Here is a 113,092-nt window from a genome sequence, read left to right as displayed (position 1 = left end):
ATCATGAAGGCCAAGAAGAAGCCGCTGGAGACCGTCAAGCCTGACGATCTGGGCGTTTCCCTCGCCTCCACCAACAAGACCTTGAAAGTCGAAGCCCCGGCCGCCCGCAGTGCAGGTATCAAGGTCAGGTCGGTGGCCGAATTGGTTGAAAAGCTGAAAAACGAAGCGAAGGTGATCTGATGAGCATTCTGGTAGTTGCTGAACACGACAATCACTCCCTCGCTGGCCCGACCCTGCACACCCTGGCCGCCGCTCGCCAGATCGGCGCTGACATCGTGGTGCTCGTAGCCGGACACGACGTGGCCGGTGTGGCATTCGCCGCCGCGCAGTGCCCTGGCGTGAGCAAAGTGCTGCTGGCAGACGATGCCGCCTACGCCCATCAGCTTCCGGAAAACGTGGCGCCCTTGGTGGCCAACCTGGGCCGCGACTTCAGCCATGTGCTGGCGTCGGCCACCAGCAACGGCAAGAACCTCCTGCCACGGGTAGCTGCGCTGCTGGATGTCGACCAGATCTCAGAGATCATTTCGGTCGAGTCCGCGGACACCTTCAAGCGTCCAATCTACGCCGGTAACGCCATTGCCACCGTCCAATCCAGCGCTGCGGTAAAAGTCATCACCGTGCGCTCCACCGGTTTTGACGCCGTGCCGGCAGAAGGCGGCGGCGCGCCAATCGAGGCACTGGCCGGTGCTGCAGATGCAGGTCTGTCGGCATTTGTCTGCGAAGCGTTGGCCAAGTCCGACCGCCCCGAACTGACCGCCGCCAAGATCGTGGTATCCGGCGGCCGTGGCATGGGCAACGGTGACAACTTCAGCCACCTGTATAGCCTGGCCGACAAGCTCGGTGCTGCGGTTGGTGCTTCGCGCGCGGCGGTAGACGCAGGGTTCGTGCCCAACGACATGCAGGTCGGTCAGACTGGCAAGATCGTCGCGCCGCAGTTGTACATCGCCGTGGGTATCTCCGGCGCTATTCAGCACCTGGCCGGCATGAAGGACGCCAAGGTCATTGTCGCGATCAACAAGGATGAAGAAGCACCTATCTTCCAGGTAGCTGATTACGGTTTGGTCGGCGACCTGTTCGAGATCGTACCGGAACTGACTTCGACGCTGTAAAGGACAATAAAAAATGAGCACACCTGCACCCCAAACATGGATTGGCCGTAGCGAGACCGTCCATGACTGCATCAGCCATAACCTGGTCAAGCGTATTGCCGCCACCTTGAGCGAGCCGGCACCCGCGCCGGGTGATGCCCTGCCCGCACTCTGGCACTGGGCGTTTTTCCAGGAGCCAGTCGAAGCGGCCGGCCTGGGTGGCGATGGCCATCCGGCGCGGGGCGGTTTTCTGCCCCCGGCGGATAACCGCAACCGCATGTGGGCCGGAGGACGCCTGGAATTCATCCGCCCGCTGCGGATCGATGCCCAGGTGTCCCGCCGCTCGACCATCCTCAATGTCGAGGAGAAGCACGGGCGTACTGGCTCCCTGATGTTCGTCACCGTGCAGCATGAATATGTGCAGGACGGCCAGCGGGCACTGCTCGAAGAGCAGGACATCGTCTATCGCGAGCCTTCGCCGCCCAAGCTCGGCGGCACCGAGCCGATGCCCCAGGGCGATTGGAGCGAAAGCGTGCAACCAGATCCGACGCTACTGTTCCGCTACTCGGCAGTGACCTTCAACGGACATCGCATCCATTACGACTGGCCATACGTCACTGAAACCGAGGGCTACCCGGGGCTGGTGGTCCACGGCCCGCTGATCGCTACCCTGAACCTGCGTGCATTCGTGCGCGCGAACCCGCAACTGAACGTCCGCCGCTTCAGCTATCGCGGTGTGCGCCCGCTGATCTGCCCGGATGCGTTCCACGTCGGCGGGCGGTTGACCGGTGACGGCAAGGCGCAGGTCTGGGCAGGTAATCAGGCCGGTCAGGCGCAGGTTGGCGAAATCGAATTCGCCCAGGGGGCACGCCCATGAGCGCTGAGATCGTACGCACTGCGCTGTTCGTCCCGGCTACCCGCCCCGAGCGCATTCCCAAGGCCTTGGTGAGTGGCGCCGACCGGGTCATCGTTGACCTGGAGGATGCCGTTGAAGAGGCGCTCAAGGAACAGGCGCGCGATAACCTTGAGCAGTTTCTCAGTGATCAGCCCCAGGCCCAGGTACTTGTGCGGGTCAACGCGCCCGGTCACTGGGCCCACGAGGCCGACCTGGCGCTGTGCCAGCGCCACCCCGGCGTCGTCGGCATTTTGCTGCCCAAGGCGGAAACCGTCGGCCAGATCGAACGCGCACATGCCACCGGCAAGGCGGTGTGGCCGATCATCGAAAGCGCCAAGGGCCTGGCTGCGCTGCCCCTCCTGGCGGCAGCGACAGGCGTCGACCGTCTGTCATTCGGCAGCCTGGATCTGGGCCTGGACCTCGGGCTGAACGTCGGCAGTGCCGCCGCCGGGCAGGTACTGGACCATGCCCGCTATGCGGTGTTGCTGCACAGCCGCGTCGCCGGGCTGGCTGCGCCGCTGGACGGCGTCTTCCCTGCCATCCAGGACACCGACGGGCTGCAGCGTCAGGTGCGCTTCGCCCGGGACATGGGCTTTGCCGGCGCCCTGTGCATTCACCCTGGCCAGGTCAGCGTGATTCACGCCGCGCTCAAGCCTTCGGCTGCCGAGCTGGACTGGGCGCAGCGGGTGGTCGAACACGCTGAAACTGGCGCTGGCGTGTTCACCCTCGATGGCCAGATGGTCGACGCTCCCGTCATCCTGCGCGCCCGCGCCATGCTGCTCCAGGCCGGCTGACGCTCCCGTTATCGCCCCCGGCACCGCATACTCCTTCTGTTCTGACGCGCAGCGGCCTGCGGTACCGGGGGCATCTACCCAGAGAGGTGCCCCATGTGTCTGCTCACTGGCACACCCAGGTCCCGGCGCCACTGCAAACGCCTGCTCTGCCGGCTGCTGGGCGCACTGTCGAGGATGCCGGCCTATGCTTGAAGCCGCCCGTCCCAGCCCCTCCCCCCTGACCCAGGCTGCAACCGAACTGATGGTCGAGATGGGCTACACCGCCATGACCATGAGGAAGCTGGCCCTGCGCGTCGGTATTCTCCCCGGCAGCCTTTACCATCACGTCGATTGCAAACAGGATCTGCTGCTCAATGTCGTGCTCGATATCGTCGAGCGCCGCAAGCAGGCCTGGGCAAACCGCGCCCAACCTCAAGATCTGCATGCTTATGTGCGTTTTGCGCTGGCACGGCAAGTTGCCCTTCCCCAGGAGGAGATGATCCTTCGTCACGAAACCAGGCACCTGCACGGCCGCCACCGGCTCTGGCTGGAGCGGGCAATGGCGCAACTGGCCGAGCCACTGCACCAGGTCATCGAGCGGGGTTGCGCTATCGGTCAGTACTGCGTACGCGACACAGCCCGGGCCGCCGTTGCGCTCCTGGCGATCATCGAGAGCGCCAATAGTCTGCGGGTTGGCAATGCGGCCTTCGAGGAAGGATGGATCGAGCAGCACATCTTGCGTATGTGCAATGCCTTGCTGCAGCCCGGGCAATGCCCCGGTTGACGAACTGCCTTCAAGGTGAGTGGGGAATACATGCTCTGGCGGATCAGCGCCCGCCAGAGCGTACTGCAAGCGGCACTAGGTATCGCGATGGTCACTGGCCTTCAGCCGTTGCCGGAACACATCGAACGCCTGCGGGTTGACCATACGTGGCCCTGGCTCGCCGCGCAGGATCTGCAGAATCTGCTCAGCCGCCCACGCTCCCATGCGCTTGCGGGCCTCGCGGGTGACGCCTGCGGTGTGATAAAGGCCGACTACGTTTTCAAGGCCGAGCAAGGGGTGATCCAATGCCGGCGGCTCCTGGTCCCAAACGTCGATTCCCGCAGCGCCAAGATGCCCGCAAGCCAACGCGTCATACAACGCGGCCTCGTCATGCAAGCCGCCACGTGCGGTATTGATGAACACAGCCCCTTTGCGCATCGCCCCGAAAGTCGACGCGTTCATGAGGTTCAAGGTCGAAGCCAGACGCGGGCAATGCAGCGAGACCACATCACTGTGCTGCAACAGGCTCGGCAACGTGCAACTGGCTGCGCCCCGCTGGCCGATCTGTTCCGCGCTCAGCAGAGGATCATGGGCAAGCACCTGCATGCCCAACGCCTGGGCTATGCGTGCGACACGGGTACCGATTTCACCGATACCGACCAGCCCCAAGGTCTTACCGCACAGCTCGCTACCCATCAAGTCTTCACGCGAAAACCCGCGTTCCCGGCGCAGGCGCCGATCTGATTCGCTGATACGCCGCGCACAATCGAGCATCAGCCCAACCGTGGCCTCGGCCACCGATTGGGCGTTGGCGCCAGACTGGTTGACGACCAACACGCCTGCGCGGGTGCAGGCTTCGACATCCACCGTGTCGAAACCGGCGCCATTGGTCGAGACACACAGCAGGTCAGGCAACTGGCACAGCAGCGCCTCGGTCACACACCACGGTCGCGGGAGTTCGTCCCGCGCCGAAGGCACCTGGTACACCTGGCAGCTGCGCAGCGCCTGCAGGATGACGGCAGGCGACTGGTGACGGGCAACGGTTTGCAGCACGACATCGGGCGAAGCTTCGAGGATCTGGGCCATCACCGGGTGATACCAGACGTCGAAGCGCACGATCTTCTTCCTTTCAGCAATCATGCTCGCCTTCCCTCAGTGGCTCGGGTGGGTGGGCAGTGCTTTACGGCCCATGAACTTGCGTACGCCGATGTTTGCTTCGACCTTGCCGTCGCCATCGAGATAACCGTGTTTGCCAAGGTCTGGCATCAGCAGCGCCGACACCAGGGTGATGGCGCCGATGACCGCCACGTACAGGTAAAAGTACTGCTCCATCCCCAAGGACCGGAAGGTCAGCGCCACGTACTCGGCCGATCCGCCGAACATTGCGGCCCCCACGGCGTAAGGCAGCCCTACACCCAGGGCGCGCACGGTCGGCGGATAGAAGTCGGCCTTGAGTACACCGGTGACCGGGGTATAGAAGGCTGCGATCAGCAACCCGGCGAGCACGAGCCCAAACGCGGCGAGCGGGTCTTGCACTGTCTTGATCGCGGACAGCAACGGGATAACCAGGAAGGTGGACAGCAGGCCGAACAAGATCATGTTGCGGCGCACGCCGATTTTGTCTGCGAGCATGCCGAACACCGGCTGCACCAGCATGAAGATCACCAGTGCAGAAGCCATGATGATGCTCACGGTGGGGGCCGGGATACCGACACTCACTACCAGGAACTTCTGCATGTACGCGGTAAAGGTATAGAAGTACAGCGAGCAGCCGATGGTGATGGTAAAGGTCAGCAACACCGCGCGCCGGTGCTGCATCAGGCCTCGGAGCGAGCCGGACTCCTTGCTCTTCATGCCCGCTTCAGTGGCTGTCTCGCGCATGGTGCGGCGCAGAATGACCACCACGATCGAAGCCAGCGCGCCGATCAGGAACGGTACCCGCCAGCCCCAGGCCTTCAGGTCCTGTTCCGACAGCACCAGTTGCAGTACCGCAACCGTCAGCAGCGCCAGCAGTTGCCCGGCGATGATCGTCATGTACTGGAACGAGCCGTAGAACGAGCGCCGCCCGGCGCGGGATACCTCACTGATATAGGTGGCGCCGGTGCCGTACTCGGCGCCTACCGATAACCCTTGCATCAGCCGCGCGATCACCAGCAGCACCGGCGCTGCGACACCCACTGTGGCATACGTGGGCATGACCGCGATCATCAACGAGCCGCCGCACATCATGAACACTGAGATGATCATCGAGATCTTGCGCCCTCGGGTATCGGCGATGTAGCCGAAAATCCAGCCACCCAGTGGACGCATGAAGAAACCGACAGCGAAGATACCGGCCGTGGCCAGCAGCTGGCTGGTCTGGTCGCCAGCGGGGAAGAACAGTGATGCGAAGTAGATCGAGGTGTAGGCGTAGATGAAGAAGTCGTACCACTCCACCAGGTTGCCGGAGCACACACCCACAATTGCGGTGGTGCGCTCTTTGCGCGTCAACGGACGTGCCGTGCTCATGTCTGCATTCATGATCGCTACCCTTGTTGTTATTTTTTTTTTGCCAACTCGGGTACAGCTTTGCATAGCGTCGTTTTGGGGGAAGAGGTGCCACTGGTCTAACAGCTATGCCTGGCAGGCATGGCCCTCTACGCCGGGCTTTCGGGCCGTTTGTACTGCAGATAGCGGCAGACTTCTTCAGCGACCCGGCCAAGGCAGCCTTTGAAAAAGTGGTCGGCGCCGGCGTACACCGATACGCGGCGTTGTTCGCCAGCGGCCCATCCCAGCAGGCTCGGCAGAGGCGCCATCTGGTCGCACTCGCCGTGCACCAGCAGGCAATCGTCGGGCAAGGCCGGCGCGGGGTAATGGCGGCCCCCGGGCACATCGCCGACCGGCAGCCCCAGCAGGGCCAAGGCATCGAACGCTCCAGGCGATGCGCTGGCCAACCTGGCGAACACATGGGCGCCGAAGGAGAACCCAACCAAGGCGATGGGCAGCCCAGGCATCATTGCAGCCATGTGCTGAAGCACCGCCAGGCTGTCCTCAGTCTCGCCGATGCCGCCATCATGACTGCCCTCGCTCAACCCCACCCCACGAAAACTCGGCCGCACCGCCAGCCAGCCGCTGGCACACAACTGCCGGGCGAGGGTCACTGGCACGATGTGCCGTGGGCTGCCACCCAGCAGCGGTTGCGGATGGCTGACGATCGCCACGCCCTTCGGCGGGGTGGGTGGATGATCGAGCAGCAGGTGGAGCTTGCCCACCCCGCCATCGATCAGCAGCTCTTCACGGTCCAGTCGTGACATTGCAATTGACTCCTCGATGGTTGGCGCTCACGCGGCCCTGCCCGGCAGTGAGCGCATGACCAGCAGCACCAGCACGACATTGACAACGGCCAAGGCAGCGAGCGTTGCCAGCACCCCCATGGCGCCAAAGTGCTGAAGCAGGTAGCCGCCGACCAGCGGCGTCACCGCCTGACCGATTAGCGAAGGACGCGACATCTTGCCCATCAGCGCCACGTACTGCGCCGGCGGCATCAGCGCCAGGGGCAGCAAACCCCGGACGATGGCCCGCAAGCCATTGCCGCAGCCGTAGAGCAACAGCCCCAGTGCCGTAGCGCCAGGCGCCAGGGCAACCAGTGCCACGCCCACGGCCACCAGAACCGAAGAAACCAGCGCGGTCCAGATCGGGTGTCGCTTGCGGGCGACAATCTGCAGCACGCGCGATGCCACTTGGCTGGGCCCCAATAGCGCACTCAGCGCGATTGCCGTGGTCAGGCTGTGGCCCAACCCCTGCAGCACTGCCACCAGTTGCACCGAAACCGCGGTCATGATGATCGCCCCGATCGCGAAGATCCACATCAGCAACAGGTACAGACGTCGGTCGACGCTGACATCGGTCGCCGCTAGCGCAGGCTTGCTTTTTGACCCGTGCGGCCCCGCCGGCAGCACCCAGAGGTACAGCGGCGCGACCACGACAATGAGCATCAGCGCATAAGCGTTACAGGTGACCCGCCAGCCGAATTGCTCGATTGCGAACGCTACCAGCGGCCAGGTGATGGTCGTGGCAAAACCAGAGATCAAGGTGATACCCGTGATCGCCCTGCCCGCCCGCTCGGCGTACAAGGCGCCAAGGGTGGCAAACAGGGCTTCGTAGAGACCAATGGCCATGCCGGCGCCAATGACGACCCAGGCTAGCAAGAACACTTGCAGGCTGTGCGCGTTGGCGACGATCAGCAGCCCGCCCCCCACCACGACTCCGCTCGCGGCCATCTGCAGGCGACCACCGTAGCGAACCACCAGGCGGCTCGCCAGCGGCGCCAGCAGTGCGGACACCATCAAGCCCAGCGACAGCGCGCCATACACCCAATGGCCATCCCAGCCAGTCTCGCGCAGGATGGGCTCACCCATGACCGCCAGGATAAAGAAGGACCCACCCCAGACCATGATCTGGAGTAACCCCAGGCACAAGATGCCGATGGGTCCGGGGAGACGTAGAGCAGCGTTCACAAACGGCCTTCATGTACGGAGGAGATCGACGCCGGTGATTACCGTCGCCGATGGGTGTCGAGGGGGCGCTGTTGCGCGCGAAGCATAGCGCGGCGGCTCAAGTCTACTGGGATGAGCGAAGGCCTGCTATTGAATCCCGGCATTTCAGCTATGCCGGGCGACGCGGTGATGATCCTGTGCGCCGTGCCGCTTCCACCACGTTGAACACCAGCATCCCAGTGACCATTGCCGCGACGAACACCCAAGCCTGCCAATAGGCCCCGGCCAGCAGCACCAGCGCAGGGCCGGGGCACAGGCCGGCCAGCCCCCAACCGCCCCCAAAGAGCAGGCTACCGCCGACCAGCCGGCGGTCGACGTCACGCCGCGTTGGCAATTGCATCTTTCCCCCCAGCAATGCCAGGGTGTGCCGCCTTGCCCACGCCATGGGCAGCAAGGCCACGCCTATGGCACCGACCATGACCAGTGCCAGCGAGGGGTCCCACTGCCCGGCAAGGTCGAGAAACCCGAGGACCTTGGCAGGGTTTGCCATGCCGGACAGCAACAGGCCCATGCCGAACAGGGCGCCGGACAGAAAACCAATGAATCGCTGCATGTTACGTACCTGCCACAACATGACGAAGGAAATAGACGGTAGCAAAACCGGCGGCCATGAAACACAGCGTTGCCACCGCCGAGCGTGGCGACAACCGAGATAGGCCGCACACGCCATGGCCGCTGGTGCAGCCTGCGGCGTAACGCGTACCCATGCCCACCAGCAACCCGGCCGCAATGAGGGATAACGGTGAGGCTGTGAAATGCACCGGAGGCAACGTGGAAAAGAAGCGCCACAGCAGCGGCGCAGCGATGATGCCGAGCAGGAATGACGCCTTCTCGCCACGCCCTTCTTCGCCACGCTGCAACAACGACCCGATCAGGCCGCTGATACCCGCAATACGCCCATTGGCCACGGCGAACAGCCCCGCGGCCAGGCCGATCATGGCGCCGCCTGCCAGCGCCGACCAAGGGGTGAAATCGGTCATGCCCAACTCCGAGCCATCGGTGTGAGATGGCGGCTATTTGCGCTTGGCTTGCTGCAACTGTTGCACCTGGACCAAAGCCTGGGTTGCACGGCGCAGGGCCTCATTGGCGGTCTGCTCGACCAGGTCGATACGGTAGCACATCTGGTCGGCGCGCAACCGGGCGGTGGCGGCATTGTCCTCTGCCGACTCCAGGCGTGCCCGAGCAGCAGATAGCGTTGCATGTGCATACCCTCTTGCGTCTCGAGACACCCTGAGTATCGGTAATGCCACCCGCTGCGACCTGACATTTGTCAACCGCGTCGGCCGGCCCAGGAGTAGAAAACGGGAAGGCGCTATAGTGACTGGCAGTCGTTATTGCAGTGCTGGCGACCGTGCAGTCGGCCTGTTCAACCCGCCCCGGCCCGAGTAATGACAATGCTCACTGTCACGCTGATCAACATGCTGATCGTGATTCTGGTGGTGATCATTCACTACGAATGCCTGCTGCGCCTGAATGACTGGCTGCCGCGCCTCAGGCTGTGGAGCCGGTTCCGTATCGTCGCGGGGGTGTTCGGCGCGTTGTTGGCCCATGCCGTGGAGGTCTGGTGCTTCGCCCTGGCTTATTACCTGATGGCCCATGCCGAGGGCTGGGGGACACTCAGCGGCAATTTTGACGGGAGCTTTCTGGACTGCGTGTATTTTTCCTTCACCACCTACACCACCATTGGCTTCGGCGACATCGCGCCTATCGGCCACCTCAAATACCTCACCGGCTTGCAGGCGCTCACGGGCCTGGTGCTGATCACCTGGACCGCCTCGTTCCTGTTTCTGGAAATGCAGAAGTACTGGAAAGCCAAATAAACATCGAACGATCACGCCAAGGCCAAGCCACCGCGACCCGCCTGCGCAGGTGCGCTCATCAGGCGCCTGCGGTCAGGGCGTGGCGGCACTGCCTTGCTCGGGTAACAGATCGAACTGGGCAAGGCAGCGCTGCTCATCAGCCGGGGTCAACGCCCGCAGACCGCTCACTTCCTGCAGCGGGGTGTTGAACAACGCCAGGCGGATCACCCCATTGCGCGCCAGAAAGGTTTGCGCCAGGCAGGTGCAGACAGGCTTGCCGATCAACGCCGCAAGCTGCTCGTTTTGCGGTGCTTGCACCTGTGCCTGCAGGTTGGCCGAACAGTTTTCCACGATCTGCTCCACCGAGCGCCCGGCCAGCCATAGGGTGGCACCGCCCAGCACCGCCAGGAGCAACAGCGTACCCATCAGCACGTTCGATTCCCGGGTGATCGACCGCAAGAACGCCAGCCTGGCCTGCCAGCCCGTCTCCTGGCCGTTGAAAATGGCTTTGCCGACCGTGCGTTTCACGCCGCGCTGAACGGCCCAACCCAGCGCCACGCTCAATGCCAGCAAGCTCAGGAGCACGGCCGGATCACGCATGGGCATGCGCCAACTCGAGCTCAAAGCCTGGTAGACAGAGGCCGCGACGAGTAACGCGGCGATGGCCACGATCCAGCCCAGGCTACCCCTGGGCCGGTGCATCCAGGCCCGGAGTTTCGCTCGTGCTTGCATGTTCATGACTACCTCCCGCGCCGGGGTTCAGCGCACAGGGTCGATGGCTACGGTTTCCTGATATTCCGGCACGCACACCTGCCAGCCCAGCTCCAGGCTGATTCGCCGTCGCAGGGTGTCGGCGGCGTGTGGCTCGCCATGGATGACGTAGGTTTGCCGCGGTGGCCGGGTGAAGCCACGCAGCCACTCCATGATCTCGTCGGCGTCAGCGTGGGCAGAAAGGTTTTCCATGGCGTGCACCTGTGCCCGGATCGGTACGTCTTCGCCCTGCAGGCGCACGCTGCTGGCGCCGGCGACGATATCGGCGCCGCGCGTGCCTCCCGCCTGAAAACCAGAGAACAGGATGCTGTTGCGCGGGTTGGGGGCCAGCGCCTTCAGGTGGTGCAGCACCCGCCCACCGGTGGCCATACCACTGGCGGCAATGATTACCGCCGGCTCGCGCAGCTGGTCCAGGTGGCGGGACTCATCGACCGTACGGATGATCCGTGTGCCCTTGCACATCGCGGCGCACTCCGCCGCCGGTAGCCGATGCTCGCTGCGAAACTGCTGATAAAGGGCGGTGGCATCGGTGGCCATCGGGCTATTGAGGTACACCGGGATGTCCGGGATCAGCCGGTCACGCTTAAGCTTGTACAGGTAATACATCAGCAGCTGGGCGCGGCCGACAGCGAATGAAGGAACCAGGACGATGCCATGGCGCAAAAGGGTCTGGTTGATGACCTGGGCCAGATACTGCTCGGTCGCTTCTGCCGGGTGCTGGCGATCACCGTAGGTGGACTCCACCAGCAGCACATCCGCCGTGCGGATCAATTCCGGCGCGCGCATGATGGGGTCTTGCGGCCTGCCCAGGTCACCCGAAAAGATCAAGGTCTGCCCCTCGGCACTGATCTGCACGGTCGCCGCGCCCAGGATATGGCCAGCCGTGCGCAACAGCAGGTGCATGCCTTCGGCGATCAGCGTTGGCTGGTGCAGCTCTACCGGGCGCAACAATGCCAGCGCCCGCTTCGCATCCTGCTCGGTATAGAGCGGCCGTGCCGGCGTATGTTTGGAGTAGCCGTGGCGATTGGCATGCTCGGCCTGCTCTTCCTGCAGCCGCGCACTGTCGAGCAAGAGCACTTCAGCCAGGGCGCAGGTGGCCGGGGTGGCATAGATCGGTCCGCTATAGCCTTCCCTGACCAATACCGGCAGGTAACCGCTGTGGTCGAGATGGGCGTGTGTGAGTACCACCGCATCCAGCGCCTTCAGTGCCGGTGGCAAGGGCTCCCAGTTACGCAGGCGCAATTGCTTGTAGCCCTGGAACAGCCCGCAGTCGACCAGGAGCCGCGTGCGGTCGCGGGTCAACAGGAATTTGCTGCCGGTCACTGTCCCGGTGCCGCCGAGAAAGGTCAGTTGCATGGCCAAGGCTCCTGGTTCTCGAACACATGGGGATGAACGGTCAGCACGCTGCACGGTGGGTGGCCGATGACGCGTTCAGTGGTGTCGCCCAGCAGCTTGTCCAGCCCTTTGGGCTGCACCACGCCCATCACCAGGACGTCTATCTCAAGGGTCGCGACCTGTTCGCGGATCACCTGCACCGGCCCGCCCTCCATGAAGTGCCGGCGGTCCTGCGCCACGCCTTCGGCCTCGGCCAACGCATCGAACGGTTGCTGAAGCGCCTCGCGCATCTCCTCGATCCATGCCTGGGTGACAGTCATGTCTGCCGCGAACACCCCGGCCAGGTTGTAGGCCGACAGCAGGTGCAACGCAGCACCGCACTGCAGTGCCAGTGCCTCGGCCACGTGAATCAGCCCCCGGTTGAACCGCTGCTGAGCGTCCGGCGTCTCGCTGAAACAGGTATCCACGGCGACCAGAATGCGCCGCGGCAATGAAACAGCCGCCTTCGGTACGAACAGGGTCTGCCCCTTGCTGCCACGCATCAATGCACAGTCCAGCGGGGTGCCGAACAGCCGCGCCAGGGCCGAGGCGGGTTCGCAGTCCTTGATGACCAGGTCAGGCTGTAGTTCGCTGATGTAGTCGATGGCTTCGCTGCATGTATCGTCGACGGCGAGGCTGTCCACCGTCAGCGCCACACCGCTGCCGCGGTGCCGCTCGACCAGCGCGCGTATTTGCAGGCAATAGTGGTCGTACTGGCGTTTGATATCCGCCTCGTTCAGGCGCTCTTCGCGCAGCAGGTGCTCCTCACTCGGTTCGAACAGGCCCAGCACGTGCACGCTGGCACCGCTGACATGCGCCAGCGCCAGCCCTCTGCGCAGCGCCGCCGAATGGGGATTGACCTCGGTAAGCAGCACCAGCAGTTGTCGATATTGACCCATGGTGAACCTCCGGGCTTGCGCGGCTGGTAGGTGATGAAAAGGATTCTCCGGGTGCGGCTGTGCTGGCGTTTGATGCAGATCAGAAACACATGATCCGCCCCGAACTTGACCTGCGCGCTTGAAAACAAGGCCCTTGCGGGCCTTGTGCCCTATCCCCGGGAATGCTCGGGGGAAATCACCAGCACACTGCTGGACAAGCGATGCAATACCCGCTCGGCAGTGCTGCCAATGAACCAGCCGATGCCGTGGTGGTGATAACTGCCCATGACCAGTACGTCGATATCATTGTTGTCCATGAACACTCCCAGGACCTTGGTCGGGTCACCTATGCGCATATGCCGGTGCTCGACGGCTATGCCATTGCGCTCGGCAAGGGCCTGGAAGGCGTCGCTCTGGGCTTCATGGAGCGTCCGGGCGAGGTTGGAATCGAAGAGGAACGAATGCTCCCGGCTGCCACCGGCGTCCAGGTACATGGAACCCAGGTCGTAGGCATACAGCAATTCGATCTGCGCGCTGCACTGCAAAGCCAGCTTCAGCGCCTCGCTGATGATCTGGTCATTGAAGCCTTCGAACTGATCCTCGGGCCGGGACAGGTCCACGGCCGCCAGGATCCTGCGCGGTAATGGATGGGTGGCCTTGTGCACCAGATGCAGCGGGATGCGGGTTTCACGCAGCAGCTGGATATCCAGGGAGGTGAACATGGCGCGCATCCACCAAGGCTCATGCTCGAGTTCCTTGATCAGCAGGGCGAACGGCTGTTCGCGCAGGTGCACCAGAATCTCGTTCAAGGGATGCTGCACCCACACCACTTCGGTGGTGACCGTGACACCGTTACGCCGCATCGGCTGAGCCTGGCTTTCCAGCCACTCCCGATGTTGCAGCACGTAGCCGTCGCGCATCACCGCCAGTGCCTGGTCATTTACCAGGCCCGCCGTGGCAAGCCCTTCCACATAATCGAAAGCCACGATGTGCAGCGCCATGCCCTTGGCCTTGGCCAAGGCCGCGGCTCGATCGTAGACGGGGGTTCGACGCATCAGGGGCGATGCGATCAACAGCAGTCTTTGCGGGGTTTCCATGGCACACCTCTGCGATTGCGATAGGTATCCCAAGCATCGTTCACCCGTGCTCTGCAGACTTGACGTTTGTCAACTGACGCCCCACGGACCAACGGTCTCTCCCGCAGCATACAAACTTGACGTGGATCAACGATTCGCCCCTTGCAGGGCGCACGCTACTTCCGTACCAACAACAATCTCCAGTCCCGGAGGCGTGCCATGGCGCTCGTAGGCAAATGCGGCGTGGATGTGGCGATCAGGCCTTGAGCCTCGTGCGTTGCCGGCAGGGATGCCTTTGTTTGCATTGTTGCGCAGTTTTTTGCCCATGCATGCTCCGGAGGCACCCATGAAGGTCTACGTCGAGAACAACACCGAACAGCACCGCTGCTGGGTCCGCATGGACGAGTGGCGGGTCAGTTTCAGCACGGCAGCTGAAGCCCAACAGTTTGTCGAGCGGCTCAACGCCCGCCTCAACGCCCCCCATTCGCTGGACATGCTGGCAGGCTGGTCGCCCCGTTCAGGCGTGACAGCCCACGCGGATGTGCGATGTGCGAGGGGGGCTTGAACATGTCTGGCCAACTGAAAGTCACGCTGCTCGAGCAGCCAGCTACGTCGCGCACGTCCCCGCCGATTCACCTGAGACCGCTGGTCACGTTGTGTCGCGATTGTCGGGTCAGCGGCCTGTGCCTGCCCATCGGTCTACCCCTGCATGACAACAGTTGCCTGGGCGCGCTGATCGGGCCACGCCTGCGCATCCGCAAAGGCGCAGCGCTGTTCAACGCCAATGACCCCTTGACCACGCTTTACGCGGTGCACTGTGGCAGTTTCAAGACCAGCATGAACAGTGCCGAAGGCCAGGGCGTAGTGATCAACTTCTGGATGCCGGGTGACGTGCTCGGCCTGGACGCCATCGCCACCGACCGCCACGTCTGCGACGCCATTGCCCTGGAAGACAGCGAAGTGTGCCCAGTCCCGTACCGTCGCCTGCAAGCACTGGCGCGCGACTTTCCGGTATTGCAGCAAAGCCTGAACCGCTTGATGAGCCGGGAGATCGTGCGGGAGCACGAGCGTGTCCTGATGCTGTGCAACCTTACCGCCGAGCAGCGCCTGGCCAGTTTCATGATCGGGCTGTCCGGGCGCTTCGTCACCCGGGGCTACTCCGCCCATGGCTTCATGTTGCGCATGTCACGCGAGGATATCGCATCGTACCTGGGCCTGCGCCTGGAAACCGTATGCCGGTCGGTCGCCCGCTTGCGTGCGCAAGGTATCGTCGACCTGCGCGGCAGGCTGGTGGAAATACTCGACATGCCCGCATTGATAGCGCTCCAGCAGGGCGACCCGGACAGTGATCGCAGGCAAACCTTGAACGCGCCCTGCTCGACAGGCTGAAGTTAGCCACGGCGTCGTGTCGTGGCGCAAGGATGACGCCCAACTGCACCGCTCGTCGTGCCATCAATGGATTGGAACCAACACCGTAGGGCCAGATCTTTCGAACCGGTATGAGCACTCTCAACTGCAGGAGCTTCTACCATGCGAGACTTCCCTACTCCCCCCTTCCCTTCACAGCCCCAGGAGGTACCCGGTTCGCAACGCAAGATGGAGCCCTACCCTGATTGCGGAGAGCAGTCGTATACCGGCCACAATCGTCTGGAGGGCAAAATAGCCTTGATCACGGGTGCTGACAGCGGGATTGGCAGGGCTGTAGCCATTGCCTATGCCCGCGAAGGGGCCGACGTGGCCATCGCCTACCTCGACGAGCACGAAGACGCGCGAGAAACCGCACGATGGGTCGAGTCCGCAGGCCGGCAATGTCTCCTGCTACCTGGCGACCTGGCGCAAAAACAGCACTGCTATGCCATCGTCGAAAAAACCGTCGAACAGTTCGGTCGTATCGACATCCTGGTCAACAACGCAGCCTTTCAGATGGCTCACGAGAACTTGGAAGACATCGACGATGAGGAATGGGTGAAAACTTTCGATACCAATATCACCGCCATCTTCCGGATCTGCCAGGCCGCCTTGCCATCGATGCCCAGGGGCAGCTCGATTATCAACACCAGCTCGGTGAACTCCGACGATCCTTCTCCCGCCCTGCTGGCCTATGCCGCCACCAAAGGTGCCATCGCCAACTTCACCGCTGGCCTGGCCCAATTGCTGGGCAAAAAGGGAATCCGGGTCAACAGCGTGGCCCCTGGCCCCATCTGGACGCCCTTGATCCCGTCAACCATGCCAGATGAGGCGGTGAAGAATTTCGGTTCCAGCTATCCCATGGGGCGACCAGGGCAACCCGTGGAAGTCGCGCCGATCTATGTACTGCTGGGTTCTGATGAGGCCAGCTATATCAGTGGGTCGCGTTACGGTGTCACTGGCGGTAAACCGATACTTTGACGGCCATGAGGCTCGCCAGACAGGCGAGCCCTTCCTCAGCTTCAGCACAACAACTGAGATTACCTGCCCACACAACCTGTGCGCTGGCGCTCCAGGTCTGGTCGATCACGCTGGGCGCGGTCCCAACATCGCATGAACATTGGCAACCAGCTCCTCGACAGCAAACGGCTTGGTCAGCACTGCCGACCCATCCCGCAGGAGGCCATCCTCGAACACCGAAGGGCGCGAATAACCGGTCATGAAGATCACGGGCAAGCCTTGGCGAGCCTTGCGCCCGGCGGCTGCCATCTCACGGCCATCGATGTCGCCGGGCAAGCCAATGTCGGTCACCAGCAAATCGATGCGTGTGTCTGAAACCAGTACCTGCAGGCCAGCCTGGCTGTCAGCCGCCTCGATGACCGTGCACCCCAGACCGCTGAGCACATCACTGACAAACAAGCGCACGGACGGCTCGTCATCGACAATCAACACGGTGCGGTCTGGCCAGCTGCTGGAGAAATCAGAGTGATGCACTGCGCGACCGGCGGGCTCGGCTTGGTCCAAGGCAGCGGGTAGCGAAAGCTCGACGCGCGTCCCCTCACCCTCCCGTGAAAAGATCCTGACTTGCCCCCCGGACTGTTTGGCAAAACCATAAACCATCGACAGCCCCAACCCCGTGCCTTCGCCGATGGATTTGGTGGTGAAGAACGGCTCGCACGCTTTCGACAGCGTTTCGGCAGACATGCCCACGCCATTGTCAGTCACGCTGATGGTCAGGTAATTACCGGGCTGGAGCTCGGTATCCAGCTCCGGGCCTGCCACGAGGGTATGGTTGGCGGTCACAATCGAAATCTTGCCAGCCCTTTTACCAATGGCATCGCGCGCGTTGATACAGAGGTTCAACAGCGAATTTTCGACCTGGACCGGGTCTACCAGACAGGTGGCCATTGGCGCATTCAAGTCGACCGTCAGGGAAATCGACGGGCCGACGGTGCGGCAGACAAGGTCCTGGAGCCCTCCAATCAACCCATTCACATCCATGCAGACTGGCTGCAACGGCTGACGGCGAGAGAATGCCAACAACCGATGCGTCAGCGCGGCCGCCTTTTGCGCCGCATGGTGCGCAACCGCGATGTAACGTTCGACATCCTCAGCGCGCCCTTGCTTGCCGCGCAAGCGGGCCAGGTCCAGGCTGCCGATGATTCCGGCCAGCAGATTGTTGAAGTCGTGGGCAATGCCCCCTGTGAGCTGGCCTATGGCCTCCATTTTTTGCGCATGACGCAGCGCCTCCTGTGCCGCCTCACGCTGGGCCACCGCCTCACTGATCCGGTCCTCCAGCGTGCGGTTCAGATTCAGGAGCGCCGCCTCGGCTCGTTTTCGGGCAGACACGTCAATGGAGGAACCGATCAGCCCTATGACCTGCCCGACCTCATCGACGAGCGGGGCTTTGACCGATAACCAAGTGGTCTCCGAGCCATCGGGCATGTCGACCCGCTCCTCGATCTGCACCGCCTTGCCGCCACGCATTACCTGCCGGTCTGTCTCCATCACCTGGCGTGCCTGGGCTTTGTCTTCGAGAAACTCGAGATCGGTCTTGCCCAGGTAAAATTCAGGGGGTTTGCCAATCAGCTGGGTCGCCCCATGGTTGGCAATGAGCATCCTGCCTTCGAGGTCCTTTGCGTAGACCACACCTGGCACCGCAGCAGTGAACGTGCGCAACAGGGCCGACACCCGATCCCGCTCTGCCTCGGCAGCCCTGCGCGATTCGATGTCCATGAGCACGCCCGGAAAGCGAATGGCTTGCCCGGTTTCATCCAGTTCAGCATGCCCGTTGGCTTCGATCCAGTGGTAGATACCGTCCGTGTTGCGCACCCGGTACTCACAGCGAAACGCACCGCCTCGTGCCATCGCTTCCTGGATATCGCGGTGAACACGCTCACGGTCTTCCGGGTAGATTGCGGTAAAAGCTTCGGCTATCGGAATGCCCGCCTCACACATCTGGGCAGGTATCCCGAACGAGCGGGAGAAGCGTTCGTCTGCTGTCACCCGATCGTTGGGAATATCCCAGACCCAGGTGCCCACGACAGCAGCGGCTTCCAGCACAAGCCGCAGTTTTTCCGAGGAATCATCTGCGACAGGGAGCATTTCAGAACCGGCATTCAGTGCCGGCTGTGCAGCAACCCCGTCTTTATCCATGATTCACCTCAAGGAAAGCTTCATAATACTGGCAATGACGGCTGAGCGCCTCCGTCAAGCCCCACATGACGGGGGCTGCGGCCCAAGGACCAGGCTGTAGACGAATGTGTACACAGACTGAGACACGAGTGCAATGCATTCGACCACCGGGAGCGGAAAACAATTCAATTGCCTGGCGCGCACGGCTTCAGCACCTCAGCCCACCCCGGTCGGCCCATCCAGCACCTGTCTGACCCGGCGCGCGAGGTCGTGGGGTTGGCAGGGCTTGGAAATGACTTCGAACTCCGAGCCGCCAATGTCGGTACGTTCGATCGAGTTTTCGGCATAGCCAGTCGTCAGCAGAACCTTTATCTGCGGTTGCAGGCGGCGCACCTCACGGGCCAGCATCACACCATTCATCCCGCCGGGCATGATCAGGTCGGTAAACAACAGGTCGTAGCGTTCCCCGGCCTGCACCAGCTTTAACGCTTCACGCGCATTGAGCACCATATCGGCGGCGTAGCCGTAATCTTCAAGCACCATCTTTGCCAGCTCTGCCACATCTGGACGGTCTTCGACAATCAGGATGCGCTCGGTGCCCCCACTCCGTTCAACCACCTTTACCGGCTGCTGCTGAACAATATTGGCCTCGTCTACCGGAAAGTACAGGCGCAACGTCGTGCCCTCACCCTCTTCGGTGTAGATGCGGGCAGCCCCACCGGACTGCTTGGCAAAGCCGTACACCATCGACAGGCCCAACCCTGAGCCTTTGCCTTCTTCCTTGGTAGTGAAGAATGGGTCCATCACCCGATCACGGATGCTGGCCGGCATGCCGATGCCATTGTCGGTGACCGACAGGCTCACATAGCTGCCCGGCAACAGGCCATCAAAGGAAAGGTTGATGTCGGTGACCATCACGTTGCGGGTTTCAATGAACACGTGCGGGCGCTTGCGCCCTATGAGTGCATCCCGCGCATTCATGAAGATGTTGAGCAGCGCCACCTCCGCCTGCGTCGCGTCGATCCGGCAATTGCGCAGGTTGGCTTCGAAGTCGAATTCCACCCACACATCGCTGCCGAAGGTACGCTCCATCATGGGTCGCATATCCTCGACCAGATGATTCAGGTTGAGCACGCGCCCATGCAATTTTTGCTTGCGGGCAAACGCCAGCAGCTGCTTGGTCAAGGTGCTGGCGCGTTCCACTGCCGACTGGGCATGGCCGACGCTGCGCCGGATCCGGTTGAGATCCACCTGGGTCTTGTCTGCCTCGCTGGCAATCAACCCCAGGTACCCACCCATTACCTGCAGCAGGTTGTTGAAATCGTGGGCTATGCCACCTGTCAGTTGCCCCAACGCTTCCATTTTCTGCGCCTGGCGCAAGGCGTCTTCGGCGTCCCGGCGGCGGCTGACGTCCAACTGCGAGGCAAAGTAGTAGATCAGTTCGCCGCGCTCGTTGAAGATCGGGGAAATGAACAGTGCATTCCAGAAACTCGAGCCATCCTTGCGGTAGTTGAGGATTTCAGTGGCGATGTCCACGCGCTCGTTGATGGAATCGCGCAGGGCGTCGATGACCGAACGGTCGGTCTCGGGGCCTTGCAGGAACCGACAATTACGCCCGATGATTTCCGCCAAGGCATAACCGGTCATTTCCAGAAAAGCCCGATTGGCGAAAATGATGGGGTTGTCGTCACGATTCGGGTCGGTGACGATCATTGGCATCCGCGTGGTTTCGACAGCTGCGAAGAACATGTCGTGCGGCAGCTGTGAGATGTCCCCTGATGCCTGGTTGCTGACGCGCGCCTTCGTGCTGCTCACGGGGAACTCCTTGGTCATGGTTGATATCCGTCCCATCTGAACCGCCACCACGGGCAAGTTGCTCACCCATGTCAGCAGCGGTTGAAACCCAGACGGTTGCAGGCATATCGACTCATTTTCGTTTCGCTTAGTTTCCCTCCCGCTAACCTGCAACGTGCAGGAGCAGCCTTGCCCGCGCTGATCAACCGCATTGAACCTTGCCAGTTCCAGCCAGCTCAACTGTTCGCAACCGTGACTTTTCCCAGCCCACTGAGAGGTGTCGCATGAACGCAATCGAACTGCTGATCCAGGATCACCAACTGGTGAAAAAATTGCTCGAGGAACTGTCCTCAACCACCGAGCGCGCAGTCAAGAAGCGCGCCGAACTGCTTGCGCGTATCAAGCAGGAAGTGAGCATTCACACGGCTCTGGAAGAAGAAATCCTGTACCCGGCGATCAAGCAGGCCGGCGGTAAGGAAGAAGCAAAGATGTACTACGAAGCCAAGGAAGAACACCGTACCGTCGACTCGCTGGTCATTCCCGACTTGCTGCATACCGAAACCGGGACCGTGGAATTCGCCGGTCGGGTCAAGGTAATGAAGGAACTGCTGGAGCATCATATCGAGGAGGAAGAAAACGAGCTGTTCCCGACGGCCCGCAAGTTGCTGGGCAAGCAGGCACTTGAAGAGATGGGGCATGCCATGGAAGCGCAGAAGAAACTACTCAAGGGTGAGCAGCGGGCGGCATGAGCGTCACCTGCGCGCCCAGGGGCGCGCAGGCCCTGATCTATTCGGTAGGTGCTTCAGTGTTGATCATCGGAGGTACCTCGGCCAGCGCGAACGCACGGCGCTGCTCGCGCCGTCGGGCAAACGGCCGCGCCGCCAGCGGGTCCAGGCGCTGGGGGTGGCCGGTTTCCAAGGCTCGCTGAATCGCCGCTATCACCCGCACGTCGCGCCAGCCTTCGTCGCCGTCAGGTTCCGGCGCCTCGTTGCGTAGAATGCAGTCGGAAAAATAAGCAGTTTCTCCAGCAAACTGATCGACTACCGGGTTCACATGAATTCGGGTTTCGCCATCGATCGTGGCCCTGTAGCTGATGGCGACCCCCTCCCCGTAACCGAAGCATGGCGACGCTTCGATTTCCCCTTGGGTGCCCAGCAGTTGGAACCGCTCGGTGTCCGGCAAGGTATAACTCACGGTGAACTGCGCCAGGCGCTCGTCAGCAAACCGTAGGCTGACGGTGACCGTGTCCCAGGTGTCGAGGGTGCTACCTGGCGAATGTACGCCGACGGCAGTGACCTCGATAGGCTCGGCATTGAAAAGCTGGCGGACCATATTCAGCGGGTACGGGCCCATGTCCGCAACCGGGCCGGCCGCAAAACCGCTTTGCGCGCGGTGATTGCTGGTCTTCACCCGTTGGGTGAACGTCGAGGTGAACAACCGCGGCTCACCAAAGTTGCCGGCATGCACCCGCTCGATCATGTCCAGCGTGCCTGGTTCGCAGTGCAACCGGTAGGCGATCATCAGCTTGGCCCCGGAACGTTGCGCAGCCTCGATCATCGCTTGGCAGTCGGCCTCGCTGGTGCCCATTGGCTTCTCCAGCAGCACATGGATCCCAGCCTCCAGCGCCGGTATTACAAACTCACGGTGGCGGAAATTAGGCGTGGCGACATACACCGCATCGACCTCACCTGAGCTGAGCAGTGTCGGATAGTCCGCGTAGTCATAGGCTTTGAGCCCGTATTGAGCGGCCAGGCGGGTGGCCTTCTGCGCATCGCCGGTCACCAGTGCGGTGATCACCGAATTATCGGTCTGACCGATGCCGGGCATGAAGGCGCCTTGGGAGATCGAACCTCCGGCCACTACGCCATAACGAATCTTGCCTGCTGCGGTGGGCATGCAAATGCTCCTTTTCATCAGGATGATTGATCCCTTGAGTCATGGGAATGGGCAAGCCGAGCGTGCGAGAGGTTCCATAAATCTGCCCGGGCATCGCGTAGTACGCCAGGCACGCAGGCGATATAACAAGGGGCCGCGGCTACCGGCCCTCGAAAATGAGGGGCGTGCAATGTTCGCTCCACCCGTCGGTGCCAGCGCACGGATGGCGAGTTGCGCCGGCCCAAGAAGAGGAGATCAACCGGAAAGGAGATTCACCATGAAAAGCATCAAGCCCCATTCCCTCATGTTGGTGCTGTGCCTGGGTGCGACCGCGCCGCTGGTGCTGGCCGCCACCGACATGAACGACCAGCGCGCCCCCACTATGCAGCCGCACGACAGCGGGCAGATGAATGGCAACGGCGGCGCCACCGGTTCCGGTACCCCAGGGGATGGCATGGGTACTGGATCTGGCGGTACGAACAGCAATGGCACTGACAACACAGGTGGTGATGGCACCACCAATGGCTCGGGTAGCGGAGGCACGGGAGCGGAGACTGGCACGGGTAATGGCCAGGGTACCGGTTCAGGCTCGGGCACGGGTGGCTCAGGCGGTAGCGCAGGGGGCGGCAGCGGCGCTGGCAGCTGATGAGCGTATCGCTGTCCAGGGCGTGGGGGGGCTGACGAGCCTCGCCCCGCCGCCTCAGCGCCAAGACTTCATCAAGGCCCCATGACTGCCGCAGACCGGGTCCTGTTCTGGGCCTGGCACCCTGGCGATTCGGGCTAATGCCTGCTGATGCTGTGCAGCATCGGGCCGTTGAGTGTCGTAATTTTCCTGGCCCTGTGGATAGGCACCCACCACTAGAAAATCATCACTGCTCTCAATACATCGATGGCCTGTGCCGGCCGGCAGCACCAGCACATCGCCCGGGCTCACGTCCAGGGTCTGCCCAGCTTCCCCACCAAGCATCACCTGGGCCCACCCACAGACGACACCCAATGCTTCGTGGGCATTGGGGTGAAAGTGATGGAAATCGTAGATGCCGGCGCGCCAGACCGGCGTCCAGCGGTGCGCCGCGAACAGCGCTTCGAACCCGCTGGCAACATCCTGCGTCGGTTCGATATGCACGTGGTACAGCAGAACCGGAAAACGGTTGTTCGGTGTAGCGCCGTCATCCTCGAAGTGCAAGGTCCGCACGGTGGCAGGGGCAGTGTCGATGGCCTTCATGGTCCGCTTCCTCGGCAAGTGGTCGGTTCTGTTGCGAACCCACTCCCGATTGAATGGTTCCACTCGGAAAACCTGCGCGAACATGCTTGAAACTTTCCTGGCGCCTACCCAGTCCAGACCCCTATCGATACGGCACGGGAGAGCATGATGAGCAGCACGGTAGGTGACTTTCTGATCGAGCGCTTGTACCAATGGGGTGTCCGGCGAATATTCGGCTACCCTGGCGATGGTATCAACGGGGTGTTTGGCGCGCTGAGCCGGGCCAAGGGCAAGATCCAGTTCGTGCAGGCACGCCATGAGGAAATGGCTGCATTCATGGCCAGTGCGCATGCCAAGTTCACAGGCGAACTGGGGGTCTGCATCGCCACCTCTGGCCCGGGTGCCTCGCACCTGTTGACGGGCCTGTACGACGCACGCATGGACCACCAACCGGTGCTGGCCATCGTCGGCCAGCAGGCGCGGGCTGCGCTGGGGGGGCACTATCAGCAGGAGCTGGACCTGCTGTCGATGTTCAAGGACGTTGCCGGGGCTTTCGTGCAGCAAGCGTCCGCTCCGGAACAGGTGCGCCATCTGCTCGACCGAGCAGTGCGTACTGCCGTCGGCGAACGGCGGGTCACCGCCATTATCCTGCCCAACGACCTGCAGGACCTGCCCTACCACGAGCCCGCGAGGGCCCACGGCACCGTGCATTCTGGCGTAGGTTACAGCAAGCCCAAGGTGGTGCCCTTCGAAGCGGACCTGCAGCGTGCCGCCGAGGTGCTGAACGCTGGGCGCAAGGTTGCAATCCTGGTGGGAGCCGGCGCCCTGCAAGCCTCCGAGCAGGTGATGGCGGTGGCCGAGATGCTTGGTGCAGGCGTTGCCAAGGCGCTGCTGGGCAAAGCAGTCTTGCCCGATGACCTGCCCTGGGTCACTGGCGCCATAGGGCTACTCGGTACCGAGCCAAGTGCGCAGCTGATGAACGAGTGCGACACCTTGTTGATGATCGGCTCCGGCTTCCCCTATGCCGAGTTCATGCCCAAGGAGGGCCAGGCCCGCGGGGTGCAGATAGACCTGCAGCCGGACATGCTCAGCCTGCGCTATCCGATGGAGGTGAACCTGGTGGGCGATGCCAGCGAGACGCTGCAGGCCTTGCTGCCGTTACTCGAACACAAGCGCGAACGGCGCTGGCGGGACAAGATCGAACGCTGGCGCGCGAGCTGGGACAAGACGCTGGGGAAGCGAGCATTGGCAAAGGCCGATCCGATCAACCCGCAGCGCGTGGTCTACGAGCTTTCCGCTCGCCTGCCCGACCATGCGATCATCACCAGCGACTCGGGCTCCTGCGCCAACTGGTTTGCCCGTGATCTGCAGGTTCGCCAGGGCATGCAATGTTCGCTTTCCGGCGGGCTGGCCAGCATGGGCGCGGCGGTGCCCTATGCGATCTCCGCCAAGTTTGCCCACCCCCAACGCAGCGTGGTGGCGTTGGTGGGGGACGGCGCAATGCAAATGAGCAACCTGGCCGAGCTGATCACCGTGGCCAAGTACTGGCATCAATGGGACAACCCGCAGTGGATCTGCGCCGTCTTCAACAATGAAGACCTCAACCAGGTAACCTGGGAACAGCGGGTCATGGAAGGCGACCCTAAGTTCGAGGCCTCGCAGTCGATCCCCGATGTGCCCTACCACCTCTTCGCCATCTCCATTGGCCTGGAGGGCATCTACGTGGAACGGGAAGAAGAAATCGCCGGCGCTTGGGAGCGGGCGTTGGCGGCTGACCGGCCGGTGTTGATCGAATTCAAGACTGACCCGAACGTGGCGCCCCTGCCCCCACACATCAAGCTGGAACAGGCGAAAAAGTTCGCCAGCAGCTTGCTCAAGGGCGATCCGGACCAGGCAGGGGTCATCGTGCAAACGGCCAAACAAGTCCTGAGCTCGGTGCTGCCCGGCAAAAAATGACAAGATTGAGGCCGCCGGGGCAGGCGTACCCTGCCCGGCGGTATCTATCCGCGTTGGCAGTACGACACGCGCTAACTGCGGTGCCGCCGCCCGCCCAGCTCAACCCACACCGGAGCATGATCACTGGCCTTGGCCTCATTGCGCACCCAGGCATCCACGCCAGCACGTTTCAGGTAGGGGGCCAGTTCGCGGTTGAGCAGCAGGTGATCGATGCGCAAACCGGCGTTGCGTGCCCAGTGATTGCGGAAATAATCCCAGAAGGTGTAGATGCGCTCTTCCGGGTACAGGTCCCGAATGGCATCGGTCCAGCCTTGGGCCAACAACTGCTCGAAACACGCACGCGACTGCGGCTGCAGCAGCGCATCCTTAAGCCAGGAACGCGGGTCATAGATGTCCAGGTCCGTGGGTACGACATTGAAGTCACCCGCCAGCACCGTAGGGTGGCCGCTGTCATAGAGTGCTTGGGCATGTTTTATCAGGCACTCGAACCAGCGCAGCTTGTAGTCGAATTTCGGACCAGGCTGCGGATTACCGTTGGGCAGATACAGGCACCCCACCAGGACCCCGTGCGCTGCGGCCTCGAGGTACCGGCTGTGGGTATCGTCCTGCATACCCGGCAGACCACGCCGGACCTCCAGCGGCTCGCTGCCCCGCGCCAGAATGGCCACGCCGTTCCACGCTGGCTGCCCCATGTAGATGCAGCCATACCCTGCCGCCTCGATGTCCTGACGCGGAAACTGCTGGTCAGCCGCCTTCAACTCTTGCAGGCAGGCGACATCGGGCTGCTCCCGCTGCAGCCAGGCCAGCAACGCCGGCAAACGACTGCGGATCCCGTTGATGTTGAAGGTGGCGATCTTCAACGTTTTCATGCGTCAGGGTCGTTCACGTGAGCCTGCACAGCGTCCTCCAGTGCCCGCACATGGGCCTGATCGGCCAGTTGCTTGAGCGCTAGCCAGTCGTCCCAATCGATGGCGCCATCGTCGCGCAGGGCTTCGGCGGTGCGCACCAGCGCATGATGGTAGGCATCCGGCGACTCGCGCCGGTAACTGATGTCGTCGTACTGCGCGTACCAGGCTTCCAGTTCAGGAATGCTGCGTTCGATACTCATCGGGCCACCCTCGCTAAACCATTATGGGTGAGAGCACGGTGGGCGCGCAGTGTTCAACCGGGCTGCATTGGCGGTAGCGAGTCGCAAGGCGCTGCGCTGCCTTCATACGCCCGCACCGCTATCGGGTGTGTATCAGGTGCCACAACGTACCGACCGCTGATGCAGCGCGTTGGAACTTCACGTTGGGTCAAGAGCCTTCCTTCTCAGGCCTATCGAAAACGGAGACTCAACGATGAATGCGAAACTGGATGGCAAGCGCGTGGCATTTCTGGTCACCGATGGTTTTGAACAGGTCGAGTTGACCGGCCCGCGTGAAGCCCTGGAAAAGCACGGCGCAGTGGTCGACATACTGGGTGACAAGGAAGGTAAGGTTCGCGGCTGGAATCACGACAAGCCTGCTGATGAGTTTGCAGTGGACGCCACCTTCGACAACGCCCAACTGGATCTCTACGACGCCATCGTACTCCCTGGCGGGGTACAGAATTCCGACACCATTCGCCTGATACCGGGCGCGCAGAAACTGGTGAAGAGCCACGACGCAGCCGGCAAGCCCCTGGCGGTGATCTGCCACGGCGCCTGGCTGCTGGTGTCGGCAGGCCTGGCCCAAGGCAAGCGGATGACCAGTTATCAGACCCTGCAGGACGATATTCGCAACGCTGGCGGCACCTGGGTGGATGAACAAGTGGTGGTAGACGGTAACCTGATCACCAGCCGCAAGCCGGACGATATCCCGGCCTTCAATGAACAGTTGATTAACGCGCTGGCCCGCTGAGTACGCCCCCGGTGCGCACTGCCCAGACCATCGTTCCGGGCAGGCGCACCCGCGCATCGCGGAGGCTATCGACCAGGATTGACGCGGTGCGCTGCGGGGACGGCTGTCAGCCGAGAAACAACTTGTACGCCGGGTTGTCGGTTTCATCCCAGTAGCGATAGCCCATCTCGTCCAGTGCCAATGGCATGCGTTGCAACTCATCTTCCGGCACCTCCAATGCCGCGAATACCCGCGCCTCCGCCGCGCCATGATTGCGGTAATGGAACAGGCTGATGTTCCAGCGCTTGCCCAGCCGTTCGAGGAAGCCCAGCAACGCACCCGGTCGTTCCGGGAACTCGAAGCGCAGTACCCGTTCATTGGCCCCCGGCGCGGCATGGCCGCCCACGGTATGGCGCACGTGCAGCTTGGCCAGCTCGTTGTCGGTCAGGTCCAGTACGCTGTACCCCTGCTCGCGCAAACTGGCCAGCAACCGCTCACGCGGGTCGTGCACCGGGTGGGTCTGCACGCCTACGAACAGGCGCGCCTCCTTGCCAGGGTAATAGCGGTAATTGAACTCGGTGATCTGCCGCTTGCCCAGTGCCTGGCAGAACGCGCGGAAGCTACCCGGCTGTTCCGGGATGGTCACGGCGATGATCGCCTCGCGCTGCTCGCCCAGTTCGGCACGCTCGGCGACATGGCGCAAACGGTCGAAGTTGACGTTGGCCCCGGAATCGATGGCCACCAGTGTTCGCCCCTGCAACCCGTCGCGTGCCACGTACTTCTTGATGCCGGCCACGGCAAGGGCCCCGGACGGCTCGGTGATCGAGCGGGTGTCATCGTAGATGTCCTTGATTGCCGCACACAGCTCGTCACTGCTCACCGTCACCACTTCGTCGACGAAGTGCCGGCACAGCTCAAAACAATGGGCACCAATCTGCGCCACTGCCACGCCATCGGCAAACGTGCCGACCTGCGGCAGGATCACCCGTTCGCCAGCGGCCATGGCCGCCTGCAGGCAGTTGGAGTCCTCCGGCTCGACGCCGATCACCTTCACCTCCGGGCGCAGGTACTTCACATAAGCGGCGATGCCGGCGATCAAGCCGCCACCACCCACCGGCACGAAGATGGCATCGAGCGCACCGGGGTGCTGACGAAGGATTTCCATCGCCACGGTACCCTGCCCGGCGATCACGTCCGGGTCATCGAAGGGGGGCACGAAGGTGGCACCCTCGCTGTCGGCCAGCTTCAGTGCATGGGCCAAGGCATGGGGGAAGCTTTCACCGTGCAGCACCACATGCCCACCGCGCGATCGCACCCCTTCCACCTTCAATGAAGGTGTGGTGGTCGGCATGACGATGGTGGCCTTCAGGCCCAGGTGCGATGCGGCCAGGGCCACACCCTGGGCATGGTTGCCTGCCGATGCAGTGATTACCCCGCGCTCACGCTGCGCGCTGGTCAGGCGCGACAACCGGGTGTAGGCACCGCGAATCTTGAACGAGAAAGTAGGCTGCAGGTCTTCGCGCTTTAGCAACACCTGGTTGCCCAGGCTGGCCGACAAGGCGGGCGCGGCTTGCAGTGGGGTTTCGATGGCCAGGTCGTATACCGGGGCGGCAAGAATGCGCCGCACATGCTCCGACAGCAGTTGCTGGGGGGTGACGGCAGGGCGTGGGACGCTGAAGCTGGTCATCTCTGACTCCTTGGCTATTTTCACGTTGCCCAGGAGTCAGAGAGAAAAAACCCGCCTCCAGGGCGGGTTCGGTGCACGTACGCGCTAGCCCGCCAAGCTGATAATGGCGGTAATAATAATGGCGTTCACGTGCTGGAAAGTGTTCATGGGTAGGAACTTAGCCTGCCGCGGAGTCACAAGTCAACACTTGGCTTGCTGCGCCGAGAGCGGCACATCGAACACCTTGTCGAAAGCCCACTGGAACACAAAGGCGTACACGAAGAAGAACACGAACAGCGCCAGGTTGGTCAGCAGCGCCGCCCACAGGCTCACGCCCAGCCAGTAGGCCACCAGTGGCAGCAGGATCAACACCAACCCGCCCTCAAAGCCCAAGGCGTGCAGCAGGCGCCGCAGGAAGGTGCGCTCACGCTGTTGCTGGCGTGCTTCCCAGCGTTCGAAGGCCCAGTTGAAGCCCATGTTCCAGCTCATGGCGATACCCGACATCAGCACCGACAGCACGGCCGACTGCGCCATGCCTGCACCGAACGCCAGCTCCAGCGCAGGTGCCACGCAGGCCACGGCGATGGCTTCGTAAAGAATGGCCTGGACGATCTTGCGTGCCTTGCCTTGCATGTTCAGCTCCCGGGTAAACGACCTGTAAAACTACAAGAACTGGCCCAGAAGAAAAAGCCTGGCATTTGGACAAGCCAGCATTCGGCTGATCAGCTACGCGGTGTTTCTCTTCAGGTGCCTGCCCGCTGCCACAGGGACCCCACCGATGTCAGCCCCTGTCGAGGCATGCCTGCGAACAGGCGGGCACAGGCACTGCATCAACCCGCAGGCAGGCGAATCCTGAACTGTGCTCCACCGAGTGCCGACTGCGCCACGGTCAAGGTACCGCCCTGCCCCTCGATCGCTCGCCGGCTGATCGCCAGCCCCAGGCCAAACCCACCGGTATTGCGATCCCGGCTGCGGTCCAGGCGATAGAAAGGCTGGAAGATCCGCTCGCGCTCCTGCGCCGGAATGCCGATCCCGTCATCCTCGACCGTCAACAGGCAGGCGCCATCCGCTTCCAGGCGCAAGCGCAGCAGCAGGCTTTCATCGCAATAGCGCATGGCGTTGCGCACCAGGTTCTGCACGGCCCGCGCCGTCAGCCGTGGGTCCAGCACAAAGCGCGGTAACTCGCTTTCGGCCTGCACTTCCCACTGGATACCCCGGCCATCGAGCTCCTCGGCAAACCCGCCCAGCACACTGTCAACCAACTCCAGCAACGACACCTCGACCCGCTCGCGGGCCTGGTCAGCGTTGTACAGGCGGCTGTAGGACAGCAACTCCAGCACCAGTTCATCCAGCTCACGCACATGCCCGACCAGCTCCAGCAGGCGCTTGCGGCTGGCCGGCGGCACTTCGTCGAACAACAGCACCAGGCCGAAGTCCAGCCGGGTCAGTGGCGTACGCAGTTCGTGCGATACCGCATTGAGCAGCTCGCGCTGTTGGTTGACATGGCGCTCCAGGTCACTGGCCATGGTGTCGAATACCCCAGCCAGCTCCCCGATGTTGGAGTGTGGCGAAATGTGCGTACGCTCGGCCATCTGCCCCTGGCCCAGGCGCCGGGCAGTTTCCTTCAGGCGCTCAAGGTCACGCCAGTGCGGCCATACCCACAGCAGCAGGCAACCAAGCATGGCCGCACCAATCAGCACGGTCACGCCCCAGGACAGCACATTGATGTCCAGCGGGTCGGGGGGTGAATGCAGGCGCACCAGCCATTGCTTGTCCAGCGGCGCCAGGATCGTCTCGTAGTAGCCCCATTCGGCGATCCGCACCGCGTACAGGCCGTGCTCCAGGCGCGCCTGTTCTTCATCGCTCAAGTCGGCCTGGTCCATGCGCAGCAGCTGCAATTGCAGCGGCGCGAAATCATCCGCCAGCTCCTGCTCTACTGCCGGCCACTGCTCACGTGGCGCCTGGCGGAACTGGCGCACGATCAACGACTGCACACCCTTGGCCTGGTCCAGGTTGTAGGCCATGAAGCGGTCATGGAACATCCCGACAATGGTGTCGGGGATGAACAGCAACGCACCGGCGTAGGCGACGATGATCACCAGGTACAGCCGCACCAGGATCTTGAGCATTGCAGGTCAGCACTCCCACTCGACGCGGCTGAACAGGTAGCCCTTGCCCCACACGGTCTTGATCTTGCGCGCTTCCCCGGCGTTATCGTCGAACTTGCGCCGCAGCTTGGAGATGGCTACGTCCACCGAGCGGTCGGTGCCGTTGAACTCGATGCCGCGCAGCTGCTGCAGGATGCGGTCGCGGTTCATCACCTCACCGGCATTGCGCGCCAGCACCACCAGGAGGTTGTACTCGCCACTGGACAGTTCCACTTCTTCGCCGCGCCAGCTGACCGTGCGCTCGGCCAGGTCGATCCGCAGGCCACCGATAAGGATCAGCTCGTTGTCCAGCCGTGGCTCGTTGACACTGCTGCGGCGCAGCAGGGTACGCACCCGGGCCAGCAATACCCGAGGCTCGCAGGGTTTGGTCACATAGTCATCAGCGCCCATTTCCAGGCCCAGCACCTGGTCATGGCTGTCATCGCGGGCAGTCAGCATCAGGATCGGCAAGCCCTGGGACTCCTGGCGCAGCAGACGGCACAGTTGCAACCCGTCGATGCCCGGCAGCATCAGGTCGAGGATGACCAGGTCGGGCTTTTGCCGGCGGTACTCGTCCAGCACGTGATCGCCCCGAGCGATCACCTGGACATGGAAGTCGTTGCGTTGCAGGTAGCTGGCGATCAGCTCGGACAGGGCGCTGTCGTCTTCGACCAGGAAAATATTCGGCATAGGCGCTTGGGGATCTAGGTTGTGGTAGACCTGACAGAGCTGTTCGGGGCTTGCCCGCGAACAGTTCAGCACAGGAATACTCAGGATATAGAACACCACGACAAGACAGGATTGTTCTTCACACTTTTTCACACTCGCCCTACAGGTATTAACAGCCGCTTGGGCAGCACCTGCCTTAGCATAGGCACGGTCATCATCGGAAGATCCGCATGCCTACTATCCCCTCCCCGCGCCTGCGCCATCTGGCGCTGTTGGCGTTGCTGAGCCTGGCCCTTGCCGGCTGCAACGACAGTGCCGAGCAAGACCAACAGCCCCCCACCCCGCAAGTTCGGGTTGAAACCCTGCAACTCCAGCCGCTGGCCATCAGCAGTGAACTCAGCGGCCGCATCCTGGCACCGCGCACCGCCGAAGTGCGTGCGCGGGTCGCCGGTGTGGTGCTCAAGCGGGTGTACCGCGAAGGCAGTGACGTCAAGCAGGGCGACGTGCTGTTTTTGATCGACCCGGCACCGTTCAAGGCCGACCACGACAGCGCCCGCGCCACCTTGGCCAAGGCCGAAGCCACCCGTTACCAGGCACGTCTGCAGGAGCAGCGCTACCGCCAGCTGGTCGACGACAAGGCCGTCAGCCGCCAGGAATACGACAACGCCAAGGCCAGCTTCATGCAGGCCGATGCCGCAGTGGCCGAAGCCAGGGCGGCACTGGAGCGCGCCCGGCTGAACCTCGGCTACGCCACCGTCACCGCGCCGATCTCCGGCCGTATCGGCCGGGCCCAGGTTACCGAAGGCGCACTGGTCGGGCAAAACGAGACCACGCCGCTGGCGACCATTCAGCAGCTGGACCCGATCCATGCCGATGTTACCCAGTCGACCCGCGAGCTCAACGCCCTGCGCCGTGCCTTGCGTGCCGGCGAGCTGCAGCAGGTGGGCGATGGCCAGGCCCGCGCCACGCTGATCCAGGACGACGGCAGTGCCTACCCACTACCCGGCACGCTGCTGTTCTCCGACATCAGTGTCGACCCCAGCACCAACCAGATCACCCTGCGCAGCGAGTTCCCCAACCCGGACCTCGATCTGTTGCCCGGCAGCTACGTGCGCGTCCGCCTGGAGCAGGCCGTGCAACCCAGCGGCCTGAGCGTGCCGCAGCGCGCCGTGCTGCGTGACAGCGCCGGCGTACCCAAGGTGCTGGTGGTCGACCAGCAGGCGCGGGTCAGCGAGCGCCAAGTGGTACTGGGCAGTGCCCAGGGCGATCGCTGGATTGTCAGCGAGGGCCTGGCCCCCGGCGAGCGCGTGGTGGTCGAGGGGCTGCAACACGTCAAGGCCGGTGACCAGGTGCAGGTCGACAACGCATCCGGGGCACCGCCCATCGCACAGCACACCGGCCAGTGAGGGCCTGATTCATGCCGCAATTCTTCATCGACCGCCCGGTATTCGCCTGGGTCGTCGCCCTGTTCATCCTGCTGGCCGGTGCGCTGGCCATCCCCCAGCTGCCGGTGGCCCAGTACCCCAACGTGGCACCGCCGCAGGTGGAGATCTACGCGGTGTACCCAGGCGCCTCGGCGGCGACCATGGACGAGAGCGTGGTCAGCCTGATCGAGCAGGAGCTAAACGGCGCCGACAACCTGCTGTATTTCGAATCGCAGAGCAGCCTGGGCAGCGCCACCATCACCGCCACCTTTGCCCCGGGCACCCACCCGGACCTGGCCCAGGTCGATGTGCAGAACCGCCTGAAGGTGGTCGAGTCGCGGCTGCCGCGCCCGGTCACCCAGCAGGGCCTGCAAGTGGAAAAGGTGTCCACCGGCTTCCTGCTGCTGGGCACCCTCACCTCTGAAGACGGCAAGCTCGACGAAACCGCACTGTCGGACATTCTCGCGCGCAACGTGATGAACGAGATCCGCCGCCTCAAGGGCGTCGGCAAGGCCCAGCTGTACGGCTCGGAGCGCGCCATGCGCATCTGGATCGACCCGGGCAAGCTGATCGGCTTCAACCTCACGCCCAACGACGTCGCCGAGGCCATTGCGGCGCAGAATGCCCAGGTCGCGCCTGGCAGCATCGGCGACCTGCCCAGCCGCGACACCCAGGAAATCACCGCCAACGTGGTGGTCAAGGGCCAACTGAGCACCCCCGAGGAATTCGCCGCCATTGTCCTGCGCGCCAACCTGGATGGCTCCACGGTCACCGTCGGTGATGTCGCCCGGGTCGAGATCGGCGCCCAGGAATACCAGTACGGCACGCGCCTGAACGGCAAGCCGGCCACCGCGTTCAGCGTGCAGCTGTCGCCGGGTGCCAATGCCATGGAAACCGCCACCCTGGTGCGGGCGAAAATGCAGGAACTGGCGCGTTACTTCCCGGAAGGCGTCAAGTACGACATCCCCTATGACACCTCGCCGTTCGTCAAGGTGTCCATCGAGCAGGTCATTACCACCCTGTTCGAAGCCATGTTGCTGGTGTTCGCGGTGATGTTCCTGTTCCTGCAGAACCTGCGCTACACCCTGATCCCCACCCTGGTGGTGCCGGTGGCGCTGATGGGTACCTTCGCGGTCATGCTGGCCATGGGCTTCTCGGTCAACGTGCTGACCCTGTTCGGCATGGTGCTGGCCATCGGCATTCTGGTCGACGATGCCATCGTGGTGGTGGAGAACGTCGAGCGCATCATGACCGAGGAAGGCCTGCCGCCCAAGGAAGCGACGCGCAAGGCCATGGGCCAGATCAGCGGTGCAATCGTCGGCATCACCCTGGTGCTGGTGGCGGTGTTCCTGCCCATGGCCTTCATGCAGGGCTCGGTGGGGGTGATCTACCAGCAGTTCTCGCTGTCGATGGCCGTGTCGATCCTGTTCTCGGCATTCCTGGCCCTCAGCCTCACCCCGGCGCTGTGCGCCACCTTGCTCAAGCCGGTGGCCAAGGGCGAGCACCATGAACGCAAAGGCTTCTTCGGCTGGTTCAACCGGCGCTTTGAAAGCATGAGCAACGGCTATGAGCGCTGGGTGGTGCAGGCGCTCAAGCGCAGCGGCCGCTATCTGCTGGTGTACGCGGTGCTGCTGGCGGTCCTGGGCTATGGCTTCAGCCAGTTGCCCACGGCGTTCCTGCCCACCGAAGACCAGGGCTACACCATCACCGACACCCAGCTGCCACCAGGGGCCAGCCGCATGCGCACCGAGCAGGTGGCCGCGCAAATCGAGGCACACAACGCCGAAGAACCCGGCGTGGGCAACACCACCGTGATCCTCGGCTTCAGCTTCTCTGGTAGCGGGCAAAACGCGGCGCTGACCTTCACCACCCTCAAGGACTGGTCCGAGCGTGGTGCCGACGACAGCGCCCAATCGATTGCCGACCGCGCCAGCGCGGCCTTCTCTCAGCTGAAGGACGCCGTGGCGTTTTCGGTGCTGCCGCCGCCTATCGACGGCCTGGGCGAGTCCACCGGCTTCGAATTCCGCCTGCAGGACCGCGGTGGTATGGGCCACGCCGAGCTGATGGCCGCCCGCGATACGCTGCTGGCCACTGCCGGCAAAAGCAAGGTGCTGACCAACGTGCGCGAAGCCTCGCTGGCCGAAAGCCCGCAGGTGCAACTGGAGATCGACCGCCGCCAGGCCAATGCCCTGGGCGTGTCGTTTGCCGACATCGGCTCGGTACTGGATGTGGCGGTGGGCTCCAGCTACGTCAACGACTTCCCCAACCAGGGCCGCATGCAGCGGGTGGTGGTGCAGGCCGAAGGCGACCAGCGCAGCCAGGTCGAAGACCTGCTGAAAATCCACGTACGCAACAAAAGCGGCAAGATGGTGCCACTGGGCGCATTCGTCCAGGCCAAGTGGGTCAGCGGCCCAGTGCAGTTGACCCGCTACAACGGCTACCCGGCGGTGTCGATTTCCGGTGAGCCGGCAGCCGGCCACAGTTCGGGCGAAGCCATGGCCGAAATCGAACGCCTGGTGGCGCAGCTGCCACCCGGCGCTGGCCTGGAGTGGACCGGCCTGTCGCTGCAGGAGCGCTTGTCCGGCAGCCAGGCGCCGATGCTGATGACATTGTCGTTGCTGATCGTGTTCCTGTGCCTGGCAGCGCTGTACGAAAGCTGGTCGATCCCGACCGCCGTGCTGCTGGTGGTACCGCTCGGTATCCTGGGTGCGGTGCTGGCCGTGACCCTGCGCGGCATGCCCAACGACGTGTTCTTCAAGGTTGGCCTGATTACCCTGATCGGCCTGTCGGCGAAGAACGCCATCCTGATCATCGAGTTTGCCAAGCACCTGGTCGACCAGGGTATGGACGCCGTTGACGCCGCCGTGCAGGCTGCTCGCCTGCGCCTGCGGCCGATCGTGATGACCTCGCTGGCGTTCATCCTCGGGGTGGTACCGCTGGCCATCGCCACCGGCGCGAGCTCGGCCAGCCAGCAGGCCATTGGAACCGGGGTGATCGGCGGCATGCTCAGCGCCACCCTGGGGGTGGTGTTCGTGCCGGTGTTCTTCGTGGTGGTGATGCGCCTTGCGGGACGGCGTCAGGCGCGTGACGCCAACGCACAAGCCGGGATCAGCGAAAGCTGACTGGACAAGCCCCGTGTGAAATGGGAGGGTTCCCGGCAATGACTGCCCGGAGCCCTTTTTCATGCCTGATGCACTGCCCCCCTGCTCCATCCTCATTCTCGCCGGCGGCCGTGGCCAACGCATGGGCGGCCGTGACAAAGGCCTGGTCGCGTGGCAGGGCGAACCGCTGGTTGCGCATGTACAGCGGGTGGTGCGGCCGCTAAGCGATGACCTGGTGATTTCCTGCAACCGTAACCAGGAGGCTTACCGTACGTACGCTGACCAGTTGGTGGGCGATACCGAAGCGGACTTCCCCGGCCCGTTGGCGGGGGTGATTGCCGGGCTCAAGGTGGCACGGCATGAGTGGATGGTGGTACTGGCCTGCGATGCACCACTGGTTGACCGCGATTTGATCGAGGAGCTGCTAAGGCTGGCGGTGGCCAGTGACAGTGCGGCAATGGTACGTCAGGGTGGGTTTTGGCAGCCGATGTTCAGCGTGCTGCCACGCCGGATACTGCCAATGCTGGAGCAGGTCTGGGCGACGGGAGAGCGGAGTTTGCAGAAGGCCTTGCTGCGCGAGGCGGTGCAGGGGTTGGAGTGTGCCGATGATGATCGCCGGTTGAGCAACTTCAACAGCCCGGAACTGCTGCAAGGCTGAGATTCTCTGCTGCCTGTACCGGCCTCTTCGCGGGTAAACCCGCTCCCACAGGGACCGCGGGGAATTCGAACACGGTGATGAACCTGTGGGAGCGGGTTTACCCGCGAAGAGGCCGGTACAGGTAATGCATCATCCAGCAGACAACTCCGCGACACTGATCTCGCGCATCCTGAACTTCTGCACCTTCCCGGTCACCGTCATCGGGAACTCGTCGACAAAGCGGAAGTACCGGGGCACCTTGAAGTGCGCGATCCGCGCCTTGGCCCACGCGCGCAGGTCCTCCTCGCTGGCCATTTGCCCCGGGTGCAAGCGCACCCAGGCCACGATCTCTTCACCGTACTTGCTGCACGGCACGCCAATCACTTGCACATCCGCCACCGCCGGGTGGGTGAAGAAGAACTCTTCCAGCTCGCGCGGGTAGATGTTCTCGCCGCCGCGAATGATCATGTCCTTGCTGCGCCCGACGATGCGCACGTAGCCCTGCTCGTCCATCACCGCCAGGTCACCGGTATGCATCCAGCCCTCTTCATCGATACTTTCAGCCGTGGCCTTGGGGTTGTTCCAGTAGCCCAGCATCACGCTGTAGCCACGGGTGCAGAGCTCGCCGATCTCGCCGCGCGGCAGGGTGTTGCCGTCGGCATCCATCACCTTGCTCTCCAGCCATGGCTGGGTGCGGCCGACGCTGGTCACGCGGCGTTCCAGGTCGTCTGTAGCGCCGGTCTGCAGCGACACCGGGCTGGTCTCGGTCATGCCGTAGGCAATCTGCACCTCCGCCATGTGCATCTCGCCAATCACCCGGCGCATGACCTCGATCGGGCAGGTGGCGCCGGCCATGATGCCGGTACGCAGGCTCGACAGGTCGAATTCGCCCCGCTGTGGGTGGTCCAGCTCGGCGATGAACATGGTTGGCACGCCGTACAGCGCGGTGGCCTTTTCTTCGGCCACCGCACTTAACGTGGCCAGTGGGTCGAAGGCGTCATTGGGGTAGATCAGCGTGCTGCCGTGAGTCATGCAGCCCAGGTTGGCCATGACCATGCCGAAGCAGTGGTAAAGCGGTACCGGCACTACCAACCGGTCGTGCTCGGTCAGGCCCAGGCTTTCGCCGACCATGTAGCCGTTGTTGAGGATGTTACTGTGGCTAAGCGTGGCGCCTTTGGGGAAACCCGTAGTGCCAGAGGTGTACTGGATGTTGATCGGGTCGTCGCAGCGCAGTTGGGCCTGGCGCTCGGCCAGGGCCTCGCGGCTGACGGACTCAGCGCGAGCTTGCAGATCGGGCCAGGCGAGAAAGCCCACCGGCGGCGTGGCAGCCAGGCTGACCACGCCGCGCAGCTCAGGGAAGCGTTCGCTTGTCAGCACGCCCGGCTGGCCGTTCCCCAGGCCCGGAATGAGACCGAGCAGCATGGCGTGGTAATCGGAAGTCTTGAACGCGTCGGCACAGATGATCCAGCGACAGCCGGACTGGCCAAGCGCGTAGTCCAGCTCGCTGGAGCGATAGGCCGGGTTGATGTTGACCAGGATCGCGCCAACCTTGGCGCTGGCGAACTGGGTAATGCACCATTCGGCGCAGTTGGGTGCCCAGATGCCCAGGCGGTCACCCGGTTGCACGCCCAGGGCCATCAGCGCACGAGCGTGCTGATCGACGGCATCGGCCAGTTGCTGCCAGGTAAAGCGCAGGGCCTGGTGGCGGACCACCAAGGCTTCGCGCTCGGGGAAGCGGGCGACGGTGGTGTCGAAGGCGTCGCCGATGCATTGGGTTAGCAGGGGCTTGTCCTGGTTGCCCTGGGAGTAGCTTGGCTGGGGCATGGGCGTTCTCTTGTTGTTCTTGTGCTTTCTGTGCCGGCTGCTTCGCGGCTAACCCCGCGAAGCAGCGCACATCGGTTTAGCGGACGAACACCTGCGGCGTGGTGGTGGACATGTCACCACCCGGCAACTTGATGTTCTTCACCTTTTCCAGGGTATCGGGGTTGAACACCGCAAGGTCATTGAAAGTGCCGCCCAAGTACAGCTTGTCGCCCTTTTTGTCGAAGGTGACGCAGTAGTAGGTGTGCTCCAGATTAGCCGCCTTGATCAGCTTGCGCTGCTTGATGTCGTATTTGGCCAGGCGGTTGAGTACGCCGTAGATCTGGTTAGGGTCCTTGGGCGAGCGCAGGCCGGTGAAGTAAAGCTCGGTCAGGTCGGCGAATTCCTGGGTGTGGGTCTTGCCTGTCTTCAAGTCGACACTGAGGTAGCCGTACAGCAGCTCGGCGTCGTTCGGGTCCTGCTTCTCATCCTTGAACTTGGCAATGGTGTACAACATCGAGAACTCGTGGCGCGGGTTCTGGTGCGGCCAGAAATACAGCACGTCCGGGGCGCTGTAGCCCTTGCGGTTCCAATTGCGAAGCGGCAAGGCCACGGTGTACTTGCCGGTCTTCACGTCCATCTTGTAGATATCCGGCCCGGCGAAATACAGCGTGCCATCGTCGGCGGTGCGCATCAGGTACACCTGGCGCGGCATGGGGTAGGTACGCACCGGCTTGGCCGCAAGGCCATCGGCGCTGTTGAACACTTCCAGCCGTGGCGGCTTTACCACATAGTGGTCGTTCAGGCGCTGGGTCGGGTTGACCGTGGCGTACACCTCCTTGCCGTCCGGGCTGACGGCGAACGAGTACATCGACCGGCCCACCTCGCCTGGCACGCTCGACAGGTTGGCGTGGAAGGTGTTCTTGCAGGTGTCCAGGTCGATGCCGTAGATGTCGCCGTAGTGGTTGTTGAGCACGTAGGCGGTGCGGTTGTCAGGCGCCATCATTGCGGTGCCAGGGCCGAACTTGTCGGGCATGACGCAGCTCTTGTACACCGTGTCGCTGGCGACATCGACCACATGCAGGTTGTTCGGGTAATTGGTCACGATCATGTATTCGTGGCCAGCCTTCAGTGCCGGCCCGGTGTCGTCGGCCTGTACCAGACCGGCAAAGGCCGTGGCGGCGATGGTGAGCGCGAGTGGCGCGCAGCGTCCAGCTTTCATGCGGTTTCCCCTTGTCATTCTTGTTGGGCCGTCACTTGTCTTTCGGGAACACGGTGCCGAGGTTGCGCCAGTCCTCTGCCGAGTTGGTCGCCTGGGCGTTCCAGTCCTGGTAGGTGCTCATCATGTCCGGCACCTGGGCCGGCCACCAGCAAGGGTCGGAGCAGCCATACAGGTCGGCCTCCATCGGCTGGCACAGCGAACTCACGCCACCAAAGGCGTCCACCTCCCAGCCCGGGTCGGTAGTGGCCGTGCAGCCTGCCACCGCACTCATTGCCATCACTTCTTCGACACGGTCTTCGGCGGCAGCCTGCTCGAGGATGCGCGCCTTGTTGTTCAGGGGCTTCAAGTGCTTCATGTCAGTGCGCCTTCCGCGGGGTGATGTAGCGATCGATGAAGGCCGGGTTGGCGGCCATGATGCGGCTGTAGACTTCGATGCCGAAGTCCACCCAGTCGCGCATCAGTTCGCAGTAGTGGTAGGTCGGGTGCTGCGGATCGCCATAGCGCGCATAGCTTTCGTGGTAGCAGCCGCCCGAGCAGAGGTTGCGGATGCGGCAGCTTTCGCACCCTGTGTTGCTGCGGTCCAGGCGCTGCGACAGGAAGTCGTTGAGCTGAGCTTGCTTGACACCTTGGTGCACGTTGCCGAAGGTCGGCAGGTTGGAGCCGGTAAAGCGGTGGCACAGGTTCAATTCGCCCTTGTGGTCCACCGCCAGCATTTTCAGCCCGGCACCGCACGGCAGGGCCTTCTTGTGGCCCTCGTGGATATCGGTAATCAGCTGGTGCAGATTGGAGAACCCGATATTGCGGTGTTCCAGCGCCGCCTCCAGGTACTTGCGGCCCAGCGCCTTCATGTTGGCAAACACCTGCACCAGCTCTTCGCCAGTCAGGTTGAAGTCGGCCATGTCGCCTGAGGTGACCGGGGCAAAGCCGACCTCGGCGAAGCCCATTTCGTTGAACAGGTGGTTCCAGATGGTTTCGACATCGGTAATGCCACGCGTCAGCGTGACCCGCGCGCCTACCGGGCGGCTGGTATAGCGCGACAGCAACAGGTCGGCCTTGCGCCGCACCACGTCATAGGTGCCCTGCCCGCCCACGGTGATGCGGTTGCGGTCGTGCACGGTCTTGGGGCCGTCGATACTGATCGACAGGCCGAAGCGGTGGGCGTTGAGCCAATCGATGATTTCTTCGGTGAGCAAGGTGGCATTGGTGGTCATGATGAACTCCACCTGCTTGCCCGCCTCGGCAAAACGCCGCTCGCAGTAGGCCACCATGTGCTCGATCAACGGCCGGTTTGACAGCGGTTCGCCACCGAAGAACACCACGCTGTAGCGCGTCTCGTCGGGCGACTCCTTGAGCAGCATCTCTACCGAGGCTTCGGCGGTGTCAGTGCTCATCTTCTTGCCGGCCGAAGGCTTGTCCAGGTCTTCCTTGTAGCAGTAGGTACAGCTGAGGTTGCAACCGGTGTTGACGTTGAGTACCACGGTATTCAGCGCGGTGCGCTCGACCTGCTTGAGGGCGATTTCCGGGGTCAGCGGCGAGCCGTCGCTGACCAGCTCCAGCGCGATCAGCTCGCGCAAGGTGTCCTGAATATCGTCGCCGGCAAACTGCTGGCCAAGGCGCTGCATCAGCTCCTCGGCCGAGCAGCCGTGCTGGCGCAAGGCGTCGATGATGCTGCCGGTCACCGCATCGGTGGCAAACAGCGAACTGCTGGGGATATGGAACAGCATGCGGTCGGCATCGACCTGCACTTCATGCAGGTTGCGTTCGACCAGGTTCAGTTGTGCGCCCATGGCGACCTCCCGATAATCGATCCGTTGGAAAACCGTTGCGCCTTGCCGTTACGGCAGCGGCGGGTTGTTCCAGCGCTGAACGGTGACGATCAGGTGCCCTTCGCCGGTCTGGCCGCCGTCGGCCAGGGTGGCGATGACCTTCAGGTTACCGGCGTTGTTGGTCATCATCTTGCGCTCGGGGTTGGGGCCCGCACCGCCTGGCACGAACACCCCGTCGGCCTGCATCTTGCCGGCGAACTTGAGGTCTTCGTCCTCTACCGCACGCTCGTTGAAGGGCTCGACCTTCCAGCTGGCCGGCAGGTAGCCGATGCGCAGCGGCTGGCCGTTGGCATCCTTACCCCAGGCTTCGGCCTCGAAACGGCCCTGCACTTTTGGCACCGAGGCGCCGTTCTCGCCAATGCGGGCAATGGAGAAGGCCGGCACCACTTTCACTTCGTCGACCTTGTCGTAGACCGCCAGGTTGCCACCTTTGAGCGCCCCTACCGCGACCTCGCGCTGGCCAGGCTTGGCATCGGCCGCAGCGCGGGCCTTGACCCGTACCAGGGTCGGGGTCTGCTCCAGCACTTCGCTCACTTCCACCCCGGCGCCCAGGTCCGGCTTGCCGCTCAGGCCGCTGCCGACCAGGGTAATTTCGCTTTCAGCGCCAGCCTTGATGAACGCCGGCTGTACCGCCAGCAACCGCGCCTTGCCCTCTTTCACGGCGCTGAAGTCCAGGCCACGCTCATCGTGCTCGGCTTCGAACATACGGCCTTTCATCTCGCCGTCCAGCGCGGCGAACACCTGGCGCAGGCTGGCGTCGCCGACCTTGATGTTGCCCCGCCACTCGTAGCCGTTGTAAAGGATCGCCGAACCGCTGCCGTTGAACGGCGTGCCGTCGGCGTAAGCGCCCTTGACCTCGACCTTGAAGGTGTCACCCTCGTCGGCGGTCACGCTCATCACCCCACGGACATCGCCCTTGGCCAGCATGTGGCCGCTGAACGCCCACTGCCCCGCCAGCACGTCGGCCTTCGGTTTTGCCTGCTGCCATTCAGCCCAGGCCGGGTTGTCCAGCGGATAGCGCTTGGCAAGTTCCGGCACCACCTGTTGCAGGGCAATTGGCAACCAGTCGCGGTCCCGCGCCTGGGCCTGGTATTCGAGGGACGGCCACTGGCCCAGGTGGAAGTTGACCAGGTGCTCCCACTCCTTGGCCGGGCGACGTTGCAAGGCGACGCGAGCACCGGAGTGGCAACGGCCACAGGTTTCGCTGAGCTGGGTATCGAAGTGCTCGACAGTGTTGAGCCTGCGCTCCATGGCGTAGCGCACGCCATCGGTCTCGCTGGGCGCCAGGCCCTGCTTGTCGGCCAGGTACTTGACCAAGGTGCGGCGGTCGTCGTCGCTGATCTGCAAGCCGTGCATCACCTGCATGCGGGCGATGCTCATCAACCAGCCCTCCGGCGTTTTACGCTGGTGGCTGATACGGCTGTAGGTATCGTTGCCTTCAGGGATATGGCACCCCATGCATTTGTTCTGCAACAAGCTCGGGCCCTGCTCGGCCGCCATGGCCTGGGTGCTCAGCAGCGCGGCGGCGACCAGCGCCAGTTTGCCCGCATGCCGCCGGAGTCGAGTCATCTTCAAGGTCAGACCTCCACGGTTGTTGTTCTTATCGTTTTTCGCACGCTTTGGTACAGCAGGTGTGCATGTGAAGGTTGCGATACAGGAACTGTGCCAGTTGCGGTAAAAGCGTTTCCTTTCAACCTTTTAAGCGGTTTTCCGTGTTTGGTCAGCAGCAAAGATGGCCACTTGTAGCGTGCCATTTCGCGACAGGGTGTTTCATCCTGAGACAGTGGCCTGCGATGCAGGCCTTGGCGGGCATGCCCGCTCCCAAAGAAATCACACCGGCCTCAATTCTGTGCCCTACCGGTGGGAGCGGGCTTGTCCCGCGAAGAGGGCCGTACAAAGCAGTGTTTCACCAACGTCTCACACCGTCTCAATGTGCAACAGCGCACCCTTGCAATCGGAACCTTGCATCCCGGCAAAACCCAATCAGCTCAATGCCTTGCTGCCAACTGCCCACCTTGGCACGGCCATTGCGCCAGTGCCTGTCACATCCAATGACAAGAGGCACAGCCCCATGCTTTCCGACCTGCCCATCCTGCCCGCCACCCGCGCCTTTCTCGAACGCAAGCTGCAGATGCGCATCGGCGCCGACTGGCAGGACGCTGCCAGCGGTCGCACCCTGCAGTTCCGCAACCCGGCCACTGGCGAAGTGCTGGGTGAAGTGCCTGCCGCCGAGGCCGAAGATGTCGACCGCGCCGTGCGCGCCGCACGCCAGGCCTTCGACGACTCGCCCTGGAGCCGTCTGCGCCCGCGTGAGCGGCAGAACCTGCTGTGGCGCCTGGCCGAGCTGATGGAGCGCGACGCCCGCCAGTTGGCCGAACTCGAGTGCCTGAACAACGGCAAGAGCGCCGTCGTGGCCCAGGTGATGGACGTACAGCTGGCCATCGACTTCCTGCGCTATATGGCGGGCTGGGCCACCAAGATCGAGGGTAGCACTGTCGAGGCTTCCATGCCGTTGATGCCCAATGACCAGTTCCACGGCTTCGTGCGCCGCGAGGCAGTTGGCGTGGTCGGCGCCATCGTCGCCTGGAACTTCCCCCTGTTGCTGGCCTGCTGGAAGCTCGGCCCGGCGCTGGCCACCGGCTGCACCGTGGTGCTGAAGCCTGCCGATGAAACCCCGCTAAGCGTGCTCAAGCTTGCCGAACTGGTCGACGAGGCTGGTTACCCGGCCGGCGTGTTCAATGTGGTTACAGGTACCGGCCTGAACGCCGGCGCTGCGCTAAGCCGTCACCCCGGCGTAGACAAGCTGACCTTCACCGGCTCAACCGAAGTCGGCAAGCTGATCGGCAAGGCGGCCATGGATAACATGACCCGCGTCACCCTGGAGCTGGGCGGCAAGTCGCCGACCATCGTCATGCCTGATGCCAACCTGCAGGAAGCCGCAGCCGGCGCGGCCACGGCGATCTTCTTCAACCAGGGCCAGGTGTGCTGCGCCGGCTCGCGGCTGTACGTGCACCGCAAGCACTTCGACAACGTGGTGGCAGACATTGCCAGCATCGCCAATGGCATGACGCTGGGCAGCGGGTTGGACCCTGCGGTGCAGATGGGCCCGCTGATCTCGGCCAAGCAGCAAGACCGTGTCACCGGCTACATCGAACTTGGCCGCGAACTGGGCGCCACCATCGCCTGCGGCGGTGAAAGTTTCGGGCCTGGCTACTTCGTCAAGCCGACCGTGATCGTGGATGTCGACCAGCGTCACCGGCTGGTACAGGAAGAAATCTTCGGGCCGGTGCTGGTGGCGATGCCATTCGATGACATCGACGAAGTGATCGGCATGGCCAACGACAACCCCTATGGCCTGGGTGCAAGCATCTGGTCCAACGACCTGGGGGCCGTGCACCGCATGATCCCGCGCATCAAGTCCGGCTCGGTGTGGGTCAACTGCCACAGCGCGCTGGACCCGGCACTGCCGTTTGGTGGCTACAAGATGTCTGGCGTCGGGCGTGAGATGGGGGCCGCGGCCATCGAGCATTACACCGAGCTCAAGTCGGTGTTAATCAAGCTCTGATCTTCTGCCTTTTCTGGCCCTTTCGCGGGTAAACCCGCTCCCACAGGATCACCACAAATCTGAACGCTGTGGTGTCCCTGTGGGAGCGGGTTCACCCGCGAAGAGGCCAGATCAGGCAATACAAAAACAACAATAAAAACCATGGAGCAAACCCATGAGGCACACACTCGCCTGCACATTGGCCCTGCTGTTGACCGCACCCGCCACCCAAGCCTACGAGCTGTACAACCAGAACGGCACCACCCTGAACGCCGACCTCGAAGCCCTGTTCGGCGTCTTCCACAGCGATGAAAGCTACAACCAGGCCGGCAACCGCCAGCCCGGCAGCACCGCCTGGCAGGAGGGCTACGTGAAGTACGGCCTCAGCGGCAGCCAGGCACTGGCCGACAGCGGCGCGCTCTACGGCGCCGTCAACCTGCTCAGCTCCGCCACCTGGGGCGATGGCGACGCCGCTGGCCTTACCTTGGGCGACGAGCGCCGCACCGCCATCGAAGACCTGTACCTGGGCTGGCGCTCGGCCAGCCTGTTCCCGGCGCTGGGCGAAGATGGCGTGGACATTTCCGGTGGCCGCCAGGTAGTCACCCTGGGTGATGGTTTCCTGATCCAGGGTGACCCGGTCAACCTGGGCAAGGTCGACTTGGGCGCCAACTTCGACCGCGGCGGCGCCTACTACCTGGCCGCACGCAAGGCCTTCGACCGCACCGCTGTGCTACGCCTGGGCGGCAAACAGGGCTGGCGCGGCGACCTGATGTGGCTGAAGTCCGACAACCATTACCAGGCCGACACGTCGCTGGCGGTCGCCAACCTGGAGCACGTCGCCGACAACGGCACCGTCGGCCTGAGCTGGATCCGCGGCCTCGATGTAGACCAGCGCTACGCGCAGATCATGGGCCTGGAACACCGCGACGGCATGGACACCGCCAGCCTGCGCGGGCGTGGGAGCCTCGGTGTGAAGGACCTGGAGCTGGCCGCCGAGTACGTGACCCAGGACAAGACCGGCGGGCGCGAGAATGCCTGGTACCTGGAGGGCAACTGGACCTTCTCCCAACTGCCTTGGTCACCGACCGCCACCTACCGCTACAGCCGCTTCTCCGAAGGCTTCGACCCGCTGTTCTATGGCCTGAGCCGAGGCTACGGCACCTGGTTCCAGGGTGAAGTGGCAGCCAACTATGCCGGGCCGTTCAACAAGAACAGCCAAGTGCACCATGTAGCGCTGAAGGGCAAGCCACGGGACAATTTGACCGTCGGCGCGCTGTACTTCAACTTCGACACGCTGGACACCGACCAGGGCAACCTTGGCGGGCGCGAGTTGGACCTGTATGTGGAATGGATGGTCAACGACCACCTGCTGATCAGCCCGGTGGTGGGGTTCTACAAACCGGAGCGCAGTGCGGCCAATGGCGGTACGCAGCTGGGTGGGCGGGATACCGGGACTTACCTGCAATTGATTGTCGGGACCTTCTTCTGATCCGACATCCTGGGGCTGCTTCGCAGCCCATCGCGACGCAAGGCCGCTCCCACAGGGTGGACCTGCTCCCAAGGGTCGGATTGGTGTCCAACTTCTTGGGGGCAGTCCAAAGCTGGCGCGATCCCTGTGGGAGCGGCCTTACGTCGCGATGGGCCGCAAAGCGGCCCCGACAATCTCAAACCAACCCCTGCTCCCCCAGCCACCGCCGCACGCTCCTCTGCTGTTCACCCGCAAGCCCCGACAACACCGCCTCAACAGGCCGCCCACTGTGTATTTTTCGCACCACAGGCGCCAGTTCCACCCCCCGCAAATGCCAAACCCCCAGCGGCTGGTCCGCCGTCACCACGACCTCGGCTTCATCCACCAGCCCGTCACGCAGCACCGGCCGCCGCTCAACCCGCACCGCTTGCCAATCAGCCGCCTGATGGAGGGGTTGCGCATCCGGCCAACCTTGGCGCCGGGCCCAGAACGGTTGCCCCACCCGGCTTTGTTCCTGGGCATAAAAATCCCGGCCAATGCGGGCAAAACGCAAGAACAGCTGCTCGACCCGCTGCTGGTGAAACTGCCGCGCCAGCTCGGCCCGCTCAGGCCTGCGCAGCAACGTATTGATCACCACCGGCGCCTGCAATGCCGAAGAGAGCGACTGAAAAATCCCGTTGCCCGACAGCGGGTCAACGGCCATGGCGGCATCCCCCACCCGGATCCAGTCCTGCCCGACACATTCACCCGCCAGAATGGCGCTACTGCTGCGTGCATGCACCTGTGCCGGTATCAATGCCTGATCGTCGAACAGTTCAGCGACCAACGCGCTGCGGCCCCGCAACGCCACGCAATACGCTGCCAGCCCAGCCTTTCCCGGCAGCCCGGCAGCGTCCTGGGTGACTTGCCAGTAACAGCGGCCATCTTCCAGCCGTGCCATCCACGCCCAGCCATCCTCCAGGCTCTCCACCGCCGACGCAGGCGCACCGGGGCTACCCTGCCAGACATTGAGCAAGCTCACCGTTTCCGGCCCACGCAGGCGGTCTGCGGCCAGGGGCGCCTGACGGCCTCGGGCCTCGACCAGGAAATCAGCAGTCAGCACCTGCCCATCGTCCAGGCGCACATGATGACCGCCCCCCTGCACGACCTCTCGCACCCGCCCCTCGACCACACTCACGCCTGCGCGCTGAAGGTCTTCGCGCAGCGCCTGGTCAAAGCGTTGCCGGTCGAGCAAAAACTCCTGGTTCATGTGCAGGTGCTGGCCGTTCCAGAGCACCTGGCGAGTGGCCGGCATGGCCGCCTGGCTCAAGGCCTCGCCAAGGCCTGCGTGACGCAAGCCCTCCAGCACCCGCTGCGAAACGCCTTCAACTGCCGCGAAACGGCGCCATTGCGACACCACCGTCACGGTGTAACCCAACCGCCGCAAGCCAATGGCCGTGGCGGCACCCGCAGGGCCGGCGCCCAGCACCACAATGCGCAATTCAGCCATGGCGGCCACCTCGCCGCTCGGGCCCTTTGAAGGCCGCATGGTCACGCAACCAGTCATGCACCTGCTGGCGGTCCATTCCCTGGGCATCACGCAGCAAGGCGGCAATCTTCCCGCTCAACGCCGCGCAACCCAGGCTCGCACCCGCCCGCTCACTCGCACCCACGTACGCGCCAAAATCCGCCTGTCGAGTACCCAGCCACGACCACTGGCCCGGTGCACAGCGGGCATCGCCAGTGACCCGAATGACACCCGGGTAGCTGGCGGGGAACACCGGCCCACCCTGCGCCGGGCTGGATGCACACAACAGCACACCTGCGGCCAAAGCCTCGGCACAGGCCTGGTGCAGCACGGGCCGGTCCTGCTGCAAGCCCAGGCTCAGGTTGACCAGCGTGGCTCCCGACTCCACCAGCCACAGCAATGCGGCAGCCACCTGCAACGCACTGGTGCTGGCCTGGGCACTGAACACCTGGGCCACCAGCACCGACACAGGACCAGCCTGGTGTTGCAAGCTGGCGAGCACCGCACTGCCGTGCCCAAGTTGGTCGGGGAGCATTTCACCTTCGCGCAACTGGCCGTCTTCCAGCCAGAAACGGCGGGCGTCCCGCAAGCCGTTGGCCTGCTCCGGCGAGCAGCCGCTGTCGATGATGCCAACGCGCACGTCAGTGCCCATGCTTGATCACCTCCTGCGCCAGTACCTGCAACTGACCGTCATGCAGTTGCAGATGCAGGTCGGCATCGGCAAGGGTCGAAGCCCGGTGGCTGATCAGGATGCGCGTGCGCCCTGCGAACAACTGGTCGATGGCGGCGATCACTTCCCGCTCGGTGGTTTCATCCACCGCCGAAGTGGCCTCGTCCAGCACCAGGATCGCCGGGGCCTGCAACACTGCGCGGGCAATGGCGATACGTTGTTTCTGCCCCCCGGACAACTGCTGGCCGCGCTCGCCCAGCAGGCCATCCAGGCCCAGCGGCAGGCTTTCGACCAGGCTGTCCAGCCGCGCCAGGCGCACCACCCGTTCCAGTTGGTCACGGCTGGCCTCGGGCACGCCATAAGCCAGGTTCTGTGCCAGGGTGCCACGGAACAGCACGATGTCCTGGCTGACCACGGCGATTCGCCTGCGCAGTGCAACAAGGTCCAGGTCGCGCAGGTCGGTGCCGTCCAGCAGGATGCGTCCGGCGTCCGGGTCGTAGAAGCGCTGCAGCAGGTCGATCAGGGTTGACTTGCCCACCCCGGAGGCACCGCTGATGGCGACTTTCAGGCCGCCCGGGATGCTCACCTGCACGTTGTTCAGTACCGCACCCTGGCGCCCCTCATGGGCAAAGCTCAGCGCCTCCAGGCGCAACTCGCCGGGGCCATCGGGGATGGGCTGCGGGTTGGCGGCCTGATGTACCGCCACCGCTTCCTGCTTCAATTCCATCACCCTTCCCAGGCTCACAGCCATGCGCTGCACCGCCACGTACAAGCCCAACAGGCTCTGAACCGGCCCTACCGCCATGCCCATGTAAGTCGAAAAAGCGATCAGCGCGCCCAATTGCCAGGTGCCCTGGATAACCCACCACCCACCGACCAAAAACGCACAGGCGCGGCACCACGAGGTAAGCGTGCCGGGGATGGCCTGGGTGAAGAACTCGGTCACCTGCACCTTCAGCAGCTGGCGCATGTAGCCCTGGCCAAGCTGGTCCAGCCGCCCTGCTTCCCGGCCTTGCTGGCCGGCCGCCTGAATGAACTTCATCGCCGGCAGGGTCTCGACCAGGAACGACGACACATCCGCCGAGCGCTCACGCAAGTTGCGCACTTCGCGCTCCACCTTGCGCCGCATCCAGCGCAGCCATAGCACCTCGATCGGCACCAGCAGCGCCAGCAACAGGGACAACTGCCACGACAGCATCAGCATCAACGCCACTGCACCCACCAGGCCAATCACCGCCGACACCGCCGAGAACAACGAGTCCACGGCAAAGCGCTGGATCTCTGCCACATCGCCATCCAGCCGCGAAAGAATGTCGCCGATCCGCCGCCGCCCGTAGAAGGTCGGTGACAATTGCTGCAGATGGCGGTAAAGGTCGTCGCGCAGGGCGAACAGGATGCGCCCCGACAAGCGCGTATGCAGGTAGCGGTTGACCCCAGCCAGCACAGTGCCCAGCAGGCCCGCGCCGATCATGATTGCCGCCATGTGCCAAAGGGTCTGGTAGTCCTTGGCCAACAGCCCTTCGTCGATCAGGGTCTTGACCAGCCAGGGTTGCGCCAGCGCCAGCAGCGATGCACCCAGCGACAAGCCGAGCAACAGGCCGATAGCACGCCGGTGTGGGCGCACGAAACCATACAGCCAGGCCAACGCCTGGCGCATGAGTACAGGGTCGCTGGAGTCCACCAGCCTTGCGAACAGGCCGCCCACGTCAGCCGCGCAACTGCTTGAGCTTGCGGTACAGCGTCGCCCGGCTGATGCCCAGCGCCTCGGCGGCGGCCGACACATTGCCCTGTTGGCGGGCCAGGGCGCTGCGGATCTGTTCCAGTTCGTTGTCCTTCAGGCTGCCGGAGGGCGCTGTGCTGCTGGCCAGTTCGTCCAGCAGGCAATCGGTAAGGTGATCGAGGGTCAGCACCTGCTCGCCGTCCTCGCGCATGGCCAGCGCGGTGCGCACCACCATTTCCAGCTGGCGGATGTTGCCTGGCCAGTCGAAGCCTTCGAGCAACGCAGTCAACGCGGGGTCGAGGGTTACGCCACGCGCATTGGACTTGTCCAGCAGGCCCTGGATGATCACCGCCAGGTCATCACGTTCGCGCAGGGCCGGCAGGCGCAGCGACACACCGTTGACCCGGTAGTACAGGTCTTCACGGAAGTGTTGTTCCTGCACCAGGCGCTTGAGGTCGCGGTGGGTGGCGCAGATCAGCGCCACGTCAATGTCCTGCTCGTCGCCCGCCCCCAATGGGGCTACGCGGCGCTCCTGCAATACCCGCAGCAGGCGTGCTTGCAGGGCCAACGGCATGTCGCCGATTTCGTCGAGGAACAGGGTGCCGCCATGGGCCTGCATCAGCCGCCCTACCATGCCACCCCGGCGCGAGCCGGTGAAAGCGCCCTCACGGTAGCCGAACAGCTCGGACTCGATGAGCCCTTCGGGAATGGCCGCGCAGTTGACTGCCACGAACGGTTTGTCGGCACGCGGGCTGGCCTGGTGCAAGGCCCGGGCAACCACTTCCTTGCCGGTACCGGTTTCGCCCAGTAACAGCACTGGCAAACCATTGCCAAGCCCCTGGCGAGCCATGCGCAGGTTGCGCGCCAGGCGTTGATCACCACCGGCCAGTGCATCGAGTGCAGGCGACTGTTTGCTCAAGGCCGGTTTGCTGGGTGGCGTGCTGGAGCTGACCCGACCATGGCGCGGCAGCTGCAAGGCGCGGAAATAGAACTCACCCTTGGCGGTCTGCACGCTGCTCACCCCGCCTTGCCACAGGCGAGCGATAAAGGCCGGCGAACGCTCGCCCAGCAGGTCGGTGCTGCGCCGACCAAGCAGTTCGTGACGCGGCAACTGTAATAGCTGGCAGGCACTGTCGTTGGCAGCCAGCACTTCGCCATCCAGACTCAGGGCCAACAGGCCGTGCCAGGCACTGTTGAGGTACTGCGGCCGGCTGTGAAAGGCCAGCACCAACTGGTCCGGGTGGCACAGGCCGAACAGACGGCTTTCGATATTGCCGGCGGCCAGCATCAGCGTCGTCAGGCTGTCCTGTGGCTGCGCCATCACCCCTTCGCGGGTGATGTCGAGCACGCCGATCACTTCGCCACGCGGGTCGCGCAGGGGCACGGAGGTGCAGGAGAACGGGCTGAGGCGGTCAAGGTAATGTTCGCCGCAGTTGATCAGGGTAGGGCGGCCTTCCACCACCGCTGTACCTATCGCGTTGGTGCCACGCAGTGTTTCGCTCCAGCAGCTACCCGGTTGCAGGTCGCGCAGGCCCTCGCGGCTGAGTACGTGGGTCTGGCCCTCGATGGCCAGCACGTTGGCCTTGGCGTCGCCGAGGATGATGATGCCAGCCTTGCCCTGACGCGAGACCAGGTAGTCGAGTTCGGGGGTAACGGCATCGACCAACAGGCGGTTGCGCTCAAGCAGGGTACGCAAGTCATGGCCGTGTTCGAGGCCGAGGCCAACTTGCTCGCCTTGCAGGCTGTCCAGGCCATGGCCGAGGCTGCGGCGCCAGGAGGCGTCGATCTCGTCGCGCAGCATGCCCAACGGCAGCTCGCCTTCACTCGCCAGTCTCAGGCGGGCCTGGCGGGATTCGTGCAGCGGGTCTTGGGCGTTTGTTATTAGTTGTCGCGCCATTTTCTACTCCGGCTGTGCCCCGCAAGATGGCGGGAGACGGGCTTGGGAATTTTGCGCAGTGTGCGGGAGAAATGGCTGGGCGTCATCAGGTAGCGGATGGATTGGGGTGTAGCTGGGCTGGTGACCTGAAGCTGGCGCAATCCCTGTGGGGGGCTGGCTTGCCGGCGCCATCCCCGCGTCGCCTGCTTCGCGGGCTTGCCCGCTCCCACAGGGTTCACACCAGGCCTGAGGTCTGCGCTGTACCTGTGGGAGCGGGCGAGCCCGCGAAGAGGCCCTCAAGATCCCCCACATACCGCGCATAAATCAAAAATGCCCAAACCAGCCTTCAAACACCCCGCGCCTGTACAACCCTTTCCCGCCCCTTTCCGGTCTGCGCTTGGCCAAAAAACTAGTCATCCATCCGAGAAGTAATTGCCCACAAATGAAAAAACAGCAGTACAACGCAGAGAGTAGAAACCACCCACACTATGATAACACTGTCATCAGGTTTGTATGGCCCAAACAAACCGTCCCCGCCCATTGCATCTGTATAGACCCTCATCATAAGCACGAAATAGCAACCCGCAAGGCCCAATCGCCAATTACTTTTCAGCGATCTAAATACGGTTTTATTTAAGTACAACCTGAACACCACATCACACACTGCAAAAAAAACAAACAGCAGCACTTTCATTTTTTTGACTCACTCCTGAGCTGTTCCAATGTCGATGCCGACGAACCAAACTCGAACCACAACCCCCTCTTACCCAACTGCTTGAACTTCCTCTCCCTATCGGCTTCCAAATAGCGATATAAACGCCAGGCGCCTTTTTTGGGAACCCGCTGAGTTAAAGCCCGCCCAGAAAATACGAGATCTGCGCTGTAATAAGCCATGTTTCCCTCACGTTCACCATAACCCACCGACTTGGCAGCCTCCTGATATAGCTTCCGAACCGGCCCCACGACATCCGTGCGCCCTTCATAAAGCCCTCGGCCGTTCTCATAAAAGTTATTCCCACCATGGGCCATCAAGGGCATGCCATGAAACGCACATGTGGTACCTAAGCTAGCCATGCAGCTTGCCAAACCTGTAGCGGCCTGAGAGGCACCAGCGGCCATGCCGAAAACTTGCAGGGCCACTCGGCGAAATTCCGAGGCCAAGTTTTTAGCCTCACCTTCGATACTCTGGAGCCCTTCCTCCGGACTAATACGTCGCTGAACTACATCGTCCACCACTCGCTGCGCGTAATAGGCGAGCTCCCGATTGAACTGCATACGCAAGCTGCGATCCTGCAGGTACCGCGCACTGACAGTACAACCGTGACTGATCAACCCGGTGGCTGCAGCATTCACTTCCCAGAACGCCTGGTCCGGGCGATCGCCATATTCCTCTTGCCGGCTCATGGTATTTTCCCCCACGCCGCGTGCCCGGTTGTCCCGGCAGCATGGTGACTCCATCTGATCGAGCGGTAGCGAATTAGCAATTGCTCTTGCGCCTGCTGATCGGCCATCAACACGGCATGGGGTATATCCAGCTCCTGAGCGACGATCACCGCGCCTTCCAGCTTGATGGAAAAATATTTTTCCTGGTGACCTCCTGAGTGCGTGCGATAGAGGTCTATTTCACAGACGAGCGCCTCTTGGGAATCCACGGCCTGAGCCAGCAATGGACTGGCCTTGTCGACCAGTTTGGTGATCGACACGGGATGGTGAGTCGCGCGTCGGGTGTTGTCGGTGTTGGACATTGCGTGGTTCAACGCCAGCACCAGGATCTCATCCTGATGAGAGAGCTGGCATCGGTTACCAATGGACGGCTGCGAGTTGCAGCCTGCGGAGATCAAGCCCTGTCGCTCACCGTTTATCCGCATGTATCCGTTACTAGCCATGGCCAAATTTCCTTGTAGGTGGATGCCCAAGGTTACGGAGCAAGGAAAAGGCTGTATGTCGGCTGCGTCTGAAATGTTCTGGGCGTGCTTTAAACCTTTTGTTTATTCGGGCCTCTGTGAAGCTGCACGTGCCCGTGGGCAGGATGCCATGAGCTCAGTTCTGCAGCCGACCTCTTCATGGTTAAAACCACAGGGACGGCATCGCACCTTGGGTCACGCGATCCCTGTGGGAGCGGGCGAGCCCGCGAAGAGGCCCTCAAGGTCGATCAAGGCTGCTGATTCTGGCTCAGGAATTTGCCCACCGTCGCCGTGCCGTCCCCCGCATCCCCAGCCACCTGCCACAGCCGCCGCTCGATCCCCTGCGCCAGCAAGTGCCCTACCGCCGCTTCGATCGCCGACAGCACGCACAGCTGCGCCGGTTCATTGGTGGTATACCCCACCTCGGCTTCCAGCAGCTTCTTGAACTCGATGAACTTGAACACCCCGGCACTGCGCCCGACCGAGTAGATGGTCTTGCTGGTCATCACGTTGGCCAGCACCTGCCCGGTGCGCACGTCCACGGCGCGCAGGTTGACGGTGACCTGGTCCACCCGGTACTCGCGGGAGATGTCGATGCCCAGATAGCGCGCGCCTTCGCCGCCGCTGCGCACGTTGGTGTCGTAGGCAATGATGCCGCCCTCCAGCATCAGGTTGGCGGCCTGCAGCGGTGGCAGTTCGCCCATGATGTTTTCCGCTACATCCGGCTTTTTCTGCGATGCGCGGATGATCTTGCGCTCGGTCAGCAGGTTCTGCAGCCCTTCACGCTCCAGCACCACGAACCAGCCGCTGGCACTCAGGGCATCCATCAGCATGCTCGCCGCACCCTGGGTGACGCTGGTGGAGAACGAGCTGGCCGGGGTCGGCTTGTACTGCCCGGTCTGGTCGCGGAACCCGTACACCACTGCCATCAAGCGCCCCTTGGGCCGGGGCATGTTGATCAGGTCGTAGTAGGTCGAGGCCCGAGGGGTCAGGGTCGGGGTTTCCGAGTCCTGTTCGGCCGACATGGGTTCGCGCAGGCTGCAACCACTTTGCAGGCCCAGGGCGGTGAGGATCAGCAGCGTGCTCAGCAGACGTTTCATGGTGTTCTCTCCCCAACATAAAAGCCCTTCCCTCTCAGGGGTTCAGGCCGCTGACCTCAATGATCGAAATTTCTCCCGTGGCGCGATCGGTGACCTTGATGCTCAAGGCCCCGGAATCGTCGATGACGTCGATGAGAAACGCATCGGTCGCCATGCTGCCGGTACTGCCGTTACTGATGTTGTCGAGCAACTGCGACAACATCCGCGACTCCAGCTGGTTGCTGAAACGCTCCAGGGCCGTAGTGCCGGTAAAGGCCGAGGCGCGGTCCTCGAGGTCGGGGTCGTCGTGGTCGTTCTGCGCCTGGGCGTTGTTCAGCAGCCAGGTACCATTCAACGGGTTGCCGCCAAACGCCGGGTTCACCGGGGTGTACACCAGTTCCGTGGCCTGGGCCGCACAGGCGCTGGCCAGCAGGCAGGCGGCGATGCAACGGGGTATGCGATGGTTCATAGCTCGTCCCTCTCCAAGTCGGTGGTGTCCTGCAGCAGGCGTTGCAGCTTGCGTTGAATGATTTGCTGCTTGACCAGGTCGGCAGCTGCAACGGCCTCGTCTTTGAGCTCGGTGGTGTTCGGTGGCAGGAAGCGCCGGTACATGACTTCGCGCTCGAACTCCACGGTCACCAGGCTGCCCCAGCGCGCATCGGGGCGTTCGCGTACCACCAGGTTGAAGTCCAGGCGGCTGGTGGCACGCAGGCGGTCGGCGAAGTAGTAGTAAAAGTCGTGGCCGATGTGCGAGATGGTGTTGTCGACGATAAACCCCTGCATCTCGTCCTCCACCCCGGCCTTGGCCGATGTGGCCAACGCCAGCAGCAGGCACAACGCAGCCAGGCGCTTCATGGCGTATCTCCCGGGCCACTGTGGGTCTGCCCGCCGGCGGCACTATCGGTAAACGCCTGTTCGGCGACGAACTGCCAGTCGCTGTAGTGCTCAAGCCCTTCGAAACCGCTCCACTCGGTGTTGAAACCACTGCGTTTGAACGGTGTGTCGGCCGAGCGGCTGTGCACGCCAGTGATACGGCCGTCGATCGAACGCAGCAGGCCCCAATCGTCGCTGTTGGTGATGGGGTCGGGGTACAGCCGGCGAATGTGCCGGCGGGCCTGCGGAAAGCGGTTGTCCTGTAGCAGGTCAGCCAGGTCCTGCGGGTACTGGGCCAGCCCGGGGGATGCGCGGTAGTAGCTGCGCAGGGCCTGGGCGTACTGGCCGCCTACCCACAGCAACTGCCGTTCGCGGTCGCGCTGGGCGGCACTGGTCCAAAGCGTGCCGGTGGCTGCCAGGGCGACGCTACTGACCGCTATCAGCAGCAGCACGCCCAGGTAGGTGAAGCCGCCGTTGGCTTTACCATTCAGCGAAAAGGCTGCCATCACGCGCCCTCCCTGTGGCACCGCTCTTGATATCGGCCACGCCGCCCGCCACACCTTCTGGCGGGGGTACCAACTGCCAGGCATCGCTGCGCTCGGTAATCGGGTCGACCGGGGTGTTGCGCAGGTAGCGTTGTTCCACCAGTTGCTCCAGCGAATCCGGGTAGTGGCCGGTGTCGCCGTAGTAGTGGTCCAGCGCCTCGCGCAGCACCGCCAGGCTCTGGCGCAGGGTGGCCTCGCGGGAGCTTTCCAGGCTGTTGAAGTAGCGCGGCATGGCGATGGTCATCAGCGTGGCGATGATCGCCATCACCACCAGCAGTTCGATCAGGGTGAAGCCTTTGCTGCGTTTCATGGCTATCACCATTGCCCGTACGGGATGTTGTTGAGGCCTTTGCCGCGGGCCTTGGAGTACACGTCGAACACGTCTTCGCCTTCGCGCGGGTTGTCGGGGCTGCTCTCGTAGGCACGCAGGCCCCAACCGCCTTCATCTTCCGCCTTGGTCGCCAGCAGCGGGTCGTGCGGGATGCGCCGCAGGAAGTAGAACTTGGCGCCCTTGGCACTGCGCACGTCGCGCACCCCGTCCACCAGCACCTGCAGGTTCGGCGGGTAGCCGCTGGCATCCAGGCGCTTCTCGATGTAACCAGCGTCGAAGGCGCGCTTGTAGGCGTCGATGGCGTCGCGGATCTGGTACAGCGCCTCGCGCAACTGCTGCTCCTTGCCGCGGCGCACCACGGTCTCGGTCAGCGGCGCGGCCATGCTGGCGAGCAGCCCGAGCAGTGCCAGGGTCAGCACGACCTCGATCAGGCTGAAGCCACGCATGCGGCGCGAGGTTTTCATGGCCGCGGGCTCGCATTCACCGGGGCCACTGCCATCTGGCTGTCGACGACCGGGCTCTCGGAGGTGGGCGCATTGCCGGGCACGTCCACCGGTGGCAGCGGCGCCATCTGGCGTACCTGCATGGCCGACTCGGTGCCGGTGGAGAACTCCATGTCCGACGGGCTCTGGTACGGCAGGTTGCGCACGATGCGCGGGGTAATCGCCAGTACCAGCTCGGATTTGCTCATGTCGTCCTTGTTGCTGCCGAACAGCCGCCCCAAGCCCGGAATGTCGCCAAGGCCGGGGATCTTGTTGCCACTGGCGTTGTGGTCGTTGCGTACCAGGCCGGCCAGCACCTGGGTTTCGCCATCATGCAGGCGCAGGCTGGTCTGCGCGTTGCGGGTGTCGACCTGAACCGGGATGGTGCCCTGGCGGGTAGCCTCTAGCGGGGTGGCGTTACTGACCTCGAGCGCCACCTTGATCGCCACTTCATTGTTCAGGTGAACGGTGGGCTGCACTTCCAGCTTCAGGCCGACGTCCAGGTAGGTGACGCTTTCGGTGATCACCGGGCCCTGGGTGGACGGCACCGAGGTGGCGCTGATGATCGGCACCCGCTGGCCGATGTGGATACGCGCCTGCTCGCGGTTGCTGACGCGGATCACCGGGCTGGCCAGGGTGTTGATGTCTTTGTCCTGGGCGTTGATCTTGGCCTGCGGCGCCGGCGCAATGCTGATGCGGCTGGAATTGATCCCCTTGAGCTGGTCGAGCACGCTGACCGGGTTGCCATCGTCGCTCAGCACGCCGAAAGTATTCGGCCATTGCAGGCCAAGGTCGAGGATGCGCGAGGTGGCCACTTCCATCACCTCCACTTCCAGCACCACTTCGGGGTTGGACTGGTCCTGCGACTGCAGCAGCTTCTCGGCCATGCGTACCGCATCGGGGGTGTCGCGCATGGTCAGGGTGTTGAGGCGCTCGTCAACGAACACATCGCGGGTCTTGAGCATGGTCTTGACCATGTTCAGCGCGGTGTTGGCATCGATGCTGGTCAGGTAGAAAGTGCGCATGACCAGTTCCTGGTAGTCCTTGGCCTTCTGCGGCGAGTCCGGGTAGACCATCAGGGTATTGTCGTTGACGATTTTCTGGCGCAGCTGGTTTTGCTCCAGCAGCAGCGCAATCGCGTCCTCGATGCGCACCTCGCGCACGAAGATGGTGGCCTTCATGTCCGGGCGCAGGTCCTTGTCGAAGATGAAGTTGATGCCGGCCACCTGCGACAGCACTTCGAAGATGGTTTTCAGGTTGGCGTCGCGAAACTCCAGGGTCACCGGCCGCTCCAGCTTGCTGCGCAGCTGCGGGAACGGCTGCGCGGTACGCGCCTGGACGTTCTCGATGTCGGTGCGCAGCGCAATGCCCTTCTGGTTCTGCGGGTCCAGCCGCAGGACTTCGCGCATGTAGCGTTCGGCCCCGAACAGGTCGCCCTGGCGCAGCGCCGCCTGGCCCAGCGCTACACGTTCGTCGAGGGTGCGGATCAGCTCCAGCTGGCGGATGCCCTCCTGGGCGCGGCGATTGTTCGGTTCCAGGGTCAGCACCCGGCCATAGCCCATGCGGGCGTTGACGAAGTCGTGGCGGACCCGGTCGCTGTCGGCCTGGGTAATCAGGGCCTCGACCGCCGCCTGGCGGCTGTGGGCCAGGGCGATGTTCAGCTCGGTGTCACGCGGATCATCGCGCAAGGCCTCTTCCAGGCGGGCGATGCCGGCTTCGTACTGGCCCTCCTTCATCAACTGATCGCTGTCCTTGCGTACCGCGCTGGAGCCGCAGCCGGCAATGGCCACGCACAGCGCCAAAAGCAGGAACGGAGCAGGCTTGCACAGCTTTGACGATTTCATGGTGCGCTCCCGACAGACAAGGTCTGCGACTGGTGCAAAGGCAGGTAGACCAGGTTCAGCTCGCTGGCCGATACCCGATCGAGGCGATAGGTGTCTTCGATGACGTCGCCCTGGCGCACGACGTAGAGTTTTTCGCCGCTCTGCAGGAAAATCTGCAGGTCGTCGTCGTTGCCCATGCGGCCGATGAACTGGAACGGCAGCTCCGGAGCCGTCGGGGCCGCGGCGACGACAGGTGCGGTCATGACGGGTTGTTCGGTGACCGTGGCCAGGGCTTTGGGTTTGGTCCATTGCTGGGTTGGGAACAGGTTTCTGGAGGCCTGCTCCGGCCCTTTTGCGGCCAAAGCCGCTCCTACAGGCTCGGCGTTGCCCACAACCCCTGTGGGAGCGGGCTTGCCCGCGAAGACCGCGACGCTGTCTTCCTGGCCGAACCAGTGCCCTGGTGCCCAGGCGAGGACTGCGCTCACACCAAGGAAACCGGCCCAGATGACTGCACGTTGAGTGTTCATCACGACCTCGACAGGTAAAGGGTCATGCGCAGCCGGGCGTTCAGCTCGCTGTCGCCGATGCGTTTGCGTTGCAGCTCGAGGTCTTCCAGCACCAGGGTCGGCAGCTGCTTGAGCAGGCCTTTGATGAAGCCGCGAATCTGTGGGTAGCTGCCGCGCACCGGCAGCAGGATCTGATAACGCGCCAGCTGGGTCTTGGGGTCGATGCCCAAGGCGTATTCGCCACGTGCCAGGCTGATGTGCTCGGCACTGGCCAAGTGGTACAGGCGCTCGATCAGTTCGCTGGCCTGGGGTTGCCCTGGCAGTTGCTGGCGCAGGCTGTCCAGCGCTTCCTGCTCTGGCTTGAGGGCAATTTTCAGCTCACCGCGCTTGACCCGCTGCACCTGTACGCTGGCGTCCGCTTCACTGGCACGCAGTTCGCGCACGTCCTGCCATTGCGGCAGCACCCCGGCACAGATCACGCCAATGGCCAGCACGCTGACCAGGACTGCGCCCAAGCCGACCGGGCCAATGCTGCGCAGGCGTTCCTGGAGGATCAAGCTGTTCAGTGCGTCAGGGGCGCGCATGGCCGGTCTCCCAGGTAGCGGTGAGGGTAAAGCGCACCGGGTGCTCAGGTTGCGCGGCCAGCACTTCGTGGTTGAGCAGCGACACGTCACTCAGCTCTGCACTGGCTTCCAGCCGTTGGTGGTACTGCAGCATCGCTTCCAGGTTGCGTGCTTCGGCAGCGATGCGTACCTGGCCTTTGCGCGCATCCGGGGTCAGGCCAAGCAGCGCCACATCTTCTTGCGGCATGGCTTCGAGCATGGCGAACAGCTGTTGCCAAGGGCGTTGCAACTGCTGCGACACGCTGCGCATCTGTGCCAGGCGCTCGGCCTGTTCGCGGCTGGCGGCACTGTTCAAGGGCGCGGCAGTGGCCGGGCGGCGGCCCAACTGCAATTCCAGGCTGTGCACGCTGGCCTCCAGGTCGACCTGCTCGGCCTGCAGGCCGTGTTGCAGCAGTACCAAGCCGGCAACCACTGCGCTGGCCAGGATGAGCAGCGCCCAGGCCAACGGGCTGCTGCGCCGTGGCTGGAATTCCAGGTTGAGGCGGCGCATGTCAAGCCACCGCCCGCCACATGGCGCACAGCGGGTCGGCTTCGCTGGCCGGCTGGCACAGCTGTACCGCCGCCAGTTGCGGCACGTCGCCCCGCCCCGGTGCATGCAGGTAGACCCGTGGCAGGTGCTCGCCGTACAGCTCGCAGGTGCGCTCGATCAGCGCTTGCAGGGCCTGGTCGCTGTCGGCGCAACCTTGCGCCAGCACTTGCTGCCACGCCCCACCGGCCGCCAGCAGCAGCACGCTGCGGCGTGGTTCGGCCAGCACGAACAGGAAGTCGCCCTGCTCCAGCTGCGCCGAACAGCGGTTGTAGGCCGCCATCAGGTACGGCTGTACTGACCGCAGGTTCAGGCGGCTTTCCCGGCCCAGCGCCTGCAGCCGTTGCAGCAGCGCCTCGGGCAGTGCCGTCGCGATGCGGGCGGCACCGGCAGGCTCGGGCGACAGCACGATCCGCCAGTCGTCCAGCGATTGCCCATAAAGGTTTTCGAAACAGGCCCTGGCATAGGCATCCAGCTCGCGCGGGTGGCCGATGGCATCGCTCCAGGGCACCAGGCAGAAGCGGCTGTAGCGGGCCGACAGCAGCACCCGCAACTGGGCACCCCGCACCGCATGCTCGGCCAGCAGCGCAGCCAGCCCGTCGACGGCGGCATCCCAGGCCGGTTGGGTGGCGTCGCTGCTGAACTCGCGGCTGCCCAGCCACTGGTGATGGTTCTTGTGCCAGCGACCCAGGCCGACACCCTCGGCGCCCAATACGGCGCAGTAACGGTCAGATGAATGTGACACGGTTGATCTCCTCAAGGGTGGTACGGCCATCGCGGACCAGGTCCAGGGCCGAAGCCCGCAGCAGGCGCAGGCCACGCTGGCAGGCGAGTGTCTTGATTTGCGCCAGGGGGCGGCGCTCGACGATCATCTGCCGCAGGTCGTCGTCCAGGTGCAGCAGCTCGGCGATGGCGCTGCGGCCGCGGTAGCCACTGCCGCGGCACTGGCCGCAGCCCTGGACGCGAACGAAGCGCCAGCCGGCCACCCCGTCGCGGGTCAGGCCCGAGCCATGCAAGGTGTCGTCATCGTGTTCGCAGGGCGCGGCGCAGTGCGGGCAGGCTAGACGAATCAGGCGTTGGGCCAGCACCGCGTTCAGCGCGGACACGAAGCTGTAGGGGTCGACCTGCATCTGGCTGAAGCGGCCGATCACGTCGAATACGTTGTTGGCGTGAATGGTGGTGAATACCAGGTGGCCGGTGAGCGCCGACTGCACGGCGATCTGCGCGGTGTCCGGGTCGCGGATTTCACCCACCAGGATCTTGTCCGGGTCGTGGCGCAGGATCGAGCGCAGACCGCGGGCGAAGGTCAGGCCCTTCTTTTCATTGACCGGAATCTGCAGCACGCCAGGCAGCTGGTATTCGACCGGGTCCTCGATGGTGATGATCTTGTCCACGCCGTGGTTGATCTCGCTGATCATGGCGTACAGGGTGGTGGTCTTGCCGCTGCCGGTAGGGCCAGTGACCAGGATCATGCCGTAGGGCTCGGCGGCCAGCCGGCGCAGGGCGCGCAGGGTTTCATCGGCAAACCCCAGGGCCTGCAATTGCACACCACTGACCCGGTCGGACAAGTCCTGCTTGTCGAGCACCCGCAGCACCGCGTCTTCACCAAAGATGCTGGGCATGATCGATACACGGAAATCGATTTGCCTATCGCCAACGGCAACCTTGAAGCGGCCGTCCTGGGGCACGCGTTTTTCGCCGATATCCAGCTCGGCCATGACCTTGATACGCGAAATCACCTGGTCGGCGAAGGCACTGCCGCTGGCTTTACCGGCACCGTTAAGCACACCGTCGATGCGGTACTTGATGGTCAGGCCCTGGCCAGTCATGCCCAGGTGAATGTCGCTGGCATGCAGCTTCAGCGCGTCATACAGGGTGGAGTTGACCAGCTTGACCACCCGGCTCTGGTCTTCGCTGATGCTGGCCAGCGACAGGCGTTGCAGCGGGTCGCTTTCGCTGCTGGTCTCGGCATCGTGGTCCAGGGCATCGACGGCGTGGAAGCTTTCTTCATGGCGGGCAAGGAAGGTGGCCAGCTCGGCAGGATGGGCCAGGTACAACGGCGCGCCCTGCAGCACGTCATCGATCCAGGCCAGGCGGGCAGGGTCGAAGGGGTCGGCGAATACACCCAACAGTTGGCCGTCCTGCTCGATCAGCACGAATTCGCGCTTCAGGCACGCGGCCAGGCTGACCTTGTCGAAGCGTGGCGTACTGGCCAGCAGGCTGTGGCTAGCCAGTACCGGGTAATGCAGGGTCAGGCCCAGGCGTTGGGTGAAGGTGCCCGGGGTATCGCCGGCCAGTTGCTCCAGGCAGTTGAGCAGGCGTTGGTCGGTGGCTTGCAGGCGAGCCTGGGCCAGGAGGTCGCGGGGGTAGGCTTGAAGTGGTTTTGGCTGTGCCGGCGACAGGGCCGCAACGGTTGCATCGAATGCTTCTGGCATGGCCTACGACTCCGCTCAGGGGCGCGTCGCAGGCTGGCTCGGCCAGGGGTGCGGGCGCCGCTATTCCCCTGTAAGCAGTTGGTCGTCGTCGGGCCCTGGTGGCTTGGCGCCGTTTCGGCGGCGGTCGGCCAACACCCAGCTTCCATCGTACAACTGCAGGGGGAACGATTCGTTCCTGTTCTGGCGTCGTTCGACGAACCCTTCAGCCGGGTTGTCCGTGGCCCTGCGCCGGCGCTCGATGCCCATCAGGTCGAAGATTGCACGGGCCAGTTCCATCAACGGGAACGGCTTGAACAGGACATGGCTCACGCCCAGTTCGGCGGCCCGCTCACGCACCTCGACGGTGGGGTGGGCGGTGATCAGCACGAAGTGGCACTGCCTGTTCTTGCGTACAGCCTCCAGTACCTGAAAACCTTCCATATCGGGCAAGCGGTAATCCAGCACGACTACTTGCGGTGCCAGGCTTACAGCCTGTTCGATACCACTGGCACCGTCGTGGGCAACATGAACTTCCAGGCCTTGCGCCTGCAGGTACGCTTGCAGGTTCTGCGCAAGAGTCTGTTCGTCATCGACTACCAATACTCTGTTCACCAAGGTCGACTCCCAAGAACTGCCCGGTTACCCGGTCTGCGAAGTGCGCCCTTGTACAAGCTTGAGCAGGCTTCGTGCCAGGCGTGAATAGTCATGTTGCACCGCTGTAACTCATTGATTTTACGATGGTGCCGGCCAACACCGATAACGCGGCGGGCAGGCGCACCCAGCCTGTTCCCCAGAACCGGGGAAAATGATGGCACATTGCCAAACCCTGATTCCCCAGCATTGGGGGAACCGCCATCAGGGAACTCAGTCGGCGATCTCCACTTTAGCGGATTCACGCAAACGTTGGCGCACCAACTTGCGCGCCTGCGCTTCTCTTTGACCGATGAGCGTGGCCCTGGCCAACACCAGGCCCTGTTCGTGTATGACTGACGGATTATCACTTTGGTTCTGCGCTCCCTGCAGGCTTTCTCGGTTGGCAGCATAGAATGCTTGAACATCCTCCTGGCTAGGCGCGTCGACTGCGCTGAGCCGGGCATACACCAGCTGGGCGGCCATCTCGTGTCGGGTGTATTCAGTGTAATGTGCCCGATCGAAGCCTGCCTCTGCCAGACGCCGCTCGAAAATGGCCGCGTTGCCAAATGCCGCCTCCACTTCGCCGACGTGTGCCGACACCTGTTCATCGCTGATGGCAATGCCCTGGCGTTGCGCCTCCTGCCACAGCAGTTCCTTGTCGATCAGCTCGTCCAGCGCCTGGTCGCGCAGGCGCTTGTACAGGCCCGGGTTGCGGATGCTGGTCAGCGCACGGCCCTGGGCCTCCAGGTACTCGCTGAAATAGCGCTCCAGGCGCATTTGCCCGATCTCCACACCGTTGACCCGCGCGGCGGGCATATCGGCCCAGACCGCCCGGCCCAACACCAGCAACAGGCACAGCAACATGATACGCATGGCAACCTCCGTTCAAGGCGTTACCGGCACCGGCCGGTACGGGGTGACCGCAGTGAAGTGCGGGCCAGGCAGGTCGACCGCTACCACATGGGCGCCGGCCATGCCCTGGCGACGCCCGGGGCCAAAGCCCAATGCCGGGGTCAGGCCAGTGGCCACATCGTGCAGGCCCTCCAGCGCGGTAATCAGCTGCTCGCGGCTGGCGTCACGGCCAATCTGTTTCAGCGCTTCGCTGAGCAACCGCAACGCACACAAGGTGGAGACCTGCAACGAAGCCTGGCGTGGGTCGAGGCCCTGACGCTGTTGCAGGCCGGCCAAAGTCGCCAAGCCCTGCTCGGTCCAGTCCCCAGGCACATAGGGATAGGCCAGGAACAGCCGTCGCGACCACTGCTCCGGCAAACGCGCCACGGCCCCGGCTACCTGGCTGGAAGCGGCGAACAGGTATGGCTGGCGGCCCGCTGCCTGCAACGCTGCCGCCAGCTCGGCAAAGGCCTGAGCGCGGCCAAGGAAGATGATGCCCGGGCCATCCACGGCCTGGCCATCGAACGCCTGGATGGCGGGCATCGCCCAGCCCTGCTGCAGCAACCGCTCGCGTACCTGCTCGGCCAATGCGGCCTGTTCATTGCCAGCGTAAACCACGCGCAGTTCACCGGGGGCCAGGCCCAGCGCGGTGCGGGCGTGGCCTGCCAGGCTCAACAATTGCTCCGGCAGGCCGGGCAGCGGGTCGAAGATCTGCGCACTGCCGCCGCTGCGCGGGGTGCTGCCGATGAGGGGGACATTCTGTGCCCCCAGCAAGGTTGTCAGGCGCTGGTCGAGCATCGGCGCCAGCGGCGCGACCAGGGCAAATACCCGCTCTTGCCCCAGCAACCGCTGCAAGGCGCGTTCGGCGCTGGCCGGGTCGGCGCCCGGATCGAGCACCACCAGCTCCAGCCGTCGCCCGTGAATGCCGCCTTGCAGGTTGAGTTGCGCCACACCGTCCTGCAGTACCGCCCGAATCACGTGCCCGGCTTCGGCCAACGGGCCGCTGGCAGGCAGCAGGGTGCCCAGGCGCAGCACGCCCTCCTCCACGCCGGGGTCGCGCTCCTGGGCCAGGCGCTTGAGATAGGCCGTGAGGTTGCGCTGGTCGGCCAAGGTCAGCTCGAAACGGGGCATGGCCGGGTCCAGGCGGTTACCGGCCGGGTCCACACCCTGCTGGATGGCCCGGGCCAGGCTACTGTCGGTATAGGCCGGGTAGTTGCGACCGTTAGCTTCGCGCGTGCCCTGCCCCAGTGCCAGGCGTTGCCAGTCCAGGCTGGGTGGGCGCACCCCACCTTCGGCACGGCCACGGCCGTCGCTGCCGTGGCAACTGGCGCAGGGCAGCACGCTGGCAGGGACGGCCATGTCGCTGGCACCGACCCGGGCCTGCAGTTGCGCATCACTGCTGGAAAGCCCTTCGCGGTAGAGGCGTTTACCGGCTTGTTCGTGGTCGGTAAGGTCGAGGGCCAAGGCCGAAAAAGAGGCCATGCCAAGCACGCATGTGAGCCATACCGCAAGCCCTGCGGGAGCAGCCGTGCGTCGCGAAAGCAGCTGCCCTAGAGGCAAACTCCCCAGGAGGCGCATGATACTCACCGACCCGCCAGTGGCTGGGTCAGCAACTGCATGCGCTGGGCAATCGCCGCGGGCGGTGCATCCGGACGGATCTTGCTCCAGCGCTTGCCGGCCACATCACCGGCAATCAGCTGCGTCGAATGCTGCTCGGGGCTGGGCAGGAACTGCCCGATGCGGCCAAGCACCAGGTCGACACTGGCCTTGTCACCGGTCAGGAACAGCCAGTTCGGGCCGTCCACACCCTGCTTGGCGGCAAATGCCTTGAGTGCCTGTGGGGTATCGTTCAGCGGGTCGCTGCTGATCGACACGAACGTGACCTGGCTGGCCAGCGCCGGCCCCATGGCTTCGCGCACCTCGCGCAGCTTGCGGGTAATCAGCGGGCAAGCGTCGGTGCAGTGGGTGAAGATCACGTTGAGCATCACCACCTTGTCCTTGAGCACGTCGCTGTAGAAACGCAGCTCGCGGCCGTTCTGGTCCTGCAATACGGTGTCGGTGAACCAGGTCTGGGCATCGCGGGTGCCGCCGCCACTGGTCATCGCCTGCGGCGCCGGTTGTGGCGCAGGCCCTTGCTGGCCATGGCCTTCATGGGCAAACGCCACCGAGGCCAGAATCCACAGGCAGCCACCCAGTACCAGCCAGTCGAAGCCACGCATGCCAGCGCGGCGGGGGGTGACAGTGCTCATGGTTGCACCTCGTGATGGTCGGCGATGGCGGTGCTCTTGGCATGCACCCGGCGGGCGCTGAGCCGGTTGATCTCTGCGATCAGCACGGCCGGGTCGGTGAAGCCGTAGTAACGCGTCCAGTGCCCACTGCGCCCGTCGCCGACCAGGATCAGCGGCGGGTGCTGGCTAAGGTCGGCACTGAAGCTGCCCAGGCCCTTGAGGGTTTCAGTGATGGCGTACGGGCTGCCGGTCAACCAGCTCCAGCCTGGCCCCTTCTGGAACGCCTTGGCATAGTCCTGCAAGCGCCTGGCGTCATCGCGCTGGGGGTCGACGCTGATCGATACCAGGTGAATCTCCTCGCCGACCCGACCACCCAGTTGCTGCTGGACCTTGCCCATGATCGACGACACCACGGGGCATACCGTGGTGCAGCTGGTATAAATGAAGCCCATGACCACCAGGTGGTCGCCCACCAGGTCTTTTTCCAGGCGTACCGGCATGCCGTCCTGGTTCAGCAGCGAAACATCGGCAAAGCGCACGCTGGCCTTTTCCTGGTGCGCCGCTGGCGGCTGCTCGGCGGGGCCTTTGTGGTCGTGGCCGGCGTGGGCCAGGGCCAAGTTGCTGGCAAGCGCCAGGCTCAGGGCCAACAGTGTGAAAGCATGCTTGGCGTTCATCGCACATTCCTCACGTCAGTCTGGGAAGCGTTGCTCGCTGCGGCCGGCAGGACGCGCAGGCTGGTGTAGTTTTCTTCGGCGAACTTGCGCCCCAGCGAGGGCGACTGCACATGCAGGTACCAGGCGCCGGCCTCAGGCAGTGTCAGCGCCGCCTGGTAGACGCCCTCGCCCACCTCCTGCAGCTGCAGGTTGCGCGGCATCGACGACGGCGCCAGGAAGTAGCGCAGGCTCAGGTCGTTCAGGCCCAGGCGTGGCTGGCCGTCGTCGCCGACGATGCGCACTTTGGCGGTGAAGTTGCTGTGCTGCGGCAACGGCTGGTCCAAGCCGATGAACTCGGCATGTGCGGCCTTGCGCTTGCCGGTATTGGGAGCCTGGGCCACTTCGGTGCTGAAGCAGTGGATAATCTGTGGCTGGTTGAGCAGGAAGGCGACGTCGAACTTGCCGGCGGCGGGCAGTTTCACCGTCGAGCCGTACACCCCTGGCGCCACTTCACGCAGGCTGCGATCGATGACGATAGCGGCGCGGGCCTGGTGGCCGCGGTTGTTGTAGCCGGACATCGGCGCGTTCATGCCCTCGGCGTAGAAGTAGGTGGTGTTGTCCACCGGGTTGACCACGAACACCGAGTTGTCATCGCGCGACACCGACAGGCCCTGGGCCAGCGGCAGGTTACCGGCCTGGCGTGGCGCCGCGGGGCCAGCATCGAAGCCCTGCACGATCGGCGTACGCCCTTCGCCCAGGCTGGCCAGGTTGATCATGCTCACCTTCGGCGAGGCCAGGCCACGCACATAGGCATAGCCCTTGGTGAAGGTCAGCTGGTAGGGCTCGGCCGCCACTGGAATCTTGTGGATCAGCCGGTCGGTGCTGGCATCGATCACCAGGGCCTGGTTTTCCAGAGTGTTGAGCACGACGCCGTAGCGGCCATCGCTGCTGAAGCGCATCGGCCCCAAGCCCTGTTCGGCCTTGACCGTGTGGCGCAGCTGGTGGTTACGCGCATCGAACACGCGCACGCTGCCCTCCTCGCCATCGACCACATAGACGGCCTGGGACAACGCCGAATAGCTGACCGACAACGGGTGCGGGCCCACCTTGATGGTCTTGGCCAGGCGCATTTCCGGGATATCGATGACACTCAGGGTACCGCTGTCGCGGTTGCTGACGTAGGCAAAGCGCGAATCGGCGCTGAAGGCGATTTCGTGGTGCCCGGTGCCAGTGTTGAAGCTTTTCAGGCTGGTGCGCCCCGGCACGTCGATCACCGTGACGCCGCCCTTGGCCGGGTCACTGCTGTTGTTGCCGACCCACAGCCGGTGCTGGTCGGGCTGCAAGGCCACGCGCAGTGGCTGCTCGCCAGCGTCCAGGTCGGCCACGCGGGTGAAGGTTTCGGTATCGATCACCGCCACCTTGCCGCTTTCGGGGATCGACACGAACACCTGCTTGTCGTCGCTGGTGGCCACCCAGTCCATGGGCCGCCCGGGCAGATCGATGCGGGCCATGGTGCTGGTGACGCCGCCCACCGACACGGTCGGGTCGATCACCGTCAGGCTGGCGTCATTGTTCAGCATCAACAGGAAGTAGCTGTTCAGGTCGAGCAGCGGCCGGGCACCAATGCTGCTCTTGAGAAACAGCGCGACCCGTGACTTGCAGCTTTGGTTGCGATCCCCGACCGGGGCCGACTGCGCCGGGTCGATCCACGCCCCGGGGGCCATGCCTGACAACGGCTGGCCGCTGGTCTGGTCGCTGACCTTGAAACGGATGTTGGCGAAGCTGCCTTCCTGCAGCTCGCCCCCGGCCAGCGGCCGGGCCTCGAACTCCACGGTCACGCCGTCCCGGCTGAGCCGGTGCAGGGCTTGCGTGTCGGCAGCTTCCTGCAACAGCTCGCGGGGATCGCACCAGAGCTTTTCGTACGCCACGCCCAGGCCGATCAGCGCCACCCCCAGTACAACCCCCAAGTAAGCAGGGCGAGTCTTCTTGTTCATGCTCGCGCTCCCTTATCCATCATTGCGCCGGGGCCGTTGCCGGCGGCGCTTCGTTGGTCACCCGCAAGATCCCCCACAGCCCCGAGAGGTTGCCGTAGGCGGCGTAGTCGCGGAACAGGTAGTCACCCGCCACCGCGTTGGCACCACCAGCACTGGGCAGCATGAAGCTGAAGTGCGCCGCTGGCAGTACGCTTTCCTGGGCACCGATGTACATGGCCATCGGGTTGTAGCCGAAGCGCACCGAGCCGATACCTGGCAAGTTCATCGGGTAACCGTCCACATCGCTCTTTTCCGCCTGGTAGTTGTGCAGCGGCCACAGGTGGCCATCGAGCTGGTAGACCATGCCGCGGCTACCACCGCTAGGCATCACGATGTGGTTGCGCACCGGCTGGCCAGGTTTGGCGTATAGCACAGGGGTTTGCGGATCGCCGCCGACCAGGGCGTTGGCGTAAGCCATGTGCGCATTGGGCACATCACCAAAGCCCAGGCCATCGGCACGGCCGAATGGCGAGTCTGGGGCCATGCCGAAGCGCAGCCACAGTGGCTCGGTCTTGTAATTGACCGCCATGTTCCCGTTGTCCTGCGGGTCGCCTGCGGCACCGTTGCCTTCGGTGTTGATGCCTTCGACAGGGCGGCCATCGGCCCAGCGCATGTTCAGCGCACGCTGCCACACCGTGACGAAGTCGCGGTAGTCGGGCTGGCCAGTCACCTTCACCGTGGCTTGGGCACGTGTAGCACCGTCCTCGGTCCAGGTGGCGGTTTGCGGCAGGATGCTCATGGCGCCCACCAGGCCTTTCTGCGGCTGCTTGATGAAGTCCGACGGGGTCAGGTTGAGGCCGCCGAACTCGATCGCGGTGGTGTTGATGTTGTCCACCGTGCGACCCAGTTGCGACACCGGCTTGCCTTCACGCTCCAGGTGGCCGGCGTAGTACTGGTAGGTACGGGTCGGCCATGCACCACTGGTGCCAGTACGCGCAGGCACGGTTTGTACCGGGTTCAGGCCAACGTTGGCACCATCGGACCGGGTGATGTCGTAGGCCAGCAACTGCGCGTGCAGGCCCACGTGGCTGGACGGCCGCATCAGGTTGTTGGCAAAGGCGGTGGCGCCCTCGCTGTCGAAGCGGTCACGCTTGACCACGTTGTGCATCACCGCCGTACTCGGCAAGTCGGGCATTACCAGTGGCAGGCGGTTCTCCAAGGTAATGCTGATGCAGTCGCCAGCGTTGGCGCGCAGTACCAGAGGCTCAACCGGCACCCCCGCCTTGAGCTTGCCAGTGGTGGCGTCCAGGTCGGCCTTGCGCACGTACAGGATCGCGGTCGGGTCGTGCAACGGGGCACTGTGGCCGCCAAGGGTGAAGGGTTCGCCGTCTTCGGGGTCTACCCCACTTACCAGCGGGATCGCGGTTTTACGGCTGTTGAACACCAAGGTGCCACCATTGGCCTTGAGCGGGCCACCCACATGCTGGCCGATACCGGCCGGGTCATTGATGCTGACGCCGTTGCGGTTCTCGAGGATATCGTTGGCCAGCGCCGCGACGATCTCATAGCTGCGCTTGACGGTGGTGCGGGTCCCGATACCGTTAGGGTTGGCCGTGGTTTTCGGGCAGATGCCGTCGAAGTTCACGGTGTTGCGCATGGCCACCGGCTGCGGGTTGTTGGGCAACGGGAACAGGTCGCTACGTTGCGCGGTGTAGTTACGCATGATGCCCCAGATACCGTTCCAGTAACCTTCCAGGGCGGCGTCCAGCGAATAAAGGTAGTCGCCGTTGGTGGCCGCGGAACTGGAGATCATCGAGACCGGCGCCATGAAGCCAAGCTGCTCGGAAATGCCGATCATCTGCGACGACTTCCAGCCCGAGTTGGAGCTGTTGCCGAAACCCGTACCGTTCTGCAGCCATTTCACGCCGTGCAGGGTGACGTTGTGCTCTTCTTCATGGCCACCGGCGTGCATGCGCAGGCGCACGTTATCACCGGAGTAGGTGCGCAGCATCGGCGTGAACGGGTCGCCTGGTTCGCTGCCCGCCTTGTTGATGTGCGGCGGGAACAACGTGGTCCCACCGGTTGGGCCAACCGCCGAGGTAATGGCTGAAGGCGCCAGGTTCATTGCCGGGATGGCGCGGTCGGTGCGGGTTTGCAGGGCATAGCTGAGGTCGCCGGCCAAGCCGTCTGCCTGCATGCCACGCTTGCCGTCCGGGCCGACCTTGTTCGGGTCGTAGACGCGCAGAGCCAACGGCTCGTTGCGGTAGTTGACGACGAACATGCCAGGGTCATCCACCGAAATCGCCTGCGGGCATGGCCGGCTTGGGCAACCTGGGTTGATGCCGCCACGCTCCTCGACAATGGCTTCCAGCAGGTTCGAAGCCTTGCCGCGCACCGGGGGGTTGATGGCGTAGCGGAAGCTGTCGGCGGTGGCCGGGTAAGACTGCGCATTCGGGATGCCGTCCGGACCTGCCCCCACATATACGCCAGCTTCATAGGCATGCTGGAAGTCGCTGTACTCCAGGAAGAACTCACGGTAGCTGTCGTTCTTGCCATCGCCATCGTTATCGCCGGTCTGGATCACGGCCTGCCACGAGGTCGGCCCACCGTCCTGACGGGTGGCCGGGTTATACAGCTGCTCACCGGTTTCGGCGTGGTACCAACTGGAGCCGGCAGGCTCGGCCAGCACGGTGGCGTAGAGGCCTAGCTGCTGGTGGGTCGATGGGCCGAGGTGGTCGTGAGTGAAGATGGTGCCCAGGCCACGGTCGACGTTGAACACGTTCACCAGCGGGTCAGCGAACCAGCGCTGCATGGCCGTGCGAGCGCCGAGCCAGTCGGCACGGCCGAAACGGCCGAAGTATGGGTGCTGCCTGGCTTTCGGGCAGGCAGCGCTGCCATCGCGGCTATCACCATCGGTGCAGCCGTTGTAGGCGCGAATGGCCTGCACGCGCTCGACCACACTGCCGGGCGAGAGAATACCGTCTTCGTAGTTCCAGCCGTTGGCCGAACCGTCGGCGGCGGTCAGGTCCCACTTGGGCAGGTGAATATGCTGGCCGATCACGTCGGTCGGCGTGCGCACCTGGTAGTCGTCCATTTCATAGACGTTGGGGATCAGGTTGGTGTGCTGGTACATGGTGCAGTCAAAGGTGTTCATGCGCATCACCAGCGGCTCTGGTGGGCGCTGCTTGGTGATGACTGGCCAGGCGTCTTCCCACAGGGCGATGATGCGCGCCTGGGGGAAGTGGTAGCCGACCTTGTTGTACACCGCGTCAAACTGGATGTTGGCACCCTTGTAGATACGTGGGCGGTCAGCCGTGAAAGCGGAAGATCCGCGGAAGTTCACGCCGGTCAGGCTTTCGCCGCTGAAGAAATCGCCCACCCCTGAGGATTGGGTCAGGCGCTTGCCCCGGTCATCCATGCAGGGTTCGTAGAATGGCGCGCCGGCAGTCGGCAATGCGCCGTTGGTGCGGAACGCCTTGGCCACAGGCTGGCCGCCGGGGATCAGCGCGTAGCTGGGGTGCTCGGCCATGGCATGGAACTGCATGGCTGCCTGCTCGACATCGGTACCCTCTTCCGGCAGGTAGATGGGTTTGGCCTTGTGCACCACTTTGGTGAAGTCCAGTTTGGTGGTGGTGGTTTCGGCTTCGCCGCCAGCAGATACGCCGTCCAGAGCGTGTCGGCCAAGGCCACCGTCCCAGCCATCGACCTGGTTGGCATCCAGGTTGGCCCACAGGGCCTTGCCACTGTCCTTCAGCTGCCGTGCCAGGGCTGGGTCGAGCATGTCCAGCGGCGGGGTTGGCGGGCGGTTGCCGACGCTGCTTTCCATGCCGCCGATCCAGAACGGGTAGCCTGGGTTTTTCAGGGTACCGTCGGCGTTGCGGTTGGCGTCGGTGCGATCGACCAGGGCCAGCGAACCGATCGCCTTGCGCACGGGTGGCGGGTTGGCATGGTCGTCATCGCCCTCTTCTTCTTCGTCATCGTCGTCATGGGCGGCGACCAGTTCTTCGGAGAGTTTCGGTACCACCACGACTTTGCCCGGCAGCGGCGCCATGGCCTTGCCGGGCAGTGGCACGATGGCCGGAATCGGCGTGCCGGCAACGATCTCGCCGTCCGGCAGGGCCCGGGCGCCTGCCGCTGGCTTGCCGCTACGCAGGGCGAACGGGGTGCTGTGGAAGCCGTTCTCGCCCTGCCCGCTCACCTCAAGGCGGGTGCCTTCCTCGAACACGTCATGGACCCGCCACATGGCCCACATGCCTTGGGCGAAGTGCGGGTAGAAGTGGCAGTGGTAAATGGCATCACCGGCCACCCGGTTGCGGTTGCCGGAACCGCCGTTGGCGATTTCGTAGGTGTAGCCGACCCCGGCACCGATGCCTTGCGCATCGATGTAGTCGGAGTTGTCATCATTGGGGTTGAACAACCACTGGTGGCCATGCAAATGGAAAATGTGCTGCTCGTGGCCGTTATGGGTGTTGCGGAACTTGGTGAAGTCGCCAATGTAGCTGTGGTGGACGTTGGCCGGTTCGGCCGGGAACAAGGCCATGCTCGCCTTGACACCAGTGGCACTGGCCGGCGGAACTTCGCCGGGGCGGATGTGCTCCAGGCCGACGTTAGCCGGAACATCCACTAGCGTACCGACGTCACCCACGGTGTGTGCACTGAGGAAAAACTCTTCATAGGCGCACGACAGGCAGTCGTGCATCGGGCCTACGCCCAGGCGGTTGGCAACCACTTCAGCGCCCATGCCACCCGAGCCGTAGTTGATCATGAACGAGTCGCGGGCCGGCTCCAGCACATGGCCCATGACCGGGTCGGCCCAGTAGCCGGGGAAGGCCTGGGTACCGGCGACTTCGTCGGCGAACTGCGAAGCGAAATCACGGAATGCCTCCAGCCGGTTGGGCAGTGCCGGGTTGCGCTTGCCGATGTTTTCCAGCGGGTAGGTGGTTTTGGGGAAGCTGCCGTCCGGGTTGGGGCCCATGACGATAGCGTCGGTTTCGCTATTGATGATCTGGTTGCCATCGACCATGGCAATGATCGGCTTGCCAGCCTTGCCTTCGGCAATCCAAGGTTGCACTTGCGGGTAGCGGGCTTCGTAGTCGATCACCGGTTGGCCGGTGCCAGTACGGCCGGTGGTGGCCAGGCGCATTTCTTCTTCGGTGAGGGTGTTGCGGTAGGTGCGGCCCAACTTGGGCACCACGACCACCTGGCCGAACAAGCCGTTGGCGACGTTGCCCGCGGCGCCTTCGCCGCCAAACGTGGCGGCCTTGCTGGTGGCGGCAAAAGCCCCTTCACGCTCGGCGTACAGGGTGTAGCTGCGGGTATTACCGGGGTTGACGAAGAAGTTGCCGTTACGCCCGGTGTAGGCGGATATGTCGGCGATGCTGTTGACCGCTTGCATGCCATTGACCTGGAACCCGACCATGCGCTCGGCGACCTGTTCATCGGCAACGAAGCCTTCAGCGGCCTCGTTTTCGACTTCCTCCCCTTCGGGGCCTTCGGCCTCGATGCCGTGCTTGTTGGGGTTGGCCTGATAAGCCAGCAGGTTGGTCAGGTTGACCGTGAGGCAGTCGCCGGCAGCCACGCGCAGCACGATGGGCCGTGGGCGCTTGTCCGGGCGCAGGGTGACCTTGCCCGGCACGGCAGCCCCGCCCATGCTCAGCGGGACGAGCTTGTCGTCCACCACATCCTCGCGCAGGGCGAACATCATGCCATTGGCGTTTTGCGCGCCAAGGCGGTTGAACATCAGCGGCTGGTCCAGGGCCACCACGTTGGCGACCAGGGTGCGCTGGCACTGCACGGCCGCCTCGCTGGTCGACTCCCAGCCGAGCAAGGCCAGAACGAGTGATGACAGGATGGGGCCTTTGCGTGGCGTCGACATGCTACACCTCCGGGGCACAGGAACTCTGCGGGGAGCTGGAGCAAGGTGTATGCCAGGTGCGAATTGCGTTTCTTATCAGTTGGTTACGCTGACAAACGAAGCAGATTGGGGAGGAATCCCCAGCGGTTTTCCCCGAATTGGGGGTGGGGTTGCAGGGCTCGGCCAAGTCAATGACCCAGCGGTTGTTCGCTGAGAGATGGCTTGCCGGCGATGGGCCGCAGAGCGGCCCCGGTGATGTTGCTGGGCGAAAAAAGCTTTAACCTACCAGCCCACGCACGCAGAAGTACAAGATCGACGGCCCCATCAAGCAACCCAATCCGGTATGGAAAGTCGCGGTCAGCGCACCGTACGGCACCAACCGCCGATCGGTCGCCGCCAGCCCGGCAGTCACCCCCGAGACCGTCCCTGCCAACCCACCAAACACCATCGCCGAACGTGGGTTGTCCAATGCCAGCAGCCGCGCCGACACCGGGGTGAACACCATCACCAGGATCGCCTTGATCAGCCCGGTGGCAATCGACAGGGCCATCACATCGGAACTTGCCCCCAGTGCCGCCCCGGTCACCGGCCCGACGATATAGGTCACCGCACCGGCACCGATGGTGGTCATGCTCACCGCATCGCGGTAACCAAAGGCGTAGGCCACCGCAGCGCCGACGATGAACGGCAGCACCGTACCGAGCAGTAACGCCACCGCACCAATCATACCGGCCCGGCGTGCCTCGGTGGCCTGCACCTCGAACGCCGTGGCAACAATGGCAAAGTCCCGCAGCATGGCCCCACCCATCAGGCCGATGCCGGAAAACAGCGCCATGTCGGCCAGGCCCTTCTGGCCACCGGTAATGGTGCCACCCACCCAGGCGAGCGCCAGGCCGATGACGATGGCGATGGCCGAGCCGTGTACGCGGCCAAAGGTCAGGTACTTCGACAGCAGCACCGACAACCACATGATCCCGCCAACCACCGCAAAGGCGGTGATCAGGCCGTTGTGTTCCAGGGCATTGTCAATGATCGGCCACATGTTCAGCGCCCTCCTGCAGGGGCAGCCTGCACATTGGTCTCGGGGCCCGGCTCGGCCGCGGGCAGGGGTTCGCCGCGATGGCTGCGGCTGATCAGCGCAATGGTCGCACCGCATACCAGCACCGCGCCTACCGCGGCCAGCAGTGCCACCGGCCCGCCGTGGAGGGCGGTGACCACATTCTGCTGAGCCGCCATCGCCACCACCACCGGGATGTACATGGCACCCCAGAAGCCCACGCCGAATTCGCACTCCTTGCTCATGCCGCCATTGCGGTGCATGTACAGGCGAGCGCAGATCAGCAGGATCATGGCAATGCCCACCCCGCCCACATTGGATTTGACGCCCAGCAGCACGCCCAGGAAGTCGCCGACGATGACGCCGGCCAGCGTGCAGACCGCCAGCAGTGCCACACCATAGATGATCATTGTTGTTGTCCTCAGGTAGTGTCGAAGTTGCTTGTTGTTGTTCTTCGTAAACACACATTGATACGGCGTGCACGGTCATTGTGGGAGCAGGCGCCTCGGTGGATGACACGGGCTTGCCCGCTCCCACATGGGTCGCGCAAGCTTCCAGATTCCCAGAATGACAGCGTCTGCCGACTGACATCATCGGTCGTCAGCCACCTCCTGGCGCAACAGCGCATCCAGGCTGTCCCAGCGGGTACCGTCCACCGCCACCACCCTGCCCTGTTCGAACACCGGCCGCGCCAGCCCGCTGAGCACGCTACCGGGTGGCATTTCCAGGTGCAGGCGCACACCGCGTTCATAGGCGTTGCGCAACGTCGCGCGCCAGTCGACCACCCGCGCCATGTTGCCGGCCAGGTCGTCGCGCAAGCGCTGCGGGTCGAAGATCGGCCGCCCGCTGCTACCACTGAGGTAAGTGATACGTGGCCGTTGCAGTTCGACCCTTGCGAACGCATGGGCCAACTCCGCTGCCGGGCCGTCCAGCAGCGGGCAATGCGACGGCACGCTGACCGCCAGGCGGCGGGCCACGCCTCGTCCCAAGCTGCGAGCCTGGGCCGCGACCGCCGCCATTGCCCTGTCGCTACCGGCAATCACAATCTGGCTTTCGCTGTTGAGGTTGGCGACATACACCTCGCCACCCACCTCACCAAGCAACGCCTCGACACTGGCCAGGTCCAGGCCGCTGAGTGCAGTCATGCCATACCCTTGCGGATAGGCGCGCTGCATCAGTTCGCCGCGCAGGGCAACCAGGCGAACGGCATCGGCAAAGCCCAGGGCGCCAGCCACGACGGCCGCCGGATACGCGCCAATCGACAAACCCGCTACGTAGTCCGGCGCTGGGCTGCGCTGCATCAGCCAGCGCGCCCAGGCCACACCGCTCAGCAGCAGGCACAGCTGCACGGCACGGGTAGACTGCAGGGCTTGCTGGCTGTCCAGCGCCAGTGCTGGCTGACCCAGGGCATCACTGGCCTCGGCCAGCAATGGCCCGCAGCCCTCAGGCAGGCGCTGCAGCATGCCCACTTGCTGAGCACCCTGGCCGGGGAAAGCGAACAGGCTGCTCATGCCGCACGCTCCCCCGCTGCCCACGGGTCAGCGACCAAGCGCGGCCCATGGACCGACTTGAGCAGAACTCGACGGGCGAAGCCGGCCCACTCACGCAGGGCGACAGCACCTGCCGGGGTTTCCAGTTGCACGTCGATACGGCACGGTGCGCAGTCGAGGCTATCCAGCAACGCCCGTGCCTGCGCCCGCGCCAGCGGCTGGGGCGTACGCAGCAGCAAGTCCAGGTCGCTGTCGGCATGCACCACGTCCATACCGGTAGCGATCTGGTACCCCACGCCCCCTGTCGGCCCCCAGGCCAGGCCACTGCCATTCAATACCGGGGCTATCGACGCCAGGGCCTGCAACGCCGGCCAGGGGCTTTGCATTTGCCAGCGCAGCGCTTCGGGGCCTTGCTGGCGCTGAACATCGGCCAGGTGCATCAACGCCGGCAAGCGCTGCGCCCGGCCCTGACCACGCAGCCCGACCGCCACCCAACCGGCCTCACAGACGCCGCGGCGGACCACCACCGGCTGACCGCTTGCCAACACATCCCGCGCCCACTGGGGGGCGTCAGCGGGCAAGCCCGATGCCGGCATCCCCCACAGCAGGTCGTGTGGCCGTGGCGCGTTCATTTCAGGCCCCCTGCCACTGGCGGCGCAGCTGTTCGCGTACCTGGCGCGAGGCGCTGCGGTGCTCACCCGCCAGCCGCGACGACAGGTCGGTCGAGCTACCGATATCGCGCACCGCCTCCGCCAGGCAGGCGCGTACCTGGGCGATATCCTCGGGGCTCGGCGCCTCGGCGTTGCCTACCGTCAAGCGGCGCCACAGCAGGCCGAGCGAGGCATAGCTGGCCAGGTCATACGCCATCGGGGGCACCTCGGCGGCCAAGGCCTCCAGTTGCTCGACGCTGCGCAGGGTAATCCGCGCCGCGGCTGCCTTGCCCATGGCGTGCACCATGACCCCGGCATCGTCCAGGGCGATCAGGCGCTGGGCCTGGTAGCCGTGGGCCAGAAAGGCACCCGACATGGCCTTGCCGACCAGCAGGCCGATCACCGGGTGCCCGGCCAGCCGCGCCTGGGCATAGGCCTGCACGGCAGCGGCCAACGCCTGGTGAATGCCCAACGCTTCCTCGCGTCGGCCATAAGCCTGGCTGGGTACATCGATCACCGCGACAATCACACGCTTCTGGCCACTACAGTCAGCCTCCACCGCCTCACTGACGGCCTTGGCCAGCCCCCAGCCCTCCAGCAGGCCGACCTCCCCCGAGCGCGCCCGGGGGAACGGGTTATCGGCATCGGGGACCACCGCGATGAAGCGCGCCGGACGATTGTCGAGTTCACCGTCGATAACCCGCAACGACGCCGGGTAGCCTGGCAAGGCTTGCCCACCGGCCAGGCCCGGCAGCCAGTTCATGGCACGGTTCATTTGGCTTCTCCTTGATAAAGGTCACGCACGGCAGCGGCGCCCAATTGCGGGCAGTCCGCCCCCAGCCGGGCCAGGCGTTCGAGGAACCAGGCGTGCTGGCTGGCGCGGTCGCTGGCAGGCGTGTCAAGCAACTGCAACAGGCGTTCGCGCAGCGCCTCGATATCGTCGGCCACATAGGCATCGACCAGCCCGCTGGCATGGCGCTGTTCGCCGCCGCTGAGGCTCCAGATGAAAGGGCGGTCCTTGGCGTCGTACTCACCGATGCCCGCTTCCTGTTCGATGACCTGTGGCCCATTGAGGCCCAGGCGCGCTTCGCGAGTGACCAGCAAATGGCTGCACAAGCCAGCGGCGATGGACATGCCGCCGAAGCAGCCGACCGAACCGGCAATCAGCCCGATCACAGGCTGCCATACGCGCAGCTCGACTATTGCCGCCTGGATTTCGGCAATGGCCGCCAGGCCAAGGTTGGCTTCCTGCAGGCGCACGCCGCCGGTTTCCAACAGCAACACCGCGCAAGTGGGGATGCCGTTACGGTTGTCTTCAATGGCCAGCTCCAGCGCACCGGCAATCTTCGCGCCGCCTACTTCGCCCATGCTGCCGCCCTGAAAGCCGCCTTCGATCGCGGCGACCACGGCGTTGCGCCCGTTCAGCAGGCCCTTGGCGATGACCACGCCATCGTCAGCCTGCGGCACGATGCCCTGGCGCGGCAGCCATGGCGACATCAGCCGGTCAAACGGGCCGAGCAGTTCACGGAAGCTACCCGCGTCAAGCAGGGCACGGGCACGCTGGCGGGCGCCCAGTTCGACAAAGCTGCGGCTGCGCAGCAAGCGTGCGGTATCAGTCATGGGCGATCTCCTCGAAACCTTGCTCCAGGCGCAGGCGGACCACGCCTGGGGTGGCGCCGAAATCATGGATGTCGATGTTCACGGCCGGCCAGGCGCGGCCCTCGAACAGGCGCTGGAACAGTTGCGCCCAGCGTGCCGCGCTGCCGTTGACCGAGGTCACCACCTGGATCTGCAGGCTGCCGGCTGTACCGGGTTCGATCAGCACTTCAAGGTCACCAGAGCTGACGCAACCCACCAGGGTACGGCCACGTCCCGGTTCGGCGGCGGGAAAGTTGAAGGTCAGGGTTTCCATGTCACAGGCTCCCGGCTTTGTCGAGGAACAGGCAGGCGGCCAGCAGATCGGCAGCGCCGCCCGGTGAGGCATTCAGGTGCAGCAGTTGCTGATCGAGCGCGCGCAAGTGCCGACGCCCGCCCAGGGTGGCGCTGCCGCCTGCGTCCAGCACGGCGCGCGCACCCTGCTGGACGGTAGCCAACCCGGCCGGGCCGCTGCGCCAGAGCACGCAGGTGTCGCTGAGCACGGCCATGATGGCCAGCAAGGCGTCAAGCCGGGCGTGAACTTCATTGGCACCCTTGGCGCGACTGCGTTGAAGTTGTGGCAGGCCGTGACCGATCACGGCAGGGAACCCTTGTTGCGCCTGCTCGCGGGCGCCGACGTTGCCATAGCGCTGGCGTACCTGCAGGCCGTGGCTGAGCTGCAGGGGCATGGCCGGGTCGTCGAACAGGGCGATGCGCCCCGCCCGGGCGGCCACAGTGCAGGCGTCGGCATTGGGGTCAAGGGCCTTGGCGGCTACCAGCAAGCCCAGGGCCCAGATCGCGCCGCGGTGGGTATTCACCCCATGGGTCGCAGCCAGCATCGCGGCCTCGCCATCGCGGCCGAGCTGGCCCAGGCTGGCGCGCAGGGTCTGGCTGATCGAGCCAAGAGTGTGGGCGGCTTCGGCCATGTTGCGCAGGCATGGCCACAGGGCCAGGGCCGAGGCGTGCATCAGGCCCAGGGTCATGTCGCTGTGGGCGCCGTTGCTGCGGCGATCGACCAGGCCGGGTTTAGGCGACAGGTCGGCCTCGTCGATCAAGGCTTCCACGGCCAGGTCGGCAAGCTGGTCAGGCAGTGGCATTCGGTGTGTCTGGGCCAGCCCGCAAAGAGGCACTTGCGCTTGCAAGTCGAGTGCTTTCATCACCAGCTCCTGAACCGTGCAGGCGGGTTGTACAGGCCGCCGGACCATTCGACCAGGTCGGCAATGCTGCGCGCGGCCAGCAGTTCGCGGCTGGCATCGGTGCGGCGGATGCCGAGGTCTTCGGGCAAGGCGACCAGGCCTTGCTGACGCAGGCGCAAGGTGTCCTTGGGGTCATGCCGCAGGCCGATGGCGGTCACCCCGGCCACGGCGGCGATCATTTGCTGGCGTTCTTCCAGGCTACGAGCCTTGTACAGGTAGGCAATGCCTTCCTCGGTCAGCAGGTGGGTGACGTCGTCACCGTAGATCATCACCGGCGCCAGCGGCATGCCGGCCTTCCTGGCCACGTCCACGGCATCGAGGGTTTCCACGAAGGTCGGCTTGCCGCCTTCCTGGTAGGTCTCGACCATCTGCACCACCAGCTTGCGCCCCCGCTCCAGCAAGGTGTCCGGTACGGTCATGTCGAGCCAGGCTGGCGTCGCGTGGCGCCGGCCGCGCGGGTCGTGGCCCATGTTCGGTGCACCGCCGAAACCGGCCAGTCGGCCACGGGTCACGGTTGAGGAATGGCCATCGCCGTCCACCTGCAAGGTCGCGCCAATGAACAGGTCGACGGCGTACTGCCCGGCCAACTGGCACATCATGCGGTTTGAGCGGAGCGAGCCATCGCGGCCAGTGAAGAACACGTCCGGGCGCTGGGCGATGTAGTCCTCCATGCCCAGTTCGGTGCCGAAGCAATGCACGCTCTGCACCCAGCCGGTTTCGATGGCCGGGATCAATGTCGGGTGGGGGTTGAGCGTCCAGTTGCGGCAGATCTTGCCCTTCAGGCCCAGCGACTCGCCGTAGGTGGGCAAAATCAGCTCGATGGCTGCGGTGTTGAAGCCAATGCCATGGTTCAGCGACTGCACCTGGTGTTTTTCATAGATGCCGCGAATGGCCATCATGGCCATCAGCACATGCACCGGCTTGATATGGCGCGGGTCGCGGGTGAACAGCGGTTCTATATAAAAGGGCTGGTCCGCGACCACCACAAAGTCGACCCACGATGCCGGGATGTCGACCCGAGGCAGGTCATCGGTGCGGTCCACCAGCTGGTTGACCTGGGCGATGACGATACCGTCGCTGAACGCGGCCGGCTCGACCAGTGCCGGGGTGTCTTCGGTGCTGGGGCCGGTGAACAGGTTGCCCTGGCGGTCAGCCATGAACCCCGCCACCAGGGTGACGTTGGGGATCAGGTCGACCAGCAGCCGCGAGTACAGCTCGATATAGGTGTGGATGGCACCGACTTCCAGCAAGCCGTCTTCCAGCAACTGGCCGATGCGCAGGCTTTGCGGGCCGGCGAAGGAAAAGTCGAGCTTGCGGGCGATGCCGCGTTCGAACAGGTCCAGGTGCTCGGCACGGCTGACACTGGGCATGATCATGTGCAGGTCGTGCAGGTGGCCGGGGTCGACCTTGGCCAGCGAACGCGAGAGGAAGTCGGCCTGTTTCTGGTTGTTGCCTTCGAGCACCACCCGGTCGCCGGGGGCGATTAGCAGCTCCAGCGCTTCGACGATGCGCTCGGTGGGCAGCACCACGCCTTCGGCGAGGTGGCGGACGCGGTCCAGGCGGCGCTGCTTTTCGGCACGCCGCCGCGACCATTGCGGCGGTGGAATTTGTGTTGTTGTCATGGTGACTCCACGGGTTCGCTGTCGTGGGGTCACCTTAGGGCTGGGGTACCCGGGTATCAATCAAGCTCAGTTGCCAATCGTTACGCCCAGGTTAATGATCAACCGGCTGTTGCTTCCCTGTCGGCCCTGCCAACCTGAAACCTTGCTAGAGTGGCAACAACGTCGGCCAAGGCAAAAATGCAGAATCCCCCTGCAGATTTGTCGATTGTGCAAGGTAAATTCGCATGCAAGGATCCGCAGATCCTCTAGCGAACTCCAGACTTCACTCGGAAAATCAATAACAAAGCAGGGAGAACGCAATGACTGCGCACGCTCATACCTCGGCAACCGACCCTGTGCTGGCCGAGGTCCGCAACCAGATCGGCCACCTGACCCTGAACCGCCCCGCCGGCCTTAATGCCCTGACCCTGGACATGGTCCGCAGCCTGCGCCAGCACTTCGATCAATGGGCCGCAGACCCGCAAGTACGTGCGGTGGTGCTGCGCGGCGAAGGCCCCAAGGGCTTCTGCGCCGGGGGTGATATCCGCTCGCTGCACGACAGTTTCAAGGCGGGCGACACGCTGCACGAAACATTCTTCGTCGAGGAATACGCCCTCGACCTGGTCATCCATCGCTACCGCAAGCCGGTGCTGGTGCTGATGGACGGCTACACCCTCGGCGGCGGCATGGGCCTGGCCCAGGGCTGCGACCTGCGGGTAGTCACCGAGCGCAGCCGCCTGGGCATGCCCGAAGTCGGCATTGGCTACTTCCCGGATGTCGGCGGCAGCTACTTCCTGTCGCGCATCCCCGGTGAACTGGGCACCTACCTGGGCGTCAGCGGCGCGCAGATCCAGGCAGCCGACGCGCTTTATTGCGGCCTTGCCGACTGGTACCTGGCCAGCGATCAGCTCGCCGCCCTCGACCAGGGCCTGAACCAGCTCAGCTTCGGCGACCAACCCCTTAAAGACCTGCAGAACCTGCTGGCCAGGCTTGGTACCCAGGTGCTGGATGACGCACCGCTGGAAAAACTGCGCCCGGTCATTGACCACTTCTTCGCCCTGCCCGACCTGCCGGCCATCGTCGAGCAGCTGCGTGCGGTCACCATTGGCGACAGCCACGCTTGGGCCATTGCTACCGCCGACCAGCTGGAAAGCCGCTCACCGCTGGCGATGGCGGTTACCCTGGAGATGCTGCGCCGCGGTCGCCATCTGGGCCTGGACGACTGCTTTGCGATGGAGTTGCACCTGGACCGCCAGTGGTTCCAGCATGGCGACATCATCGAGGGCGTGCGCGCGCTGATCATCGACAAGGACAAGCAACCGCGCTGGAACCCGCCGACCCTGGCCGCACTGCAGCGCCAGCGGGTCGACCAATTCTTCGAAGGCCTGTGAGCCCGGGAGTACACAGATGCAAGACCTGGAACTGAGCGAAGAACAGATCATGATCCGCGACATGGCTCGGGATTTTGCCCGGGGCGAGATCGCTCCGCATGCCCAGGCGTGGGAAAAGGCCGGCTGGATCGATGACGGCGTGGTGCGCAAGATGGGCGAACTGGGCCTGCTTGGCATGGTGGTGCCGGAAGACTTCGGCGGCAGCTACACCGACTACGTCGCCTATGCGCTGGCGGTGGAAGAAATTGCCGCCGGTTGCGGGGCCACCGGGGCGATGATGAGCATCCACAACTCGGTTGGCTGCGGGCCGCTGCTGGCCTATGGCACTGCCGAACAGCAACAGCAGTGGCTGCCACGCCTGGCCACGGGCGAAGTGATCGGCTGCTTCTGCCTCACCGAGCCGCAGGCCGGCTCCGAGGCGCACAATTTGCGCACCCGTGCCGAACAGGTTGACGGCCACTGGGTGATCAATGGCGCCAAGCAATTCGTCAGCAACGCCCGGCGTGCCGGGTTGGCGATCGTCTTTGCGGTGACCGACCCGGAGCTGGGCAAAAAAGGCCTGTCGGCATTCCTGGTGCCCACCGACAACCCTGGCTTCAAGGTTGATCGCAGCGAGCACAAGATGGGCATCCGCGCCTCCGATACCTGCGCGGTCACGTTCGACAAATGCCGCATTCCGGCCGCCAACCTGCTTGGCGAGCGTGGCAAGGGCCTGGCCATTGCCTTGTCCAACCTCGAAGGCGGCCGCATCGGCATTGCCGCCCAGGCGTTGGGCATCGCGCGCGCCGCGTTCGAAGCGGCGCTGACCTACTCGCGTGACCGCGTGCAGTTCGGCAAGCCAATCAACGAACACCAGAGCATCGCCAACCTGCTGGCCGACATGCAGGTCCAGGTGAACGCCGCACGCTTGCTGATCCTGCATGCCGCACGCCTGCGCAGCGCCGGCAAACCCTGCCTGTCAGAGGCGTCGCAGGCCAAACTGTTCGCTTCGGAAATGGCCGAGCGCGTGTGTTCGATGGCGATCCAGGTGCATGGCGGCTATGGCTACCTGGAGGACTACCCGGTAGAACGGTATTACCGCGATGCGCGGATTACCCAGATCTATGAAGGGTCGAGCGAGATCCAGCGCATGTTGATTGCGCGGGAGCTGAAGCACTATCCCCTGTAATACCTACTTTGCAAAGCCTGCGGCCCCCGCGCGCACCGGCATAGCCGGTGCCATCCGCCGCGTCGCATGCTGCGTGGGAGTACCTGCCCTCACGATGCCCTAACGCCAATACCGCGCATCATCCACCACCCTGGCATGCCCCTCGAACAACGCAGGCAACTGCTCCTTGAGGTAGTCGATCCAGGTGCGCACTTTGGCATCCAGGTAATGGCGTGACGGGTACATCGCATACAGCGCACTCTCCCTTAGCCGATACGGGGCCAGCAGCCGGCACAAGCGCCCCTGCTCGATTGCCTGGCTGGCGGTGTAGAACGGCAGCAGGCCAATGCCCATGCCCAGCTCGCTGGCCACCAGCATGGCGTCGGCGACGTTGGTGGAGAAACTGTCGTTCGGCGTGATCACGCACTGGTCCACCCCTTGCGGGAACACCCAGTCGCCTTCGTACATGGGGTAAGCCATGCGCAGGCAGCGATGGTTGTGCAGGTCCTCGGGCTGCTCCGGTACGCCATGGGTGTCCAGGTAACCGGGGGCAGCGCAGGGGATGCTGAAAATATTGCCCAGCGGCACAGCGATCAACTGCGAGTCCGGCAGCGCGCCGTCGACGGTTATCACTACGTCGTGCCCTTCAGCCAGCGGGTCCGGGTTGCGCTGCGACAAGGTCAGTTCGATCACCACTTCCGGGCACAGCGCGTTGTAGCCGGCCACCAGCGGCATCAGCAGCAAGCCCAAGCCGTGCGGGCAATGCAAGCGCAAGCGCCCGCGTGGCGTCAGGTGCGCACCACGGGCTTCGCCTACAGCTTCCTCGGTCAGCAGCATGATCTGCCGCGCCCGTTCCAGAAACCGCTCGCCCGCCTCGCTCATGCGCAAGCGGCGGGTGGTGCGGTGCAGCAGGCGAGTCTGCAGCTGGTTTTCCAGCTCGGCAACGATGCGCGACACCTGCGCCGCGGATATGTCCAGGGCATTGGCGGCTGCGGCGAAGCTGCCACATTCCACCACACGGGCGAAGGTACGCATTGCATGCAGCATGTCCATGAAGGTGTGCTCCTTTATCGGTCTTATTCTTACGCTACAGGCAGGAATCTATCACGGGTTAGCCCATTTATTGTGTGAGACCTTTGAATACATCATTAGTCACACATTGAAAAAGGAGCCTGTCATGAAACGTTCGATCGCTGTTCTTGCAGTTGCCGCTACCCTCGCCTCGTTCGGTGCCTTTGCCGACGCCGGTAGCAACCAGCCGGTCAGCAGCAGCAACTACGAATACGGCATGCCGCTGGACGTGGCCAAAGTCATCTCCATCACCCCGGCCAGCAACGCTGCCGACTGCCAAGTGGGGACCGCACACATGGTCTACGTCGATCATCAGGGTCAGAAGCGCGAAATCGACTACCGTGAAATGGGCAACTGCTCGCAGCAGTGAGTCAGGCCAATACCTGGGTGATCCAGCCCAGCTGCTGGTTGAAGTCGTCGATCTTTGCCTGAGGCACCGCGTCACGGGCCCGCTGGAAATTGGCCAGAGTCTGCTGCTTCTGCCGCAGCATGCGCTGCCACTTGAACAGAAACGCCTCGCTTCTCTCCTGCATGAGCACCGGCCCGAAGTACAGCTGCTCAGCCGTGTATACCGCCCCATCGCCCGGCTCGGCCACTATGATCTCGTAGTCGAAGCGGTTTTCCCGCAGCAGTTCTTCGCTGACGATCCGGTAACCGTTGCCTGCCAGCCATCGGCGCAGCTCGCGTTCCCCGCCATTGGGCTGCAGTACCAGGCGCGTTACCCCGTCCAGGCGCTGCTTGCCGGCCTCGAGGATCTCGCACATGGTTTCGCCACCCATGCCACACATGCTGACCACCGAAATGCGGTCTTGCGGCTCGACCGCGGCCAGGCCATCGGCCAAGCGCACGGTGATATCAGCCTCCAGGCCGTTCCTGCGCACCGTGCGTTGGGCCGAAGCGAACGGCGTCTGCGCCACCTCACCCGCCACACCAGCTTCGATCACACCCCGCAGCATCAAGGCCACCGGCAGGAAGCCGTGGTCCGAGCCAATGTCGGCCAGGCGCGCGCCCTGCGGCACATGGGCGGCCACGCGCTCGAGGCGCCTGGACAAAGTCTGTTCGTTCAACGTAAACCCCTGGTTTTGCAATCGGCCGCGATTCTGACCTTGAACGCCGCGCATTTCAAACACCGGGGCACCCTCGACCCGCCCCGTGCGCTCGCGTAGGCTTGCCGTTTTCCTTCCGTCGCAAGGCAAACGCACCATGGCAAATGCAGACATCATCTACACCCCGGACCCGGACGCCGAGTCGATTTCCTCTGACGTCGCCGAGTACAACGGCGTGTTGGTCACCACGCAAATCCCGACCCACGCCGACGGCAGCCTGGCCCTGGGCGACATCGTCGAGCAGAGCGAGTGCACCCTGCAGGCGTTGAAAGTGGCGCTGGAAAAGGCCGGCAGCGGCATGGACCGGGTGCTGCACCTGACCATCTACCTGACCGACATGGCTGACCGCGCGGCGTTCAACGAGGTGTACCAGCGCTTCTTCAGCAAGCCCTGGCCGGTGCGCGCCGCAGTGGGTGTGGCATCCCTCGCATTTGAAGGCATGCGCGTAGAAGTGACAGCGATGGCTGCCAAGCGCTGAGCTGGGCTTGTCGGGGCCGCCCTGCGGCCCTTTCGCGACGCAAGGCCACTTTCACGATTCCGCATACTCGCAGCCAATCCCGCACCTCTCGGCACCCCAATGATGCCGCCAGCCCGTTTCGCCGCTACAATGCCCGCCTAAACCGTGACAGCCCGAAAATATAACGACATGTCCCTTCCAAAGAATCACCTGGAACTGCTCAGCCCTGCCCGTGACGTGGCCATCGCCCGTGAGGCGATCCTGCACGGCGCTGACGCCATCTACATCGGTGGCCCGAGCTTCGGCGCGCGCCATAATGCCTGCAACGAAGTCAGCGATATCGCCGAGCTGGTCGAGTTCGCCCATCGCTACCATGCACGTGTGTTCACCACCATCAACACCATCCTCCACGACAACGAGCTGGAACCCGCGCGCAAGCTGATTCACCAGCTGTACGACGCCGGTGTCGATGCGCTGATCGTGCAGGACCTGGGGGTGATGGAACTGGACATTCCGCCGATCGAGCTGCATGCCAGCACCCAGACCGACATCCGTACCCTGGAGCGCGCCAAGTTCCTCGACCAGGCTGGTTTCTCGCAGCTGGTACTGGCACGTGAACTGAACCTGCAGCAAATCCGCACCATCGCCGCCGAAACCGACGCCGCCATCGAGTTCTTCATCCATGGTGCGCTTTGCGTGGCATTCTCCGGCCAGTGCAACATTTCCCACGCACAGACCGGCCGCAGCGCCAACCGGGGCGACTGCTCGCAGGCTTGCCGCCTGCCCTACACCCTGAAGGACGACCAGGGCCGCGTGGTGGCCTTCGAGAAGCACCTGCTGTCGATGAAGGACAACAACCAGACCGCCAACCTGGCCGACCTGGTCGATGCCGGTGTGCGCTCGTTCAAGATCGAAGGCCGCTACAAGGACATGGGCTACGTGAAGAACATCACCGCCCACTACCGCAAGGAACTCGACGCGATCCTTGAGGGCCGCCCGCAGTATGCCCGTGCCTCCAGCGGCCGTACCGAGCATTTCTTCCTGCCCGACCCGGACAAGACCTTCCACCGTGGCAGCACCGACTACTTCGTCACCGACCGCAAGGTCGATATCGGCGCCTTCGACTCGCCAACCTTCACCGGCCTGCCGGTGGGCGTGGTGGAAAAGGTCGGCAAGCGCGACATGCTGGTGGTCACCGACGTGCCGCTGACCAACGGCGACGGCCTGAACGTGCTGGTCAAGCGTGAAGTGGTGGGCTTCCGGGCCAACATCGCCGAACCGCGTGGCGAGTTCGAGGAAGACGGCAGCAAGCGCTACCGCTACCGCGTCGAGCCCAACGAAATGCCCGAGGGCTTGTACAAACTGCGTCCCAACCACCCGCTGTCGCGCAACCTCGACCACAACTGGCAGCAGGCCCTGCAACGTACGTCTTCCGAGCGCCGGGTTGGCGTGGAGTGGCACGCGGTATTGCGCGAGCAACGCCTGATGCTGACCCTGAGCAGTGAAGAAGGCGTGAGCGTGCAGGTGGCCCTGGAAGGCCCGTTCGGCGCGGCCAACAAGCCGCAGCAGGCGCTAGAGCAGCTGCACGATCTGCTCGGCCAGCTGGGGACCACGATGTACCACGCCGACAGCATCGAGCTGGACGCCCCGCAGGCATATTTCATCCCCAACTCGCAGCTCAAGGCCCTGCGCCGCGAAGCCATCGAAGCGCTGACTGCCGCTCGCGTGCAGGCGCACCCCCGGGGCGGGCGCAAGGCCGAGACCACGCCACCGCCGGTGTACCCCGAGTCGCACCTGTCGTTCCTGGCCAACGTTTACAACCAGAAGGCCCGCGACTTCTACCACCGCCATGGGGTGCAACTGATCGATGCAGCCTACGAGGCCCATGAAGAGCATGGCGAAGTGCCGGTGATGATCACCAAGCACTGCCTGCGCTTCTCCTTCAACCTGTGCCCCAAGCAGGCCAAGGGGGTGACCGGAGTGCGCACCAAGGTGGCACCGATGCAGCTGATTCAGGGCGACGAAGTGCTGACCTTGAAGTTCGACTGCAAGCCGTGCGAGATGCATGTGATCGGCAAAATGAAGAGCCACATCATCGACCTGCCAACGCCGGGTAGCGCGGTGGCGCAAGTGGTCGGGCATATCAGCCCGGAAGACCTGCTGAAGACCATTCCGCGCGGGCCGCATTGATCCTTCATAGCCTGTAGGGACCCATTCGCAGCGAGGCTGCTACAGGTACCGCGCTGGGGGGCTGCAAAAGCAGCCTCTCAGCGTATCTGGTGCTTGTGCAGCAACCGATAGAACGTCGGTCGCGAAATACCCAGCACCTTGGCCGCCACACTCAGGTTGTCACTGTGGCGGTTCAGCACATCGCACAGTGCCTGCCGTTCAGCGCGGTGCTTGTACTCCTCCAGCGTGCCCAGCGGCTGCTGCTCCTGGTCGAGGGCATGCAAGCCCAGGTCCTGCGCCTCGATCTGCCGCCCTTCAGCCAGTACCAGGCCGCGGCGCACACGGTTGGCCAGCTCGCGCACATTGCCTGGCCAATCATGCCGGCCCATTGCCGCCAAGGCATGGTCGCTGAACGAGCGGGGTCGGCGCCCGGTTTCCAGGCTGTAGAAATGCGCGAAATGACTGGCCAGCATCGACAGGTCACCATGCCGGTCGCGCAACGGTGCGGTCACCACCTGCAACACGTTCAGGCGGTAGTACAGGTCTTCGCGAAAACGCCCTTGCTCGATAGCCCGTTCCAGGTCCACATGCGTCGCCGCCAGCACCCGCACATCCACCGGGATCGGCTGGCTGCCACCGACCCGCTCGATATGCTTCTCCTGCAAGAACCGGAGCAGGTTGGCCTGCAGTTCCAGCGGCAGATCGCCAATTTCATCGAGGAACAGCGTGCCACCATGGGCCGCCTCGATACGCCCGGCCTTGCGCTGATGAGCGCCGGTGAAGGCGCCCTTTTCATGGCCGAACAGCTCCGACTGGATAAGATGCTCGGGGATCGCCCCGCAATTGATGGCGATGAACGGCTGCTCGCTGCGCTGCGACTGGCGGTGCAGCGTGCGCGCCACCAGCTCCTTGCCGGTGCCACTTTCACCCCGGATCAGCACCGGTGACTCGGTGGGGGCCAGCTTGCCCAGCAACTTGCGCAGCTCCCGGATCGGCCGGCTTTCGCCAAGCAACTCGTGGGGCGCCTCGTCGACCTTGACCGCCCCCTTGCCCCGCAGGCGCGCCATGCCGAAGGCCCGGCCCAAGGTAACCTGCACCCGGGAGACGTCGAACGGCAAGGTATGGAAGTCGAAAAACCACTCACAGACAAAGTCACCGAATGCCGGCATGCGCAGCTGTTCGGCGCTTAGCACGGCGATCCATTCGGTGTTACTGCGCTTGATCATGTCCTTGACCGCGTCCGGGTGCCTCAGGTGCGAAGCCTGCAAGCGCAGCAGGCCCACATCACAAGGATGGTCGAGCGCTGCGCCGAGCACACAACTGTCTACATCCCAGCCTGCGTTGCGCAAACCAGGCAACAAATCGTGGCAGTCGTCACAGGGGTCGACAATTAGCAAACGGCGTTGAGCGGCAGCCTGGTGCATGACCGATCCTTGGCGCCAGTTTTTGGTTTTTTGAAGTAAAACAGCAAGTTGTGGCGCCCGTTTAACAGTAGCAACGAAGTTGACGGTTCCCAGTACCGTCTGTCTGCCGACGCATTTTTTTACAATCCGCCACGGGAATTTTCGCACTTTAACGACATCACATGGCGGCGCAGGCAAGAACGGATGCAACCCTGACAAAAAAATTTACAACCATTGTGTGACTTGCCCCCTGACAACGAGCATCAGTACACATAACCCCGCGCTGCACATCGCGATACATGAGGCGAGTTTCAAGCAACGCGGACTTGACGATGTTTGGGACCATAGAGAGACCGAACCATGAATGCCCCGCTCCGTGTCAACGAAGCACTGCTGATTGCCGACCACGCCTTCGAACCTTTCCAGTGCGTAGCCTGGGATGCACCCAACGGTACTGGTGAACTGAGCCTGGCAGTGATCGACCGGACCAGCACCCGTATCGGCGCCAAGCAAGTATCCTCGCGTATCTATTCCGATCCGGCCCAGTGGGCCAGCCTGATCGAGGAAGTGCGCGCCGAACTGTGCGAAAAAGGTTACGACCTGCAACCTTGGTCGATGCCGAAATAATAACGGCCGGCAACACAAGTGCGTGTAACATCACGCACTTGTACAACTACCTCCACACTGCCCTGGCAACTTTTCTTATTGCGACATAATGTCGCGCAGCCACTTTTCATTCCGCCAGACTGAACTGCTGCACGTGCTGATAATCGGCCTGCAATTGTTCAGCCAGCCGCTGTGCACGGCCCAGACGTACTGGCGCCAGTTCCATGTCCACCAACAACGTGGCACAGGGCATCGGCTGTACAGTATTGCAGTGCTGCAGTCGACCATCGGTAAATACCAGGCAGCGCATGGCTTCTTGTGGATGAGCCCGTTGCCGCGCCTGCAGCCAGTGCCGGGCCTGCTCAAGCGCTGCGATCAGTGGTGTTCCGCCTCCTGCCCCCAATGCCTGCAACCAGGGCTGCAACGCGGCCGAAGCCTTGAGGCCGTGGCGCTGCCACTGCGGCGCGCGCCCACTGGCAGTCAGCAACGCCAGGCGGGCACGTTGACGGTAGGCCTGGTCGAACAAAGACGCCAGCAAGCCTTTGGTTTGCGCAAGCGCCTGATGGCGACGGGTCGAGGCTGAAGCATCGACGATCACCAACCACAGCTCCGCCGGTTTGCCTTGACGCTGCTGCCAGCACAAGTCCTGGCGCTGGCGTGGGCGCCCCTTGAGCAAAGTCGGCAGCCAGGCCACCCGGCCGGCGGACGCATTGAGTACGCGGCCGCGGTTGGCGCCGTACTGCTTGCCTGCGCCTGCTTTGGCATCCGCCCCTGTGGCAGGTGGCTGGGGGATGCTCAGGGCTTTTTTGCCCAGTTCGGCACCTCACGGCGGGCACCGCTGGCCACCGGCTGCGCCGGCATGGCACCCCAGTCACCCTGCCCGCCTTGCTCGCCTGGGTTGCCGACACCCTGCTGGCCCGGCTGCGGCTCAGGCTGCGCGGGTGGGTTGGCCTGGGGAGCAGCCCGGCGGCGGTGGCGCAAGGCGAATTCGGCCACCGCCTCGACATCCACTTCTTCGATAGCGGCATTACCGCGCCAGGCGCAATGGGCGCGCGCGGCACGCAGCCACACCAGGTCGGCGCGCAGGCCATCGACGCCAGCGGCGTAGCAGCGCTCGGTGATCCAGGCCAGCGCCTGGTCGTCCAGGGCGATGCCGGCCAGGGCCTGACGCGCCGCTTGGCAGCGCTCGCGCAGTTGTGCCTGGGCCACGGCCCATTGCGCGCAAAAAGCCTGTGGGTCACTGTCAAAGGCCAGGCGGCGGCGAATGATCTGCTGCCGCGCTGCGGGCTCGGGCAAGCCTTCCAGCACCACGTTCAGGCCAAAGCGGTCGAGCAACTGCGGGCGCAGCTCGCCTTCTTCCGGGTTCATGGTCCCGATCAGCACGAAGCGGGCACTGTGCCGGTGCGAGATGCCGTCGCGCTCGATGCGGTTGGTGCCGCTGGCCGCCACGTCGAGCAACAGATCGACCAGGGTGTCGGGCAACAGGTTGACCTCGTCGACATACAGCACGCCGCCATCGGCCTGGGCCAGCACCCCCGGCGAGAACTGCGCCTTGCCCTGCCCCAGCGCGGCGTCCAGGTCGAGGGTACCGACCAGCCGTTCCTCGCTGGCGCCCAGTGGCAAGGTGACGAACGGGCCTTCGCCGAGCAGGTCGGCCAGGCCACGCGCCAAGGTGCTCTTGGCCATGCCGCGCGGCCCTTCGATCAGCACGCCGCCGATCTTCGGGTCGATGGCGGTCAGGCACAGTGCCAGCTTCAGCGCGTCGGCACCGACCACGGCGGCCAGCGGAAATTGTACGGGTTCACTCATTTCAAGCCTGTTCCTCGCCGTCGAGCAGCTGTTCCTCAAGGGCTTCGCGGTAGTCGCCCGGCGCCTGCCACAGGCCGCGCTGCTGGGCCTCCAGCAAGCGCTCGGTGAGGTCGCGCAGGGCCTCGGGGTTGTGCTCGCGCATGAAGTCGCGGGTGGCCGGGTCGAGCACGTAGGCATCGGCCAGCCCCTGGTAATGATGGTCGTCGATCAGGTGCGTGGTGGCGTCGAAGGCAAACAGGTTGTCGACCGTCGCCGCCATCTCGAATGCACCCTTGTAGCCATGGCGCTTCACCCCGTCGATCCACTTCGGGTTGAGCGCGCGAGCGCGGACCACCCGGTTAAGCTCTTCCTTCAGGGTGCGGATGCGCGGCCGGTCGGCCTGGCTGTGGTCGCCATGGTAGCTGGCCACGCCGGCCCCGCTCAGGGTTTCCGACGCCGCCAGCATACCGCCCTGGAACTGGTAATAATCGTTGGAATCGAGCAGGTCGTGCTCGTGGTTGTCCTGGTTTTGCAGCACCGCCTGTACCTTGGCCAGGCGCTGGGCGAACTGGGCGCGGGCCGGGGTACCGTCGTCGCTACCCCCGTAGGCGTAGCCGCCGTGGTTGAGGTAAACCTCGGCCAGGTCGTCGCGGCTATGCCACAGCCGGCCGTCGATGGCGTTCTGCACCCCGGCCCCGTAGGCACCTGGTTTGGCACCGAACACCCGCCAGCCGGCCTGGCGCGCGGCCTGTTCAGCGTCAACGCCCTGTTCAAGCAGGGCAGCACGCTCGCCGCGCACCCGGGCGGCCAGGGGGTTGAGGCTGTCGGGCTCGTCCAGCGCGGCCACGGCCTGCACTGCTGCATCGAACAGGCGGATCAGGTTGCCGAAGGCATCGCGGAAAAACCCGGAAACGCGCAAGGTCACGTCCACCCGTGGGCGGTCGAGCAGGCTCAGGGGCAGGATCTCGAAATCATCGACACGCTGGCTGCCGGTGGCCCACACCGGCCGCACGCCCATCAGCGCCATGGCCTGGGCGATGTCGTCGCCACCGGTGCGCATGGTCGCCGTGCCCCACACCGACAGGCCCAACTGGCGCAAGTGGTCGCCGTGGTCCTGCAAGTGGCGCTCAAGGATCAGGTTGGCCGAGGCGAAGCCAAGACGCCAGGCGGTGGTGGTGGGCAGGTTGCGCACGTCCACGGTATAGAAGTTGCGGCCGGTGGGCAGTACGTCGAGGCGGCCCCGGCTAGGCGCGCCGCTGGGGCCGGCCGGTACGAAACGCCCGGCCAGCGCCGCCAGCAGGCCATTCATTTCGGCAGGGCCGCAGGCATCCAGGCTGGGGGCTACAGCGTCACGCAGGGCGTGTACCACGTCGCGCACCGGTTGCCATTCGTTTTGCGCGGGCAGCTGCGCAGTACCGGCCAGCACCTGCTCGATCAGTTGCAGTGCCAACAGTTCAAGGCGCTCGCGGGTGTCGCCACAGGTACGCCAAGGTGCCTCACCCATGGCCTGCAACTGCTCGGGGCGAGCCCCCTGCCACGGCAGGCCCAGCTCGCAATCGAGCGGGTCGAAGCCGGGCACCAGCGCCTTGGCCAACGCCCGCAGCAGGCTGGCATTGCCGCCGCGTCCGTCACCGCGCTCAACCCGCAACAGCGCCAGCAGCGTATCCAGGCGCAAGCGCCCTTCAGGCGACTCACCGAACACATGCAGACCATCGCGAATCTGCGACTCCTTGAGGTCGCACAGGTAGGTGTCCAGCCGTGGCAACCACACCGCGGCATCGTCCAGCTGCCCTTCCAGCTGCAGCTCACGGTCGATGTGGTTGGCCTTGACCAGTTCAAGGATGTCGCGCTGCAACTCGCGGGCACGCCGTGGGTCGAGCAGTTGCGCTTCATAGAACTCATCGGCCAGCTGCTCCAGGTGGCGCAGCGGGCCGTAGGTTTCGGCCCGGGTCAGCGGCGGCATCAGGTGGTCGATGATCACCGCCTGGGTACGCCGTTTGGCTTGGGCGCCCTCACCCGGGTCGTTGACGATGAACGGGTAGATATTCGGCAACGGGCCGAGCAAGGCATCTGGCCAGCACTGCGCCGACAGCCCGACGCCCTTGCCGGGCAACCACTCGAGGTTGCCGTGCTTGCCGACGTGGATCACCGCGTCGGCGGCAAAGGCATGACGCAGCCAGAAGTGGAACGCCAGGTAACCGTGCGGCGGCACCAGATCGGGGTCGTGGTACACGGCGCTGGGGTCCACCTGGTAGCCGCGCGCCGGCTGAATACCGACAAAGGTCAGGCCAAAACGCAAGCCGGCAACCATCAGCCGGCCATTGCGGAACATCGGATCGCGCTGGGGCGGGCCCCAGCGCTCCAGCACCGCCTGGCGGTTGGCCTCGGGCAGGCGGTCGAACGCAGCCTGGTAGTCGTCCAGGCTCAGGCTTTGGGCGCAGGGCCGCTGGTCGAGGTGGTCGAGGTCATTGGTCACGCCGCCAAGCAATTGGTGAATCAGCTGCGTGCCGCTGCCCGGCAGGTCGGCCAGTGGGTAGCCTTGGGCCTGCAATGCCTTGAGGATATTCAGCGCGGCTGCCGGAGTGTCCAGGCCGACGCCATTGCCGATGCGGCCGTCGCGGGTCGGGTAGTTGGCCAACACCAGTGCTACGCGTTTCTGCGCATTTGGCAGGCGGGCAAGCTCGACCCAGCGGCGGGCCAGCTCGGCGACGAAGTCCATGCGTTCGGGGTGGGCCCGGTAGCACACCACGTCGGACTGGCTGCGCTCGCTGCGCCAGGCCATGTCCTTGAAACTGACCGGCCGGGTGATGATGCGCCCGTCAAGTTCCGGCAGGGCGATGTGCATCGCCAGGTCACGCGCGCCCAGGCCCTGCTCGCTGCCTTCCCAGCCGGGCTGGTTGTCCTGCGCGCAAATGGCTTGCAACACCGGGATGTCGCGGCGGAACGGCCGCAGGTTGGGGCGTTCCGGGCTGGACAGGGCAAAGCCGGTGGTATTGACCAGCACCTCGGCGCCGACCTCCTCGAGCCAGGCTTCAACCTGTTCCAGGCAGGCGCTTTCCTTGAGGCTGGCCACGGCAATCGGCAACGGGTTCAGCCCGGCAGCCTGCAGGCGCTGGCAGAACACATCGATGAATGCAGTGTTGGCCGCCTGCAGGTGGGAGCGGTAGAACAGCAGCGGTGCCACCGGCTGTTCAGGGTGCCACTGCGGGTACCAGTCCTCCAGCGTCGCACTGCCCTTGTGCGGGTGATACACCGCCGTGCGCGGCAATGGCTGCGGCTCGTCCCAGGCGTAGTCGCGGCCCAGCCACTGGTTGGCCAGGCTGTTGAACAGGTTGATGGCATTGGCCTTGCCGCCCTGGCGCAAGTAGTGCCAGAGGCGCTCGGCCTGCGCACCCGTGACGCTGCCCAGGCTGGTCAGCTCCGGGTCCGGGCGGTCGTCGCCTGGCACCAGGATCAGCTGCACACCGCGGGCGGCCAGCTCGACCAGCTGTTCGACGCCGTAGCGCCAGTAGCCGACGCCACCGTGCAACGACACCAGGATGACCTTGGCATGGCGCAGCACCTGGTCGACATACAGGTCGACCGAGGCATGGTTCTGCACCTGCATCGGGTTGGCCAGGCGCAAGCTGGGGAAGCCTTCGGGCAATTGCTCGGCGGTATCGGCGAGCAATGCCAGGTGTGAATCGCCGCTGCAGAGAATCACCAGCTCGGCGGGTGTCTGGCCGAGGTCGGCAATGCTGTCATCCGGCACGAAGCCGCCGGGCTGGGTCCGCAGCAGGTGCATGGGTCAGGCGCCCAGGGCCTGGCGCAGGCGCGCTTCCAGCTGCGCCGCATCGAGGTCCTGGCCAATCAGCACCAGGCGGGTGATGCGCGGCTCGTCAGCGCGCCATGCGCGGTCGAAGTGCTTGTCGAATCGGGTACCCACGCCTTGCACCAGCAGGCGCATCGGCTTGCCCGGAATGGCCGCGAAGCCTTTGGCACGGAGGATGCCGAACTCCACCACCAGCTGGGTAAGGGCATCGAGCAACAGGCTTTCGTCGGCTTCTGGCAGGTCGATGGAGATGGAGTCGAAGGCATCGTGGTCATGATCGTCATGGTCGTCACCGTCGTGGTGCGAGTCGTGGTGGGTGCGGCGCCCATCGATATGCGCCTCGGACTCGGCACCCACGCCCAGCAGCACTTCCAGCGGCAGCTTGCCGCTGCTGGCTTCGACCACTTTCACCGCGGGCGGCAGTTCTTCGGCGACTTCGGCGCGGACCTTGGCAAGGCCTTCGGCGTCGATCAAGTCGGCCTTGTTCAACACCACCAGGTCGGCACTGGCCAGCTGGTCGGCGAACAGCTCGTGCAGTGGCGATTCGTGATCCAGGTTCGGGTCGAGCTTGCGCTGCGCATCGACCTGGTCCGGGTAAGCAGCAAAGGTGCCGGCAGCCACCGCAGGGCTATCGACCACGGTGATAACGGCATCGACGGTGCAGGCGTTGCGGATTTCCGGCCACTGGAAGGCTTGCACCAGCGGTTTTGGCAGGGCCAGGCCACTGGTTTCGATCAGGATGTGGTCCAGGTCGCCCCGGCGGGCCACCAGCTCGCGCATGACCGGGAAGAACTCCTCCTGCACGGTGCAGCACAGGCAGCCGTTGGCCAGTTCATAGACGCGGCCGCTGGCTTCTTCTTCGGTGCAACCGATGCTGCACTGCTTGAGGATTTCGCCGTCGATGCCCAGTTCGCCGAATTCGTTGACGATCACCGCAATACGGCGGCCTTGGGCGTTGTCGAGCATGTGGCGCAACAAGGTGGTCTTGCCCGAGCCGAGGAAGCCGGTGACGATGGTGACGGGGAGCTTGGCCAGTGTTTTCATGTCGCATTGCCCTTGGCAGTATGGCGCGGGCATGCAGGACGACAGCCACGGGCCAGACCGGCCGGGCTTGTTCGCCACCGGATCACCCCGCCCGGTTGAAAGTCGAAAACGTTGCGAGGCAGGTCTCCTGGCTTGCACCGTTCCAGTCGCCTGCTGATGCAGCAGTCTGGCGGGATGACGCCTTCCCGCGCCTGGCGCAGTGGCTGTGTCGATCCGTTGTCGGTGCTTACAGTTGCGGGGGCAGCCGCGGCTTGTACCGCGTTCCCGTCTTAGCTTCGGCCTGGCCGAAGAACCTCGAAGTGGCAAGGCTACGCAGTGGCTGGCGGGTGGTCAACCATTGCTGCGGGGCCGGTCGACAACGCTGGGCGCAAGTGCGCTACAGTGGCGCCTTTATCCACGGTCAAGGACGCACCATGCCCCTCGCCCCTGCCATACCTGTACTGCGCATATTCTCGATCGACAAGGCCAAGGAGTTCTACCTCGATTTCCTGGGTTTCAGCCTGGACTGGGAGCACCGCTTCAGCCCTGACTTGCCGTTGTATATGCAAATCCACCGTGATGGCCTGATCCTGCACCTTTCAGAGCACCATGGCGATGCCTGCCCTGGCTCGACCGTGTTCGCCCGCCTCGACGACCTGCGGGCGCTGGAGCGTGAATTGCAGGGTAAACAGTACGGTTTCGCCCGGCCGGAGGCCGAGCGCCTGGATTGGGGCCTGCAGATGCAAGTGTGGGACCCGTTCGGCAACCGCCTGCGCTTCTGCCAGCAGATCGATGACGAGGCCAACCCGTGAAGGCTTTGGGCAAGCGCGAAATGGGCCGCCTGGAGCGGGAGTTGGTCGCGTGCCTGACCGATGCCTGCGAAGCCGCCAAGGCGGAGATTATCGGCTTCAGTTGGCTTACCCATCGCCTCGACCCCGAGGACTTTCCGAGCAGCCTGCGTATTACCTGGGTATTCGAGCAAGAGGCCGACAAGGCAGCGGCCGTGGTCGGTGATGCGAAGGCGCGCATGCTGGCACTTACCGCTCTGGCGCTCGAGCAAGCCGGCATTCGGCTGGACCATCCGGCCTGGCATGTGCGATTCGACAGTGAAGAAGCCTGCGCGCACGGCCACGGCGGAGACTGGGCCAAGCGCTTGCACACGCAGCGCTGAGCCCCAACCGGCAGCCGGTGCTTTACCCGGCCCCAGACGGTCCGTTAGGCTACGCATTCTCTAAATTACGAGGTGTTCGTCCAATGCGCCATTGATGCCGCCGTCCGTTCGACGGCCAGTCTTCAGCCTCCGGTTCGTACCGGAGATGTCGCGGCATTTATGGAGTTGTGCATGACGAACACGTCGACGCTGACGCTGGACAGCGTGTCCTTGGCCTTGCCTGATGGCAGGCCGCTGTTTAGCAACCTCAACGAAACCATCGACCAACGGCGCACCGGCCTGGTCGGGCGCAATGGCGTGGGCAAAAGCCTGCTAGGGCAGATTCATGCCGGCCAGCGTGAACCGAGCAGCGGCCATTGTCGACGCCTCGGGCCTGTCCATTTGCTGGACCAGCAAGTCATCGAGCGCACGCAGGCCCAGCAGCAACTTGCCCGGCTGAAGCAGGAGCAGCAGCGCCAGGCCCGTGAACTGCAGCGCCAACGCGAAGACCTGGAGCGCCATCAAGCGCGGGCCGGGCACCAAGCCAAGCACGCCAACCAGGCCAAGATTCTGATCCACCGCAAGCAGGAGCGCAGCCAGGCCACCGCTGGCAAGCAGCGCCGCGACCATCGCGATGCTCGGCAAACGCTACTGGGCCAAGTGCGTGACGCCGCCCGCAAGGTGGAGCAAGACAGCGCTATTACCTTGTTTTGCGGGGTGCTGATAGTGGCGTCCCATGATGTGGTATTGCTGGAAAACCTGGCGCTGGATGAGTACTTGCTGTTGTAGAAACCGAAAAAAAAGCATCGCAGCCTATCAATTCGTGACTGGCCGTTCCCGATCCGCCAAGGATGTATTAAGGTGGCATGGTGCGCATATAACAGCAGCCCGAGCGATCGGGCACTTGCAAGACAATGAGGGTGTCATGAGCAACGAAAGCATTAATTGGGACAAGCTGGGTTTCGACTACATCAAGACCGACAAACGCTACCTGTCCGTATGGCGCAATGGCGAGTGGGACAAGGGCACCCTGACCGAAGACAACGTGCTGCACATCAGTGAAGGCTCCACGGCCCTGCACTACGGCCAGCAGTGCTTCGAAGGCCTGAAGGCCTACCGCTGCAAGGACGGCTCGATCAACCTGTTCCGCCCGGACCAGAACGCCGCCCGCATGCAGCGCAGCTGCGCCCGCCTGCTGATGCCGCACGTGCCGACCGATGTGTTCATCGAAGCGTGCAAGCAAGTGGTCAAGGCCAACGAAAAGTTCGTGCCCCCGCACGGCAAAGGCGCCCTGTACCTGCGCCCGTTCGTGATCGGCACCGGCGACAACATTGGCGTGCGCACCGCCCCCGAGTTCATCTTCTCGGTATTCGCCATCCCGGTTGGCTCGTACTTCAAGGGCGGCATGAAGCCGCACAACTTCCAGATTTCCAGCTTCGACCGTGCTGCCCCGCAGGGCACCGGCGCGGCCAAGGTCGGTGGCAACTACGCTGCCAGCCTGCAGCCAGGCGCTGAAGCGAAGAAAGCCAACTTCGCCGACGCCATCTACCTGGACCCATTGACCCACACCAAGATCGAAGAAGTCGGCTCGGCCAACTTCTTCGGCATCACCGCCAACAACGAGTTCGTCACCCCGAAATCGGCCTCGGTGTTGCCAGGCATCACCCGCCTCTCGCTGATGGAACTGGCGCAATCGCGCCTGGGCCTGACTGTGATCGAAGGCGATGTCGAGATCAGCAAGCTGGACCGCTTCGTAGAAGCCGGTGCCTGCGGTACCGCAGCCGTGATCACCCCGATCGGCGGCATCGAGTACAACGGCAAGCTGCACGTGTTCCACGATCTGGAAAAGGTCGGCCCGGTTACCCAGAAGCTCTACAACGAGCTGACCGGTATCCAGAGCGGCGATGTAGAGGCGCCGGCAGGCTGGATCGTCAAGGTCGCCTGAGGCGCTTCAGCGTGTCTAATCCTGAAATAGGCTTACACCTGTTCAGGTAGGCCGACAGGCCTCAAAACGCCCGATGCACTGCATCGGGCGTTTTGTTTTTCAGGGCCATGTGTGGCCTCTCTGTGTTGGGGATCCGCACTGTCTCATCAACCATCTGTCTTGCTTGATCCAGGCGTAGAGGCAGTGAACGGGCATGCCCAACCCCAGTCGAACCTATCAGGCAAGCGAGGCCTGAGCGAGACGGTGCTGGAAACTTTCCAAGAACACTGTCTCTGCCATGGTCATCCTCTGCTCCCTATTCCAGAGCAAATGCAAATCCGCGTTGACGATGCCCTCTGCAGGCGGCAACCGCCATAGCAGCCCCTTTTCCACCTCTTCATGGAGGAGGTGCTCAGGCATGCAGCCCACTCCGTACCCAGCACAAACCAGCCGCTGAACTTCCTCAACACTCGGAGACGATGCAACGATGCGCCCAGTGAAGCCATGTTGATCGCGAAACATCGCAAGGGGAGATAGGTTGCCCCCCAACTGATCGCTGACAAAACTCACGAAATTTTCCCCGCGTAGCGACTCAAGCGTCACATCGCTGCGCCCAAACAATCGATGCCGCACGCCACAGAAAAACGCATAACGCTGACTAAGCAACAGGCGTTGTTCCAGCTTCAGCTGGGGAATGCGACACAAGCCAACACCAGCAGTGGCAGTCTTTTGAAGCAGAGAGCTGATGATATCGGCGCTACGCATGACATCAATTTCCAGTTCCACACGTGGATGCGCCTCATGGAAATCTCCCAGGAAATCGTCGTAGAGCTGTGACTGAACCCGACTAACGCTCAGCACTCGCACCTTGCCTACTACGTCATCGCTTTCCTTTTCCACCGCAGCACTGATGCGCGATACATCCCCATAGATATCAATGGCGATGCGCAAGACCTCCTCCCCGGCAGCCGTGAGGTCGAAACGCGGCCCGCCTCGGAGAATGAGAGCGCAGCCGAGCTGCTCCTCCAGACGCCTCAGCGCCTGACTAACCGCTGACTGGGTCACGTGCAGCCTTGCTGCAGCTCTGCTGATGCTGCCCTCTTGGCCAATCGCAAGGTAGGTACGCAGCAGGTTCCAGTCCAGGCGATCGTTCAGAAATCGACGTCCTTCCCATTTGTTGACCAAAGCATCAGATCTTGAAGTTGGCGGATTCATTGACGGGCCTATTAGTAGCGCTGCTAATACGACGGATAAGAATTAGCAAATTGACTAATCATAGCCCGAAGGCGATAAATCTCGAAAGCGCCGAACAGAGCGCGACCGGCTTAGCCAAACCTGCCCACCTGCCTATAACTCTAAGAAGGGCCTTGCATGCATACGTCAAACCAGCCGCGTCGTGCGGCGGCTGCCGCATTTGTCGGCACCACCATCGAGTTCTACGACTTCTACATCTACGCCACGGCGGCTGCGCTCGTGCTGGGTCAGGTGTTCTTCCCGAGCGGCAACTCCTTGCTCAGCACCTTGGCGGCATTCGGCACCTTCGCCGTAGGCTTCGTTGCCCGACCAATGGCAGGCATGGTGTTTGGCCATCTGGGCGACCGTCTGGGCCGTAAAAAAATGCTGCTGGTCACCATGGTTCTCATGGGCCTGGCAACCACAGGCATCGGCCTGCTACCCAGTTACGCCAGTGCTGGCATCTGGGCCCCCATCGGTCTGATTGCCCTGCGAATTGTCCAGGGGATCTCCGTCGGCGGTGAGTGGGGTGGTGCCGTCCTGATGGCCAGTGAGCATGCGCCGGCCAAACGCAAAGTGTTCTATGCCTCTTTCGCTCAGCTCGGTAGCCCGGCTGGCCTGCTGCTCGCGCTGATCGCATTCCGCCTGGTGTCTTCCTTGGAACCCGAAGAGTTCCTGAACTGGGGTTGGCGCCTGCCGTTCCTGGCCAGCGGCGTCCTGATGCTGGTTGGTCTGGCGATCCGTTTCGGCGTCGAGGAAAGCCCTGAATTCCAAGCCGCCAAGGCCAAGCAAGAGGTCGTCAAATACCCGGTGCTGGAAGTGGTACGTGACTGCTGGAGGCAGATCCTGTTTGCCGCTCTCGCGGTGACCATCGGCTCCGCCGGATTCTTCTTCACGAACACCTTCATGATCACCTACGTCACCAACTACCAGGGTATCCCACGAGCAACCATCCTCGACTGCCTGTTCCTGGTGACCATCCTGCAGTTCTTGACCCAGCCGCTGGCAGCACTGCTCGCTGAACGCATTGGCGAAGGCCGGTTCCTCAAGTTGGTGGCCCTGCTGTGCATGGCTGTGCCCTACCCCATGTTCATGCTGGTCGGCACCCAGAATCTGGTGTTGATGACAGCCGGCATCGCGATGGCAGTGGTCACGCTCTCGGCGCTGTATGCGGTGATCGCTGGCTACATGACCCAGGCCTTCCCCGCTCACCTGCGCTACTCCGGGATCTCTCTCGCCTATCAGTTGATTTGCGCCATCGCTGGGGGCAGCACGCCGATCATTGGCACATTGCTGGCCGACCGCTTCGCCGGCCAGTGGCTGCCACTCGCCGTATTCTTCACCGCGCTCTCCACGCTTTCCTTGATCGGCGTCTGTGGTCTCTCTCGCCTTCGTGGCGAGCAGCAGCACCCCACCCCCGCCATCGCACGTTAAATCAGGAGTTTTCATGAGCAAGCCGCACAACATTGGCGATGTCGAATGGCAGGCACGCTGCGAACTGGCCGCGCTGTACCGGATGGTGGCGCACTTCCGCATGACCGACTTGATCGACACCCACATCACCCTGCGTATTCCTGGGCCTGAGCATCACTTCCTGATCAACCAATACGGCGTGATCTTCGACCGGATGCGCGCCAGTGACCTGGTACGAATTGACCAGCATGGCAACGTCGTCGACGAGGCTTTTGGTGAACGCCGGGTGAATGCTGCCGGCTTCGTGATCCACTCGGCGATCCACATGGCCCGCCCGGACATGCACTGTGTGATCCACACCCACACAGCTGCTGGCATAGCCGTGTCAGCCCAAGAGCAAGGGTTGTTGCCGATCAGTCAGCATGCGCTGAAGTTCTACGGCAAACTGGCCTACCACCAATACGAAGGCATCGCCCTGTCCCTGGATGAGCGTGAGCGCCTGATCGCCGACCTCGGCACGCACAAAGCAATGATCCTGCGGAACCATGGACTGCTGGCCGGCGGCGCCAGTGTTGCCGAGGCCTTCCACGAGATTCACTTCCTGGAGCGCGCCTGCCAAGCGCAAGTGCAAGCATTGGCCGGCGGCAGCAAGCTCATCTACCCCAGCGAAGAAGTCTGCCGCCACACCGCCGCGCAATTCCAACGCGACGAGTCGGCGCAAATCATCAGCCTGAGCTGGAACGCCGCCCTGACCTTGATCGAACACCAACGCGAGTCGTACTGCTCATGAAACCGCTGGTATTACTGTCAACCGACCAGGCACTTCTGGGCCAACTGCAGTCCGCCTTCGCTCGCAGCGCTCCGCAGCTACGCGTGGTGCTGGCCAACGATCCCGCTGCCCAAGAGGCACAGGTAGCCGCTTGCTGGTTCCCTCCCATAGGCAGCCTCAGCGCATTACCCAACCTGAAGCTGATCCACTCGGTGGCTGCTGGTGTTGATCACCTGGCCAACGACCCGAGCCAGCCAGCATTGCCAGTGTGCAGAGTCGTAGACCCAGCTCACCGCCAAGGCATGGCGGAGTATGTTCGCTGGGCGGTCATCCACTACCATCGGGACTTCGACCGAGCACTTGCCCAACAGCAGCAACAGGTATGGCAACGTCACCCTCAACGACTCGCTGGTGAATACCGCATCGGCGTCATGGGGCTCGGCTCCCTTGGAGGAGCTATTGCCGGCGAGTTGGCCGAGGCCGGATATGCAGTGCGAGGTTGGTCGAGGAGTGCCAGGCAGCTGACCGGCGTGCGCACATTCTCGGGCCCAGCGGAGTTCGATCAGTTCCTGGATGGTCTCGATCTGTTGATCAACCTGCTGCCATTGACCGACGCCACTCGCGGCGTCCTCTGCCAGAAGACCTTTGAAGCCTTGGCGCCAAACGCGGCAGTGATCAACTGCGGACGCGGGCAGCACCTGCAGGTGGCTGACCTGGTCAACGCCGTCAACACTGGCCGCCTGCGCGGTGCGTTGCTGGATGTGTTCGAGAAAGAGCCGCTGCCATTGGACAGCCGCCTCTGGAGCACGCCGGGAATCGTCGTCACACCCCACATGGCCTCATGCGCTTCCCACGACTGCATCGCGCAGCAGGTGGCCGAGAACGCCCGGCGCCTGGCCTGCGATGAACCACTTCTAAACCAAGTAGACCCCGCGCTCGGATACTGATCCCACCGCCTGTTTGAGGATTCACATCATGCATACATGCAACGGCACACGGCTGTGGGACAGCCTCATGGACATGGCCAAGGTCGGCCCAACCGCCAAAGGCGGCAACTGCCGCTTGGCACTGTCGAAAGAAGACCGTGATGGACGCGAGCTGTTCGCAAACTGGTGCCGCGGGGCCGGGATGAGCATCCATGTCGATGCTATCGGCAACCTGTTCGCCCGCCTGCCAGGTCGCAATGACGACCTGCCCCCTGTGGTCATGGGCAGCCATTTGGACACCCAGCCGAAGGGGGGGCGCTTCGATGGCATTTACGGCGTGCTTGCCGGCCTGGAAGTGGTACGCAGCCTTCAAGACAAAGGCCTGCAGCCCGAGCGCCCACTGGAAATCGCGGTCTGGACGAACGAAGAGGGCGCTCGTTTCACTCCCGCCATGCTCGGCTCGGCGGTGTTCACGGGCGAGCTGCCCCTGGCCCAAGCGCTGTCCAGCCGCGATGCTGAAGGCGTCAGCGTGGCCGAAGCGTTGGAACAAACCGGCTACGCAGGTGAGCTTCCTCTGGGCCGTGAGTTCGACGCGTACTTCGAAGCACACATCGAGCAAGGCCCAATCCTGGAGGACGCCGGCCTGCCCGTAGGGTTGGTCACGGGTGGGCAAGCGATCTGCTGGCTGGACATCGAGATCAGTGGCCAGGCCGCTCACGCAGGCACCACGCCAATGCCTCTGCGCCGCGACTCCTTGTTCGGCGTAGGGGAAATGATCACCGCACTCGAACAACTGTCACGCGACTTCGCCCCCAAAGGTCTCGTTACCGTTGGCCAATTGCAGATCGCCCGCTCCTCCCGCAACACCATCCCTGGCCACGTGGCGTTCACCCTCGACCTTCGCCATCACGAAGACGCCGCCATCGCTGACATGGAAGCCAGCGCCCGTGCACTCATCGACCAGATCGCCACCAAGCGTGGCTTGCAAGTTCAGATCAACCGCCACTGGCTGAGCCCGGCCACGCCTTTCGATCCGGCCTGCATCGATGCAGTACGCAAAGCCATCGAAGGCCTGGGCTACCCGTACCAGCCAATCGTCAGCGGCGCCGGCCATGACGCCATTCACCTGGCCCGTCACTGCCCAACCACTATGGTGTTCATCCCCTGCGTCGGCGGCCTGAGCCATAACGAAGCCGAAGACGCATTGCCCAACGACGTGACCATGGGCTGCGACGTACTGCTTAACGCCGTGCTGACCCGCGCCGACAGACGCTGACTTAGCCAGATCCACCCAGGCGCCCAGCCAATTCAAGAAAGCTGGGCCCACGGGAACGCTTTGCCCAAAAACAAGAAATAGCCGCTCCGTCTTCAGCTGCCAATAACAACCAGAACCCATCTTTCGGGAGAAAATGGCAATGACCAGCCCTGCGTACACCGAGGTTGCCAGCGCGCAACCACAACGCACCGCCGACATGAAAAAAGTCGCGGTCGCCAGTGTGATCGGCACCACCGTTGAGTGGTATGACCTGTTCCTCTTCGCCACGGCCTCGGCCCTGGTATTCAACAAAATCTTCTTCCCAGGCTTTGATCCCCTGGTAGGCACCCTCCTCGCTTTCGGCACCTTTGCTTCAGCCTACGGCGCCCGGATGATCGGCGCCGCGCTCTTCGGTCACTTCGGTGACCGCCTGGGCCGAAAATCGATGCTGCTCATCTCGCTGCTGACCATGGGGGCGGCCACCTTCGCCATCGGCCTGTTGCCGAGCTATGAATCGGTGGGCATCTGGGCACCGATCATGTTGCTGACACTGCGCATCATCCAGGGCCTGGCCTTGGGTGGGGAATGGGGCGGCGCCGTTCTGATGGCCGTGGAGCACGCTCCCAAACATCAGCGTGGACTGTACGGCTCGTGGGTTCAAATCGGCGTACCCGCGGGGACGATGCTGGCAAACCTCGTGTTCCTGATGTTCGCCACCACGCTGACCAACGAGCAGTTGTTGGATTGGGGGTGGCGTGTCCCGTTCCTGCTAAGCGTTCTGCTGATCGGACTGGGCTTGTACATCCGCCTCAATATCCATGAGACGCCGTCGTTCAAAGCGGTGGAGAACAAAGGCACACAAGTCAAAGTGCCGCTGTTCGAAGTGTTTCGCAAATACTGGAAGCAGGTAGTCCTAGGTGGCGTGGCAACTATGTCCACTGGCACCTCCTACAACCTGATCGTGGCCTTCGGCCTGACCTACGGCACCCAGACCCTGGGCTTCACACGTGGCGAAATGCTCACGGTAGTGCTGGTTTCCTGCGCTGCCTGTATCGCCATGCTGCCGTTCTTCGGCGCCCTCTCAGACAAGGTTGGCCGTAAGCCGATCATCATCGGCGGGATCATCGCCGAGGCACTCGTGGCTTTCCCGATGTTCTGGCTGATGGATTCCAAAGTTCTCGGCCTGGCGTTCGCCGGTTACATGCTGATGATGACGGCATTCGCGGCCAACTACGGCCCCATTGCCACGTTCCTCGCCGAGTTGTTCGGCACTCGAGTGCGTTACTCGGGCCTGTCGATCAGCTACATGCTTTCCGGCCTCCTCGGAAGCGCTGCAACGCCTCTGGTTACCACCGCATTGCTGTCGTGGACTGGCAAAGGCTCATCGATTGCCTGGTACATGATCGGCTCAGCAGTTGTTTCTCTGATCGCGCTGCTGCTACTCACCGAGACCTTCAAACGGGATATCGACCAAGCACGGCAGTAATTCCGTGCTGTACCCGTGAGTGCTTCTTGCCAACCAGGCGAGCGCTTTCCACTTCCATTTGAAGAGTTTCCCGATGAAAAAGTACCTGATGAGTGCAGGCGTTTTCGCCTTGTCCCCCTTCGCTCAAGCCGATCTGGTGGGCGACAGCCATGCGAACCTTGGCCTGCGCAACTTTTACTTCAACAACGACTTCCGCGATCAGGCCGGCAGCCTCGGCCAGAGCAAAACCGAAGAGTGGGCCCAGGCCTTCGTGCTCGACTTCAAATCCGGTTTTACCGATGGGCCAATCGGAGTCGGCCTGGATGCCTTGGGCTTGATGGGTGTGACGCTCGATAGCGGCGATGGTCGCCACCGGGGCAGCAGCATGATCCCCGACGACGGCAGCGGCGCGGCCCAACAGTGGAGTCGCCTGGGCCTGACACCCAAGCTGAAAGTCGCCAACACCGAACTGCGATACGGCACGCTGATGCCCAAGCTGCCGGTGCTGACCTACAACGATGGTCGCCTGCTACCCCAAACGTTCGAGGGCGCCCAGATCACCTCAACCGACCTGGATGGCCTGACCCTTACCGGCGGGCGCCTCAATCGTGCTACGGGCCGTGCCTCCAGTGACCGTACTGGATTGGCCGTAGCCGGCGGCACCCGTGAGAGCGACCAGTTCCTCTTCGCGGGTGGCGACTACCGCTTCGGCAAACAACTCACGGCGCAATACTACGTTGCCAACCTTGAGGACTATTACACCCAGCACTTCGTAGGCCTCACCCACACCCTTCCGTTCTCCGAAGGCCAATCGCTACGGACTGATCTGCGCTACTTCCGCACCTTCGCCGATGGAGCAAACGACTCTGCTTCTGGTCGCGCAGGTGGATACCGCGTGGGCGGTTACACCGAGGACGGTGACGGCAAGATCGATAACCACACCTGGAGCGCCGCGCTTACCTATTCCGTACAGGGACACGCGCTCATGGCCGGCTATCAGGCAGTGTCGGATGGGAGCAACTTCGTTCAGCCGAACCAGGGCTCCCTCAGCGGCAAGGGTGCAGGGGGTGCCAGTGTCTATCTCTACACCGACCGTATGCTCGCGAGCTTCAACCGGGCAGGCGAGCGTACCGCGTTCGCTCAGTACAGCTACGACTTCGCCGCTGCCGGCGTACCTGGCCTGAAGTTCTCCCTGATGTACCTGAAGGGTGACGACATCCGCACCACCAGCGGAAATGACGCGAGCGAATGGGAGCGGGATGTTGGCCTGGATTATGTCGTGCAGGACGGTGCATTCAAGGGCCTCGGTCTGGCTTGGCGCCACGGGTTGCTGCACTCCGAAATCGATCCCAACCAGGAACAAAACCGACTCATAGTCAGCTACACCCTGGCGCTTTTCTGATTTCTGACCAAGTGCTGCCGGCGAGCCGGCGGCACGCCTTCGCTTCAAGGAGCTCTCAATGAAACGCATCCACAGCGCCACTGGCACCATCAGCCCAGTAGGCCCCTACTCCCAAGCCGTGGTCAGCGGCCACCTGGTATTCACCGCCGGCCAGATCCCATCACTGGGCAGCCTCGAGGAACAACCCGATAACTTCAAAGATCAGGTCAGACAGACCTTCGCCAACCTGGCCGCGATCCTCGACGCAGCTGGCTCCAGCCTGTCACACATCGTCAAGGTCAACGCATACCTGACAGATCCCGATCAACTGACGCCATTCAACGAGGTTTACAAGGAAATCCTTGGCCATGCACCACCTGCCCGCACAACCGTCTGCGTACAGTTGTGGGGAGTGAGCCTGGAAATCGACTGTATAGCCGAGCTGGTCGACATGGAGCGTGGGAAATGAACGACAACGATTTTATCGCAAAGCTGCGAGAGGTCAGCTTCGCTGCACTGGGCCACTTCCTCGAACAAGGGTTCGTCAGCCACGAAGTCCGCGCAATGGTGCCGGGCGGACGCATTGTTGGCCGGGCAGTGACGTTGCGTCTTGCAGAGCCGGATGCCATCGCAGTCAATCGCGCCCTGATCTCCCTGCAGCCGGGCGACGCTCTGGTGATCGACATGGCGGGTGACCATGCCCACGCTTGCGTTGGTGCGGTCACGCAGTTTGCGGCTCGCTGCGCAGGTGCAGCCGGCATCATCGTTGACGGCGTAGTTACCGACATCAACGAGCTGCGTGCTTGCCAGTTGCCGGTCTTCGCTCGCGGCACCACTCAGCTGACTACCAAGCTGATCGGAAGCGCCACCAGCCAGGTGAATGTGACAGTGAACTGCGCTGGGGTCACGGTGAATCCAGGCGACCTTGTCTTGGCCGATGACAACGGTGTGCTCATCTTGCCAGCACGAGAGCTGACAAAAGTAATAGACAAGGCACTCAATGCCGACCTCACTGAACCCGATTTACTGGCGCGACTGCGCGATGGCGTACCGCTCCACGAGATGCTGCTTACGAGTATTGAAACGGCTAGCTAAACTGTGTGAGGCTGCTCGCACATGGGTGATTGGAAACCTGCCATCCACCCATGTGCAGTGCAAATCATAGAGTAAAAAAACGCCATTAAGACGCTTCCCGAGGGTGCCTCAATAGGGCTGAGGCACTGCTCGGCGTAAGTTGCAGTTGAACGCTCGCCATGCGAGCGGGAGTGACGGAATAACGGGAAGCGTCCCCCGTGCCCCCCCCCGATCTAGCCACCGGAAACCTTATACAGCCAGTGATCGTTCACGTAATTCCCCATTAAGGATGCGGTCGTTCTCACTGTAGTCGACTGGGCAGTCGATCACGTGCACGCCGGGGTTGGCAATGCAGTGATCCAGCAGCGGCAGCAAAGCATCAGCACTGTCCACTCGGTATCCATTGGCGCCGTAAGCTTCGGCATATTTAACGAAGTCCGGGTTGCCATAGTCCAGGCCGAAATCGGTGAAGCCCATGTTGGCCTGTTTCCAGCGGATCATGCCGTAGCCGTCGTCCCGCAGGATCACCACAGTGATGTGCATGCCCAGACGGACCGCGGTTTCCAGTTCCTGACTGTTCATCATGAAGCCACCGTCGCCGCACACCGAAATCACCGGACGATCCGGATGTACCAGATGCGCCGCCATGGCCGACGGCAGGCCGGCGCCCATAGTCGCCAGTGCATTGTCCAGCAGCACGGTGTTCGGCTTGTGCGCCTTGTAGTTACGGGCGAACCAGATTTTGTAGATGCCGTTGTCCAGGGCAACGATGCCTTCAGACGGCAGCACGCGACGGATGTCGGCCACCAGGCGCTGTGGGTAGACCGGGAAGCGGTCATCATCGGCACCTTCGGCGATCTGCGCTTCGTTGGCTTCACGGATGGCCATCAGGCGGGTGAAGTCCCAGTGCGCGGTATCGTTCAGCGCTTCGCTGATCTGCCACACGGCGTTGGCGATGTCGCCGATCACTTCCACCTGCGGGAAGTACACGGCATCGACTTCGGCGGAGCGGAAGCTGATGTGGATGACTTCGGTGCCACTACGGACCATGAAGAACGGCGGCTTTTCGATCACGTCGTGGCCGATGTTGATGATCAGGTCGGC

Annotated in this window: 106 protein-coding genes, 2 pseudogenes and 1 riboswitch (1 of these 109 cut by a window edge); of the genes and pseudogenes, 36 read left to right on the top strand and 72 right to left on the bottom strand. The window is 63.6% G+C overall.

The window, feature by feature from the left end:
* From E8E68_RS05310 to E8E68_RS05290, 5 genes are all read left to right on the top strand, one after another.
* Positions 1-180: part of an electron transfer flavoprotein subunit beta/FixA family protein coding region (locus tag E8E68_RS05310; RefSeq protein ID WP_280340084.1), annotated on the top strand (this coding region is incomplete at its 5' end). 551 nt of the annotated region lie to the left of the window's left edge; the window shows 180 of its 731 annotated nt.
* Positions 180-1,109, top strand: coding sequence for an FAD-binding protein (locus E8E68_RS05305; protein ID WP_280340082.1), 930 nt, complete (start codon positions 180-182; stop codon positions 1,107-1,109). The genes E8E68_RS05310 and E8E68_RS05305, both read left to right, overlap by 1 nt.
* Before the next feature lie 13 nt (positions 1,110-1,122).
* Positions 1,123-1,965, top strand: coding sequence for a MaoC family dehydratase N-terminal domain-containing protein (locus tag E8E68_RS05300; protein ID WP_266029972.1), 843 nt, complete (start codon positions 1,123-1,125; stop codon positions 1,963-1,965).
* Positions 1,962-2,777, top strand: coding sequence for a CoA ester lyase (locus tag E8E68_RS05295; RefSeq protein WP_266029970.1), 816 nt, complete (start codon positions 1,962-1,964; stop codon positions 2,775-2,777). The genes E8E68_RS05300 and E8E68_RS05295 overlap by 4 nt, the downstream gene beginning before the upstream one ends.
* 184 nt (positions 2,778-2,961) lie before the next feature.
* Positions 2,962-3,540: a TetR/AcrR family transcriptional regulator gene (locus E8E68_RS05290; protein ID WP_266029969.1), complete on the top strand. Its 579-nt coding sequence runs from the start codon at positions 2,962-2,964 to the stop codon at positions 3,538-3,540.
* A gap of 75 nt (positions 3,541-3,615) precedes the next feature.
* On the opposite strand, the gene E8E68_RS05285 is transcribed toward E8E68_RS05290, so the two are convergent.
* From E8E68_RS05285 to E8E68_RS05255, 7 genes are all read right to left on the bottom strand, one after another.
* Positions 3,616-4,659, bottom strand: a complete 1,044-nt coding sequence (locus E8E68_RS05285; protein WP_266029967.1) for a hydroxyacid dehydrogenase — start codon at positions 4,657-4,659, stop codon at positions 3,616-3,618.
* Between the two features lie 12 nt (positions 4,660-4,671).
* On the bottom strand, positions 4,672-6,027 hold the full coding sequence (locus E8E68_RS05280; protein ID WP_266029965.1) for an MFS family transporter: 1,356 nt from the start codon (positions 6,025-6,027) through the stop codon (positions 4,672-4,674).
* Positions 6,028-6,155: 128 nt separating this feature from the next.
* Positions 6,156-6,812, bottom strand: a complete 657-nt coding sequence (locus tag E8E68_RS05275) for an alpha/beta hydrolase (RefSeq protein WP_266029964.1) — start codon at positions 6,810-6,812, stop codon at positions 6,156-6,158.
* Between the two features lie 27 nt (positions 6,813-6,839).
* Positions 6,840-8,015, bottom strand: a complete 1,176-nt coding sequence (locus E8E68_RS05270; protein WP_266029963.1) for an MFS transporter — start codon at positions 8,013-8,015, stop codon at positions 6,840-6,842.
* A 148-nt stretch (positions 8,016-8,163) separates the two neighbouring features.
* Complete coding sequence (locus E8E68_RS05265; RefSeq protein ID WP_266029961.1) at positions 8,164-8,607, bottom strand: DUF6691 family protein; 444 nt, start codon at positions 8,605-8,607, stop codon at positions 8,164-8,166.
* 1 nt (position 8,608) lies between these two features.
* Complete coding sequence (locus tag E8E68_RS05260; RefSeq protein WP_266029959.1) at positions 8,609-9,034, bottom strand: YeeE/YedE family protein; 426 nt, start codon at positions 9,032-9,034, stop codon at positions 8,609-8,611.
* Between the two features lie 33 nt (positions 9,035-9,067).
* Positions 9,068-9,283 (bottom strand): hypothetical protein, encoded by a 216-nt coding sequence (locus E8E68_RS05255; RefSeq protein WP_266029957.1) that lies wholly within the window; start codon positions 9,281-9,283, stop codon positions 9,068-9,070.
* Positions 9,284-9,448: 165 nt separating this feature from the next.
* Between E8E68_RS05255 and E8E68_RS05250 the strand changes: the two genes are divergently transcribed.
* Positions 9,449-9,874: a potassium channel family protein gene (locus E8E68_RS05250; protein ID WP_266029955.1), complete on the top strand. Its 426-nt coding sequence runs from the start codon at positions 9,449-9,451 to the stop codon at positions 9,872-9,874.
* A 72-nt stretch (positions 9,875-9,946) separates the two neighbouring features.
* Here the strand turns inward: E8E68_RS05250 and E8E68_RS05245 are convergent, their stop codons facing one another.
* The 5 genes from E8E68_RS05245 to E8E68_RS05225 all read right to left on the bottom strand — a co-directional run bounded on the left by E8E68_RS05245 (position 9,947) and on the right by E8E68_RS05225 (position 14,279).
* Positions 9,947-10,591 carry a hypothetical protein gene (locus tag E8E68_RS05245; protein ID WP_280340074.1) on the bottom strand — a complete coding sequence of 215 codons (645 nt, stop codon included), beginning with the start codon at positions 10,589-10,591 and terminating at the stop codon, positions 9,947-9,949.
* A gap of 21 nt (positions 10,592-10,612) precedes the next feature.
* Complete coding sequence (locus tag E8E68_RS05240; protein WP_266029952.1) at positions 10,613-11,980, bottom strand: MBL fold metallo-hydrolase; 1,368 nt, start codon at positions 11,978-11,980, stop codon at positions 10,613-10,615.
* Positions 11,971-12,897 (bottom strand): universal stress protein, encoded by a 927-nt coding sequence (locus tag E8E68_RS05235; protein ID WP_280340071.1) that lies wholly within the window; start codon positions 12,895-12,897, stop codon positions 11,971-11,973. Before E8E68_RS05235 ends, E8E68_RS05240 begins: the two co-directional genes overlap by 10 nt.
* Positions 12,898-13,046: 149 nt before the next feature.
* Positions 13,047-13,973, bottom strand: coding sequence for a universal stress protein (locus tag E8E68_RS05230; RefSeq protein WP_266029948.1), 927 nt, complete (start codon positions 13,971-13,973; stop codon positions 13,047-13,049).
* A 126-nt stretch (positions 13,974-14,099) separates the two neighbouring features.
* Positions 14,100-14,279, bottom strand: a complete 180-nt coding sequence (locus tag E8E68_RS05225; protein ID WP_266029946.1) for a hypothetical protein — start codon at positions 14,277-14,279, stop codon at positions 14,100-14,102.
* Positions 14,280-14,298: 19 nt separating this feature from the next.
* Between E8E68_RS05225 and E8E68_RS05220 the strand changes: the two genes are divergently transcribed.
* From E8E68_RS05220 to E8E68_RS05210, 3 genes are all read left to right on the top strand, one after another.
* Complete coding sequence (locus E8E68_RS05220; RefSeq protein WP_280340069.1) at positions 14,299-14,517, top strand: hypothetical protein; 219 nt, start codon at positions 14,299-14,301, stop codon at positions 14,515-14,517.
* 2 nt (positions 14,518-14,519) lie between these two features.
* Complete coding sequence (locus E8E68_RS05215; protein ID WP_280340067.1) at positions 14,520-15,341, top strand: helix-turn-helix domain-containing protein; 822 nt, start codon at positions 14,520-14,522, stop codon at positions 15,339-15,341.
* Between the two features lie 141 nt (positions 15,342-15,482).
* Complete coding sequence (locus E8E68_RS05210) at positions 15,483-16,340, top strand: SDR family oxidoreductase (RefSeq protein ID WP_280340066.1); 858 nt, start codon at positions 15,483-15,485, stop codon at positions 16,338-16,340.
* Positions 16,341-16,445: 105 nt separating this feature from the next.
* Here the strand turns inward: E8E68_RS05210 and E8E68_RS05205 are convergent, their stop codons facing one another.
* Positions 16,446-18,464 (bottom strand): PAS domain-containing sensor histidine kinase, encoded by a 2,019-nt coding sequence (locus E8E68_RS05205; RefSeq protein WP_280340086.1) that lies wholly within the window; start codon positions 18,462-18,464, stop codon positions 16,446-16,448.
* A gap of 246 nt (positions 18,465-18,710) precedes the next feature.
* Positions 18,711-20,327, bottom strand: coding sequence for a histidine kinase famiy protein (locus tag E8E68_RS05200; RefSeq protein ID WP_266029940.1), 1,617 nt, complete (start codon positions 20,325-20,327; stop codon positions 18,711-18,713).
* Between the two features lie 245 nt (positions 20,328-20,572).
* Between E8E68_RS05200 and E8E68_RS05195 the strand changes: the two genes are divergently transcribed.
* Positions 20,573-21,037: a hemerythrin domain-containing protein gene (locus E8E68_RS05195; RefSeq protein ID WP_280340064.1), complete on the top strand. Its 465-nt coding sequence runs from the start codon at positions 20,573-20,575 to the stop codon at positions 21,035-21,037.
* A 37-nt stretch (positions 21,038-21,074) separates the two neighbouring features.
* Here E8E68_RS05195 and E8E68_RS05190 read toward each other — a convergent pair whose 3' ends face one another.
* Positions 21,075-22,184, bottom strand: coding sequence for a Gfo/Idh/MocA family oxidoreductase (locus E8E68_RS05190; RefSeq protein ID WP_280340062.1), 1,110 nt, complete (start codon positions 22,182-22,184; stop codon positions 21,075-21,077).
* Between the two features lie 256 nt (positions 22,185-22,440).
* Between E8E68_RS05190 and E8E68_RS05185 the strand changes: the two genes are divergently transcribed.
* A complete protein-coding gene (locus E8E68_RS05185; RefSeq protein ID WP_280340060.1) occupies positions 22,441-22,809 on the top strand; it encodes a hypothetical protein in 369 nt (122 codons plus the stop codon).
* 54 nt (positions 22,810-22,863) lie between these two features.
* On the opposite strand, the gene E8E68_RS05180 is transcribed toward E8E68_RS05185, so the two are convergent.
* Positions 22,864-23,388 carry a cupin domain-containing protein gene (locus E8E68_RS05180; RefSeq protein ID WP_266029932.1) on the bottom strand — a complete coding sequence of 175 codons (525 nt, stop codon included), beginning with the start codon at positions 23,386-23,388 and terminating at the stop codon, positions 22,864-22,866.
* Positions 23,389-23,535: 147 nt separating this feature from the next.
* On the opposite strand from E8E68_RS05180, the gene E8E68_RS05175 reads away from it, so the two are divergent.
* Entirely contained in the window at positions 23,536-25,323 is a 1,788-nt protein-coding gene (locus E8E68_RS05175; RefSeq protein ID WP_266029930.1) for a thiamine pyrophosphate-requiring protein, read from the top strand.
* A 71-nt stretch (positions 25,324-25,394) separates the two neighbouring features.
* Here E8E68_RS05175 and xth read toward each other — a convergent pair whose 3' ends face one another.
* Both xth and E8E68_RS05165 read right to left on the bottom strand, forming a co-directional pair.
* Entirely contained in the window at positions 25,395-26,192 is a 798-nt protein-coding gene (gene xth / locus E8E68_RS05170; RefSeq protein ID WP_266029929.1) for an exodeoxyribonuclease III, read from the bottom strand.
* Positions 26,189-26,431 carry a hypothetical protein gene (locus tag E8E68_RS05165; RefSeq protein ID WP_110744391.1) on the bottom strand — a complete coding sequence of 81 codons (243 nt, stop codon included), beginning with the start codon at positions 26,429-26,431 and terminating at the stop codon, positions 26,189-26,191. The genes xth and E8E68_RS05165 overlap by 4 nt, the downstream gene beginning before the upstream one ends.
* A 232-nt stretch (positions 26,432-26,663) precedes the next feature.
* Here E8E68_RS05165 and E8E68_RS05160 point away from each other — a divergent pair, with 232 nt between their 5' ends.
* Positions 26,664-27,203, top strand: a complete 540-nt coding sequence (locus E8E68_RS05160) for a type 1 glutamine amidotransferase domain-containing protein (protein WP_266029927.1) — start codon at positions 26,664-26,666, stop codon at positions 27,201-27,203.
* 106 nt (positions 27,204-27,309) lie between these two features.
* Here the strand turns inward: E8E68_RS05160 and ilvA are convergent, their stop codons facing one another.
* The 4 genes from ilvA to E8E68_RS05140 form a co-directional block, all read right to left on the bottom strand.
* On the bottom strand, positions 27,310-28,869 hold the full coding sequence (ilvA, locus tag E8E68_RS05155) for a threonine ammonia-lyase, biosynthetic (RefSeq protein ID WP_280340057.1): 1,560 nt from the start codon (positions 28,867-28,869) through the stop codon (positions 27,310-27,312).
* A gap of 180 nt (positions 28,870-29,049) precedes the next feature.
* Entirely contained in the window at positions 29,050-29,481 is a 432-nt protein-coding gene (locus E8E68_RS05150; protein WP_110744394.1) for a PACE efflux transporter, read from the bottom strand.
* Positions 29,482-29,678: 197 nt separating this feature from the next.
* Entirely contained in the window at positions 29,679-30,977 is a 1,299-nt protein-coding gene (locus E8E68_RS05145; protein ID WP_280340055.1) for an ATP-binding protein, read from the bottom strand.
* A 6-nt stretch (positions 30,978-30,983) separates the two neighbouring features.
* Complete coding sequence (locus tag E8E68_RS05140; protein WP_110744396.1) at positions 30,984-31,685, bottom strand: response regulator transcription factor; 702 nt, start codon at positions 31,683-31,685, stop codon at positions 30,984-30,986.
* 209 nt (positions 31,686-31,894) lie between these two features.
* Between E8E68_RS05140 and E8E68_RS05135 the strand changes: the two genes are divergently transcribed.
* The 3 genes from E8E68_RS05135 to mobA all read left to right on the top strand — a co-directional run bounded on the left by E8E68_RS05135 (position 31,895) and on the right by mobA (position 36,847).
* Positions 31,895-33,070, top strand: a complete 1,176-nt coding sequence (locus E8E68_RS05135) for an efflux RND transporter periplasmic adaptor subunit (RefSeq protein ID WP_110744397.1) — start codon at positions 31,895-31,897, stop codon at positions 33,068-33,070.
* 11 nt (positions 33,071-33,081) lie between these two features.
* Entirely contained in the window at positions 33,082-36,210 is a 3,129-nt protein-coding gene (locus E8E68_RS05130; RefSeq protein WP_280340052.1) for an efflux RND transporter permease subunit, read from the top strand.
* Between the two features lie 61 nt (positions 36,211-36,271).
* The gene (gene mobA / locus E8E68_RS05125; protein WP_266029919.1) at positions 36,272-36,847 is read left to right on the top strand and encodes a molybdenum cofactor guanylyltransferase MobA; all 576 of its coding nucleotides are present in this window, start codon (positions 36,272-36,274) and stop codon (positions 36,845-36,847) included.
* Between the two features lie 129 nt (positions 36,848-36,976).
* Here mobA and E8E68_RS05120 read toward each other — a convergent pair whose 3' ends face one another.
* The 5 genes from E8E68_RS05120 to peaA form a co-directional block, all read right to left on the bottom strand.
* A complete protein-coding gene (locus E8E68_RS05120) occupies positions 36,977-38,650 on the bottom strand; it encodes a fatty acid CoA ligase family protein (RefSeq protein WP_280340048.1) in 1,674 nt (557 codons plus the stop codon).
* A 76-nt stretch (positions 38,651-38,726) separates the two neighbouring features.
* Complete coding sequence (gene peaD, locus E8E68_RS05115) at positions 38,727-39,848, bottom strand: quinohemoprotein amine dehydrogenase subunit beta (RefSeq protein WP_266029915.1); 1,122 nt, start codon at positions 39,846-39,848, stop codon at positions 38,727-38,729.
* Between the two features lie 31 nt (positions 39,849-39,879).
* A complete protein-coding gene (qhpC, locus tag E8E68_RS05110; RefSeq protein WP_014590799.1) occupies positions 39,880-40,203 on the bottom strand; it encodes a quinohemoprotein amine dehydrogenase subunit gamma in 324 nt (107 codons plus the stop codon).
* 1 nt (position 40,204) lies between these two features.
* Positions 40,205-41,635 (bottom strand): quinohemoprotein amine dehydrogenase maturation protein, encoded by a 1,431-nt coding sequence (gene peaB / locus E8E68_RS05105; RefSeq protein WP_266029912.1) that lies wholly within the window; start codon positions 41,633-41,635, stop codon positions 40,205-40,207.
* A 48-nt stretch (positions 41,636-41,683) separates the two neighbouring features.
* The gene (peaA, locus tag E8E68_RS05100; protein ID WP_266029910.1) at positions 41,684-43,243 is read right to left on the bottom strand and encodes a quinohemoprotein amine dehydrogenase subunit alpha; all 1,560 of its coding nucleotides are present in this window, start codon (positions 43,241-43,243) and stop codon (positions 41,684-41,686) included.
* Positions 43,244-43,745: 502 nt separating this feature from the next.
* Here peaA and E8E68_RS05095 point away from each other — a divergent pair.
* Positions 43,746-45,239, top strand: coding sequence for an aldehyde dehydrogenase family protein (locus E8E68_RS05095; protein WP_266029908.1), 1,494 nt, complete (start codon positions 43,746-43,748; stop codon positions 45,237-45,239).
* Positions 45,240-45,393: 154 nt separating this feature from the next.
* Positions 45,394-46,707, top strand: coding sequence for a hypothetical protein (locus tag E8E68_RS05090; RefSeq protein WP_280340043.1), 1,314 nt, complete (start codon positions 45,394-45,396; stop codon positions 46,705-46,707).
* A 175-nt stretch (positions 46,708-46,882) separates the two neighbouring features.
* Here E8E68_RS05090 and E8E68_RS05085 read toward each other — a convergent pair whose 3' ends face one another.
* The 35 genes from E8E68_RS05085 to mdcA form a co-directional block, all read right to left on the bottom strand.
* Positions 46,883-48,175 carry a tryptophan 7-halogenase gene (locus E8E68_RS05085; protein ID WP_266029905.1) on the bottom strand — a complete coding sequence of 431 codons (1,293 nt, stop codon included), beginning with the start codon at positions 48,173-48,175 and terminating at the stop codon, positions 46,883-46,885.
* Positions 48,168-48,845 (bottom strand): S8 family serine peptidase, encoded by a 678-nt coding sequence (locus E8E68_RS05080; protein WP_266029903.1) that lies wholly within the window; start codon positions 48,843-48,845, stop codon positions 48,168-48,170. The genes E8E68_RS05085 and E8E68_RS05080 overlap by 8 nt, the downstream gene beginning before the upstream one ends.
* A complete protein-coding gene (locus E8E68_RS05075) occupies positions 48,835-50,568 on the bottom strand; it encodes an ABC transporter ATP-binding protein (protein WP_266029902.1) in 1,734 nt (577 codons plus the stop codon). Before E8E68_RS05075 ends, E8E68_RS05080 begins: the two co-directional genes overlap by 11 nt.
* Before the next feature lies 1 nt (position 50,569).
* On the bottom strand, positions 50,570-52,480 hold the full coding sequence (locus E8E68_RS05070) for a sigma-54-dependent Fis family transcriptional regulator (protein WP_280340039.1): 1,911 nt from the start codon (positions 52,478-52,480) through the stop codon (positions 50,570-50,572).
* Between the two features lie 388 nt (positions 52,481-52,868).
* A complete protein-coding gene (locus E8E68_RS05065) occupies positions 52,869-53,153 on the bottom strand; it encodes a hypothetical protein (protein ID WP_266029898.1) in 285 nt (94 codons plus the stop codon).
* Positions 53,150-53,863 carry a DUF4225 domain-containing protein gene (locus E8E68_RS05060; RefSeq protein ID WP_266029897.1) on the bottom strand — a complete coding sequence of 238 codons (714 nt, stop codon included), beginning with the start codon at positions 53,861-53,863 and terminating at the stop codon, positions 53,150-53,152. Before E8E68_RS05060 ends, E8E68_RS05065 begins: the two co-directional genes overlap by 4 nt.
* Positions 53,860-54,345 carry an Hcp family type VI secretion system effector gene (locus tag E8E68_RS05055; protein WP_266029895.1) on the bottom strand — a complete coding sequence of 162 codons (486 nt, stop codon included), beginning with the start codon at positions 54,343-54,345 and terminating at the stop codon, positions 53,860-53,862. Before E8E68_RS05055 ends, E8E68_RS05060 begins: the two co-directional genes overlap by 4 nt.
* A gap of 266 nt (positions 54,346-54,611) precedes the next feature.
* A complete protein-coding gene (locus tag E8E68_RS05050; protein WP_266029893.1) occupies positions 54,612-55,463 on the bottom strand; it encodes a CsgG/HfaB family protein in 852 nt (283 codons plus the stop codon).
* Positions 55,464-55,497: 34 nt separating this feature from the next.
* On the bottom strand, positions 55,498-55,911 hold the full coding sequence (locus E8E68_RS05045) for a curli assembly protein CsgF (protein WP_110744413.1): 414 nt from the start codon (positions 55,909-55,911) through the stop codon (positions 55,498-55,500).
* Positions 55,908-56,297 carry a curli production assembly/transport protein CsgE gene (gene csgE, locus E8E68_RS05040; protein WP_110744414.1) on the bottom strand — a complete coding sequence of 130 codons (390 nt, stop codon included), beginning with the start codon at positions 56,295-56,297 and terminating at the stop codon, positions 55,908-55,910. The genes E8E68_RS05045 and csgE overlap by 4 nt, the downstream gene beginning before the upstream one ends.
* A complete protein-coding gene (locus E8E68_RS05035; protein WP_266029889.1) occupies positions 56,294-56,821 on the bottom strand; it encodes a type II secretion system protein in 528 nt (175 codons plus the stop codon). Before E8E68_RS05035 ends, csgE begins: the two co-directional genes overlap by 4 nt.
* Positions 56,796-57,170, bottom strand: a complete 375-nt coding sequence (locus E8E68_RS05030; RefSeq protein ID WP_003247965.1) for a type II secretion system protein — start codon at positions 57,168-57,170, stop codon at positions 56,796-56,798. The genes E8E68_RS05035 and E8E68_RS05030 overlap by 26 nt, the downstream gene beginning before the upstream one ends.
* A gap of 5 nt (positions 57,171-57,175) precedes the next feature.
* Positions 57,176-57,655, bottom strand: coding sequence for a type II secretion system protein (locus E8E68_RS05025; RefSeq protein WP_110744416.1), 480 nt, complete (start codon positions 57,653-57,655; stop codon positions 57,176-57,178).
* Positions 57,652-59,517, bottom strand: coding sequence for a secretin N-terminal domain-containing protein (locus E8E68_RS05020; protein WP_266029886.1), 1,866 nt, complete (start codon positions 59,515-59,517; stop codon positions 57,652-57,654). Before E8E68_RS05020 ends, E8E68_RS05025 begins: the two co-directional genes overlap by 4 nt.
* Positions 59,514-60,023 carry a hypothetical protein gene (locus tag E8E68_RS05015; RefSeq protein ID WP_266029884.1) on the bottom strand — a complete coding sequence of 170 codons (510 nt, stop codon included), beginning with the start codon at positions 60,021-60,023 and terminating at the stop codon, positions 59,514-59,516. Before E8E68_RS05015 ends, E8E68_RS05020 begins: the two co-directional genes overlap by 4 nt.
* Positions 60,023-60,586, bottom strand: coding sequence for a type 4a pilus biogenesis protein PilO (gene pilO, locus E8E68_RS05010; RefSeq protein WP_266029882.1), 564 nt, complete (start codon positions 60,584-60,586; stop codon positions 60,023-60,025). The genes E8E68_RS05015 and pilO overlap by 1 nt, the downstream gene beginning before the upstream one ends.
* Positions 60,573-61,115 carry a pilus assembly protein gene (locus tag E8E68_RS05005; RefSeq protein WP_266029880.1) on the bottom strand — a complete coding sequence of 181 codons (543 nt, stop codon included), beginning with the start codon at positions 61,113-61,115 and terminating at the stop codon, positions 60,573-60,575. The genes pilO and E8E68_RS05005 overlap by 14 nt, the downstream gene beginning before the upstream one ends.
* A gap of 1 nt (position 61,116) precedes the next feature.
* Entirely contained in the window at positions 61,117-61,896 is a 780-nt protein-coding gene (locus E8E68_RS05000; RefSeq protein WP_266029878.1) for a hypothetical protein, read from the bottom strand.
* Positions 61,880-63,586 (bottom strand): GspE/PulE family protein, encoded by a 1,707-nt coding sequence (locus E8E68_RS04995; RefSeq protein WP_280340029.1) that lies wholly within the window; start codon positions 63,584-63,586, stop codon positions 61,880-61,882. Before E8E68_RS04995 ends, E8E68_RS05000 begins: the two co-directional genes overlap by 17 nt.
* Positions 63,587-63,646: 60 nt before the next feature.
* The gene (locus E8E68_RS04990; RefSeq protein ID WP_177410727.1) at positions 63,647-64,180 is read right to left on the bottom strand and encodes a response regulator; all 534 of its coding nucleotides are present in this window, start codon (positions 64,178-64,180) and stop codon (positions 63,647-63,649) included.
* A 249-nt stretch (positions 64,181-64,429) separates the two neighbouring features.
* Positions 64,430-65,071, bottom strand: a complete 642-nt coding sequence (locus E8E68_RS04985) for a SurA N-terminal domain-containing protein (RefSeq protein ID WP_280340026.1) — start codon at positions 65,069-65,071, stop codon at positions 64,430-64,432.
* Positions 65,072-65,083: 12 nt separating this feature from the next.
* Positions 65,084-66,571, bottom strand: a complete 1,488-nt coding sequence (locus tag E8E68_RS04980) for an ABC transporter substrate-binding protein (RefSeq protein ID WP_280340024.1) — start codon at positions 66,569-66,571, stop codon at positions 65,084-65,086.
* Positions 66,572-66,672: 101 nt separating this feature from the next.
* Positions 66,673-67,338 carry an SCO family protein gene (locus tag E8E68_RS04975; RefSeq protein WP_110744425.1) on the bottom strand — a complete coding sequence of 222 codons (666 nt, stop codon included), beginning with the start codon at positions 67,336-67,338 and terminating at the stop codon, positions 66,673-66,675.
* Entirely contained in the window at positions 67,335-67,991 is a 657-nt protein-coding gene (locus E8E68_RS04970) for an SCO family protein (RefSeq protein WP_266029870.1), read from the bottom strand. The genes E8E68_RS04975 and E8E68_RS04970 overlap by 4 nt, the downstream gene beginning before the upstream one ends.
* Entirely contained in the window at positions 67,988-69,964 is a 1,977-nt protein-coding gene (locus E8E68_RS04965; RefSeq protein ID WP_280340020.1) for a cytochrome D1 domain-containing protein, read from the bottom strand. The genes E8E68_RS04970 and E8E68_RS04965 overlap by 4 nt, the downstream gene beginning before the upstream one ends.
* A gap of 19 nt (positions 69,965-69,983) precedes the next feature.
* The gene (gene mnxG / locus E8E68_RS04960) at positions 69,984-75,818 is read right to left on the bottom strand and encodes a manganese-oxidizing multicopper oxidase MnxG (RefSeq protein WP_280340018.1); all 5,835 of its coding nucleotides are present in this window, start codon (positions 75,816-75,818) and stop codon (positions 69,984-69,986) included.
* Between the two features lie 256 nt (positions 75,819-76,074).
* Positions 76,075-76,839: a malonate transporter subunit MadM gene (madM, locus tag E8E68_RS04955; RefSeq protein ID WP_110744429.1), complete on the bottom strand. Its 765-nt coding sequence runs from the start codon at positions 76,837-76,839 to the stop codon at positions 76,075-76,077.
* Between the two features lie 2 nt (positions 76,840-76,841).
* Positions 76,842-77,264 (bottom strand): malonate transporter subunit MadL, encoded by a 423-nt coding sequence (gene madL / locus E8E68_RS04950; protein ID WP_110744430.1) that lies wholly within the window; start codon positions 77,262-77,264, stop codon positions 76,842-76,844.
* Positions 77,265-77,444: 180 nt separating this feature from the next.
* On the bottom strand, positions 77,445-78,365 hold the full coding sequence (gene mdcH / locus E8E68_RS04945; RefSeq protein ID WP_110744431.1) for a malonate decarboxylase subunit epsilon: 921 nt from the start codon (positions 78,363-78,365) through the stop codon (positions 77,445-77,447).
* Entirely contained in the window at positions 78,362-78,976 is a 615-nt protein-coding gene (locus E8E68_RS04940) for a malonate decarboxylase holo-ACP synthase (RefSeq protein WP_110744432.1), read from the bottom strand. Before E8E68_RS04940 ends, mdcH begins: the two co-directional genes overlap by 4 nt.
* A gap of 1 nt (position 78,977) precedes the next feature.
* Positions 78,978-79,769: a biotin-independent malonate decarboxylase subunit gamma gene (gene mdcE, locus E8E68_RS04935; protein ID WP_266029860.1), complete on the bottom strand. Its 792-nt coding sequence runs from the start codon at positions 79,767-79,769 to the stop codon at positions 78,978-78,980.
* Entirely contained in the window at positions 79,766-80,614 is an 849-nt protein-coding gene (locus tag E8E68_RS04930; protein WP_266029859.1) for a biotin-independent malonate decarboxylase subunit beta, read from the bottom strand. The genes mdcE and E8E68_RS04930 overlap by 4 nt, the downstream gene beginning before the upstream one ends.
* Positions 80,607-80,906 (bottom strand): malonate decarboxylase subunit delta, encoded by a 300-nt coding sequence (locus E8E68_RS04925; RefSeq protein ID WP_012272082.1) that lies wholly within the window; start codon positions 80,904-80,906, stop codon positions 80,607-80,609. The genes E8E68_RS04930 and E8E68_RS04925 overlap by 8 nt, the downstream gene beginning before the upstream one ends.
* 1 nt (position 80,907) lies before the next feature.
* A complete protein-coding gene (locus E8E68_RS04920; RefSeq protein ID WP_266029979.1) occupies positions 80,908-81,726 on the bottom strand; it encodes a triphosphoribosyl-dephospho-CoA synthase in 819 nt (272 codons plus the stop codon).
* Between the two features lie 59 nt (positions 81,727-81,785).
* The gene (gene mdcA, locus E8E68_RS04915) at positions 81,786-83,447 is read right to left on the bottom strand and encodes a malonate decarboxylase subunit alpha (RefSeq protein WP_266029858.1); all 1,662 of its coding nucleotides are present in this window, start codon (positions 83,445-83,447) and stop codon (positions 81,786-81,788) included.
* Between the two features lie 299 nt (positions 83,448-83,746).
* On the opposite strand from mdcA, the gene E8E68_RS04910 reads away from it, so the two are divergent.
* Together E8E68_RS04910 and E8E68_RS04905 are read left to right on the top strand one after the other, a co-directional pair.
* Positions 83,747-84,817 (top strand): enoyl-CoA hydratase/isomerase family protein, encoded by a 1,071-nt coding sequence (locus E8E68_RS04910; protein ID WP_266029856.1) that lies wholly within the window; start codon positions 83,747-83,749, stop codon positions 84,815-84,817.
* A 16-nt stretch (positions 84,818-84,833) separates the two neighbouring features.
* Positions 84,834-85,985 carry an acyl-CoA dehydrogenase family protein gene (locus tag E8E68_RS04905; RefSeq protein ID WP_280340012.1) on the top strand — a complete coding sequence of 384 codons (1,152 nt, stop codon included), beginning with the start codon at positions 84,834-84,836 and terminating at the stop codon, positions 85,983-85,985.
* 99 nt (positions 85,986-86,084) lie between these two features.
* Here the strand turns inward: E8E68_RS04905 and E8E68_RS04900 are convergent, their stop codons facing one another.
* Positions 86,085-87,017 (bottom strand): LysR family transcriptional regulator, encoded by a 933-nt coding sequence (locus E8E68_RS04900; protein WP_110744439.1) that lies wholly within the window; start codon positions 87,015-87,017, stop codon positions 86,085-86,087.
* Positions 87,018-87,141: 124 nt separating this feature from the next.
* Between E8E68_RS04900 and E8E68_RS04895 the strand changes: the two genes are divergently transcribed.
* Positions 87,142-87,405 (top strand): DUF2790 domain-containing protein, encoded by a 264-nt coding sequence (locus E8E68_RS04895; RefSeq protein ID WP_266029852.1) that lies wholly within the window; start codon positions 87,142-87,144, stop codon positions 87,403-87,405.
* A 1-nt stretch (position 87,406) separates the two neighbouring features.
* On the opposite strand, the gene E8E68_RS04890 is transcribed toward E8E68_RS04895, so the two are convergent.
* Positions 87,407-88,102 carry a tRNA (adenine(22)-N(1))-methyltransferase TrmK gene (locus E8E68_RS04890; RefSeq protein WP_110744456.1) on the bottom strand — a complete coding sequence of 232 codons (696 nt, stop codon included), beginning with the start codon at positions 88,100-88,102 and terminating at the stop codon, positions 87,407-87,409.
* A 136-nt stretch (positions 88,103-88,238) separates the two neighbouring features.
* On the opposite strand from E8E68_RS04890, the gene E8E68_RS04885 reads away from it, so the two are divergent.
* Positions 88,239-88,619 (top strand): RidA family protein, encoded by a 381-nt coding sequence (locus E8E68_RS04885; protein WP_266029850.1) that lies wholly within the window; start codon positions 88,239-88,241, stop codon positions 88,617-88,619.
* Positions 88,620-88,787: 168 nt separating this feature from the next.
* Positions 88,788-90,788 (top strand): U32 family peptidase, encoded by a 2,001-nt coding sequence (locus E8E68_RS04880; RefSeq protein ID WP_110744442.1) that lies wholly within the window; start codon positions 88,788-88,790, stop codon positions 90,786-90,788.
* A gap of 77 nt (positions 90,789-90,865) precedes the next feature.
* On the opposite strand, the gene E8E68_RS04875 is transcribed toward E8E68_RS04880, so the two are convergent.
* Complete coding sequence (locus tag E8E68_RS04875) at positions 90,866-92,191, bottom strand: sigma-54 dependent transcriptional regulator (protein WP_266029849.1); 1,326 nt, start codon at positions 92,189-92,191, stop codon at positions 90,866-90,868.
* 339 nt (positions 92,192-92,530) lie between these two features.
* Here E8E68_RS04875 and E8E68_RS04870 point away from each other — a divergent pair, with 339 nt between their 5' ends.
* Positions 92,531-92,797 (top strand): hypothetical protein, encoded by a 267-nt coding sequence (locus tag E8E68_RS04870; RefSeq protein WP_003247923.1) that lies wholly within the window; start codon positions 92,531-92,533, stop codon positions 92,795-92,797.
* Positions 92,798-92,903: 106 nt separating this feature from the next.
* Here the strand turns inward: E8E68_RS04870 and E8E68_RS04865 are convergent, their stop codons facing one another.
* The 4 genes from E8E68_RS04865 to cobW form a co-directional block, all read right to left on the bottom strand.
* On the bottom strand, positions 92,904-93,470 hold the full coding sequence (locus E8E68_RS04865) for a VWA domain-containing protein (protein WP_266029847.1): 567 nt from the start codon (positions 93,468-93,470) through the stop codon (positions 92,904-92,906).
* 101 nt (positions 93,471-93,571) lie between these two features.
* A complete protein-coding gene (locus E8E68_RS04860; protein ID WP_110744445.1) occupies positions 93,572-94,585 on the bottom strand; it encodes an AAA family ATPase in 1,014 nt (337 codons plus the stop codon).
* Between the two features lies 1 nt (position 94,586).
* Positions 94,587-98,348: a cobaltochelatase subunit CobN gene (cobN, locus tag E8E68_RS04855; RefSeq protein ID WP_280340004.1), complete on the bottom strand. Its 3,762-nt coding sequence runs from the start codon at positions 98,346-98,348 to the stop codon at positions 94,587-94,589.
* 3 nt (positions 98,349-98,351) lie between these two features.
* Positions 98,352-99,419 carry a cobalamin biosynthesis protein CobW gene (gene cobW, locus E8E68_RS04850; RefSeq protein WP_085623274.1) on the bottom strand — a complete coding sequence of 356 codons (1,068 nt, stop codon included), beginning with the start codon at positions 99,417-99,419 and terminating at the stop codon, positions 98,352-98,354.
* 99 nt (positions 99,420-99,518) lie between these two features.
* Positions 99,519-99,731: riboswitch (cobalamin riboswitch) on the bottom strand.
* Between the two features lie 101 nt (positions 99,732-99,832).
* Between cobW and E8E68_RS04845 the strand changes: the two genes are divergently transcribed.
* The 4 genes and pseudogenes from E8E68_RS04845 to E8E68_RS04830 all read left to right on the top strand — a co-directional run bounded on the left by E8E68_RS04845 (position 99,833) and on the right by E8E68_RS04830 (position 102,493).
* The gene (locus E8E68_RS04845; protein ID WP_266029844.1) at positions 99,833-100,210 is read left to right on the top strand and encodes a glyoxalase superfamily protein; all 378 of its coding nucleotides are present in this window, start codon (positions 99,833-99,835) and stop codon (positions 100,208-100,210) included.
* Entirely contained in the window at positions 100,207-100,569 is a 363-nt protein-coding gene (locus tag E8E68_RS04840) for a hypothetical protein (protein WP_280339979.1), read from the top strand. Before E8E68_RS04845 ends, E8E68_RS04840 begins: the two co-directional genes overlap by 4 nt.
* Positions 100,570-100,740: 171 nt before the next feature.
* A pseudogene (locus E8E68_RS04835) lies at positions 100,741-101,256 on the top strand (ATP-binding cassette domain-containing protein); the annotation flags it as partial.
* 217 nt (positions 101,257-101,473) lie between these two features.
* The gene (locus E8E68_RS04830) at positions 101,474-102,493 is read left to right on the top strand and encodes a branched-chain amino acid aminotransferase (protein ID WP_003247906.1); all 1,020 of its coding nucleotides are present in this window, start codon (positions 101,474-101,476) and stop codon (positions 102,491-102,493) included.
* Positions 102,494-102,554: 61 nt separating this feature from the next.
* Here the strand turns inward: E8E68_RS04830 and E8E68_RS04825 are convergent.
* Both E8E68_RS04825 and E8E68_RS04820 read right to left on the bottom strand, forming a co-directional pair.
* Positions 102,555-102,665: pseudogene (locus E8E68_RS04825) on the bottom strand (integrase core domain-containing protein); the annotation flags it as partial.
* 44 nt (positions 102,666-102,709) lie between these two features.
* Complete coding sequence (locus E8E68_RS04820; RefSeq protein ID WP_280339976.1) at positions 102,710-103,687, bottom strand: LysR family transcriptional regulator; 978 nt, start codon at positions 103,685-103,687, stop codon at positions 102,710-102,712.
* Between the two features lie 156 nt (positions 103,688-103,843).
* Between E8E68_RS04820 and E8E68_RS04815 the strand changes: the two genes are divergently transcribed.
* The 8 genes from E8E68_RS04815 to E8E68_RS04780 all read left to right on the top strand — a co-directional run bounded on the left by E8E68_RS04815 (position 103,844) and on the right by E8E68_RS04780 (position 112,009).
* Positions 103,844-105,139: an MFS transporter gene (locus tag E8E68_RS04815; RefSeq protein WP_266029838.1), complete on the top strand. Its 1,296-nt coding sequence runs from the start codon at positions 103,844-103,846 to the stop codon at positions 105,137-105,139.
* Positions 105,140-105,152: 13 nt separating this feature from the next.
* Complete coding sequence (locus E8E68_RS04810) at positions 105,153-105,908, top strand: class II aldolase/adducin family protein (RefSeq protein WP_266029837.1); 756 nt, start codon at positions 105,153-105,155, stop codon at positions 105,906-105,908.
* Positions 105,905-106,834: a glyoxylate/hydroxypyruvate reductase A gene (locus E8E68_RS04805; protein WP_266029836.1), complete on the top strand. Its 930-nt coding sequence runs from the start codon at positions 105,905-105,907 to the stop codon at positions 106,832-106,834. Before E8E68_RS04810 ends, E8E68_RS04805 begins: the two co-directional genes overlap by 4 nt.
* A gap of 28 nt (positions 106,835-106,862) precedes the next feature.
* The gene (locus E8E68_RS04800; RefSeq protein WP_266029835.1) at positions 106,863-108,089 is read left to right on the top strand and encodes a Zn-dependent hydrolase; all 1,227 of its coding nucleotides are present in this window, start codon (positions 106,863-106,865) and stop codon (positions 108,087-108,089) included.
* Between the two features lie 139 nt (positions 108,090-108,228).
* Positions 108,229-109,554: an MFS transporter gene (locus tag E8E68_RS04795; protein ID WP_038409459.1), complete on the top strand. Its 1,326-nt coding sequence runs from the start codon at positions 108,229-108,231 to the stop codon at positions 109,552-109,554.
* Between the two features lie 73 nt (positions 109,555-109,627).
* Positions 109,628-110,935 carry an OprD family porin gene (locus tag E8E68_RS04790; protein WP_266029833.1) on the top strand — a complete coding sequence of 436 codons (1,308 nt, stop codon included), beginning with the start codon at positions 109,628-109,630 and terminating at the stop codon, positions 110,933-110,935.
* Positions 110,936-110,993: 58 nt separating this feature from the next.
* Positions 110,994-111,383 (top strand): RidA family protein, encoded by a 390-nt coding sequence (locus E8E68_RS04785; protein ID WP_266029831.1) that lies wholly within the window; start codon positions 110,994-110,996, stop codon positions 111,381-111,383.
* Entirely contained in the window at positions 111,380-112,009 is a 630-nt protein-coding gene (locus tag E8E68_RS04780; RefSeq protein WP_266029829.1) for an RraA family protein, read from the top strand. The genes E8E68_RS04785 and E8E68_RS04780 overlap by 4 nt, the downstream gene beginning before the upstream one ends.
* 228 nt (positions 112,010-112,237) lie before the next feature.
* Here the strand turns inward: E8E68_RS04780 and E8E68_RS04775 are convergent.
* The coding region (locus E8E68_RS04775; protein WP_280339964.1) for a thiamine pyrophosphate-dependent enzyme at positions 112,238-113,092 on the bottom strand (855 nt) is incomplete at its 5' end.

Origin of the sequence: Pseudomonas sp. BN607 (genome assembly GCF_029871175.1) — a bacterium.
GTDB lineage: Bacteria > Pseudomonadota > Gammaproteobacteria > Pseudomonadales > Pseudomonadaceae > Aquipseudomonas.
The sequence above is the reverse complement of the archived record's forward strand: the minus strand, read 5'-3'. Positions and strand labels throughout refer to the sequence as shown.

What these genes read in the sequence shown, in the direction of transcription:
- E8E68_RS04910 (WP_266029856.1), top strand. Translation starts at nt 83,747, where the DNA reads ATGACTGCGCACGCTCATACCTCGGCAACCGACCCTGTGCTGGCCGAG.
- E8E68_RS05235 (WP_280340071.1), bottom strand. Translation starts at nt 12,897, where the DNA reads ATGGGTCAATATCGACAACTGCTGGTGCTGCTTACCGAGGTCAATCCC.
- E8E68_RS04975 (WP_110744425.1), bottom strand. Translation starts at nt 67,338, where the DNA reads ATGAGCACTGTCACCCCCCGCCGCGCTGGCATGCGTGGCTTCGACTGG.
- E8E68_RS04830 (WP_003247906.1), top strand. Translation starts at nt 101,474, where the DNA reads ATGAGCAACGAAAGCATTAATTGGGACAAGCTGGGTTTCGACTACATC.
- E8E68_RS05275 (WP_266029964.1), bottom strand. Translation starts at nt 6,812, where the DNA reads ATGTCACGACTGGACCGTGAAGAGCTGCTGATCGATGGCGGGGTGGGC.
- E8E68_RS05165 (WP_110744391.1), bottom strand. Translation starts at nt 26,431, where the DNA reads ATGAGTATCGAACGCAGCATTCCTGAACTGGAAGCCTGGTACGCGCAG.
- E8E68_RS04930 (WP_266029859.1), bottom strand. Translation starts at nt 80,614, where the DNA reads ATGACTGATACCGCACGCTTGCTGCGCAGCCGCAGCTTTGTCGAACTG.
- E8E68_RS05225 (WP_266029946.1), bottom strand. Translation starts at nt 14,279, where the DNA reads ATGGGCAAAAAACTGCGCAACAATGCAAACAAAGGCATCCCTGCCGGC.
- E8E68_RS05290 (WP_266029969.1), top strand. Translation starts at nt 2,962, where the DNA reads ATGCTTGAAGCCGCCCGTCCCAGCCCCTCCCCCCTGACCCAGGCTGCA.
- E8E68_RS05295 (WP_266029970.1), top strand. Translation starts at nt 1,962, where the DNA reads ATGAGCGCTGAGATCGTACGCACTGCGCTGTTCGTCCCGGCTACCCGC.
- E8E68_RS05175 (WP_266029930.1), top strand. Translation starts at nt 23,536, where the DNA reads ATGAGCAGCACGGTAGGTGACTTTCTGATCGAGCGCTTGTACCAATGG.
- E8E68_RS05210 (WP_280340066.1), top strand. Translation starts at nt 15,483, where the DNA reads ATGCGAGACTTCCCTACTCCCCCCTTCCCTTCACAGCCCCAGGAGGTA.
- E8E68_RS04860 (WP_110744445.1), bottom strand. Translation starts at nt 94,585, where the DNA reads ATGAGTGAACCCGTACAATTTCCGCTGGCCGCCGTGGTCGGTGCCGAC.
- E8E68_RS04785 (WP_266029831.1), top strand. Translation starts at nt 110,994, where the DNA reads ATGAAACGCATCCACAGCGCCACTGGCACCATCAGCCCAGTAGGCCCC.
- E8E68_RS04870 (WP_003247923.1), top strand. Translation starts at nt 92,531, where the DNA reads ATGAATGCCCCGCTCCGTGTCAACGAAGCACTGCTGATTGCCGACCAC.
- peaA (WP_266029910.1), bottom strand. Translation starts at nt 43,243, where the DNA reads ATGACTCGACTCCGGCGGCATGCGGGCAAACTGGCGCTGGTCGCCGCC.
- E8E68_RS05095 (WP_266029908.1), top strand. Translation starts at nt 43,746, where the DNA reads ATGCTTTCCGACCTGCCCATCCTGCCCGCCACCCGCGCCTTTCTCGAA.
- E8E68_RS05135 (WP_110744397.1), top strand. Translation starts at nt 31,895, where the DNA reads ATGCCTACTATCCCCTCCCCGCGCCTGCGCCATCTGGCGCTGTTGGCG.
- E8E68_RS05250 (WP_266029955.1), top strand. Translation starts at nt 9,449, where the DNA reads ATGCTCACTGTCACGCTGATCAACATGCTGATCGTGATTCTGGTGGTG.
- E8E68_RS04800 (WP_266029835.1), top strand. Translation starts at nt 106,863, where the DNA reads ATGCATACATGCAACGGCACACGGCTGTGGGACAGCCTCATGGACATG.
- E8E68_RS04895 (WP_266029852.1), top strand. Translation starts at nt 87,142, where the DNA reads ATGAAACGTTCGATCGCTGTTCTTGCAGTTGCCGCTACCCTCGCCTCG.
- peaD (WP_266029915.1), bottom strand. Translation starts at nt 39,848, where the DNA reads ATGAAAGCTGGACGCTGCGCGCCACTCGCGCTCACCATCGCCGCCACG.
- E8E68_RS04905 (WP_280340012.1), top strand. Translation starts at nt 84,834, where the DNA reads ATGCAAGACCTGGAACTGAGCGAAGAACAGATCATGATCCGCGACATG.
- madM (WP_110744429.1), bottom strand. Translation starts at nt 76,839, where the DNA reads ATGTGGCCGATCATTGACAATGCCCTGGAACACAACGGCCTGATCACC.
- E8E68_RS04820 (WP_280339976.1), bottom strand. Translation starts at nt 103,687, where the DNA reads ATGAATCCGCCAACTTCAAGATCTGATGCTTTGGTCAACAAATGGGAA.
- madL (WP_110744430.1), bottom strand. Translation starts at nt 77,264, where the DNA reads ATGATCATCTATGGTGTGGCACTGCTGGCGGTCTGCACGCTGGCCGGC.
- E8E68_RS04875 (WP_266029849.1), bottom strand. Translation starts at nt 92,191, where the DNA reads ATGCACCAGGCTGCCGCTCAACGCCGTTTGCTAATTGTCGACCCCTGT.
- E8E68_RS04795 (WP_038409459.1), top strand. Translation starts at nt 108,229, where the DNA reads ATGACCAGCCCTGCGTACACCGAGGTTGCCAGCGCGCAACCACAACGC.
- E8E68_RS05180 (WP_266029932.1), bottom strand. Translation starts at nt 23,388, where the DNA reads ATGAAGGCCATCGACACTGCCCCTGCCACCGTGCGGACCTTGCACTTC.
- E8E68_RS04995 (WP_280340029.1), bottom strand. Translation starts at nt 63,586, where the DNA reads ATGCCAGAAGCATTCGATGCAACCGTTGCGGCCCTGTCGCCGGCACAG.
- mnxG (WP_280340018.1), bottom strand. Translation starts at nt 75,818, where the DNA reads ATGTCGACGCCACGCAAAGGCCCCATCCTGTCATCACTCGTTCTGGCC.
- E8E68_RS04940 (WP_110744432.1), bottom strand. Translation starts at nt 78,976, where the DNA reads ATGAACGCGCCACGGCCACACGACCTGCTGTGGGGGATGCCGGCATCG.
- E8E68_RS04970 (WP_266029870.1), bottom strand. Translation starts at nt 67,991, where the DNA reads ATGAACGCCAAGCATGCTTTCACACTGTTGGCCCTGAGCCTGGCGCTT.
- peaB (WP_266029912.1), bottom strand. Translation starts at nt 41,635, where the DNA reads ATGGGCGCACAACTGAACCTGGTCGAACGCAACCTGCATGAAGTGCAG.
- E8E68_RS05065 (WP_266029898.1), bottom strand. Translation starts at nt 53,153, where the DNA reads ATGAAAGTGCTGCTGTTTGTTTTTTTTGCAGTGTGTGATGTGGTGTTC.
- E8E68_RS05215 (WP_280340067.1), top strand. Translation starts at nt 14,520, where the DNA reads ATGTCTGGCCAACTGAAAGTCACGCTGCTCGAGCAGCCAGCTACGTCG.
- E8E68_RS05145 (WP_280340055.1), bottom strand. Translation starts at nt 30,977, where the DNA reads ATGCTCAAGATCCTGGTGCGGCTGTACCTGGTGATCATCGTCGCCTAC.
- E8E68_RS05045 (WP_110744413.1), bottom strand. Translation starts at nt 55,911, where the DNA reads ATGAACCATCGCATACCCCGTTGCATCGCCGCCTGCCTGCTGGCCAGC.
- E8E68_RS04880 (WP_110744442.1), top strand. Translation starts at nt 88,788, where the DNA reads ATGTCCCTTCCAAAGAATCACCTGGAACTGCTCAGCCCTGCCCGTGAC.
- E8E68_RS04885 (WP_266029850.1), top strand. Translation starts at nt 88,239, where the DNA reads ATGGCAAATGCAGACATCATCTACACCCCGGACCCGGACGCCGAGTCG.
- E8E68_RS05030 (WP_003247965.1), bottom strand. Translation starts at nt 57,170, where the DNA reads ATGAAACGCAGCAAAGGCTTCACCCTGATCGAACTGCTGGTGGTGATG.
- E8E68_RS04810 (WP_266029837.1), top strand. Translation starts at nt 105,153, where the DNA reads ATGAGCAAGCCGCACAACATTGGCGATGTCGAATGGCAGGCACGCTGC.
- E8E68_RS05200 (WP_266029940.1), bottom strand. Translation starts at nt 20,327, where the DNA reads ATGACCAAGGAGTTCCCCGTGAGCAGCACGAAGGCGCGCGTCAGCAAC.
- E8E68_RS05090 (WP_280340043.1), top strand. Translation starts at nt 45,394, where the DNA reads ATGAGGCACACACTCGCCTGCACATTGGCCCTGCTGTTGACCGCACCC.
- E8E68_RS05035 (WP_266029889.1), bottom strand. Translation starts at nt 56,821, where the DNA reads ATGGCAGCCTTTTCGCTGAATGGTAAAGCCAACGGCGGCTTCACCTAC.
- xth (WP_266029929.1), bottom strand. Translation starts at nt 26,192, where the DNA reads ATGAAAACGTTGAAGATCGCCACCTTCAACATCAACGGGATCCGCAGT.
- E8E68_RS04920 (WP_266029979.1), bottom strand. Translation starts at nt 81,726, where the DNA reads ATGCCACTGCCTGACCAGCTTGCCGACCTGGCCGTGGAAGCCTTGATC.
- ilvA (WP_280340057.1), bottom strand. Translation starts at nt 28,869, where the DNA reads ATGACCAGCTTCAGCGTCCCACGCCCTGCCGTCACCCCCCAGCAACTG.
- E8E68_RS05055 (WP_266029895.1), bottom strand. Translation starts at nt 54,345, where the DNA reads ATGGCTAGTAACGGATACATGCGGATAAACGGTGAGCGACAGGGCTTG.
- E8E68_RS05150 (WP_110744394.1), bottom strand. Translation starts at nt 29,481, where the DNA reads ATGCAAGGCAAGGCACGCAAGATCGTCCAGGCCATTCTTTACGAAGCC.
- E8E68_RS05190 (WP_280340062.1), bottom strand. Translation starts at nt 22,184, where the DNA reads ATGCCCACCGCAGCAGGCAAGATTCGTTATGGCGTAGTGGCCGGAGGT.
- E8E68_RS05205 (WP_280340086.1), bottom strand. Translation starts at nt 18,464, where the DNA reads ATGCTCCCTGTCGCAGATGATTCCTCGGAAAAACTGCGGCTTGTGCTG.
- E8E68_RS05305 (WP_280340082.1), top strand. Translation starts at nt 180, where the DNA reads ATGAGCATTCTGGTAGTTGCTGAACACGACAATCACTCCCTCGCTGGC.
- E8E68_RS05220 (WP_280340069.1), top strand. Translation starts at nt 14,299, where the DNA reads ATGAAGGTCTACGTCGAGAACAACACCGAACAGCACCGCTGCTGGGTC.
- E8E68_RS04965 (WP_280340020.1), bottom strand. Translation starts at nt 69,964, where the DNA reads ATGAACAAGAAGACTCGCCCTGCTTACTTGGGGGTTGTACTGGGGGTG.
- mdcE (WP_266029860.1), bottom strand. Translation starts at nt 79,769, where the DNA reads ATGAACCGTGCCATGAACTGGCTGCCGGGCCTGGCCGGTGGGCAAGCC.
- E8E68_RS05080 (WP_266029903.1), bottom strand. Translation starts at nt 48,845, where the DNA reads ATGGGCACTGACGTGCGCGTTGGCATCATCGACAGCGGCTGCTCGCCG.
- E8E68_RS05160 (WP_266029927.1), top strand. Translation starts at nt 26,664, where the DNA reads ATGAATGCGAAACTGGATGGCAAGCGCGTGGCATTTCTGGTCACCGAT.
- E8E68_RS05240 (WP_266029952.1), bottom strand. Translation starts at nt 11,980, where the DNA reads ATGCAACTGACCTTTCTCGGCGGCACCGGGACAGTGACCGGCAGCAAA.
- E8E68_RS05005 (WP_266029880.1), bottom strand. Translation starts at nt 61,115, where the DNA reads ATGCGCCGCCTCAACCTGGAATTCCAGCCACGGCGCAGCAGCCCGTTG.
- E8E68_RS05140 (WP_110744396.1), bottom strand. Translation starts at nt 31,685, where the DNA reads ATGCCGAATATTTTCCTGGTCGAAGACGACAGCGCCCTGTCCGAGCTG.
- cobN (WP_280340004.1), bottom strand. Translation starts at nt 98,348, where the DNA reads ATGCACCTGCTGCGGACCCAGCCCGGCGGCTTCGTGCCGGATGACAGC.
- E8E68_RS05120 (WP_280340048.1), bottom strand. Translation starts at nt 38,650, where the DNA reads ATGCCCCAGCCAAGCTACTCCCAGGGCAACCAGGACAAGCCCCTGCTA.
- E8E68_RS05085 (WP_266029905.1), bottom strand. Translation starts at nt 48,175, where the DNA reads ATGGCTGAATTGCGCATTGTGGTGCTGGGCGCCGGCCCTGCGGGTGCC.
- E8E68_RS05230 (WP_266029948.1), bottom strand. Translation starts at nt 13,973, where the DNA reads ATGGAAACCCCGCAAAGACTGCTGTTGATCGCATCGCCCCTGATGCGT.
- E8E68_RS04780 (WP_266029829.1), top strand. Translation starts at nt 111,380, where the DNA reads ATGAACGACAACGATTTTATCGCAAAGCTGCGAGAGGTCAGCTTCGCT.
- E8E68_RS04790 (WP_266029833.1), top strand. Translation starts at nt 109,628, where the DNA reads ATGAAAAAGTACCTGATGAGTGCAGGCGTTTTCGCCTTGTCCCCCTTC.
- mdcA (WP_266029858.1), bottom strand. Translation starts at nt 83,447, where the DNA reads ATGACAACAACACAAATTCCACCGCCGCAATGGTCGCGGCGGCGTGCC.
- E8E68_RS05050 (WP_266029893.1), bottom strand. Translation starts at nt 55,463, where the DNA reads ATGAAACGTCTGCTGAGCACGCTGCTGATCCTCACCGCCCTGGGCCTG.
- E8E68_RS04900 (WP_110744439.1), bottom strand. Translation starts at nt 87,017, where the DNA reads ATGGACATGCTGCATGCAATGCGTACCTTCGCCCGTGTGGTGGAATGT.
- E8E68_RS05285 (WP_266029967.1), bottom strand. Translation starts at nt 4,659, where the DNA reads ATGATTGCTGAAAGGAAGAAGATCGTGCGCTTCGACGTCTGGTATCAC.
- E8E68_RS05060 (WP_266029897.1), bottom strand. Translation starts at nt 53,863, where the DNA reads ATGAGCCGGCAAGAGGAATATGGCGATCGCCCGGACCAGGCGTTCTGG.
- pilO (WP_266029882.1), bottom strand. Translation starts at nt 60,586, where the DNA reads ATGCGCGCCCCTGACGCACTGAACAGCTTGATCCTCCAGGAACGCCTG.
- E8E68_RS05070 (WP_280340039.1), bottom strand. Translation starts at nt 52,480, where the DNA reads ATGGCGCGACAACTAATAACAAACGCCCAAGACCCGCTGCACGAATCC.
- E8E68_RS05025 (WP_110744416.1), bottom strand. Translation starts at nt 57,655, where the DNA reads ATGAAAACCTCGCGCCGCATGCGTGGCTTCAGCCTGATCGAGGTCGTG.
- E8E68_RS05195 (WP_280340064.1), top strand. Translation starts at nt 20,573, where the DNA reads ATGAACGCAATCGAACTGCTGATCCAGGATCACCAACTGGTGAAAAAA.
- mdcH (WP_110744431.1), bottom strand. Translation starts at nt 78,365, where the DNA reads ATGAGCAGCCTGTTCGCTTTCCCCGGCCAGGGTGCTCAGCAAGTGGGC.
- E8E68_RS05185 (WP_280340060.1), top strand. Translation starts at nt 22,441, where the DNA reads ATGAAAAGCATCAAGCCCCATTCCCTCATGTTGGTGCTGTGCCTGGGT.
- E8E68_RS05015 (WP_266029884.1), bottom strand. Translation starts at nt 60,023, where the DNA reads ATGAACACTCAACGTGCAGTCATCTGGGCCGGTTTCCTTGGTGTGAGC.
- E8E68_RS04845 (WP_266029844.1), top strand. Translation starts at nt 99,833, where the DNA reads ATGCCCCTCGCCCCTGCCATACCTGTACTGCGCATATTCTCGATCGAC.
- E8E68_RS05260 (WP_266029959.1), bottom strand. Translation starts at nt 9,034, where the DNA reads ATGACCGATTTCACCCCTTGGTCGGCGCTGGCAGGCGGCGCCATGATC.
- E8E68_RS05130 (WP_280340052.1), top strand. Translation starts at nt 33,082, where the DNA reads ATGCCGCAATTCTTCATCGACCGCCCGGTATTCGCCTGGGTCGTCGCC.
- E8E68_RS05245 (WP_280340074.1), bottom strand. Translation starts at nt 10,591, where the DNA reads ATGAACATGCAAGCACGAGCGAAACTCCGGGCCTGGATGCACCGGCCC.
- E8E68_RS04925 (WP_012272082.1), bottom strand. Translation starts at nt 80,906, where the DNA reads ATGGAAACCCTGACCTTCAACTTTCCCGCCGCCGAACCGGGACGTGGC.
- E8E68_RS04980 (WP_280340024.1), bottom strand. Translation starts at nt 66,571, where the DNA reads ATGGCCTCTTTTTCGGCCTTGGCCCTCGACCTTACCGACCACGAACAA.
- E8E68_RS04815 (WP_266029838.1), top strand. Translation starts at nt 103,844, where the DNA reads ATGCATACGTCAAACCAGCCGCGTCGTGCGGCGGCTGCCGCATTTGTC.
- csgE (WP_110744414.1), bottom strand. Translation starts at nt 56,297, where the DNA reads ATGAAGCGCCTGGCTGCGTTGTGCCTGCTGCTGGCGTTGGCCACATCG.
- E8E68_RS04805 (WP_266029836.1), top strand. Translation starts at nt 105,905, where the DNA reads ATGAAACCGCTGGTATTACTGTCAACCGACCAGGCACTTCTGGGCCAA.
- E8E68_RS05300 (WP_266029972.1), top strand. Translation starts at nt 1,123, where the DNA reads ATGAGCACACCTGCACCCCAAACATGGATTGGCCGTAGCGAGACCGTC.
- E8E68_RS05280 (WP_266029965.1), bottom strand. Translation starts at nt 6,027, where the DNA reads ATGAGCACGGCACGTCCGTTGACGCGCAAAGAGCGCACCACCGCAATT.
- E8E68_RS05020 (WP_266029886.1), bottom strand. Translation starts at nt 59,517, where the DNA reads ATGAAATCGTCAAAGCTGTGCAAGCCTGCTCCGTTCCTGCTTTTGGCG.
- cobW (WP_085623274.1), bottom strand. Translation starts at nt 99,419, where the DNA reads ATGAAAACACTGGCCAAGCTCCCCGTCACCATCGTCACCGGCTTCCTC.
- qhpC (WP_014590799.1), bottom strand. Translation starts at nt 40,203, where the DNA reads ATGAAGCACTTGAAGCCCCTGAACAACAAGGCGCGCATCCTCGAGCAG.
- E8E68_RS05265 (WP_266029961.1), bottom strand. Translation starts at nt 8,607, where the DNA reads ATGCAGCGATTCATTGGTTTTCTGTCCGGCGCCCTGTTCGGCATGGGC.
- mobA (WP_266029919.1), top strand. Translation starts at nt 36,272, where the DNA reads ATGCCTGATGCACTGCCCCCCTGCTCCATCCTCATTCTCGCCGGCGGC.
- E8E68_RS04985 (WP_280340026.1), bottom strand. Translation starts at nt 65,071, where the DNA reads ATGCGTATCATGTTGCTGTGCCTGTTGCTGGTGTTGGGCCGGGCGGTC.